Origin of the sequence: Mesorhizobium sp. WSM4906, from assembly GCF_029674625.1 — a bacterium.
In the GTDB taxonomy this organism is placed as follows: Bacteria; Pseudomonadota; Alphaproteobacteria; order Rhizobiales; family Rhizobiaceae; genus Mesorhizobium.
The window spans coordinates 169,417-283,591 of sequence record NZ_CP121355.1; the positions used below are offsets into that span (position 1 = coordinate 169,417).

General features: G+C 64.5%; 104 protein-coding genes (2 of these 104 running past the window's edge). 56 read left to right on the top strand and 48 right to left on the bottom strand.

The features are described 5' to 3' along the window. Positions 1-438, bottom strand: partial view of a class I SAM-dependent methyltransferase gene (locus tag QAZ22_RS00795; protein WP_278205049.1) — the 5' portion only. The gene continues 195 nt to the left of window position 1, outside the view; the window shows 438 of its 633 coding nt (coding positions 1-438); its start codon is at positions 436-438; its stop codon lies off the left edge, out of view. Positions 439-535: 97 nt separating this feature from the next. Between QAZ22_RS00795 and QAZ22_RS00800 the strand changes: the two genes are divergently transcribed. After that, positions 536-1,438, top strand: a complete 903-nt coding sequence (locus QAZ22_RS00800; protein WP_278205050.1) for a phosphotransferase family protein — start codon at positions 536-538, stop codon at positions 1,436-1,438. On the opposite strand, the gene QAZ22_RS00805 is transcribed toward QAZ22_RS00800, so the two are convergent. After that, on the bottom strand, positions 1,435-2,358 hold the full coding sequence (locus tag QAZ22_RS00805) for a DMT family transporter (RefSeq protein WP_278205051.1): 924 nt from the start codon (positions 2,356-2,358) through the stop codon (positions 1,435-1,437). The genes QAZ22_RS00800 and QAZ22_RS00805 overlap by 4 nt on opposite strands. 392 nt (positions 2,359-2,750) lie before the next feature. After that, positions 2,751-4,031 carry an amidohydrolase family protein gene (locus QAZ22_RS00810; protein WP_278205052.1) on the bottom strand — a complete coding sequence of 427 codons (1,281 nt, stop codon included), beginning with the start codon at positions 4,029-4,031 and terminating at the stop codon, positions 2,751-2,753. A 164-nt stretch (positions 4,032-4,195) separates the two neighbouring features. On the opposite strand from QAZ22_RS00810, the gene QAZ22_RS00815 reads away from it, so the two are divergent. Further along, a complete protein-coding gene (locus QAZ22_RS00815; RefSeq protein ID WP_278205053.1) occupies positions 4,196-5,950 on the top strand; it encodes an ABC transporter ATP-binding protein in 1,755 nt (584 codons plus the stop codon). A gap of 47 nt (positions 5,951-5,997) precedes the next feature. Here QAZ22_RS00815 and ilvD read toward each other — a convergent pair whose 3' ends face one another. Next, complete coding sequence (gene ilvD, locus QAZ22_RS00820; RefSeq protein ID WP_278205054.1) at positions 5,998-7,842, bottom strand: dihydroxy-acid dehydratase; 1,845 nt, start codon at positions 7,840-7,842, stop codon at positions 5,998-6,000. A gap of 224 nt (positions 7,843-8,066) precedes the next feature. On the opposite strand from ilvD, the gene QAZ22_RS00825 reads away from it, so the two are divergent. Continuing rightward, entirely contained in the window at positions 8,067-8,537 is a 471-nt protein-coding gene (locus QAZ22_RS00825) for a VOC family protein (RefSeq protein ID WP_278205055.1), read from the top strand. 169 nt (positions 8,538-8,706) lie between these two features. On the opposite strand, the gene QAZ22_RS00830 is transcribed toward QAZ22_RS00825, so the two are convergent. The 4 genes from QAZ22_RS00830 to QAZ22_RS00845 all read right to left on the bottom strand — a co-directional run bounded on the left by QAZ22_RS00830 (position 8,707) and on the right by QAZ22_RS00845 (position 11,551). After that, the gene (locus tag QAZ22_RS00830; RefSeq protein WP_278205056.1) at positions 8,707-10,299 is read right to left on the bottom strand and encodes a peptide chain release factor 3; all 1,593 of its coding nucleotides are present in this window, start codon (positions 10,297-10,299) and stop codon (positions 8,707-8,709) included. 124 nt (positions 10,300-10,423) lie between these two features. Further along, positions 10,424-10,666: a DUF1127 domain-containing protein gene (locus tag QAZ22_RS00835; protein ID WP_278205057.1), complete on the bottom strand. Its 243-nt coding sequence runs from the start codon at positions 10,664-10,666 to the stop codon at positions 10,424-10,426. A 74-nt stretch (positions 10,667-10,740) separates the two neighbouring features. Then, positions 10,741-11,256, bottom strand: a complete 516-nt coding sequence (locus QAZ22_RS00840) for a hypothetical protein (RefSeq protein WP_278205058.1) — start codon at positions 11,254-11,256, stop codon at positions 10,741-10,743. Positions 11,257-11,272: 16 nt separating this feature from the next. Next, complete coding sequence (locus QAZ22_RS00845; protein WP_278205059.1) at positions 11,273-11,551, bottom strand: DUF4242 domain-containing protein; 279 nt, start codon at positions 11,549-11,551, stop codon at positions 11,273-11,275. 448 nt (positions 11,552-11,999) lie between these two features. Here QAZ22_RS00845 and QAZ22_RS00850 point away from each other — a divergent pair, with 448 nt between their 5' ends. Together QAZ22_RS00850 and QAZ22_RS00855 are read left to right on the top strand one after the other, a co-directional pair. Then, positions 12,000-13,565: a hypothetical protein gene (locus QAZ22_RS00850; RefSeq protein ID WP_278205061.1), complete on the top strand. Its 1,566-nt coding sequence runs from the start codon at positions 12,000-12,002 to the stop codon at positions 13,563-13,565. Positions 13,566-13,632: 67 nt separating this feature from the next. Next, complete coding sequence (locus tag QAZ22_RS00855; protein ID WP_278205062.1) at positions 13,633-14,706, top strand: FAD-binding oxidoreductase; 1,074 nt, start codon at positions 13,633-13,635, stop codon at positions 14,704-14,706. Here the strand turns inward: QAZ22_RS00855 and QAZ22_RS00860 are convergent. The 4 genes from QAZ22_RS00860 to QAZ22_RS00875 all read right to left on the bottom strand — a co-directional run bounded on the left by QAZ22_RS00860 (position 14,700) and on the right by QAZ22_RS00875 (position 18,210). Beyond that, complete coding sequence (locus tag QAZ22_RS00860; protein ID WP_278205064.1) at positions 14,700-16,073, bottom strand: amidase; 1,374 nt, start codon at positions 16,071-16,073, stop codon at positions 14,700-14,702. The two genes, QAZ22_RS00855 and QAZ22_RS00860, sit on opposite strands and share 7 nt — an antisense overlap. Positions 16,074-16,195: 122 nt before the next feature. After that, positions 16,196-16,996, bottom strand: coding sequence for a class II glutamine amidotransferase (locus tag QAZ22_RS00865; RefSeq protein ID WP_278205065.1), 801 nt, complete (start codon positions 16,994-16,996; stop codon positions 16,196-16,198). Between the two features lie 139 nt (positions 16,997-17,135). Next, positions 17,136-17,936 (bottom strand): class II glutamine amidotransferase, encoded by an 801-nt coding sequence (locus QAZ22_RS00870; RefSeq protein WP_278205067.1) that lies wholly within the window; start codon positions 17,934-17,936, stop codon positions 17,136-17,138. 16 nt (positions 17,937-17,952) lie between these two features. Next, on the bottom strand, positions 17,953-18,210 hold the full coding sequence (locus tag QAZ22_RS00875; RefSeq protein ID WP_278205068.1) for a DUF6356 family protein: 258 nt from the start codon (positions 18,208-18,210) through the stop codon (positions 17,953-17,955). 115 nt (positions 18,211-18,325) lie between these two features. Between QAZ22_RS00875 and QAZ22_RS00880 the strand changes: the two genes are divergently transcribed. The 5 genes from QAZ22_RS00880 to QAZ22_RS00900 all read left to right on the top strand — a co-directional run bounded on the left by QAZ22_RS00880 (position 18,326) and on the right by QAZ22_RS00900 (position 22,053). Then, on the top strand, positions 18,326-18,796 hold the full coding sequence (locus QAZ22_RS00880) for an Lrp/AsnC family transcriptional regulator (RefSeq protein ID WP_278205069.1): 471 nt from the start codon (positions 18,326-18,328) through the stop codon (positions 18,794-18,796). Between the two features lie 88 nt (positions 18,797-18,884). Beyond that, positions 18,885-19,370, top strand: a complete 486-nt coding sequence (gene dut / locus QAZ22_RS00885) for a dUTP diphosphatase (protein WP_278205070.1) — start codon at positions 18,885-18,887, stop codon at positions 19,368-19,370. Beyond that, entirely contained in the window at positions 19,370-20,035 is a 666-nt protein-coding gene (locus QAZ22_RS00890; protein ID WP_278205072.1) for an HAD family phosphatase, read from the top strand. The genes dut and QAZ22_RS00890 overlap by 1 nt, the downstream gene beginning before the upstream one ends. 276 nt (positions 20,036-20,311) lie before the next feature. Further along, positions 20,312-21,166 (top strand): hypothetical protein, encoded by an 855-nt coding sequence (locus tag QAZ22_RS00895; protein WP_278205073.1) that lies wholly within the window; start codon positions 20,312-20,314, stop codon positions 21,164-21,166. Between the two features lie 80 nt (positions 21,167-21,246). Continuing rightward, positions 21,247-22,053: an oxaloacetate decarboxylase gene (locus QAZ22_RS00900; protein ID WP_278205074.1), complete on the top strand. Its 807-nt coding sequence runs from the start codon at positions 21,247-21,249 to the stop codon at positions 22,051-22,053. 113 nt (positions 22,054-22,166) lie between these two features. Here QAZ22_RS00900 and QAZ22_RS00905 read toward each other — a convergent pair whose 3' ends face one another. Continuing rightward, a complete protein-coding gene (locus tag QAZ22_RS00905) occupies positions 22,167-22,853 on the bottom strand; it encodes a sulfate transporter family protein (protein ID WP_278205075.1) in 687 nt (228 codons plus the stop codon). 65 nt (positions 22,854-22,918) lie between these two features. Next, on the bottom strand, positions 22,919-23,803 hold the full coding sequence (locus QAZ22_RS00910) for an EamA family transporter (RefSeq protein ID WP_278205076.1): 885 nt from the start codon (positions 23,801-23,803) through the stop codon (positions 22,919-22,921). A 312-nt stretch (positions 23,804-24,115) separates the two neighbouring features. Here QAZ22_RS00910 and QAZ22_RS00915 point away from each other — a divergent pair, with 312 nt between their 5' ends. From QAZ22_RS00915 to QAZ22_RS00925, 3 genes are all read left to right on the top strand, one after another. Then, complete coding sequence (locus QAZ22_RS00915; RefSeq protein WP_278205077.1) at positions 24,116-25,108, top strand: adenosine kinase; 993 nt, start codon at positions 24,116-24,118, stop codon at positions 25,106-25,108. A gap of 232 nt (positions 25,109-25,340) precedes the next feature. After that, positions 25,341-26,045, top strand: a complete 705-nt coding sequence (locus tag QAZ22_RS00920; protein ID WP_278205078.1) for an antitoxin Xre/MbcA/ParS toxin-binding domain-containing protein — start codon at positions 25,341-25,343, stop codon at positions 26,043-26,045. Positions 26,046-26,427: 382 nt separating this feature from the next. Beyond that, the gene (locus QAZ22_RS00925) at positions 26,428-27,558 is read left to right on the top strand and encodes a porin (RefSeq protein WP_278205079.1); all 1,131 of its coding nucleotides are present in this window, start codon (positions 26,428-26,430) and stop codon (positions 27,556-27,558) included. A 71-nt stretch (positions 27,559-27,629) separates the two neighbouring features. On the opposite strand, the gene QAZ22_RS00930 is transcribed toward QAZ22_RS00925, so the two are convergent. Beyond that, entirely contained in the window at positions 27,630-29,909 is a 2,280-nt protein-coding gene (locus QAZ22_RS00930) for an NADP-dependent malic enzyme (protein WP_278205080.1), read from the bottom strand. A gap of 243 nt (positions 29,910-30,152) precedes the next feature. Here QAZ22_RS00930 and mutS point away from each other — a divergent pair, with 243 nt between their 5' ends. The 3 genes from mutS to QAZ22_RS00945 all read left to right on the top strand — a co-directional run bounded on the left by mutS (position 30,153) and on the right by QAZ22_RS00945 (position 34,053). After that, positions 30,153-32,879: a DNA mismatch repair protein MutS gene (gene mutS, locus QAZ22_RS00935; RefSeq protein WP_278207758.1), complete on the top strand. Its 2,727-nt coding sequence runs from the start codon at positions 30,153-30,155 to the stop codon at positions 32,877-32,879. Positions 32,880-32,953: 74 nt separating this feature from the next. Beyond that, complete coding sequence (locus QAZ22_RS00940) at positions 32,954-33,418, top strand: nuclear transport factor 2 family protein (protein ID WP_278205081.1); 465 nt, start codon at positions 32,954-32,956, stop codon at positions 33,416-33,418. A 65-nt stretch (positions 33,419-33,483) separates the two neighbouring features. Then, positions 33,484-34,053 (top strand): TetR/AcrR family transcriptional regulator, encoded by a 570-nt coding sequence (locus tag QAZ22_RS00945; protein ID WP_278205083.1) that lies wholly within the window; start codon positions 33,484-33,486, stop codon positions 34,051-34,053. 9 nt (positions 34,054-34,062) lie between these two features. Here the strand turns inward: QAZ22_RS00945 and QAZ22_RS00950 are convergent, their stop codons facing one another. The 4 genes from QAZ22_RS00950 to QAZ22_RS00965 form a co-directional block, all read right to left on the bottom strand. Further along, positions 34,063-34,722: an MBL fold metallo-hydrolase gene (locus QAZ22_RS00950; RefSeq protein WP_278205084.1), complete on the bottom strand. Its 660-nt coding sequence runs from the start codon at positions 34,720-34,722 to the stop codon at positions 34,063-34,065. A gap of 193 nt (positions 34,723-34,915) precedes the next feature. After that, positions 34,916-35,761, bottom strand: a complete 846-nt coding sequence (locus QAZ22_RS00955; protein ID WP_278205086.1) for an aldo/keto reductase — start codon at positions 35,759-35,761, stop codon at positions 34,916-34,918. Between the two features lie 141 nt (positions 35,762-35,902). Continuing rightward, the gene (locus QAZ22_RS00960; protein WP_278205087.1) at positions 35,903-36,292 is read right to left on the bottom strand and encodes a DUF305 domain-containing protein; all 390 of its coding nucleotides are present in this window, start codon (positions 36,290-36,292) and stop codon (positions 35,903-35,905) included. A gap of 44 nt (positions 36,293-36,336) precedes the next feature. Beyond that, positions 36,337-38,847 carry a heavy metal translocating P-type ATPase gene (locus tag QAZ22_RS00965; RefSeq protein WP_278205089.1) on the bottom strand — a complete coding sequence of 837 codons (2,511 nt, stop codon included), beginning with the start codon at positions 38,845-38,847 and terminating at the stop codon, positions 36,337-36,339. A gap of 190 nt (positions 38,848-39,037) precedes the next feature. Between QAZ22_RS00965 and QAZ22_RS00970 the strand changes: the two genes are divergently transcribed. After that, complete coding sequence (locus QAZ22_RS00970; protein ID WP_278205090.1) at positions 39,038-41,839, top strand: [protein-PII] uridylyltransferase; 2,802 nt, start codon at positions 39,038-39,040, stop codon at positions 41,837-41,839. Between the two features lie 39 nt (positions 41,840-41,878). After that, entirely contained in the window at positions 41,879-43,486 is a 1,608-nt protein-coding gene (gene murJ, locus QAZ22_RS00975) for a murein biosynthesis integral membrane protein MurJ (protein WP_278205091.1), read from the top strand. Here the strand turns inward: murJ and QAZ22_RS00980 are convergent. From QAZ22_RS00980 to QAZ22_RS00990, 3 genes are all read right to left on the bottom strand, one after another. Then, complete coding sequence (locus QAZ22_RS00980) at positions 43,461-43,865, bottom strand: type II toxin-antitoxin system VapC family toxin (RefSeq protein ID WP_278075279.1); 405 nt, start codon at positions 43,863-43,865, stop codon at positions 43,461-43,463. The genes murJ and QAZ22_RS00980 overlap by 26 nt on opposite strands. After that, entirely contained in the window at positions 43,865-44,110 is a 246-nt protein-coding gene (locus QAZ22_RS00985) for a type II toxin-antitoxin system VapB family antitoxin (RefSeq protein ID WP_278205092.1), read from the bottom strand. Before QAZ22_RS00985 ends, QAZ22_RS00980 begins: the two co-directional genes overlap by 1 nt. 89 nt (positions 44,111-44,199) lie before the next feature. Next, on the bottom strand, positions 44,200-44,826 hold the full coding sequence (locus QAZ22_RS00990; RefSeq protein ID WP_278205094.1) for a LysE family transporter: 627 nt from the start codon (positions 44,824-44,826) through the stop codon (positions 44,200-44,202). 173 nt (positions 44,827-44,999) lie between these two features. On the opposite strand from QAZ22_RS00990, the gene trpS reads away from it, so the two are divergent. From trpS to QAZ22_RS01010, 4 genes are all read left to right on the top strand, one after another. Beyond that, complete coding sequence (trpS, locus tag QAZ22_RS00995; RefSeq protein ID WP_278205096.1) at positions 45,000-46,067, top strand: tryptophan--tRNA ligase; 1,068 nt, start codon at positions 45,000-45,002, stop codon at positions 46,065-46,067. Between the two features lie 103 nt (positions 46,068-46,170). Further along, entirely contained in the window at positions 46,171-46,662 is a 492-nt protein-coding gene (locus tag QAZ22_RS01000) for a universal stress protein (RefSeq protein ID WP_126096486.1), read from the top strand. 306 nt (positions 46,663-46,968) lie between these two features. After that, positions 46,969-49,137, top strand: a complete 2,169-nt coding sequence (locus QAZ22_RS01005) for a glycogen debranching N-terminal domain-containing protein (protein ID WP_278205097.1) — start codon at positions 46,969-46,971, stop codon at positions 49,135-49,137. Between the two features lie 146 nt (positions 49,138-49,283). Further along, positions 49,284-49,853 carry a NifU family protein gene (locus tag QAZ22_RS01010; RefSeq protein ID WP_278205098.1) on the top strand — a complete coding sequence of 190 codons (570 nt, stop codon included), beginning with the start codon at positions 49,284-49,286 and terminating at the stop codon, positions 49,851-49,853. Positions 49,854-49,991: 138 nt separating this feature from the next. Here QAZ22_RS01010 and QAZ22_RS01015 read toward each other — a convergent pair whose 3' ends face one another. After that, positions 49,992-50,609 carry a L,D-transpeptidase gene (locus tag QAZ22_RS01015; protein WP_278205099.1) on the bottom strand — a complete coding sequence of 206 codons (618 nt, stop codon included), beginning with the start codon at positions 50,607-50,609 and terminating at the stop codon, positions 49,992-49,994. 226 nt (positions 50,610-50,835) lie between these two features. Here QAZ22_RS01015 and cueR point away from each other — a divergent pair, with 226 nt between their 5' ends. Then, positions 50,836-51,240 carry a Cu(I)-responsive transcriptional regulator gene (gene cueR, locus QAZ22_RS01020; protein WP_278205100.1) on the top strand — a complete coding sequence of 135 codons (405 nt, stop codon included), beginning with the start codon at positions 50,836-50,838 and terminating at the stop codon, positions 51,238-51,240. 18 nt (positions 51,241-51,258) lie between these two features. On the opposite strand, the gene QAZ22_RS01025 is transcribed toward cueR, so the two are convergent. Beyond that, the gene (locus tag QAZ22_RS01025) at positions 51,259-52,224 is read right to left on the bottom strand and encodes a helix-turn-helix domain-containing protein (RefSeq protein ID WP_278205101.1); all 966 of its coding nucleotides are present in this window, start codon (positions 52,222-52,224) and stop codon (positions 51,259-51,261) included. A 256-nt stretch (positions 52,225-52,480) separates the two neighbouring features. Here QAZ22_RS01025 and QAZ22_RS01030 point away from each other — a divergent pair, with 256 nt between their 5' ends. Both QAZ22_RS01030 and QAZ22_RS01035 read left to right on the top strand, forming a co-directional pair. Next, positions 52,481-53,236: an outer membrane beta-barrel protein gene (locus tag QAZ22_RS01030; protein ID WP_278205103.1), complete on the top strand. Its 756-nt coding sequence runs from the start codon at positions 52,481-52,483 to the stop codon at positions 53,234-53,236. A 65-nt stretch (positions 53,237-53,301) separates the two neighbouring features. After that, entirely contained in the window at positions 53,302-53,802 is a 501-nt protein-coding gene (locus QAZ22_RS01035) for an MmcB family DNA repair protein (RefSeq protein WP_278205104.1), read from the top strand. A gap of 96 nt (positions 53,803-53,898) precedes the next feature. Here the strand turns inward: QAZ22_RS01035 and nhaA are convergent, their stop codons facing one another. The 5 genes from nhaA to QAZ22_RS01060 form a co-directional block, all read right to left on the bottom strand. Continuing rightward, entirely contained in the window at positions 53,899-55,083 is a 1,185-nt protein-coding gene (nhaA, locus tag QAZ22_RS01040; protein ID WP_278205106.1) for a Na+/H+ antiporter NhaA, read from the bottom strand. A 321-nt stretch (positions 55,084-55,404) separates the two neighbouring features. Then, positions 55,405-55,968, bottom strand: a complete 564-nt coding sequence (locus tag QAZ22_RS01045; protein WP_278075268.1) for an ActR/PrrA/RegA family redox response regulator transcription factor — start codon at positions 55,966-55,968, stop codon at positions 55,405-55,407. 105 nt (positions 55,969-56,073) lie between these two features. Next, positions 56,074-57,399 (bottom strand): ActS/PrrB/RegB family redox-sensitive histidine kinase, encoded by a 1,326-nt coding sequence (locus QAZ22_RS01050; RefSeq protein WP_278205109.1) that lies wholly within the window; start codon positions 57,397-57,399, stop codon positions 56,074-56,076. A gap of 381 nt (positions 57,400-57,780) precedes the next feature. Continuing rightward, positions 57,781-60,243, bottom strand: a complete 2,463-nt coding sequence (hrpB, locus tag QAZ22_RS01055) for an ATP-dependent helicase HrpB (RefSeq protein ID WP_278205111.1) — start codon at positions 60,241-60,243, stop codon at positions 57,781-57,783. 56 nt (positions 60,244-60,299) lie between these two features. Then, positions 60,300-61,190 (bottom strand): DMT family transporter, encoded by an 891-nt coding sequence (locus QAZ22_RS01060; protein ID WP_278205112.1) that lies wholly within the window; start codon positions 61,188-61,190, stop codon positions 60,300-60,302. A 25-nt stretch (positions 61,191-61,215) separates the two neighbouring features. On the opposite strand from QAZ22_RS01060, the gene QAZ22_RS01065 reads away from it, so the two are divergent. The 15 genes from QAZ22_RS01065 (at position 61,216) to QAZ22_RS01135 (ending at position 75,263) form a co-directional block, all read left to right on the top strand. Beyond that, the gene (locus QAZ22_RS01065) at positions 61,216-61,905 is read left to right on the top strand and encodes a PIG-L deacetylase family protein (RefSeq protein ID WP_278205113.1); all 690 of its coding nucleotides are present in this window, start codon (positions 61,216-61,218) and stop codon (positions 61,903-61,905) included. Between the two features lie 242 nt (positions 61,906-62,147). After that, positions 62,148-63,479: an ABC transporter substrate-binding protein gene (locus tag QAZ22_RS01070; RefSeq protein ID WP_278205114.1), complete on the top strand. Its 1,332-nt coding sequence runs from the start codon at positions 62,148-62,150 to the stop codon at positions 63,477-63,479. A gap of 107 nt (positions 63,480-63,586) precedes the next feature. Continuing rightward, positions 63,587-64,534, top strand: coding sequence for a sugar ABC transporter permease (locus QAZ22_RS01075; RefSeq protein WP_278205115.1), 948 nt, complete (start codon positions 63,587-63,589; stop codon positions 64,532-64,534). Next, positions 64,531-65,481, top strand: coding sequence for a carbohydrate ABC transporter permease (locus QAZ22_RS01080; RefSeq protein ID WP_278205116.1), 951 nt, complete (start codon positions 64,531-64,533; stop codon positions 65,479-65,481). Before QAZ22_RS01075 ends, QAZ22_RS01080 begins: the two co-directional genes overlap by 4 nt. Positions 65,482-65,698: 217 nt before the next feature. Continuing rightward, a complete protein-coding gene (locus QAZ22_RS01085; RefSeq protein WP_278075261.1) occupies positions 65,699-65,902 on the top strand; it encodes a hypothetical protein in 204 nt (67 codons plus the stop codon). Between the two features lie 2 nt (positions 65,903-65,904). Continuing rightward, complete coding sequence (locus QAZ22_RS01090) at positions 65,905-67,011, top strand: ABC transporter ATP-binding protein (RefSeq protein ID WP_278205117.1); 1,107 nt, start codon at positions 65,905-65,907, stop codon at positions 67,009-67,011. Next, positions 67,004-68,017, top strand: coding sequence for an ABC transporter ATP-binding protein (locus QAZ22_RS01095; protein WP_278205118.1), 1,014 nt, complete (start codon positions 67,004-67,006; stop codon positions 68,015-68,017). The genes QAZ22_RS01090 and QAZ22_RS01095 overlap by 8 nt, the downstream gene beginning before the upstream one ends. Positions 68,018-68,076: 59 nt before the next feature. Beyond that, positions 68,077-69,717 carry a dihydroxyacetone kinase subunit DhaK gene (locus QAZ22_RS01100; RefSeq protein ID WP_278205119.1) on the top strand — a complete coding sequence of 547 codons (1,641 nt, stop codon included), beginning with the start codon at positions 68,077-68,079 and terminating at the stop codon, positions 69,715-69,717. Between the two features lie 10 nt (positions 69,718-69,727). Then, positions 69,728-70,327, top strand: a complete 600-nt coding sequence (gene dhaL / locus QAZ22_RS01105) for a dihydroxyacetone kinase subunit DhaL (protein WP_278205120.1) — start codon at positions 69,728-69,730, stop codon at positions 70,325-70,327. Further along, a complete protein-coding gene (dhaM, locus tag QAZ22_RS01110) occupies positions 70,327-70,716 on the top strand; it encodes a dihydroxyacetone kinase phosphoryl donor subunit DhaM (RefSeq protein WP_042645089.1) in 390 nt (129 codons plus the stop codon). The genes dhaL and dhaM overlap by 1 nt, the downstream gene beginning before the upstream one ends. A gap of 19 nt (positions 70,717-70,735) precedes the next feature. Then, a complete protein-coding gene (locus QAZ22_RS01115; protein WP_278205123.1) occupies positions 70,736-71,038 on the top strand; it encodes an HPr family phosphocarrier protein in 303 nt (100 codons plus the stop codon). A 41-nt stretch (positions 71,039-71,079) separates the two neighbouring features. Continuing rightward, positions 71,080-72,654, top strand: a complete 1,575-nt coding sequence (gene ptsP / locus QAZ22_RS01120) for a phosphoenolpyruvate--protein phosphotransferase (protein ID WP_278205124.1) — start codon at positions 71,080-71,082, stop codon at positions 72,652-72,654. Positions 72,655-72,661: 7 nt separating this feature from the next. Then, positions 72,662-73,093, top strand: a complete 432-nt coding sequence (locus QAZ22_RS01125) for a hypothetical protein (RefSeq protein WP_278205125.1) — start codon at positions 72,662-72,664, stop codon at positions 73,091-73,093. A gap of 80 nt (positions 73,094-73,173) precedes the next feature. Continuing rightward, on the top strand, positions 73,174-74,160 hold the full coding sequence (gene dhaK, locus QAZ22_RS01130; RefSeq protein ID WP_278205127.1) for a dihydroxyacetone kinase subunit DhaK: 987 nt from the start codon (positions 73,174-73,176) through the stop codon (positions 74,158-74,160). A gap of 77 nt (positions 74,161-74,237) precedes the next feature. Continuing rightward, complete coding sequence (locus tag QAZ22_RS01135) at positions 74,238-75,263, top strand: nucleotidyltransferase family protein (protein WP_278205128.1); 1,026 nt, start codon at positions 74,238-74,240, stop codon at positions 75,261-75,263. A 16-nt stretch (positions 75,264-75,279) separates the two neighbouring features. Here QAZ22_RS01135 and QAZ22_RS01140 read toward each other — a convergent pair whose 3' ends face one another. The 3 genes from QAZ22_RS01140 to QAZ22_RS01150 are packed head-to-tail and all read right to left on the bottom strand — an operon-like array spanning position 75,280 to position 76,981. Next, complete coding sequence (locus tag QAZ22_RS01140) at positions 75,280-76,266, bottom strand: serine kinase (protein WP_278205129.1); 987 nt, start codon at positions 76,264-76,266, stop codon at positions 75,280-75,282. Continuing rightward, positions 76,263-76,694: a lasso peptide biosynthesis B2 protein gene (locus QAZ22_RS01145; RefSeq protein ID WP_278205130.1), complete on the bottom strand. Its 432-nt coding sequence runs from the start codon at positions 76,692-76,694 to the stop codon at positions 76,263-76,265. The genes QAZ22_RS01140 and QAZ22_RS01145 overlap by 4 nt, the downstream gene beginning before the upstream one ends. Further along, positions 76,694-76,981 (bottom strand): PqqD family peptide modification chaperone, encoded by a 288-nt coding sequence (locus QAZ22_RS01150; RefSeq protein ID WP_278205131.1) that lies wholly within the window; start codon positions 76,979-76,981, stop codon positions 76,694-76,696. Before QAZ22_RS01150 ends, QAZ22_RS01145 begins: the two co-directional genes overlap by 1 nt. Positions 76,982-77,579: 598 nt before the next feature. Here QAZ22_RS01150 and QAZ22_RS01155 point away from each other — a divergent pair. The 3 genes from QAZ22_RS01155 to QAZ22_RS01165 all read left to right on the top strand — a co-directional run bounded on the left by QAZ22_RS01155 (position 77,580) and on the right by QAZ22_RS01165 (position 81,678). Next, positions 77,580-79,487 carry a propionyl-CoA synthetase gene (locus tag QAZ22_RS01155; RefSeq protein ID WP_278205132.1) on the top strand — a complete coding sequence of 636 codons (1,908 nt, stop codon included), beginning with the start codon at positions 77,580-77,582 and terminating at the stop codon, positions 79,485-79,487. Between the two features lie 133 nt (positions 79,488-79,620). Next, entirely contained in the window at positions 79,621-80,700 is a 1,080-nt protein-coding gene (locus tag QAZ22_RS01160; protein WP_278205133.1) for an acyltransferase, read from the top strand. Positions 80,701-80,964: 264 nt separating this feature from the next. After that, positions 80,965-81,678 (top strand): metallophosphoesterase family protein, encoded by a 714-nt coding sequence (locus QAZ22_RS01165; protein ID WP_278205134.1) that lies wholly within the window; start codon positions 80,965-80,967, stop codon positions 81,676-81,678. 82 nt (positions 81,679-81,760) lie between these two features. Here QAZ22_RS01165 and QAZ22_RS01170 read toward each other — a convergent pair whose 3' ends face one another. Further along, positions 81,761-82,753 (bottom strand): NmrA/HSCARG family protein, encoded by a 993-nt coding sequence (locus tag QAZ22_RS01170; RefSeq protein ID WP_278205135.1) that lies wholly within the window; start codon positions 82,751-82,753, stop codon positions 81,761-81,763. 142 nt (positions 82,754-82,895) lie between these two features. On the opposite strand from QAZ22_RS01170, the gene QAZ22_RS01175 reads away from it, so the two are divergent. Continuing rightward, positions 82,896-83,828, top strand: coding sequence for a LysR family transcriptional regulator (locus QAZ22_RS01175; protein WP_278205136.1), 933 nt, complete (start codon positions 82,896-82,898; stop codon positions 83,826-83,828). 102 nt (positions 83,829-83,930) lie between these two features. Here the strand turns inward: QAZ22_RS01175 and QAZ22_RS01180 are convergent, their stop codons facing one another. The 6 genes from QAZ22_RS01180 to QAZ22_RS01205 form a co-directional block, all read right to left on the bottom strand. Next, complete coding sequence (locus QAZ22_RS01180) at positions 83,931-86,315, bottom strand: polysaccharide biosynthesis tyrosine autokinase (RefSeq protein ID WP_278205137.1); 2,385 nt, start codon at positions 86,313-86,315, stop codon at positions 83,931-83,933. 167 nt (positions 86,316-86,482) lie between these two features. Next, a complete protein-coding gene (gene galU / locus QAZ22_RS01185; RefSeq protein WP_127857925.1) occupies positions 86,483-87,379 on the bottom strand; it encodes a UTP--glucose-1-phosphate uridylyltransferase GalU in 897 nt (298 codons plus the stop codon). A 74-nt stretch (positions 87,380-87,453) separates the two neighbouring features. After that, a complete protein-coding gene (locus QAZ22_RS01190; RefSeq protein ID WP_278205140.1) occupies positions 87,454-88,404 on the bottom strand; it encodes a glycosyltransferase family 2 protein in 951 nt (316 codons plus the stop codon). Further along, positions 88,394-89,332 (bottom strand): glycosyltransferase, encoded by a 939-nt coding sequence (locus QAZ22_RS01195; RefSeq protein WP_278205142.1) that lies wholly within the window; start codon positions 89,330-89,332, stop codon positions 88,394-88,396. Before QAZ22_RS01195 ends, QAZ22_RS01190 begins: the two co-directional genes overlap by 11 nt. Then, entirely contained in the window at positions 89,329-90,315 is a 987-nt protein-coding gene (locus QAZ22_RS01200) for a glycosyltransferase family 2 protein (RefSeq protein WP_278207759.1), read from the bottom strand. Before QAZ22_RS01200 ends, QAZ22_RS01195 begins: the two co-directional genes overlap by 4 nt. A gap of 28 nt (positions 90,316-90,343) precedes the next feature. Further along, positions 90,344-91,531 (bottom strand): glycosyl transferase family 1, encoded by a 1,188-nt coding sequence (locus QAZ22_RS01205; RefSeq protein WP_278205144.1) that lies wholly within the window; start codon positions 91,529-91,531, stop codon positions 90,344-90,346. Between the two features lie 372 nt (positions 91,532-91,903). Here QAZ22_RS01205 and QAZ22_RS01210 point away from each other — a divergent pair, with 372 nt between their 5' ends. The 4 genes from QAZ22_RS01210 (at position 91,904) to QAZ22_RS01225 (ending at position 96,973) form a co-directional block, all read left to right on the top strand. Next, positions 91,904-93,211, top strand: a complete 1,308-nt coding sequence (locus QAZ22_RS01210; protein ID WP_278205146.1) for a glycosyltransferase family 4 protein — start codon at positions 91,904-91,906, stop codon at positions 93,209-93,211. A gap of 261 nt (positions 93,212-93,472) precedes the next feature. Then, a complete protein-coding gene (locus tag QAZ22_RS01215; protein ID WP_278205148.1) occupies positions 93,473-94,969 on the top strand; it encodes a lipopolysaccharide biosynthesis protein in 1,497 nt (498 codons plus the stop codon). Between the two features lie 79 nt (positions 94,970-95,048). Next, positions 95,049-96,071 carry a phosphoribosyltransferase gene (locus QAZ22_RS01220; protein ID WP_278205149.1) on the top strand — a complete coding sequence of 341 codons (1,023 nt, stop codon included), beginning with the start codon at positions 95,049-95,051 and terminating at the stop codon, positions 96,069-96,071. 110 nt (positions 96,072-96,181) lie between these two features. Further along, complete coding sequence (locus tag QAZ22_RS01225) at positions 96,182-96,973, top strand: family 16 glycosylhydrolase (RefSeq protein ID WP_278205150.1); 792 nt, start codon at positions 96,182-96,184, stop codon at positions 96,971-96,973. Between the two features lie 64 nt (positions 96,974-97,037). Here the strand turns inward: QAZ22_RS01225 and QAZ22_RS01230 are convergent, their stop codons facing one another. The 8 genes from QAZ22_RS01230 to QAZ22_RS01265 form a co-directional block, all read right to left on the bottom strand. Then, on the bottom strand, positions 97,038-98,117 hold the full coding sequence (locus QAZ22_RS01230; protein WP_278205151.1) for a glycosyltransferase: 1,080 nt from the start codon (positions 98,115-98,117) through the stop codon (positions 97,038-97,040). A gap of 58 nt (positions 98,118-98,175) precedes the next feature. Further along, on the bottom strand, positions 98,176-98,619 hold the full coding sequence (locus QAZ22_RS01235) for a hypothetical protein (RefSeq protein WP_278205152.1): 444 nt from the start codon (positions 98,617-98,619) through the stop codon (positions 98,176-98,178). An 11-nt stretch (positions 98,620-98,630) separates the two neighbouring features. After that, positions 98,631-100,076, bottom strand: a complete 1,446-nt coding sequence (locus tag QAZ22_RS01240) for a GMC family oxidoreductase (protein WP_278205153.1) — start codon at positions 100,074-100,076, stop codon at positions 98,631-98,633. 111 nt (positions 100,077-100,187) lie between these two features. Continuing rightward, a complete protein-coding gene (locus QAZ22_RS01245; RefSeq protein WP_278205154.1) occupies positions 100,188-101,519 on the bottom strand; it encodes a UDP-glucose/GDP-mannose dehydrogenase family protein in 1,332 nt (443 codons plus the stop codon). Positions 101,520-101,650: 131 nt separating this feature from the next. After that, positions 101,651-102,523, bottom strand: a complete 873-nt coding sequence (locus tag QAZ22_RS01250; protein ID WP_278205155.1) for a glycoside hydrolase family 16 protein — start codon at positions 102,521-102,523, stop codon at positions 101,651-101,653. A gap of 130 nt (positions 102,524-102,653) precedes the next feature. Beyond that, positions 102,654-103,043, bottom strand: a complete 390-nt coding sequence (locus QAZ22_RS01255) for a hypothetical protein (protein ID WP_278205156.1) — start codon at positions 103,041-103,043, stop codon at positions 102,654-102,656. A 125-nt stretch (positions 103,044-103,168) separates the two neighbouring features. Next, positions 103,169-104,185, bottom strand: a complete 1,017-nt coding sequence (locus QAZ22_RS01260; RefSeq protein WP_278205157.1) for a glycosyltransferase family 2 protein — start codon at positions 104,183-104,185, stop codon at positions 103,169-103,171. Between the two features lie 61 nt (positions 104,186-104,246). After that, complete coding sequence (locus tag QAZ22_RS01265) at positions 104,247-105,404, bottom strand: nucleotidyltransferase family protein (protein ID WP_278205158.1); 1,158 nt, start codon at positions 105,402-105,404, stop codon at positions 104,247-104,249. A 499-nt stretch (positions 105,405-105,903) separates the two neighbouring features. On the opposite strand from QAZ22_RS01265, the gene QAZ22_RS01270 reads away from it, so the two are divergent. From QAZ22_RS01270 to QAZ22_RS01295, 6 genes are all read left to right on the top strand, one after another. After that, positions 105,904-106,056: a lasso peptide gene (locus QAZ22_RS01270; RefSeq protein WP_278075231.1), complete on the top strand. Its 153-nt coding sequence runs from the start codon at positions 105,904-105,906 to the stop codon at positions 106,054-106,056. A gap of 163 nt (positions 106,057-106,219) precedes the next feature. Further along, positions 106,220-106,519, top strand: coding sequence for a PqqD family protein (locus QAZ22_RS01275; RefSeq protein ID WP_278075230.1), 300 nt, complete (start codon positions 106,220-106,222; stop codon positions 106,517-106,519). A 25-nt stretch (positions 106,520-106,544) separates the two neighbouring features. After that, a complete protein-coding gene (locus QAZ22_RS01280) occupies positions 106,545-106,919 on the top strand; it encodes a lasso peptide biosynthesis B2 protein (RefSeq protein WP_278205159.1) in 375 nt (124 codons plus the stop codon). 3 nt (positions 106,920-106,922) lie between these two features. Beyond that, the gene (locus QAZ22_RS01285) at positions 106,923-108,845 is read left to right on the top strand and encodes a lasso peptide isopeptide bond-forming cyclase (protein ID WP_278205160.1); all 1,923 of its coding nucleotides are present in this window, start codon (positions 106,923-106,925) and stop codon (positions 108,843-108,845) included. Continuing rightward, the gene (locus QAZ22_RS01290) at positions 108,842-109,831 is read left to right on the top strand and encodes a serine kinase (RefSeq protein WP_278205161.1); all 990 of its coding nucleotides are present in this window, start codon (positions 108,842-108,844) and stop codon (positions 109,829-109,831) included. The genes QAZ22_RS01285 and QAZ22_RS01290 overlap by 4 nt, the downstream gene beginning before the upstream one ends. A gap of 8 nt (positions 109,832-109,839) precedes the next feature. After that, a complete protein-coding gene (locus tag QAZ22_RS01295; protein ID WP_278205162.1) occupies positions 109,840-111,747 on the top strand; it encodes an ABC transporter ATP-binding protein in 1,908 nt (635 codons plus the stop codon). On the opposite strand, the gene QAZ22_RS01300 is transcribed toward QAZ22_RS01295, so the two are convergent. Next, positions 111,718-111,984: an exopolysaccharide production repressor exox gene (locus QAZ22_RS01300; RefSeq protein WP_278205163.1), complete on the bottom strand. Its 267-nt coding sequence runs from the start codon at positions 111,982-111,984 to the stop codon at positions 111,718-111,720. The genes QAZ22_RS01295 and QAZ22_RS01300 overlap by 30 nt on opposite strands. 607 nt (positions 111,985-112,591) lie before the next feature. Between QAZ22_RS01300 and QAZ22_RS01305 the strand changes: the two genes are divergently transcribed. Both QAZ22_RS01305 and QAZ22_RS01310 read left to right on the top strand, forming a co-directional pair. Beyond that, complete coding sequence (locus QAZ22_RS01305) at positions 112,592-113,269, top strand: sugar transferase (RefSeq protein ID WP_278205164.1); 678 nt, start codon at positions 112,592-112,594, stop codon at positions 113,267-113,269. Positions 113,270-113,423: 154 nt separating this feature from the next. Then, positions 113,424-114,175, top strand: the 5' portion of a protein-coding gene (locus tag QAZ22_RS01310) for a polysaccharide biosynthesis/export family protein (protein ID WP_278207760.1). 439 nt of this gene lie beyond the right edge of the window; the window shows 752 of its 1,191 coding nt (coding positions 1-752); it begins with the start codon at positions 113,424-113,426; its stop codon lies off the right edge, out of view.

The window sequence follows — 114,175 nt, forward strand, 5'->3', positions numbered from 1 at the left end:
GATCAGTTCGTCCAGGCCTTCGATCCCGACATGGCCCGAGGTGAAGACGCCGGCCGAGACGATGCCGGCATAGGTGCCGTCGGCGAAAGGCAAGGCGCCACCCAACGCCAGGCGATGCAGGGCCGCGTAGACGCCCTTCGCCGCAGCCTTGTCCAGCATGCCTTGCGAGATGTCGAGCGCTTCGACCTGTGGGTAGCCGGTGATGGCCAGCCATTCGCCGATCAGGCCGGTGCCGGCGCCGGCGTCGAGCAAGGGTTCGGCGCCGCGCGGCAGATGGCGGGCAAGCAGCGCCAGGCAGATCGTCGGATGGCGATAGCCGGCGGCCGACATCTCCGCGTCATAGGTCTCGGACCAGCTGTCATAGATCGCCGCCACTTCCTCCGGCCGCGTCGCCGCGTAGGCGGCGCCCAGCGCCTTGTTGTGCTTGCCGTCCGCCATAGCCGCTCCCGCCGCCGATTCGCGTCTCCCATGGTAGCCAAGCGGCAAAAACTGTGGAACCGTTCCGCCGCAAAACATGGAGTGATGGTAAAGGGGGATGACGATGGACGAGGCGCGCGTGGCGCTGGCCGCCATTCCGATGCTGGCCGGCTATGACGGTCCGCTGGAGCGGCTAGGCGGCCTTACCAACCGTGTTTACAGGGCCGGCGAGGTCTGCCTGCGCATTCCCGGCAAGGGCACTCAGGAATACATCAACCGCGCCAACGAGGCGGTGGCGGCGCGCGAGGCGGCGAAGGCCGGCGTCAGCCCTCAGGTGCTCTATGCCGATCCTGCTTCGGGTGTGATGGCGACGCGCTTCGTCGCCGGCGCCGAGACGATGTCGCCCGAGAAGTTCAAGACAAGGCCGGGCAGCCCGGCGCGGGCCGGCGAAGCCTTCCGGAAACTTCATGCATCCGGCGCGGTCTTTCCCTTCCGCTTCGAGCTGTTCGCGATGATCGACGACTATCTGAAAGTGCTGTCGACCAAGGACGTCGCGCTGCCTGCCGGCTATCACGACGTGGTGCGCGAGGCCGAGGTGGTGCGCGCCGCACTTGCCGCCCATCCGATCCAGCTTGCCGCCTGCCACTGCGATCCGCTGTGCGAAAACTTCCTCGATACGGGCGAGCGGATGTGGATCGTGGACTGGGAATATTCCGGCATGAACGATCCGCTGTGGGACCTCGGCGACCTCTCCGTCGAAGGCAGGTTCGACGCCGCCCAGGACGAGGAGCTGATGCGCGCCTATTTCGGCGGCGAAGCGAGGCCTGCCGAGCGCGGACGTATCGTCATCCACAAGGCCATGTGCGACCTGCTCTGGACGCTGTGGGGGCTGATCCAGCTCGCCAACGCCAACCCGGTCGACGATTTCCGCGCCTATGCCGACGGCCGCTTTGCCCGCTGCAAGGCGCTGATGGAAACGGAGGAGTTTTCACGGCACCTGGCAGCGATACGAAAAGGCTAATTGACGCCCTTCGGCACATTCTCGGGCGGCACCGCGGTTTCCACCACCTTCTGACGGTGGAAGATGAAGATGCCGGCGAGCACGACGATCGCCGAGCCGGCCAGGATACGCGGGCTCGGCATATCGCCGAAGAAAACCAGGCCGAAGACGATCGCCCACAGAAGCAGGCTGTAATGCAGCGGCGCCAGCGTCGAGGCCGGCGCCAGCTTCAGCGCCCTGGTGATCATCAGATGGGCGGCGCAGGACACGACGCCGAGCAGAAGCATGGCACCGAAATCGAGCGCGGTCGGCGCGCGCCAGGTGCCGATGGTGAACGCCCCGCCGACAATCAGCGTGCCGATGGTCTGCCAGGTGACCAAAGTGGTGTCACTCGTTCCACGCAAACGCCGGCCGAGGATGATGGCGAAGCCGAAGGCGATGCTGCCGATCAGGGCATAGGTCGACGACAGCGAGAACGCCGACGACGAAGGCTTCAGGATGATCAGCACGCCGCAGAAGCCGACCAGGATCGCCAGCCAGCGCCGCCAGCCAACCTTCTCGCCAAGCAGGAGATGCGACAGCGCGGCGACATAGATCGGTCCGGCCATGTAGAAGCTCATCACGTCGGCGAGCGGCAGATAGACGACGGCGGCGTAGAACAGTCCGGTGTCGAGGGTGGTCGCCACGACGCGCAGCAGTTGCAGCAGCGGCCTTTCCATCTGGAACAGCTTGCCTGCGCCCTGGTTGGCGATCATCGGGCCGAGCACGAAGAAGGCGCCGATGGAGCGGATCAGCACGACCTGGCCGACGGAGAAGGAGGCGACCAGCCATTTGCCCATCGCGTCGTTGAGCGCGAACATGAAGTCGCCGGCCAGCATCGAAAGGATGCCGGCGAGCAGAACGTTGCGGATCGCGAAATTGCGGGCGATGGACTGGGCCATGCCGGCTCCCTACTCGCAAGCTGTCGCTTTGACGAGGGAAATCCGTAAGACCAGCGGCGGAAACGAGGTTGGCCGAAGCGCCGGAACTTCGTCATCCACGGGCGGAGCGGGAGCGAAGCGGACGCGCAGACCCGAGGATCCATACCGTGACCTCGCGCGACGAGTGAAGGCGGTGCAGAACAGAGGACGTTCTGAGCCGCCGCAACTCTCATAAGTAATGGCATGGATCCTATGGTCTGCGCCGCGTCGCTTCGCTCCTTGCTTCGCCATAGGATGACGAAGTGACGAGCATTCCGGCCAATCGCGAACCGTTCATGATGCTTTGGCCCAAACGAGGCAAATCGCTGGCTTTGGAGATTGGCGGAAGCGCGCTGTCCGTCCGCGCACGCGACCTACGCTGTCTTATGCCGCCGGTTCACCTGTGCCGGCCGGCCGGCGATCGACAGCCTGGTCTCCTGCTTCGTCCGTTCGGCGACCACCTTGCCCCTGGCGATCACGCACAGGCGCTCAGGGCGCAGGCGCACGGCCTCGATCGGGTTGCCGGCGTCGAGCACGACCAGGCTGGCCCGCTTGCCGACGGCGAGGCCGAGATGGTCGAGGCCCATGATGGCGGCGTTGACGTTGGTGACCATGTCGAAGCAGCGCGCCATGTCGGACGGGCTCGACATCTGGGCGACGTGAAGCCCCATGAAGGCGACGTCGAGCATGTCGGCGGTGCCCAGCGAGTACCACGGATCGAGCACGCAATCCTGGCCCCAGCCGACGCGGATGCCAAGCGCCAGCATTTCCTTCACCCGGGTCAGGCCGCGGCGCTTAGGGAAGGTGTCGTGGCGCCCCTGCAACATGATGTTGATCAGCGGATTGGGGATTGCCGAGACGCCGGCTTCGGCGATCAGCGGCAGGAGCTTCGAGACGTAGTAATTGTCCATGGAATGCATGGAGGTGAGATGCGAGCCGGCCACCCTGCCCTGCAGGCCGAGGCGCTGCGTTTCATAGGCAAGCTGTTCGATTTGGCGCGACAGCGGATCGTCGGTCTCGTCGCAATGCATGTCGACCATCAGGCCGCGTTTGGCGGCGATCTCGCAAAGCTCCGTCACCGAGCGCGTGCCCTCGGCCATGGTGCGCTCGAAATGCGGGATGCCGCCGACGATGTCGACGCCCATGTCCAGCGCTCGGATGGTGTTTTCGAGCGCCGTCGGCGAGCGGTAGAGACCATCCTGCGGAAAGGCGACCAGCTGCAGGTCGATATAGGGCGCGACCGTCTTCTTGACGTCGAGCAGCGCCTCGACGGCGAGCAGCCGGTCGTCGCACACGTCGACATGGCTGCGGATGGCGAGCAGGCCCATCGAGACGGCCCAGTCGCAATAGGCGAGCGCGCGGTCGCGCACGGCTTCATGCGTCAAAAGCGGCTTCAATTCGCCCCAGAGCGCGATGCCTTCGAGCAGCGTGCCCGAGGCATTGATGCGCGGCATGCCGTATGACAGCGTGGCGTCCATGTGGAAATGCGGATCGACGAAGGGCGGCGAGACGAGATTGCCGCGCGCGTCGACTTCGCTGCGGGCCGAGCCCGGCAGTTCCGCCTCGATCGCCCGAATAGTCTCGCCAGCGATGCCGATATCGGCAATCCTGCCGTCCGGCAGCGTGCCGCCGCGCACGATGAGGTCGAAATCCATCTTTCGTCATCCCTTTGTAGAATCAGTAGCTACCGTGGCTAAAAGGACGGCCTGCCGCAGCCTTTTCTTCCCCCGTCGGCGGAAGGTTTCCTCCGGCGGCAACTCGCTCTATAAGCCGCCTCTCGCCTTCGTGGCGAATCCGAAATTCACATGGGATAAGCCGTTTGTTTCGCTTCTTCCGCTCGACGGAGAACCAGCGCCTCGTCGCGAGGCTGGTGAGGGAATCCTTCCGGGAGCACAAATTCGGCTATGGCGCGGCCATAGTGTCGATGCTGGTGGTGGCCGCCATGACGGGCGCCAGCGCCTGGATCCTGCGCGAGATCACCAACGAATTCGTGATCTACAAGCGGATCGACCGCGTCAACCTGATCGCGGGCGGGGTCGCGGTCATCTTCCTGCTCAAGGGCGTGGCCAATTTCGTCCAGGCCTATTTCATGAGCAGGGTCGGCAACGCCATCATCGCCGACCGGCAGCGCAAGATCTATGACCGGATCCTGGCGCAGGGCATCGAGTTCTACCATTCGACCTCGTCGTCCGACCTGATCACCCGCATGACCAATAATGCCCAGGCGGCGCGCAGCGTGCTCGACCTCGTCGTCACATCTTATGTGCGCGACCTGGTGACGCTCATTGTCCTGGTGCTGGTCATGGTCTGGCAGCAGCCGGTCCTGTCGCTGATCTGCTTCATTGTCGGGCCGGTGGCGATCTACGGCATCAATCGCATCCTGAAGCGCGTCCGCAAGATCGCCCAGATGGAGTTCCGCTCGCTCGGCCAGATCGTTCATGTGATGCAGGAGACGGCGATCGGCGTGCGCGTCGTCAAATCCTTCAATCTCGAAGGCGCCATGCGCAAGCGCATGTACAAGGCCGTGTCGGACGTGCAGAACCGCGCCAACAACATCGCGACGCTCGAAGCGGCCACCAGCCCGGTGATGGAAACGCTTGCCGGCCTGGCGATCGCAGGCGCGGTTCTGGTCAGCGGCTTCCTGGTGCTGGAGGGCGGCCAGATGCCGGGCAACATCATGGCCTTCATCGCAGCGCTGCTGCTCGCCTATGAGCCGGCAAAACGTCTGGCGCGCGTGCGCATTTCGCTGGAGACCGGCATCGTCGGCGTGCGCATGATGTTCCAGCTCGCCGACCGGCCGCTGACGCTCGCCGAAAAGCCCGACGCCAAGCCGCTGCAGCCAGGCCCGGGCGAAATCCGCTTCGACAATGTCAGCTTCGCCTATCCCGAAAGCCCGCCGGTGTTCGACGGCTTCAACCTGACGCTGGCAGCCGGCAAGATGACGGCGCTGGTCGGGCCTTCGGGCAGCGGCAAGTCGACCATCCTCAACCTGATCATGCGCATGTACGACCCGCAGAGCGGCAAGGTGATGTTCGACGGGCAGGACATCTCCTACGCCACACTTGCCTCTCTCAGGGAGAAGATCGCCTATGTCAGCCAGGACACGTTCCTGTTCGCCGGCACGATCATGCACAACATCCGCCTCGGCCGTGAGAGCGCGACCGACGACGAGGTCATCGCCGCCGCCAGGGCCGCGAATGCGCACGACTTCATTAGCGCCATGGCCAAGGGCTACGAGACGGAAGTGGGCGAGAACGGCTCGCTGCTTTCGGGCGGCCAGCGCCAGCGCATCTCGATCGCGCGCGCGATGCTGCGCAACGCCGAGATCCTGCTTCTGGACGAGGCTACCAGCGCGCTCGACGCCGAGTCGGAAGCGCTGTTCCGCGACGCGCTGCAGCAGCTCACCGCCGGACGCACGACGATCGTCATCGCGCACCGCCTGTCGACGGTGCACCAGGCCGACACGATCGTGGTGCTGGAGAACGGCAAAGTGCGGGAGAGCGGTGAGCACAACACGCTGCTCAAGCAGGGCGGGCTTTACCAGAAGCTCTATGAATATCAGCTGATGCCGTAGGGGCGCCTCTCCCTTCTCCCCTTGTGGGAGAAGGGGAAGGCTGGGCCTTATTCCGGCACTTTCCTCACAGCGCCCTTGTCGGCGCTGGTGGCGAAGGCGGCGTAGGCGCGCAGCGCCGCCGTCACCTTGCGCTTGCGCTTTTCCGCCGGCTTCCAGGCATCGGCACCCTTCGCCGCCATCGCGGCGCGGCGCGCTTCAAGCTCGGCCTCGCTGACGGCGAGATGGATCTTGCGGTTCGGGATGTCTATCTCGATCGTGTCGCCTTCCTGGACCAGGCCGATCAGCCCGCCCTCGGCGGCTTCGGGCGAGACGTGGCCGATCGACAGACCCGACGTGCCGCCGGAGAAGCGGCCGTCGGTGATCAGCGCGCAGGCCTTGCCGAGGCCCTTCGATTTCAGGTAGCTGGTCGGGTAGAGCATCTCCTGCATGCCCGGACCGCCGCGCGGCCCCTCATAGCGGATGACGACGATGTCGCCCGCCTTGATCTCGTTGCCGAGGATCGCCTTGACGCTCGCGTCCTGGCTTTCGAAGACCCGCGCGGGGCCTGTGAATTTCAAGATCGACTCGTCGACGCCGGCCGTCTTCACGATGCAGCCATCGAGCGCCAGATTGCCCTTCAGCACCGCCAGGCCGCCATCCTTCGAGAACGGCGTCTTGGCCGAGCGGATAACGCCCGTCTCGCGGTTCGTGTCGAGCTCGTCCCAGCGCCGATCCTGGCTGAAGGCGACCTGCGTCGGGACGCCGCCGGGCGCGGCGCGGAAGAAGGCGCGCACATTCTCGGCCGAAGTGCGGGCGATGTCCCAATGATCGAGCGCCTCGCCGAGCGTGGCGGTGTGTACCGTCGGCAGATCGCGGTTGATCAGGCCGGCCTGGTCGAGCTCGCCGAGGATCGCCATGATGCCGCCGGCGCGGTGGACGTCCTCCATATGCACATCGGCCTTGGCCGGCGCCACCTTGCACAGCACCGGCACCTTTCGCGACAGCCTGTCGATGTCCTCCATGGTGAAGTCGACCTCGCCCTCGTGCGCGGCGGCGAGGATATGCAGCACCGTGTTGGTCGAGCCGCCCATGGCGATATCGAGCGCCATGGCGTTCTCGAAGGCGCCCTTGGAGGCGATGCTGCGCGGCAGCGCTGTTTCGTCGTCCTGCTCGTAATATCGCTGCGCGAGATCGACGATCAGATGGCCGGCCTCGACGAACAGGCGCTTGCGGTCGGCATGGGTGGCGAGGGTCGAGCCGTTGCCAGGCAGCGAGAGGCCCAGCGCTTCGGTCAGGCAGTTCATCGAGTTGGCCGTGAACATGCCCGAGCACGAGCCGCAGGTCGGACAGGCCGAGCGTTCGATGACCTTGACGTCCTCGTCGGAAACACGGTCGTCGGCGGCCGCCACCATGGCGTCGACCAGATCGAGCGCCTGCGCCTTGCCGGCCAGCACCACCTTGCCGGCCTCCATCGGGCCGCCGGACACGAAGACTGTCGGGATATTGAGGCGCAACGAGGCCATCAGCATGCCGGGCGTGATCTTGTCGCAATTGGAGATGCAGACCATGGCGTCGGCGCAATGCGCGTTGACCATGTACTCGACGGAGTCGGCGATCAGCTCGCGCGACGGCAGCGAATAGAGCATGCCGTCGTGGCCCATGGCGATGCCGTCGTCGACGGCGATGGTGTTGAACTCCTTGGCGACGCCGCCGGCCTTCTCGATCTCGCGGGCGACAAGCTGGCCGAGATCCTTCAGATGCACGTGACCCGGCACGAACTGGGTGAAGGAATTGACCACCGCGATGATCGGCTTGCCGAAATCCGAATCCTTCATGCCGGTGGCGCGCCACAGGCCGCGGGCGCCGGCCATGTTGCGGCCATGGGTGGTGGTGCGGGAACGATAGGCAGGCATCGGATTGTCCTTGCTGGCTGGCCGCGCCCAGCATGGCGCGACGGCACTGTATCTTAGTCGGCGCCGGTTATAGCGACCAAGGTCCGGCCTTGCCACAGTTTTGCGCTGCGCCACGATTCTTCAGGAAATTTGAAAATCGCTGTCGGATCGCACTTTCCCGATCCGTCCTTGCGGCAGACGGCACCAAATCGCCGCCCAACCTGAACAAGCCCGAGGAGCAAGACATGCAGAAGATCACCACCTTCCTGTGGTTCGACGGCCAGGCCGAGGAGGCCATGAACCATTACCTCTCCATCTTCGAGAATTCGAAGGTGCTGAGCGTCACGCGCTGGCCCAAGGGCCATCCCCAGGAGGGCCAGGTGCTGGTCGCCTCGTTCGAGCTCGACGGCGTGACCTTCCAGGCACTGAACGGCGGGCCGCAATACAAGTTCACCGAAGCGATCTCGCTGTCGATCGACTGCAAGACGCAGGACGAGGTCGATCATTTCTGGACGAGGCTCACCGAAGGCGGCGGCCAGCCCGGCCCCTGCGGCTGGCTGAAGGACAAGTTCGGCGTGTCCTGGCAGGTCGTGCCGGAGCAGCTGCCGCGCCTGCTTCAGGACCCCGACCAGGCGAAGGCCGGCCGCGTGATGTCGGCGATGATGCAGATGGGCAAGATCGAGATCGACAAGCTGGAGGCGGCGGCGAAGGGGTGAGCGCGACTTTCCCCTTCTCCCCTTGTGGGAGAAGGTGGATCGGCGCGCAGCGCCGAGACGGATGAGGGGTGTTCCAGCGGAGTGAGACGTTGGCTTTCCCTGGAACACCCCTCATCCGACCTCGCTTCGCGAGGCCACCTTCCCCCACAAGGGGGAAGGGAAAACAGCGCTACGCCGCCTTGTCGCGGACCTGATAATCCTTGACCGCGGTGAAGCGGATCGCTTTCCAGCGCTCAGCCTCGTAGTTCAGCGAGAAGGCGTGCTGGGCGAGGAACACCGGATCGTTGTCGAGGTCGCGGGCGATGTCGCCGCGATGCGCTTCGATGAAGCGCTGCACGTCCGCCTTGTCGTCGGCCGAGATCCAGCGGCAGACGGAAAAGCGCGACATCTCGAAATCGACGGGCAGCGTGTATTCGATGTTGAGCCGCTCCTTGAGCACGTCGAGCTGCAGCGCGCCGACGACGCCGACGATCGCGGGCGAGCCGTCCTCCGGCGAGAAAAGCTGCACGACGCCTTCCTCGGCCATCTGGTGCAGTGCTTCCTTCAGCTTCTTGGCCTTCATGGCGTCGCCGAGGCGCACCCTGCGCAGGATTTCCGGCGCGAAGTTCGGCACGCCGCGGAACAGGATCTCCTCGCCCTCGGTGAGGGTGTCGCCGATGCGCAGCGTGCCGTGATTGGGGATGCCGACGACGTCGCCGGCGAAGGCCTCGTCGGCGGTGACGCGGGTGCGGGCGAAGAAGAATTGCGGCGCCGACAGGCTCATCGGCTTGCCGGTGCGTACGAGCCTAGCCTTCATGCCGCGCTCGAGCTTGCCCGAGCAGACACGGACAAAGGCGATGCGGTCGCGGTGGTTGGGGTCCATGTTGGCCTGGATCTTGAAGACGAAGGAGGTCATCTTCTCCTCGGTCGCCTCGACCGTTCGTTCATCGGCTTCCTGCGCGCGCGGCGGCGGCCCGAAGGCGCCGAGCGCCTCGATGAGATCGCGCACGCCGAAATTGCGCAGCGCCGAGCCGAAATAGACCGGCGTCAGATGGCCTTCGCGGAATGCATCGACGTCGAGCGGTCGGCAAGCTTCCCGCGCGAGCTCCAGCTCCTCGATGAAGTCGTTGCGCTCGTTTTCGGGCAGCAGTCCGGCGACACGGTTGGAATCCGGACCGTGGACCGGCGTGCGCTCCTTCTCGTCATCGCTCCGGCGCACGGCGTTCTGCGCCAGGTGGTAGGTGCCGCAAAAGGTCTTGCCGCGGCCGATCGGCCAGGTGACGGGTGCGGTGTCCAGCGCCAGCTTCTGCTCGATCTCGTCGAGTATCTCGAACGGGTCGCGGCTCTCGCGATCCATCTTGTTGACGAAGGTGATGATCGGGATGTCGCGCAGCCGGCAGACCTCGAACAGCTTCAGCGTGCGCGGCTCGATGCCCTTGGCGGCGTCGATGACCATGACCGCCGAGTCCACCGCCGACAGCGTGCGGTAGGTGTCGTCGGCGAAATCCTCATGGCCGGGTGTGTCGAGCAGATTAAAGACGTTGTCGCCATACTCGAAGGTCATCACCGAGGTGACGACCGAGATGCCGCGCTCGCGCTCGATCTTCATCCAGTCGGACCGGGTCTGGATGCGGTCCTTCTTGGCCTTGACCTCGCCGGCAAGCTGGATGGCGCCGCCGAACAGCAGCAGCTTTTCGGTGAGCGTGGTCTTGCCGGCGTCGGGGTGGGCGATGATCGCGAAAGTGCGGCGGCGCGATACCGCCTGTTCGATGTCTTCTGCCAATCTGATGGAATCCTGTCTGTGGCGCGGGCTTCTAGCAGCGCTTTCCCGCCCTGTCGACGGTTTTGGGCAGATCGGCTCGACCCGAGCAGCGATCAGAAGGCCACAGCGGGAACCCCGCATCATTTCATATCCGCCCGCTACCGCCTTCCTTGCGGCCCAATCTGGTAACCGACCGTATCTCCGCCCGCTCGATGCCGATGTCGCGTAGCAGGTAGTCCGGCAATTCGTCGAGCCGCGCGCGATCCCTGCGGATGCGCAGGACAGGCGCGAGAACACGTCGGCCGGAATGACAGATTTCGACGATCGCGGCGAAGACGCGCCCAAATGCCGAGCGGTTAGCCGTGAGCTCCTGCCCAAGGATGGTCATGTCGTATCTCCTTCAGTTGAACGACGGAAGCTGGGAGGACCGGCGATGGCCCTCCCGAGGCCCGAGTCAGCAGATCAGGACCGCTCGTGTCCGCAGCTCACATACGGGTTCCAGTCGGCGAACATGCCGGCCGGATTGTGCCGCCAGTGCCAGACATGGAGCTCGTAGTACGGGTCCACCGGGTGGACACCCACCGTCGTCTTGCGCTGGAGGGTGCGGCCGAGGAATTCGGGAACGCCTTTTCCCTTCCAGTCCTTTTCGAAGACGATGTACTCCATCCCGACGAGCTGCATCGAGCCATCAGCCTGAGGCTCGTAGGTCAGCACGTCCGGCTCGCCGAGCATCAGCTTGCCGTCGCCGGCGCGACCGGGATGGATGAAGTGGACGCCCATCGTGCCGTGCTCGTCATGCGTCGTGCACTCGAAGAGCTGCTGATAGCCGTCCGCCTTGGCGACCTCGATGTTGAAGTACTTGGACGCCATCTCCCGTGACCGGTTGACCGCCGGGTCTGGTGCGTCATGGGCGACTGCGGAACCGCAGAAGAGCGCGGAGGCGCCCACAGCGAAGATAATTTCTGCAAAGCGCTTCACGATCCATTCCTCCCTGTCAGGCGGCATATGCCGTCGTTGGATCGAACATGCGCTTGATCTGCGTGATCTTGGTCGCCGGGAAGCCGCTCATCTTGGCGTGGCGCTGGATAATGGCCTCGTCCTTGGCGAGGTAGACGCAGAACGTCTTGTCGTCCGCCACGAAGGATTCGACCCACTGGATGTCCGGGCCAAGCTCGGCAAGAACGGCGTTCGAAGCCTTGGACGCGTCGCGAAGCTGCTCGCGCTCGAAGGTGCCTACCTTGGGAATTTCCCGTTCGATGATGTATTTCTGCATGTCGCAATCTCCTTGATCTGAGGTTCAAATGCCTCCCGACGCTCGACCAGGTCAGCGCCGGTGACATCGCCGGGGCGGCTGAGGTAAACTTTCACTTGGCTCGCCAGGCAGGTGGAGAATTACGGGAGAGGCGGCCAACAGTCCTTATGCCGCTCTTATCTTGTTCTGATCCTTTGCCTATTGCCGTTTACAGGGATTACAGCCGATGGGAATTTATTGCTTCGGCGACTTCGAGCTTAACGAGGACTCCCGCGCCCTTCGTCTCGCCGGGCGCGAGATCGAGGTACAGCCCCTGGTCTTCGATTTCCTTGCCGTTCTGCTACGGCACCAGGACCGGGCCATGAGCAAGGACGAGTTGCTTGAAACGCTGTGGCCGGGCGTGACGGTGACCGAGGCTTCGTTGCAGCGCGTGGCAAGCCTTGCGCGCGGCATCCTTCGGCAGGGCGGCATGGAGGCGGCGCTGCGCAACCTGCCCCGCTTCGGCTACCGCATTTGCCTCGATCAGCCGCCTGTTTCGGAAAATGGGCCGGCCGATACCGGCAGCAAGCCATCGCGTCCCGGCTCACCAATCCTGGCGGCACGCACGGCCGTCGCAGCCAGAAAATGGCAGGACGCCGCTGCTTCCTTCGCCAAGGCGGATGCTGCCGACGAGTTGCTGACGGCCGATCTCGAAGAGTGGGCATTGGCGCTGGAATGCATGGGGCGGCCGGCCGAAGCCATACCACTCCTGGCGCGGGCGGTGACGGAATACGGCGTCGCTGGCGAGCGGCTGCGTGCCGCGTCCCCGGCAATCAGCCTCGCCAAAATCCATCTGGAAAGAGGTGAACTCGCGGTCGCCAAGGGCTGGCACAAGCGCGCCGCACAGCTGATTAATACCTCGGCCGATAGCAGGGAGCACGGACTGTGGTGCTGGATGGGCGCGCGGATCATGGGTGCGGAAGCCGAGCCCGAGCAGGCGCTTGCACTCGCCGATCAGGCGTTCGAGGTCGGCAGACAGCTCGAGGACCCGGTCGTGGAGTCGCTCGGGCTGATCTATCGCGGCTTCTTCAAGCTCTGCCTCGGTGAAACCAAATCCGGCCAGGAAGATCAGGATCTTGCCGCCGCGCTCGGTCTTTCCAGCGACGTGGATCCGATCGTCGGTGGCATCCTCTACTGCAACATTCTGTGGGCCTGCCGGAATTTCGGCGACTGGTCGAGGGCCAACCAATGGACGCTTGGCTACGAAGGCTGGTGCAAGGGACACGGGCTGGAAGACCTGTCGGGCTCATGCCGGCTGCATCGCGCCGAGGTGCTCGGCGTCCACGGCACGTTGAAGGAGGCCGAGGCACTGGTACGCGCTGCGCTCGACCAGCTTGCGCTCGATGCGCCTTGGGCGACAGGTGACGCGCTGCGCGTCCTGGGTGACATTCATCTCGCGGCCGGCGATTTTGCCGAGGCGGAGATCGCCTATCGCGCGTCCCATGCCGCGGGCTGGGACCCGCAGCCCGGCCTTGCGCTGCTGCAGCTCGAGCAGGGGCACGCGGAGGCCGCCTTCAGCGCGCTGGAGCGGTCTCTGGTCGGGAACGGCTGGCCGACTCTGCAGCGACGCGGCCTCGTGCTCGCCACTCTGGCAAAAGTGGCAGCGCGGATCGGCCGACCGGAGCGCGCAAAGGAGGTCATAGCCGAGCTGGAGACCCAGCCGCAGCGCTGGCCGATGGCCTCCGTCCGGGCGCTGACCGCCGAGGCCAAGGCAGAGCTTTTCATACAGGAAGAACGCCTCGCCGAGGCCGTTCGGGAACTGCAGACCGCATGCTCGCGCTGGAGCGAAATCGGCTCGCCGATCAATGTCGCCGACGCCAGGCTTTCGCTCGCGGCGCTGCTCATTCAGCTTGGCGATCGCACCGGCGCCGAGCTGGAGCTCGGCACCGCGTTGGCGGTTGCGAGGAAGGTCGACTCCTCACGGCTCATGCGGCGCTGCGAAGAGCTCAAGGACCTGCTTTCCGGGGCGCAGAAGGTGGCCGCGGGCAGCGCGTAGGCGCTTCGCGCTTGAGGTCCGGCCAGCGTGGTGGCATGACGGGGAAAATCTCCCCCGAAGGTCCAGCATGAACAGCGCAAAACAAGTCATCGTCATCGGCGCCGGCATCATCGGCGCATCGGTTGCGTGGCATCTGACAAAGGCAGGAGCGCGAGTAACGGTCGTTTCGACAAGTGGCGCGGGCGGTGTGGCAACGCCGAATTCCTTCGCCTGGATCAATGCAAGCTGGGGCAACCCCGAGACCTATTTCCGCCTGCGCACCCGCGCCATGGCCGAGTGGACGCGGCTGGCGGGAGATGTGCCGGCTATTCCGCTCGCCTGGTGCGGCGGCCTGTGCTGGGACCTGCCGGTGGACAGGCTCGAAGCCTTTGCGGCCGAGCATTCGTCCTGGGGCTACGGCATCGAGCGGGTCGGCCGCGACCAGGCGGCGCGCATCGAGCCCAATCTGGCTGAGCTTCCCGATTTCGCCCTCTACGTTGCCGAGGAAGGCGTGGCCGAGCCGATGGCGGCCACAAAGGCACTACTGGCGGATACCGAGCGGCGCGGCGCCCGGATCGTCACGGGGACCGTCCAAACGCTGGCGCTGTCCGGCAGCAAAGTCACCGGCGTCGTCGTTTCGGGTGAAACCATCACCGCCGACGAAGTGGTGGTCGCCGCAGGCGCCGGCGCGCCGGCCATTGCAGCAACGGCCGGCATAAAGCTGCCGATCGAGACGCCGCCGGGCCTGATCGTCCATTCGCGCCCCTACAAGAAATTGCTCAACGGGCTGGTGCTGGCCGAGACGCTGCATATGCGCCAGACGGCCGAGGGACGCATCGTCGCCGGCTCGGATTTCGGCGGCGGCGATCCGGGTGAGGATCCGGAAGCCACCGCGCGCGAGCTTTTCGAAGCGACGAAAGCCATGCTGCGCAGCGCTGACGGGCTGGAGCTCGATTTCCACACTGTCGGCTACCGCCCCACCCCGGCCGACGGCTTTCCGATCGTCAGCCGCGCCGACGGCGTCGGCGGCATCTACATCGCCGTCACCCATTCCGGCATCACGCTGGCGCCGGCGGTCGGCCTGTTTGCAGCCCGCGAAATCCTCGACGGCGAGCGCGATGCGCTGCTCGCGCCCTATGCACTGTCGCGTTTCGCTCAGTAGCCCGGCGGCCGGCGAAACCCACCAGCCAACGGCGCGATCGCTGCGGCGACGCCGAGCAGCCGCGCTTCCGACCAGCGCTTGCCGAGGAGCTGCAGACCGATGGGCAAGCCATCGCCGTCCTGTCCGCAGGGGAATGCGAGCGCCGGGTGGCCTGAATAGTTGAAGACCGCGCCATAGGCCGGCAGCATCCAGTAGCTCTCGTCCTTGCCGTCGACCTCGAGCGGGCTGCCTGGCTTGCAGTGCGCAAAGGCCGTGGTCATCGCGGCCGGGCAGAGCAAGGCGTCGCAGCTTTCGAAAAAGCGTTCCCAGGCAAGGATCGACCGGCCGCGACGGGCAAGCGCCACGAACCAACTCGATACCGGGGTCGGCTCAGCCGGCGGTTCCGGCTGAGCGGCCTCCAGCATCATGCCGATCAGCTTGCCGCCCTCGGCGAGATCGTCGTGCAGTTCGAGCTTCGGCAGACTTGCTTCCTCGACGCGTGCACCGGCGGACGCCAGCGCGGCAGCCAGTCTTTCGACCGTGGCGCCGATCTCCGCCGCCACCGGAAGGCCGGGGAAGGTGCTGGCGAAGGCTATGCGCAGCGATTTCAGCTCGAGCCTCGGCACCGGATCAACCGGCACCGGCGCCAGATCGGTGTCGGCTCCGTCAGGTCCAGCAATGATCCGATAGATCAGCGCCAGGTCCTCAAGATTGCGAGCAATCGGCCCAGCACAGGACATCAAGCGGACGCTGCGCGAAACGCCGCCCGGATCGGGAAAGGCACCCTCCAGCGAAACGCGGTGCTCTGTCGGCTTCAGGCCATAGACGCCGCAAAAGGCGGCCGGTAGGCGGATGGAATCCTGCATGTCGGTGCCGATCTCGAAGGGCGTCATGCCCGCAGCGACGGCTGCAGCAGCACCGCCGCTGGAGCCGCCCGCCGTGCGCGACGGATCCCAAGGGTTGCTGGTGCGGCCGAAGAGCGGATTGTCCGATTGCCAGTCGCTCAGCATGGTGGCGACATTGGTTTTGGCCGTGAGCACGCCGCCGGCGGCTTTCAACCGGGCGACGACGGGACTGTCGCTCCCCGGCACATAATCGGCAAAGGGCGGGAAGCCGGCGGTGGTCCTCATGCCCGCCGTCTCGTGCGTGTCCTTCAAGGTGAACGGCACGCCATGCAGCGGGCCGTGCGTGTCGCCGTGCGCCAGTGCCGCATCGGCCTGCCTGGCGCGCTCACGGGCCTCGTCGCGGTCGAGGATGACGACGGCGTTGACTGCCTCGTTGTGCCGATCGACTTGAGCGAGGTGCGCATCGAGCGCCTCGACTGCCGAGATTTTGCGCTCGGCGATCATCGCCGCGAGTTCGGTGACGGGCGAGAAAGCGAGGTCCATGACCAGTGCTCCGGCTGCTGCGCGCCGCCATCAAACATGGCGGACTTCGATGTGGCTTCAAGCCGAGTTCAGCATCCAGAGGATCGAGACGCTTGATCGAAATTGCGCTCGCGCCAGTCGTTTCAGCCCGCCAGCGCGAACCGGGAAGCCGCAGGCGCAAAAGGCCTGATGCTGGTGCTGTCCCTGGTCATGGTGACAAAGGTCGATTGCGGGATCTCGTGCCAGGTACGGCCATCGCGGTCGAAAGGTTCGGACACGATGCAGCGGCCCGTACGCTTGGCGAAGGCAGCGGTGTAGAGCGTCGGGGCATGATCGTCGGTGGCGTAGCGGACGGCGTGAAGCGCCCTTCCGTTACTGAAGGCAGCGGTCAGTTTCAGCGACGGCTCGATGCCGGCGCGGCGCGAAGCCTCCAGCACATGAGCGGCAGCACGCGACACCGCGCCATAAGGATCGTTCGAGAGCCCCTCGCCCAGCATCAGCCGGAAGAACAATTCGGAATCGGTGGTCCCTTCGAGCTGGTCGAACAACGCATCGGAAAGCGAATGCTCCAAGGCACGGCGAATCTTCTCGAAGCCGCCGATCTGGCCGTTGTGCATGAACGACCAGGGGCCGGAGACGAAGGGATGGCAGTTCATGCGGCTGGTGGCGCCGCCGGTCGAGGCGCGCACGTGAGCCAGGAACAGCCCGGATTTTATCTGGCTGCCAAGGCTCTTCAGATTGGGATCCGACCAGGCCGGCAGGATGTCGCGGTAAAGGCCGGGCTCCGGCCGGTCGCCATACCAGGCCACGCCAAAGCCATCGGCATTGGTCGGCGATTTCGCTTCCCTCGCACCATGGCTCTGAACGATCAAAGAATGCGGCGGTGCGGCGATGACGTCTTCCAGGAAGATCGCGTCGCCAAGATAGGCGGCCCATCTGCACATTGTCCTGTCATCCTTCTGTTCACGCGCTTTTCGAGCGCGCGGATGAACCCATTCGCCGCTCGTCGGGCGCCACAGATGACAGGAGGACGGTTTGGCGTCCTTACACTGCGCTTATGTTTCGCTGATCATTTGCCTGAAGTCAGCCGGCCAGGGCCAATTGGGACGTGGCTGGCGCAAACGGCCGGATGCTGGTGCCGTCCGTTGTCATGGTGACGAAGCTTGACGGCGGGATCGCCTGCCACTCGCCGCCTTCGCGGTCGAACGGTTCCGAGACGATGCAGCGGCCGGCTCCTCTGGCGAAGGCGCCGGTATAGAGCGTCGGCGCGTGGCCGTCGGTGGCGTAGCGCACGGCGTGGAGCGCCTGCCCGTCGGAAAAAGCGGCGGTCAGTTTCAGGGACGGCTCGATGCCGGCGCGGCGCGAGGCGTCCAACACGCGGCTGGTGGCGCGCGACACCGCGCCTTGCGGGTCGTTGGACAGACCCTCGTCGATCATCAGGAGAAAAAAGAGTTCGGAATCGGTCGTCCCTTCGCGCTGGTCGAAGACTTCGTCGGAGAGCGAATTCTCCAGCGCGCGGCGGATCTTTTCAAAGCCGCCGATCTGGCCGTTATGCATGAATGACCAGCGCCCGGAGACGAAGGGATGGCAATTCATGCGGCTGGTGGCGCCGCCGGTCGATGCACGGACATGGGCGAGGAAGAGGCCGGACTTGATCTGCCGGCATAGGCTCTTCAGGTTGGGATCGGACCAGGCAGGCAGGATGTCGCGATAAATGCCGGGCTCAAGCCGGTCGCCATACCAGGCAAGGCCGAAGCCGTCGCCATTGGTCGGCGACTTCGCCTCCTGGGCGCAGTGGCTTTGGACAATCAGCGAGTGGCAGGGCGCGGTGATGATGTCTTCCAGGAAGACCGCTTCACCGAGATAGGCCGCCCACCGGCACATCGCATTCCACCATCTATCAGGCGCGGTCCATGAGAGTCCTCGCCGGCTCCTTCACCGCATGCGCGCCTCTGTTGTGCGTGCGCTCATAGAGCTCGCGAACGATTCGGCTCGCGGTAATTTCGAACAGAAATGGCAAGAAAGCGTGAACGAACGCGGCGCCTGCGGCCATCGACAGGCGGGAACAGAACCAGGCGGCAAAGGCCATGTGGCCGAAATAGGTCTCGCCCACCTTGGCCGGGTGTGACGTGAAGAGCGCTGTGAGCCGTGTCATCATGGTGATCCCTCCTGCCGGGATAAGCCCCGATGCCGAGCAGCCTGCCATGGGTCGCAGGTTCACAGGTCTCAAATTGTCCTTGTGTTAAAGCCATTTTTGGGACATTTATCCCAAGATGCCCTTTGAGCCCGATGCAATTGATCGAAGATTGCTGGCGGAGCTGCAGCGCGACGGCACGCTTTCCGTCGACCAGCTGTCGGAGCGCGTGGCGCTGTCGCGCAACGCCTGCTGGCGTCGCGTCAAGCGGCTGGAGGAGGACGGCATCATCACCGGGCGCGTGGCGCTCGTCGATGCCGACAAGCTTGGGCTCGGCCTTTCGGTGTTCATCCTGATCCGTACCTCCAACCACGACCCGGACTGGCTGCAGAAGTTCCGCGCGGCAGCGACCGGCTTTGCCGAGATCACCGGCGTCTACCGGATGTCCGGCGACCTCGACTATGTGCTGAGGGCCAGAGTTGCCGACGTCAAAGCCTATGACCGGCTCTACCAGCGGCTGATCGCCAAGGTGCCGCTGTCGGATGTGTCGGCTTCCTTCGTCATGGAGGAGATCAAGGAGACGACGGTGGTTCCGGTGGAGCTGCGCTGAAACCGGCGGAACCGCGTGCAAAGAAAGCCGTTGATAGGCTTGCCGCCGAGTTGACCGAATCGCCATTCGCGACGATAGGAATGGGCTCATGCGCACCGCTGTCTATCCTTCCTCCGTCATCGGCCCCACCGTCGGTTTCGTCAGGCTTCCGCACGGCGAAGGCCTGCCGTTGCCTGCCTATGAAAGCACGGGCGCGGCCGGCATGGACCTGCGCGCCGCGGTGCCTGAAGACCGGCCGCTGCTCATCCTGCCGGGAAAACGCGCGCTGGTGCCGACCGGGCTGATCCTGGAAATCCCTGAAGGCATGGAAGGCCAGGTGCGGCCTCGTTCCGGTCTCGCCTTCAAGCATGGCCTGACCGTCCTAAACACGCCCGGCACCATCGACAGCGACTATCGCGGCGAGGTGAAGGTGCTGCTGATCAACCTTGGCGACGAGGATTTCGCCGTGACGCGCGGCATGCGCATCGCCCAGATCGTGTTCGCCGCGGTGACGCAGGTCGCCAGCGAGGAGCGCGCGCTCGCCGGCGGCACGACGCGTGGAGCCGGCGGGTTCGGGTCGACCGGCACGGCCTGATGTTCAGGCCCCTTCCAGAGCTGGTCATCTTCGACTGCGACGGGGTTCTGGTCGACACCGAGAACCTTGCCAACAAACGTCTGGCGGAATGGCTTTCCGAGGCCGGCTTTCAAACCACATTCGAATATTGCCGCAAGCACTTTTCCGGCCGCAGCATGGTCTCGGTGCAGAAGGAGATCGAAGCGGCGACCGAGGTCAGGCTCGGCGTCGACTTCGTCGAGCGCTGGAATGCCGGCCTGCCGGACCTGTTCGCGCACGGCGTCGAGGCGATCCCTCACGTCCGCGACTTCATCGACAAGGTAAGCGCCGCCGGCATCGCTTATTGCGTGGCTTCATCGGCGCGGGTCTCGAAGATGCATATCACGCTCGGCCAGACCGGACTTTTGCCGCTGTTCGAGCACGCCATGTTCTCCTCCACCATGGTCGGACGCGGCAAGCCGTTCCCCGACCTGTTCCTTCATGCCGCCAAGACGATGGGCTTCGCGCCGGGCGACTGCATCGTCATCGAGGACAGCGTCGCCGGCACGCAGGCCGGCATTGCCGCCGGCATGCGCGTGTTCTCCTATCATGCGGATCCATTCTCCGACCCGGACGGCCTGGCCGCGGCCGGCGGCATCCTCTTCGACGACATGCGCGAACTGGCGGAACTGGTGCCAATTCCCTGATCGCGTTCCAGCTGCGCGCCGCGAAACTCCGTGCCAGAGCAGCTCATCGTTTCACGGAAACGCCGAGCTTGCTCCAGCTATTTCTTTTTACGCAATTCCGGACGGAAAACCGCTTCACACTTTTCCTGGAATTGCTTCTTTTTTACGCAATTCCGGACGGAAAACCGTTACACACTTTTCCTGGAATTGCTTCTTTTTACGCAATTCCGGACGGAAAACCGCTTCACACTTTTCCTGGAATTGCTCTAGCGTGAGCGCCTTCGAGGGGCGCTTTCCATGACTTCCGTATTATCCCGTCTCGTGCTTGCGTGCATGCTGCTGCCGTGCCTGTGGATGGCGGCGGACGCGCAAGCCGTCAGCTTTCCGGAGCTGAACAGCGCCATTCCCGGCCATCAGGACGTCACCTATCTCGACCTTGCCAGGATGATCGTCCCCGATCTCGCCGCCGGCGATGACGGTTTCTTCAAGGGAAGCGCGCCGATCGAGATGCGCCATATCCTCGGCGGCGACGAGGGCGGCTCGCCGCCCGAGACCATCAACCTGCCGAACGCCGCCGTTCTTTCCATCAAGGCCGGCGGCAGGGAGCGGCTGACCATGCTTTTCGACCTCGGGCAGGCGCAAGACAGCGCCGAAGGATTTGCGGTGCTGGCGCTCTACGATCTTTCAGGCAAGCCGAGGCTGCTCGACGCAGTCAATGTCGGAACCGACCAGAGCAGCTATTTTCGCGATCCCGGCAAGCTCGCGCTCGGCCCCGGCGACGACGCGCTCATCACCATGAGCACGCATTTCAATTCGAACCAGGGTTATGTCAGCACGATCCTGATCCGGATCCGTGACGACCGTTTCGAGCCGATCGATCAGATCGACACGTTCGACGAGAATGTCTGTGCCTACAGGCGCACGCAGGACCTGTCCTTCCAGACGCCCGGTGATGAAAAGCCCTACGCGGCGATCAAGGCGACGGTGACCGATGCCACCGTGCCGAGCGGCGAAAACTGCGAGGAGCCACCGCCCGAAGCCGCCTCGCGCGCCATCTCGGTCACCTATCGTTGGGACAAGGCCAAGTCGCGTTATGCGAAGGATTCAGACGCCTTCGAGAAATTGGCAGCAGAGAACGCCGAACGCTTCTGAACCGACCGCATTCGTTTGCCCGGGCCGGCGGGCCGCGATAAATTCCCCCTACAACCCCCTCTCATGATTGAGGAGCCGCCATGGACAAGGGCAAGATTTTTCGCGATCTGCATGCCTCCACTTTCGTCATGCCCAACCCCTGGGATGTCGGCACGACGAAGCTTCTGACCTCTTTCGGCTTCAAGGCGCTGGCCACGACCAGCGCCGGTTTCGCCTTCTCGCGCGGCCTGCCTGACGGCGCCGTGACGTTCGAGGCCATGATCCACCATTGCCGCGAGGTGACGGCGGCGACCGAGCTGCCGGTTTCGGCCGACCTCGAACGCGGCAAGGGCGACAGCCCCGAGCAGGCGGCCGAAACCATCTTCGCGGCCGAGGCAGCCGGCCTTGCCGGCTGCTCCATCGAGGACCATACCGGCGACCCCGACAACCCGATCTATGAGTTCTCGCATGCCGTCGAACGCGTCGCCGCGGCCGTCGAGGCCGCCCGGGCGCTCAAGCACGATTTCGTCTTCACCGCGCGGGCCGAGAACTTCCTGTGGGGCAAGACCGATCTCGACGACACGATCAAGCGGCTGCAGGCCTTCGAGAAGGCGGGCGCGGACGTGCTCTATGCGCCGGGCCTGGGCGACGTCGACACGGTGCGGACAGTGTGTTCGGCGGTGACCAAGCCGGTCAACATCATGGCGCGGCCCGGCTTCACCGTCGCCGACCTTGCCATGGCCGGCGTCAAACGTATCTCGCTTGGACCGTGGCTGACGAACTTCGCCTATGGCATGCTGGAAACGGCGGCGCGCGAAATCCAGCAGGAGGGCACTTTCGATTTTACCCGCGCGGCCATGCCGTTCGGCAAGCTGCAGACACTGTTTCGCGAGGGTGGTGCCGAATAGGTCAGACCGGCTAGAGCAGTTCATCGTTTCACGGAAACGCTGAACTGCTCTAACTTTTTGTTTTTTACGCAATTCCGGACGGAAAACCGTTACACACTTTTCCTGGAATTGCGCTAGCGCGCGGACACAGCCTTGTGCAGATGCACCATCATGGCGGCGGCAAAGAGCGGCGTCAAAAGGTTGAGCAGCGGCACGGCAAGGAAGACGGCGACCACCAGTCCAGCCAGGAACACCGTGCCGGCATATTTGCGGCGCAGCACCTTGGCCTCGGCCTCGGGGCGGAAGCGCATGGCGGCGAATTCGAAGAACTCGCGCCCGAGCAGATAGCCGTTGACGATAAAGAAGGCGGCGATGTTGATGCCCGGCACCAGGAGCAGCAGCAGGGCGACGACGTTGCCGATGATGACGACGCCGAAGAATTTGACTGCCAGCACCAGCGCGTGCAGCGCCGGGACGGGGCGGCCGGGCGGATCGCTCGGGTAATCGGTGCGCTCGACCACCTCGGCGACATCGTCGAGGAACAGGCCGGCAATGATTGCCGTCACCGGCGCGATGAGCAGCGCCATCCCGGCCGCCAGGACGATGCCGGCGATGATGGCGCCGAGCCAGCCGGCCCAGGCCGGCAGCCCGGGCACAAATGTCTGCAGCCACGGCCAGGCCAGCCACTCGAGCAGGCTCTCGATGCCGAACCACAGCGCCACCAGGGCCAGCAAGGTCAATCCGAGCGTCTTCAGGAAGACGGAGCGGAATTCGGGCGAGAAGAGCCGGCTGGCGGCGGCGCGGGCAGCGTCTAGGATCACGGCAGGTCCAGGCCCTTATCGAGGAACGACGTTGCCGAGATAGGCGGGGTTGTCGCCCAGCGCAACTACCGCGCAAGCCTGATCTGACGAGCCGGAATGGTCATGGCGGCGACGCCGACGACAACAAAGGCCATGCCAAGCCAGGCCGTTGGCCCGAGGCTTTCGCCGAGAAAGACGGCGCCGATGCCGACGCCGATCGGCACGCGCAGATAGGCCTGCGAGGTGGTGCCGACCGAGCCCAGCGTGTGGATGAGCCGGAAGAAGATCGAGAAGGCGAGCGCGGTCGAGAAGATCGAAAGCCCGAAGAGCGCCAGGATCGACGCCGTCGATGGCGTCAATGCCCAGGGCCGGTCGAAGACGAGGCTCAAGGGAATCAGGATCGCGGCGCCGCAGATCATCGAGCCGGCGGCCGGCAGCATCGGGTCGAGCCCCCTGAAATTGCGCCCGAAAATGGCGGCGCCCGCATAGCTGACGGTAGCCGCGATGACGGCGAGCTGCGCCCAGAGTTGATGGCCGAGACCGCCAAGCGCCTCGGTGCCGACGATGAGGCAAATACCGGCGATGCCGGCACCGACGCCGACCAGCTTGCGCAGGGTCACCGGCTCGTGACGCGTGATCAGCGCGGTCAACAGAAAGGTGAAGATCGGCGACGTGGCGTTGAGGATGGTGGCAAGGCCGGCGTCGATCGAGCGTTCGGCAGCGGCGATCAGCGTGAAAGGAATGACGCTGTTGAGGCAGGCCTGGAACATGAAGCGGCGCCAGTTCACCGCGTCCCGCGGCATGGCGAGGCCGCGCCAGCGGATGAGGCCAAGCAGAATGGCGCCCGCGATCAACGTGCGGCCGGCGATGAAGGTCACCGGCGGGATCGTCTCGACGCCGATCTTGATGAATGTGTAGGAGGCACCCCACAATACCGCCAGCACGGCCAGCAGCGCCAGTTCGGTGGTCATCCCGGTCTTTCGGACATTTTGTGGTTCGCGCCTTCAGCCTGTTGCCGGAAACCATCCGCTTCTAGCTTACGGCGCGGCGGAACCGTTTCGATGACGGTGAAACCATAGCTGCGAGCCACGCAACTGTTATGAGCCAGTTCGACGCGAACGCTGCCGCAGCCGGCGAACAATCGCGGCCAAGATCGGCACGATGCAAAGCGACGCCGATTTTCGGGGTAGGCAAAGTGTCTGCAAGCCGCTAGACCCGCGCCCGGCCGGCATGCCAGAAAGCCGGTGGGGCAGAAAGCCGGTGGGTCGTTGGCGGAGACATTGATGCCGAAATATGACGTGCTTTGCATCGGCAATGCCATTGTCGACATCATCGCGCAGTGCGACGAGGCCTTTCTCGAAACCAACGGCATCATCAAGGGCGCGATGAACCTCATCGACACCAGGCGCGCCGAGCTGCTCTATGCCCGCATGGGACCGGCGATCGAGGCTTCGGGCGGCAGCGCCGGCAACACGGCGGCGGGGGTGGCGAGCTTCGGCGGCCGCGCCGCCTTTTTCGGCAAGGTGTCGAACGATGCGCTCGGCGACATCTACACCCACGATATCCACGCCCAAGGCGTGGCCTTCGACACCAAGCCGCTCAAGGGCGAGCCGCCGACGGCGCGCTCGATGATCTTCGTCACGCCTGACGGCGAGCGCTCGATGAACACCTATCTCGGCGCCTGCGTCGAGCTCGGACCGGAAGACGTCGAGGCCGACAAGGCTGCGGGCGCCAAGGTCACCTATTTCGAGGGTTATCTGTGGGATCCGCCGCGCGCCAAGGAGGCGATCCGGCAGACCGCGAGGCTGGCGCATGCGGCCGGGCGCGAAGTGTCGATGACGCTGTCGGATTCCTTCTGCGTCGACCGCTACCGCGACGAGTTCCTCGAACTGATGCGGTCGGGCACGGTCGATATCGTTTTCGCCAACAGCCACGAGATCAAGTCGCTCTACCAGACCTCTTCGTTCGAGGACGCGCTGGCGGCGATACGCAAGGACTGCAAGATCGCCGCCGTCACCCGCTCGGAAAAGGGTTCGGTGATCGTGCGCGGCGACGAGACCGTGACCATCGAGGCGACGAAGATCAAGGAACTGGTCGACACGACCGGCGCTGGCGACCTCTATGCCGCCGGCTTCCTCTACGGCTACACGACCGGGCGCAGTCTCCAGGATTGCGGCGATCTCGGCTCGCTGGCGGCCGGGCTGGTGATCCAGCAGATCGGCCCGCGGCCACGCCAGAATCTGCGCCGCGAGGCGGAACAGGCCGGGCTGCTGTAGCGACAGCGACGCTCCCGCGTCTGTCGCGCTGCTGTCACAGAGCGCTTCTACTGGCAATCTGGGCGTTGCCGCGACTGACATTTCGGGACGCCCGCAGCGTTGGGGTGTCAAAATGCAAGACAGCAACCTTTACGGTCGCTGCATCTGTTGCCGTTGCGATTGCCGCTTTCCGTTGTAGCCGTTCAAAAACCAGCCGCGGCTAGGGGGAGAGCGCGGCGCGCAAGACAGATGCATGACCAGATTTCAGAATCCGCCTGAAGGAATTTCGCAAGAAGCCTTGGCAGGCCTCGTGGCCGAGGCCGTGCAGCAGGCATTGATGCAGCGTGGGGTCCTGCTGGATGCCGAAGCCCTGGTTTCCGCCAGCGCGATGGCTGGCGCGGTTGCCGCCGCCCTTCCCTTCCTGCCGCACGCGCAACGGCTTGCGATCGCCTCCTCGAAAGGCGGCTGGACCGAGCTGATGTCCGAGTTTTTCCGCGCGACGGCGGAAAAGATCGCGCGCGCCGACCAGGCAGGCGCCGAAAGTGTGGACGAAAGCCCGACGGCAGGGCCCGGCAAACCTGCTTCCCGACCTTTGGCCGAGCGAGCCTCCGAGATACAGTCGATGCTCATCGAAGATTGGGCCGGCGAGGTTGCCGGGTCGACCTATCTGGAAGAGAGATTGCGCATACCCCGTTCGACGCTGCATCGCTGGCAAAGGCGCGGCGAGGTCGTCGCGCTCCGCAAGGGCGGCCGCAAACATGTCTTCCCGCTCGCCCAATTCGTCGACGGCAGGCCGGCTCCGGGCATAGGCGAGGTATTGGCGGCGATCACCAATCCGAGGCTGGCCTGGTTCTGGCTCACTCGCCCGTCCGCCGAGCTGGGCGGCCGCATCCCCATCGAAATGCTGCGCGAGGACATGATCGAGGATGTGGTTCGCATCGCGCGCGGCTTGTCCTGATCCGCGATTTCCAACGTGGCCCCTATGTTTTTGACGCGCCGCTTTCAGAAACATTAGCGGGTTATCTTTCTGTCATAAAAATGTAACAAACGGCACATCTGGCACGTTTACCAGCTTAGATTTTCGTGCCTTACGTATATCTTGTGCAAGATGTGCCATTCTTACAAATATGTGACGTGATATTTGCGCAACAAGACTTTTCCAAGAGCCGAAACAGCCGTTTTCCAGCCACAATCTCTGTTGTATGCGACCGCCAATTAGGTCATGTCGAGGACGAAGAAGCGGCGCCGGTGCGCGGCTTTTTCAACGATGGGGACGGGGGTGGCAAAAGCTGGATGGCTTGTCAGGCCTGTCTTGAACCTTTGACTGGAGATTCAAGAAAATGAACATCAAGAGCCTTCTACTCGGCTCCGCTGCGGCACTGATCGCAGTTTCGGGCGCCCGCGCCGCCGACGCGGTCACCGTCGCCGAGCCGGAACCGGCCGAATACGTCAAGATCTGCGACGTCTATGGCGCGGGTTACTTCTACATCCCCGGCACCGAGACCTGCCTGCGCATCGGCGGCTACGTCCGCTATGACGCTGGCGTTGGCGATGTCGGCTCCTTCGACGGCCGCACGGCTACCGACCATGAGGACGGTGACGCCCAGGACTCTTGGAAGAAGAACGCCCGCTTCACGCTGAAGACCTGGACCGGCCAGGAGACCGAGCTCGGCACGTTGAAGACCTATACCGAGACAAAATTCGACTTCTCGAATGGCGGCCCCACGTCTACTCCTAAGCTGAGCTTCGCCTGGATCCAGCTCGGCGGCCTGCGCGTCGGTAAGGACGAAACGCCTTACGATCAGTTCATCGGCTACGCCGGCAACGTCATCCAGGACACGATCATCCCGTACGGCATCAAAGATACCAATGTCGTCAGCTACTACTTCGACGCCGGCAGCGGCTTCTCGGGCGTGATCTCGCTCGAAGAGGGCTCGGACGGTTCAGGCATATCCGGCACGATCGACAGCTATGTTCCGCATGTCGTCGGCGGCTTGAAGTACAAAGGCGACTGGGGCGCGGTCACCGGCGTCGTGGCCTATGACAGCAACTACGAGGAAGTGGCCGGCAAGGTTCGCTTGGACGTCAATGTCACCAAGGAGCTGTCGCTGTTCATCATGGGCGGCTACGGCACGGACGACAACCTCACCGACGACGCCGGCAACGTCATCGACGCTCATGGCCGCGGCTTCTACAAGCCGTGGGGCGGCAACTGGGCCGTCTGGGGCGGCGGCACCTACAAGTTCAACGACAAGACCTCGTTCAACCTGCAGGCCTCGGCTGACGACGACAAGAACTACGCGCTCGCAGCCAACATCGCTTACACCATCGTTCCGGGCTTCACGATCACGACCGAAGTCGACTGGGATCACTACGGTCACTTCGGCGACGGCACCTCGGCCGTCAACTGGACCAAGGCCGACAAGAAGAACAGCGTCGGCGGCATCGTCCGCTTCCAGCGCTCGTTCTGATCGAACCTGCTATCTCGACAAGGAAGGCCCGCGGCATCGCCGTGGGCCTTTTTGTTGTCTGGGCTGAAGGTTCAATTCCCCGCCGTATAGGCCGCGATCGCCGCCATGTTGACGATGTCACTATCCTTGGCGTTGAGCGAGACGATCTGCACCGGCTTGTTCAGGCCGACCAGCAGCGGGCCGATGACGGTCGAGCCGCCGAGCTCCTGCAGCATCTTGGTCGAGATCGAGGCCGAGTGGAATGCCGGCATCACCAGCACATTGGCCGGACCGGTGAGCCTGATGAATGGATACTGCGCCATGGCGCGAGGGTTCAGCGCCACGTCGGCGGCCATCTCGCCGTCATATTCGAAATCGACGCGGCGCTTGTCGAGGATGCGCACCGCCTCCTGTATCCGCTCCGAGCGCTCGCCCTGCGGGTGGCCGAAGGTGGAATAGGCGAGCATGGCGAGCCTGGGCTCATAGCCCATGCGGCGGGCAAAGCCCGCGGCCTCCTCGGCGATGTCGGCGATCTGCTCGGCATTCGGCATGTCGTGCACGGCGGTGTCGGCGATCATCACGGTGCGGCCGCGCGCGAGCACGATCGAGGCGCCGATGACGCGATGGCCGGGTTTGGCGTCGATGACGCGGCGCACGTCGTCGAGCGCGGTGGAATAGTTGCGCGTCACGCCGGTGACGATGCCGTCGGCGTCGCCCAGCGCCACCATGCAGGCGGCGAAATGGTTGCGGTCGTTGTTGATCAGGCGCTGACAGTCGCGGAACAGGAAGCCTTTCCGCTGCATGCGCTCGTAGAGATAGTCGGTGTAGATGCCGTTGCGGCGCGACAGCCTGGCATTGATGATCTCGAGGCCCTGCTTGTTGAGGTCGATGCCGGCGTTGCGCGCGTTCTCCTTGATGACGTCGTCGCGGCCGAGCAGGATCGCGGTGCCGAGCTTCTGGTTCGCATAGGAGACGGCGGCGCGCATCACCTGCTCTTCCTCGCCCTCGGCGAAGACGATGCGCTTGGGCTGGCGGCGGACGCGGTCGTAGATGCGCTGGAGCGTCGAGGCGATCGGATCGCGGCGGGCGGACAGCTCCTGCGCATAGCGGTCGAGGTCGAGGATCGGCTTGCGGGCAACGCCCGAGTCCATCGCGGCCTTGGCCACCGCCAGCGGGATCGCCGAGATCAAGCGCGGATCGAACGGCACGGGAATGATGTAGTTGGGACCGAATTTCGGCCGGTTGCCTTGATAGGCCGCCGCCACGTCGTCCGGCACATCCTGGCGCGCAAGCTCGGCCAGCGCGCGCGCGGCGGCGATCTTCATCTCGTCGTTGATGGTGGTGGCCCGGACATCGAGCGCGCCGCGGAAGATATAGGGGAAGCCCAAGACATTGTTGACCTGGTTCGGGTAATCCGATCGGCCGGTCGCCATGATGGCATCGGTGCGGATCTCGCCCACTTCCTCGGGCGTGATCTCCGGATCGGGATTGGCCATGGCGAAGATGATCGGGTTCTTGGCCATGGATTGCACCATGGCGGGTGTCAGCGTGCCCTTGGCGGAGAGGCCGAGGAAAACGTCGGCGCCGTCCAGCGCCTCGGCCAGGCTGCGCGCCTCGGTCTTGACCGCATGCGCCGACTTCCACTGGTTCATGCCTTCGGTGCGGCCCTGGAAGACCACGCCCTTGGTGTCGCACAGGATGATGTTTTCCGGCGAAAAGCCCATCGCCTTCATCAATTCGATGCAGGCGATGCCGGCGGCGCCGGCGCCGTTGCAGACCATCTTCGTGGTCTTCATGTCGCGGCCGGTGATCTCCAGCGCGTTGATCAGCCCGGCGGAAGAGATGATGGCGGTGCCGTGCTGGTCGTCATGGAAGACCGGGATGTCCATCAGCTCGCGCAGGCGCTGCTCTATGATGAAGCATTCCGGCGCCTTGATGTCCTCGAGATTGATGCCGCCGAAGGAGGGCCCGAGGAAGCGCACGCAGTTGATGAACTCCTCGGCATCCTCGGTCGCCACTTCGAGGTCGATGGAATCGACATCGGCGAAGCGCTTGAACAGCACCGCCTTGCCTTCCATCACCGGCTTCGAGGCCAGCGCGCCGAGATTGCCGAGGCCGAGAATGGCAGTGCCGTTGGAGATGACGGCGACCATGTTGCCGCGCGCGGTATAATCGAAGGCGCGGCTCGGATCCTCGGCGATGGCGCGCACGGGAACGGCGACGCCCGGCGAATAGGCGAGGCTGAGATCGCGCTGGGTGGCCATCGGCTTGGTGGCGACGATCTCCAGCTTGCCTGGCCGCCCCATGGCGTGGAATTCGAGCGCCTCCTGCGCGCTGACGGAGGGCCCGCTGTTTTCGGTTTTCCTGGCCATGATGCTCTTGATTTCCTCGCCTGTGCGGCACCGCTTGGGACGGGTGCTTTCTTATGGATTCCCGAATTAAGGCTACACGCGGCCACTGTAAACCGACAAGCCCGGCGAAGCTGCTTCAAGGCGCACGGGCCCAGGGATTGCCGAGGCTCAATTGGCAGCAGGCTCGCGGTTTCCCCTGCTTTTCGAGCGCCCGGCATTAAACCGCGTTGTCACATCTGCTAGCGTTCCGGCATGAACATGCACATGCCGACCGACCCCGACGCGCAGGAAACGACGACGCCGGCGCCCGCCATGGGCACCGTCACGCCGATGATGGAGCAGTATATCGAGATCAAGGCGGCGAACCCGGATTCGCTGCTCTTCTACCGCATGGGCGATTTCTACGAGCTGTTCTTCGACGACGCCGAGAAGGCTAGCCAGGCGCTCGGCATCGTTTTGACCCGGCGCGGCAAGCACCAGGGCCACGACATTCCAATGTGCGGCGTGCCGGTGCATGCGGCGGACGACTATCTGCAGAAGCTGATCGCGCAAGGCTTTCGCGTTGCGGTGTGCGAACAGATCGAGGATCCGGCCGAAGCCAAGAAACGCGGCTCGAAATCGGTGGTGCGCCGCGACGTGGTGCGGCTGGTCACGCCCGGCACCATCACCGAGGACAAGCTGCTCGCGCCCTCGGAATCGAGCTTTCTGATGGCGCTGGGGCGGGTGAGAGGCGGCAATGCGGCCAGCCAGGGCAGTTTCGCGCTGGCCTGGATCGACATCTCGACCGGCGCTTTCCGCGTCGCCGAGACGACGGCGGAGCGGCTGCTTGCCGACATCTTCCGCGTCGATCCGCGCGAGCTGATCGTCGCCGAGCCGGTGTTCCACGACCCGGAGCTGCGGCCGGTCTTCGACGTGCTCGGACGGGTCGCCAACCCGCAGCCGCCGTCGCTGTTCGATTCAGCGTCGGCCACGGGCCGCATCGCCCGCTTCTTCGATGTGGCGACGCCGGACAGTTTCGGCACCTTCTCGCGCGCCGAGCTGTCGGCGATCTCGGGCGCCATCGCCTATGTCGAGAAGACGCAGAAGGCCGAGCGGCCGCCGCTGTCGCGCCCCGAGCGCGAGGAGAGCGGCTCGACGCTGTTCATCGATCCGGCGACACGCGCCAATCTGGAACTCCTGCGCACGCTGTCCGGCAGCCGCGACGGCTCGCTGTTCAAGGCGATCGACCGCACGGTGACCGGCGGCGGCGCAAGGCTGCTTGCCGACCGGCTGATGGCGCCGCTGACCGATCCGGCGGCGATCACGGCAAGACTGGATTCGGTCTCGTTCTTCCGGGCCGAGACGCAGCTTTGCCAAGGCTTGCGTGCGAACCTGAAAAGCGTCGCCGACATGCCGCGAGCGCTATCCCGGCTGGCGCTCAACCGCGGTGGCCCCCGCGACCTCGGCGGGCTGCGCGCCGGCTTCGAGGCGGCGGCGGCGATTGCCGGGCTGTTCGCGGCGACGGACCTGCCCGCAGAGCTCGCCGCGGCGCTCGCGGCGATCAAGGCCTTGCCCGAGGCGCTGGCCCGCCATCTCAGCGAAGCACTCGACGACGAGCTGCCGCTCATCAAGCGCGACGGCGGCTTCGTGCGCTCCGGTTATCATGCCGAACTGGACGAGATGCGGGCGCTGCGCGACGAGTCGCGAAAAGTGATCGCCGGGCTGGAGCGCTCGCTGATCGAGGAGACCGGCATCCGCTCGTTGAAGATCCGGCACAACAACGTGCTCGGCTACTATATCGAGGTGACGGCCAACCATCACTCGATCATGACCGGCAGCGATGCGGCCAAGGCGCGCTTCATCCATCGCCAGACCATGGCCAACGCCATGCGCTTCACGACGACGGAACTGGCCGAGCTGGAATCGAAGATCGCCAATGCCGCCGACCGGGCGCTCGGCATCGAGCTTGCCGCGTTCGACCGACTGACGGCGGAGGTGGTCGGCGAGGCGGACAGCATCCGCGCCGGCGCCGAGGCGCTCGCCGTGCTCGACGTGTCGTCGGCGCTGGCACTGCTTTCCGAGAGCGAAGGCTGGTGCCGACCGGCGGTCGATGCCAGCCTCGCCTTCGAGATTTCCGGCGGGCGGCATCCGGTCGTGGAACAGGCGCTCAGGCGTTCCGGCGAGGGGCCATTCGTCGCCAATGACTGCGACCTCTCGCCGGAAGGCGGCGCGAAGGCGGGCGCCATCTGGCTGCTCACCGGTCCGAACATGGGCGGCAAGTCGACGTTCCTCAGGCAAAACGCGCTGATCGCCATCCTTGCCCAGACCGGCTCCTTCGTGCCGGCCGAGAGCGCCCATATCGGCGTCGTCGACCGGCTGTTCTCGCGCGTCGGCGCTTCGGACGATCTGGCGCGCGGCCGCTCGACCTTCATGGTCGAGATGGTCGAGACGGCGGCGATCCTCAACCAGGCGGGCGAGCGGGCGCTCGTCATCCTCGACGAGATCGGCCGCGGCACCGCTACCTTCGACGGCCTGTCGATCGCCTGGGCGGCGGTCGAATATCTGCACGAGAAGAACCGCTGCCGGGCGATCTTCGCCACCCATTTCCACGAGATGACGGCGCTGGCCGGCAAGTTGTCGCGGCTCTCCAACGTCACCATGCGGGTCAAGGAATGGGAAGGCGACGTCGTCTTCCTGCACGAGGTCGGCAAGGGCGCAGCCGACCGCTCCTATGGCGTGCAGGTGGCACGACTCGCCGGCCTGCCGGAAGCGGTGGTGGCACGCGCCAGGCAAGTGCTGCACCAGTTGGAGGAAGGCGAGGTCTCGGGCAAGGCCAACCGGCTGGTCGACGACCTGCCGCTGTTTTCCGTGGCGGTGAAACGCGAAGCGCCTAAGCCGGCTAAGAACGACGCGCTGGGCGAAGCGCTCGGAGCGATCAATCCGGACGAAATGACGCCGCGCGAGGCGCTGGAGGCACTGTATCGGCTAAAGGGACTGGCGACAAAGCAATAACACCTGCCCCTTCGTTGACTAATTGTACCGTTCGGTACAATATCGGACCGACCGAACGAGGCCAGAAGATCAAGATGAGCCGTCCGCCATTGCCGCCCTTCACGGCCGAAACGGCCGCGCAAAAGGCGCGGCTCGCGGAAGATGCCTGGAACAGCCGCGACCCGGAGCGGGTTTCGCTCGCCTACACCGAGGACAGCGTCTGGCGGAACCGGGCGGAATTCATCTCAGGCCGCGGCGAGATCGTCGGCTTCCTCAAGCGCAAATGGGCGCGCGAGCTGGACTATCGCCTGATCAAGGAAGTGTGGACCTGGAACGAAAACCGCATCGCCGTGCGCTTCGCCTATGAATGGCGCGACGACAGCGGCCAGTGGTTCCGCTCCTACGGCAACGAGAACTGGGAATTCGACGAGGCCGGGCTGATGCGTCGCCGCGTGGCAAGCATCAACGACCTGCCGATCACGGAGCGTGAGCGGAAATATCATTGGCCGCTCGGCCGTCGGCCGGACGACCATCCCGGTCTTTCGGAACTCGGGCTTTAGAGCATGATCCCAAAAAGTGTGTAGCGGTTTTTGGAAAAGATCATGCTCAAACAAGAACGCTAAGCATGCGACGCATCGCTCCAGATCGCGACCAGTTGCTGGGGATCGTGGCCGAGGTTTTCCGTGAGCATGGCTATGAGGGCGCCAGCCTGGCCTTGATCGGCGAGGCGACGAGGCTGGGCAAGGGAAGCCTCTATCACTTCTTTCCCGGCGGCAAGGAGGAGATGGCGAGGGCCGTCATTGCCCATATCAATGGCTGGTTCGAGGACAATGTCTTTGCGCCGTTGCGCGACAGCGCCGATCCGCGGGCCGGGATCGGGCACATGCTCGAAGCGACGGACAGCTATTTCCGCTCGGGACGGCGCGTTTGCCTTATCGGCGCCTTCGCGCTGGATGAATCGCGCGACCTCTTCACCGGCCAAATAAGGGATTATTTCGGCCGCTGGGTCGCGCGTCTCGCCGAAGCGCTCGCGCGATCCGGACTCCGACCGGGCGAGGCCAGCGAGCTTGCCGAGGAAGCCGTCGCCGCCATCCAGGGCGCACTTACGCTTGCCCGGGCCGCCAATGACCTCGATGTATTCTCAAGGGCCTTGCGGCGGCTGCGGGTGCGGCTCGGGCTGCCGGCCGAGGTCTAGCCAAGCACCCTACAAGGGTTCGAAACGGAAACCTGTTTCGGTTCGGGAAACCTTGCCGACGCCCGGTGAATCGAGATGTGCTCCTGCGACGCACCAGGCGCTGTCCGCCGCAAGATCCAGGATGCGCAGCCGGGTTGTCCGCGCCCGGTCCTGGTTGGCGTCGAACTCCCATGCTACCTCCGGCCGATCGAACTGAAGCGACGGCACATGCACGAGGTCGCCCCAGACCAACAATGTTTCGCCGCCGCTCGTGACGCGAAAGCAGGTATGGCCGATTTCATGGCCGGGAGCGGCGATCGCCTCGATGTTCGCGCTCAGGCGCTGGCCAGGGTCCAAAGGCTCTGCCCGATCATGGAAGCGGCTCAACCTCGCTACCGACCGGAACATGTCGAGTTCAGGCCGAGGGACAAGCAAGCGGGCGAGCTGCGGGAAGCCGTCCCGGCCATCCGGACGGATGAGCCCGTGGATATGGTCGAGATGCGTGTGTGTAAAGGCAACCGTGCGTATCCGGTCGACGGCGATCTTCGCCTCGCTCAGCGCCCGCGGCAGAAAGCCCATCGTCGGACGCCAAGCATTCGAGGATCCCGTATCGATGAGCGTGATTTCTTCGCCGTCGTCAATGGCAAAGGCATTGACCGACAATCTCAAGGCGCCGTCGAAGAGCGGCACCTGCGAGGGAAGATCGTCGCCGAAGGGCTTGTCTCCCGGCTGGCGCAGTCGCCGGACCGGCATGTCGACATGGCCGTCGCGCAGCGACGTGACCGTCATGTCGCCGATTTTATAGGCTGTGTGACGAGGTCCGGCTGAAATTCGTTCCAACGCGTGCTCTCGGTTCAGTCGCAAAATCCGAAGTGCGGTTTCGTTAGATCATCTCCAGGCCGCGCTTGCGCGTCGGCGGCGGGAAGGCGCGGTCGAGCTCGGCAAGGTCTTCCGCCGTCAGAGCGATATCGAGCGCGGCGGCGTTCTGGCGGACATGCTCCTGGCGGCTGGCCTTCGGGATGGCGATGACGCCCTTCTGGGCCATCACCCAGGCGAGCGCGACCTGCGCGGCCGTGGCGTTGTGGCGGCCGGCCACCGCGTCGAGCCTGGCGTTGCGCGCCAGGGCGCCCTGCTCGACCGGCGAATAGGCTATCAGCGGGATGCCGCGCTTGAGACTCCAGGGCGCCAAGTCGAATTCCGGGCCGCGGCGCGAGAGGTTGTAGAGGATCTGGTTGGTCTGGACGTTGGCGCCCGAGGGCAGGCCGACCAGTTCCTCCATCTCGTCGGTGTCGAAATTGCTGACGCCCCAATGGCGGATCTTGCCGGCCGCCTTCAAGGCCTCGAAGGCCTCGATCGTTTCCGACAGCGGCACGCTGCCCGGCCAATGCAGCAGATAGAGATCGATGCGGTCGGTCGCCAGTCGCCTCAGACTGTTCTCGCAGGCCCGCTTCACGCCGGCGCGCGAGGCATTGGTCGGCAGCACCTTGGACACCAGAAAAGTCTCGTCGCGACGCCCGGCGATGGCCTCCGCCACCACCTCCTCGGCACCGCCGCCGGCATACATCTCCGCCGTATCGACGAGCGTGACGCCGAGGTCCAGCCCGAGCTTCAGCGCCGCGACCTCATCGGCGCGGCGGCGCCGATCCTCACCCATCTTCCATGTGCCTTGACCGAGCACCGGAACGGCTTCGCCGGACGGTAGGGTGGTGGTTCTGATTTCAGAAGACATGGACTTGGAAGAGATTGGCTTGGAAGACATGGGCTTGGAAGACATGGGGGGCTTGCTCCGCGTGAAGCCGGATCGCAGCACAACCATGCCTGCAAATCCAGACCGAAGTCCTCGCTTCGTCCGGATACCGGAGCGGAACGATCACTTCACGGGATGCTTGGCAAGCCAGTCCTGCATCTCTTTGATCTCGGCTTCCTGCGCCTTGACGACACCCTCGGCGAGCTTGCGGATCTCCGGGTCCTTGCCGTTGGCGATCACCACCTTGGCCATGTCGATCGCACCCTGATGGTGCGGGATCATGCCGCGCACGAAGTCGACATCGGCATTGCCGGTGTACTCGATCATCATGTCGCCGTGCATCTTGTCCATCGCCGCCTTGTAGCCAGCGGTGGCGGGGCTATCCGCGCCCATCGCCATGCCCGACATGTCGTGCTTCATCTCCTCGGTCCGCGCCGGAACGCTTTCGAGGAACACCGCGAGCAGCATTCCCGCCGCCATCAGCAGCAGCACGATCTTCTTGGCCAGGGTCATTCAGGTCTCCTTTGCGATTGGATTTTCGTATCTGGGAGCTTCGCTCAGAGTTTCAATGTTCTCAGCCGCAAGGCGTTGGAAATGACGGAGACGGACGACAGGCTCATCGCCGCCGCCGCGATCATCGGCGAGAGCAGCGTGCCGGTGAGCGGATAGAGCACGCCGGCGGCGACCGGCACGCCGAGCACGTTGTAAAGGAAGGCGAAGAACAGGTTCTGGCGGATGTTGCGGATCGTCGCCTGGGCCAGCGTGCGAGCCCTGACGATGCCGTTGAGGTCGCCCTTGACCAGCGTGATGCCGGCGCTTTCGACCGCGACGTCGGCGCCGGTGCCCATGGCGATGCCGACATCGGCGCCGGCCAACGCCGGGGCGTCATTGACGCCGTCGCCGGCCATGGCGACGCCGGCGCCGTGAGCGCGCAGCTCGTCGACCAGCGCGCCCTTTTCGTCCGGCAGCAGGCCGGCACGCACCTCGTCGATGCCGAGCCGGCCGGCGATCGCTTTTGCCGTGCGCTCGTTGTCGCCGGTCGCCATGATGATCCTCAGGCCCTTGTCGTGCAGCGCCTTGATCGCTTCGGCCGTGGTGGCCTTGACCGGATCGGCGACGGCGACGAGGCCGGCGAGCTTGCCGTCGGCGGCAACGAACATCGCCGTCTTGCCTTCGGCCTGCAGCGTTTCCGCCTTGGCGGATACCGGAGCGGTGTCGATGGCAAGGTCGGCCATCATCGCCGCATTGCCGAGCGCGACCTTTTTGCCGGATACCGTGCCGGCAACGCCCTTGCCGGTGATTGCCTCGAAGTTTTCGGCATCGGCAAGCTTGACGCCGCGTTCGGCGGCACCCTCGACGATCGCCTCGGCGAGCGGGTGTTCAGAGCCTTTTTCGAGGGTGGCGGCAAGCGACAGCAGATCATCCTCATCGATGCCCGCGGCCGCGACCACGTCCGTCAGACGCGGCCTGCCCTCGGTCAAGGTGCCGGTCTTGTCGACGATCAGCGTGTCGACCGAAGCGAAACGCTCCAGCGCCGCAGCTTCCTTGATCAGCACCCCGGCATGCGCGCCACGCCCGGTCGCTGTCATGATGGACATCGGCGTGGCAAGCCCCAGCGCGCAGGGGCAGGCGATGATCAGCACCGACACCGCCGAGACGATGGCGAAGATCAGGCTGGGCTCGGGCCCATAGACCGCCCAGGCGATGAAGGCAACGACGGCCACCAGCACCACGGCCGGGACGAAATAGAAGGACACGCGGTCGGCCAGCCCCTGGATCGGCGCGCGCGAACGCTGCGCCTTGGCGACCATCTCGACGATGCGCGACAGCGTGGTCTCGGCGCCGACCTTCTCGGCGCGCATGACCAGCGAGCCGTTCTTGTTGAGCGTGCCGCCGGTCAGAGGATCGCCTTCGGTCTTTTCCACCGGAAGCGGCTCGCCGGTGATCATCGATTCGTCGATCGACGAGCGTCCTTCCAGCACGATGCCGTCGACCGGGACGGCGTCACCAGGGCGGATGCGGAGCTTGTCGCCGGTGTTGACGCTGTCCAGCGGCACATCCTTTTCGGACCCGTCGGCGCCGATCAGGCGCGCCGTCTTCGGAGCGAGGTCAAGCAGGGCGCGGATGGCCGATCCCGTGCGCTCGCGGGCGCGCAATTCCAGCACCTGGCCGAGGAACACCAGCGCGACGATGACGGCGGCGGCTTCGAAATAGACCGGCACGGTGCCATCATGGCCGCGGAACTGATGCGGGAAGATGTCGGGGAACAGCACGGCGACCACGCTGTAGAGATAGGCGGCGCCGACGCCGAGCGAGATCAGCGTCCACATATTGGGGCTGCGGTTCAGGATCGAGTCCCAGCCGCGATGGAAGAACGGAAACGCCGCCCAAAGCACCACCGGGCTTGCCAGCGCCAGTTCCGCCCATGTCTTCGCCCGGCCATCGATGAAGCTTTCGAAACTGGCACCCAGCATCGGCGCCATGGCGAAGACAAGCAAAGGCACGGACAACACCGCGCTTATCCAAAAGCGCCGCGTGAAATCCACCAGCTCCGGGTTCGGACCCTCATCGCCGGTCGGCACGCCCATCGGCTCCAGCGCCATGCCGCAGATCGGGCAGGAGCCGGGCTTGTCGCGGATGATCTCGGGATGCATCGGGCAGGTGTATTGCGTGCCCTTCGGCATCGGCTGCGGTTCCGGCCGGCCGGCGAGGTATTTTGCCGGCTCGGCTTCGAACTTGCCCTTGCAGCTGCTCGAGCAGAAATAGAAGCCCTGCCCCTCGTGGCGGACGAAATGCCTCGCGCTCGCGCGGTCGACACTCATGCCGCAGACGGGATCGGTTGCCGTCAGATATGTTTCCGGATCGGCCTGGAACTTCGTGCGGCAGCGCTCGCTGCAGAAATGAAATGTCCGTCCGCCATGCTCGGCCGTCGGCTTTGCGGCGGCCGGATCGACCGTCATGCCGCAGACCGGATCGCGAATCACCGCTTCGGCGGCAGGCGCGGTATCCTTTGCGGAACAGCAGGATGCACCGTGCGCATGATGGTGGTGATGGTCGGAATGGGTCATGAGCAAATACCTCGGAAGTCTCGAAATTGAGGCGGAGGTAGTCCTTCCAGTTACTGGAAGGTCAAGGGTCGGTTTCGATTTTTCGAAATTCCGGTCGCCCGGCCTTGCGCTGCATCAAATGTAAGCCTTTGGAAACACGGCCGCCGCCCCCATACACAGCGTTGAGAAAACGCGCTATAGACGCCGCCGAATGGCAAAGATTTCCCTGAAACTCGACGAAATCATCGACGGCGACGCCTTGCGGCGCGACCTGACCGCGCTGACGGCGGCGAGCGCCGGCGACGGCTCAAGCAAGACCACGCGCACAGCCGTCCTGCAGCTGCTCAAGGGCAGGCTTGGCGAGGGACGAAAGATCGCCGAGGCGATGCTGAAAGAGGATGGCGGCGGCAATGCCTGCGCCGAGCGGCTGTCGCATCTGATGGATGAGCTGATCCGGGCGCTCTACGACTTCGCCGCCACGCATGTCTACCGGGTCAAGAACCGCTCCGCGGCCGAGCGCATGGCGGTCGTGGCAGTCGGTGGCTACGGGCGCGGCACGCTGGCGCCGGGCTCCGACATCGACCTGTTGTTCCTGCTTCCCTACAAGCAGACGCCGTGGGGCGAGCAGATCGTCGAATACATGCTCTACATGCTGTGGGACATGGGGCTGAAGGTGGGCCACGCCACCCGCAACATCGAGGAATGCCTGAGGCTGTCGCGCACCGACATCACCATCCGCACCTCGATCCTGGAAGCGCGCTTCCTGTGGGGCGAGCACAAACTGTACGAGGAATTGCTCACCCGCTTCGACCATGAGGTGGTGCGCACTACCGGGCCGGAATATGTGCAGGCCAAGCTCGCCGAACGCGACGAGCGCCACGCCAAGGCGGGCGAGAGCCGCTATCTGGTCGAACCCAACGTCAAGGACGGCAAGGGCGGCCTGCGCGACCTGCAGACATTGTTCTGGATCGGCAAATATTTCTACCGCGTGCGCACCGGCGAGGAGCTGGTCGAGAAAGGCGTCTTCACCGAGGCCGAATATCGCGAATTCCAGAAGGCCGAGGATTTTCTCTGGGCGGTGCGCTGCCACATGCACTTCCTCACCGGCAAGGCGGAAGAGCGGCTGCATTTCGATATCCAGCGCGAGATCGCCGAGCGGCTCGGCTACACGACCCATCCCGGCCTGTCGGCGGTGGAGCGCTTCATGAAGCACTACTTCCTGGTGGCCAAGGATGTCGGCGACCTTACCCGTATCTTCTGCGCCGCGCTCGAGGAAGAGCAGGCCAAGCACGTCCCCGGCTTCAACCGCATCTTTCTCACCTTCTCGCGGCGCAAGCGCAAGCTCGCCGGCACGTCCGACTTCATTGTCGACAACCACCGCATCAACATCGCCGACGACATGGTGTTCGAGCGCGATCCGGTCAACCTGCTCCGCCTGTTCTGGTTCGCCGACAAGCATGGGCTGGAGTTCCATCCCGACGCGCTGAAGCTGCTCACCCGCTCGCTCGGCCTGGTCAACAAGTCGCTCAGGCGCGACGAGGAGGCCAACCGGCTGTTCCTCGATATCCTGACCTCGGACCGCAATGCAGAGCTCAACGTCAGGCGCATGAACGAGGCGGGACTGCTCGGCAAGCTGATCCCCGACTTCGGCAAGATCGTCGCCATGATGCAGTTCTCGATGTACCACCATTATACGGTGGACGAGCATCTCATCCGCTGCATCGGCGTGCTGGCAGAAATCGAGCGCGGCGACGGCGCCAAGGTGCATCCGCTGGCCCACTCGCTGATGCCGGGACTGAAGAAGAGCCGCGAGGCGCTCTATGTCGCGGTGCTGCTGCACGACATCGCCAAAGGCCGGCCGGAGGATCATTCGGAAGCCGGCGCCAGGATCGCGCGGCGCATCTGCCCGCATATGGGACTGTCGGCCGCCGACACCGAGACCGTCGCCTGGCTGGTCGAGAACCATCTCGTGATGTCGATGACGGCGCAGACGCGCGACCTCAACGACCGCAAGACGATCGAGGACTTTGCTTCGATCGTGCAGTCTGTCGAGCGGCTGAAGCTGCTCCTGGTCCTCACCGTCTGCGACATCAGAGGCGTCGGACCGGGCGTGTGGAACGGCTGGAAGGGGCAGTTGCTGCGCACGCTCTATTTCGAGACCGAGCTGCTTTTGACCGGCGGCTTTTCCGAGGTATCGCGGGCCGAGCGCACCGCGGCGGCGCGCGAGCGGCTGGCCGAGGCGCTGGCCGCCTGGCCGGCGAAAGAGCGCAAGCGCTATGTCGCGCTGCATTACGAAAATTATCTGCTCACCGTCGACCTGCCCGACCAGTTGCGGCACGCCGAATTCGTCCGCGAGGCGGATGCGGCCGGCAAGAAGCTCGCCACCATGGTGAAGACGCATGAGTTCGAGGCGGTGACCGAGGTGACGGTTCTGGCGCCCGACCATCCGCGCCTGCTTTCGGTGATTGCCGGCGCGTGTGCCGCTGCCGGCGGCAACATCGTCGACGCGCAGATCTTCACCACCTCCGATGGGCGCGCGCTGGATACCATCTTGATCAGCCGGGAATTCGACCGCGACGAGGATGAGCGCCGGCGTGCCGAGCGCGTCGGCAAGCTGATCGAGGACGTGCTGTCAGGCAAGAGCTGGCTGCCGGAGATGATCGAGAAGCGCACCAAGCCGAAGCGCGGCGCCAAGGCCTTCCGCATTCCGCCGCGCGCCGAGATCCGCAACACGCTGTCGAACCGCTTTTCCGTGATCGAGGTCGAGGGACTGGACCGGCCTGGCCTGCTGTCAGAAATCACCGGGACGCTCTCCGACCTGTCGCTCGACATTGCCTCCGCGCACATCACCACCTTCGGCGAGAAGGTCATCGACACCTTCTATGTCACCGACCTCACCGGCCAGAAGATCGACAGCCCGACGCGCACGGCCACCATCCACAAGCGGCTGATCGATACGCTCGAAGGCAACGCGCCCGAACGCAACGGCAAGACCAAGGCGGCGGCCGAGTGACATGCATTTGACGCAATTCCGCAGGCAGTCATCCTCCGCATGAGCCTTGTCAAGAAATTCGCCACCGTCGCTTCCGGCACGCTGATGAGCCGGGCGCTTGGTTTCGGCCGCGAGATGCTGATGGCGGCGGCGCTGGGCACCGGGCCGGTCGCCGACGCCTTCAACGCCGCCTTCCAGTTCCCCAACACCTTCCGCCGGCTGTTCGCCGAGGGCGCCTTCAACGCCGCCTTCGTGCCGCTCTTCGCCAAGGAGATCGAGACGCACGGCACCGACGGCGCCAAGCGCTTTTCGGAGGAAGTGTTCGGCGTGCTGTTCTCGGCGCTGCTCGCGCTCACCATCGCCATGGAACTGGCGATGCCGCTGATCGTGCGCTACCTGGTGGCGCCGGGCTTCGCCGACATTCCGGGCAAGTTCGAGACGACCGTCCGGCTTGCGACGATCATGTTCCCGTATCTCATCTGCATGTCGCTGGGCGCCATGATGGCGGGCATGCTGAATTCGCTGCGCCGCTATTTCGCGGCGGCAATCGCGCCCGCTTTCCTCAACATCATCCTGATCGGCGTGCTCGGCTATGCCTGGTATCATGGGGCGGACGCGCATGACGTCGGCTTCGGGCTTTCCTGGGGCGTGCTGGCGGCGGGTATCGTGCAGCTCGCAATCGTCTGGGTGGCGGTGCGCCATGCCGGCATCTCGATCGGCTTCCGCCGGCCGAAGATGACGCCGAACGTCAAGCGGCTCCTGATCCTGGCGCTGCCGGCGGCGATCACCGGCGGCATCACCCAGATCAACCAGCTCATCGGCACTGCGATCGCCTCGGGGCAGAACAGCGCCGTGTCGTCGCTCGCCTATGCCGACCGTATCTACCAGCTGCCGCTCGGTGTCGTCGGCGTCGCGGTGGCGATCGTGCTTCTGCCGGAACTGTCGCGAGCGCTGAAATCGGGCAATCTGATCGAGGCCGCCAACCTGCAGAACCGCTCGGTCGAGTTCACGCTGTTCATGACGCTGCCTGCCGCGGCGGCGCTCTGGGTGATGTCGGAACCGATCGTTCGGCTGGTCTATGAGCGCGGCGCCTTCGCCGCCAACCACTCGACACCGATCGTCGCCTCGATCCTGGCGATCTTCGGCCTCGGCCTGCCGGCCTTCGTTCTGATCAAGGCCTTCACGCCCGGCTATTTCGCGCGCGAGGACACGCGCACGCCGATGATCTTCGCCGCCATCTCGGTCGGCGTGAACGTCGCCACCGCGCTGACACTTTTCCCGTTCATGGGCGCGCCGGGAATCGCGGTCGCTTCGGCGATAGCCGGCTGGGTCAACGCGCTGATGCTGCTCGGCATGCTAATCCGGCGCGGCCATTGGGGCCGCGACATACCGCTGTTGAAGCGCATTCCGCGGCTGGTGCTTTCGGCGGTGGTGATGGCTGCGGCGCTCTACTTCGCCGAGCACTATTTCGCGGCAAAGCTCGGACCGGGCTCACCGCTGGTGGTCAAGGCGACGACGCTGTTCGCGCTCGTCGGCGGCGGGGCGGCACTCTACTTCATCACCGCCTTCGGCACCGGCGGGGCCGATTTCGGCATGATCCGCCGCAACGTCAGGCGCGGCGAGGCGAAGGCGGTGCCGCCGGTCACGGAACAGTCTCCAGATCCGTGAGCCTGAATTCGTCGGCCGTAGAGAGCATCGGAACGGCGTAGTAGCGCGCGCAAGCGTAGTGGAAGCAGTCGGCCATATTCAGACGGATGGCGTTGTTGCGATACCGCGACGCGGCCTCGACGGACAGCGATGCTGCCTCGGGCGCGGGCGGAAGCTCGCGCAAGGCAATGGCCCGTTCTTCAAGGAAGCGGCTCACGATCTCCGCGCTCCTCGCAACAGGTATGGCCAGCTTTTCCGGCCGCGCGAGCGCCATCGCGGCCTCCCACACGGCGATCGCCGAAGTGAACGGGGTCGACGTATCAACAACCGCCCGCGCACAGCGCTCGGCCTCGGCTTCGTTGCTCAGCATCGCGACGATGGCGGCGGCGTCGACGAACATCAGTTCTCGCCGGAAAGCTCGTCATAGACCGAGCGCGGCAGCGGGTTGCGCGCCCGCTCGCTGAGCTTGATCCCGAATTCGGCGCGCAGCCTTGCCGCCGTTTCCAGCGGCGTCTCGCGATTGCGGCGCCGCTCCAGGGCTTCGCGCATGGCGATCACGATAGCCTCGGTAATGCCGACACCTTCGACCCTGGCGAAAGCGCGCGTCAGACTATCCGCTTCTTTGTTACTGATGTTGATGGTCATCGCGAGCGCCCACATCGATTGTGTAGCTTACTTAATGTAGCAGGCAACAAAAAGAAATCAACATGCGGCGGGCCGGTTCAGCCTGGACCTTACCCGCGCTCCAGCGCCAGCTTTGCGCCGAACAGGATGAGCAGGCCGCCGGCAAAGCGATCGATGGCGCGGCGCAGCCGCCGATAGCCGTTCGAAACGACTTCGGCCGCGAACAGCCAGACTACGCAGGCATACCAGCCGACCGAGATCGCCACCATCAGCGCGACCGACGCGACGCCGAGCGTCAGCGAGGGCTGTGCCGGCAAGGCGACGGCGAAGATGCTGGCCACCGAAAGCGCCGAACGCGGATTGGCAAGGCTGGTGGCAAGACCGATCCAGAAGGCGCGCCCGGTCGAGAATTTCTTGCCGTCGACAGCCAGCGCGACATCCGCCGTGCTGCGCTTTTCGGCAAGCACGATCAGCCTCATGCCCGAATAGATGAGGTAGCCGGCGCCGGCGAGCTTCAACGCTGCAAAGGCCCAAGGTGCTGCCAGGAAAAGCGCCTTGATGCCGGCAAGCCCGCAGACGCCCCAGATGGCGGTGGCGATGCCGATGCCGCAGACGGCGGCAAAGCCCGCGCCGCGCGAGCGCGCCACCGCGATCCGCGCCGTCATCAAGAAGTTCGGCCCGGGCGAAACCGCCGCGACCAGCCAGACGGACGCCACGGCAAGCAGATGCGAAAGCATGATGAGAACCCCAAACGACACGACAATGCTAGGCCACTTCAATTCCGGCTGGCTGGAGCCAACCGAAGTCATGGATCGGGCCTCTTGATCCCGCATGAACCTTCGTCCATAAGCGCGCCGTCGCAAGACTTTCGCCGCGCGCGAAACGGCCCTCCACAAGCCATGAGGACATCATGACCGCCTTCAAGCCACTCGTCTTTTCGGGCGTCCAGCCGACCGGCAACCTGCATCTCGGCAATTACCTCGGCGCCATCAAGAAATTCGTCGCCCTCCAGGAACAGTCCGACTGCATCTATTGCGTCGTCGACCTGCATTCGCTGACGGCGCAGCTCGTCCATCAAGACCTCGGCGATCAGACGCGTTCGATCACGGCGGCGTTCCTCGCCTCCGGCATCGATCCCAAGAAGCACATCGTCTTCAACCAGTCGCGGGTCATCCAGCATGCCGAGCTTGCCTGGATCTTCAACTGCGTGGCGCGCATCGGCTGGATGTACCGCATGACGCAGTTCAAGGACAAAGCCGGCAAGGACCGCGAGAACGCCTCGCTCGGCCTGCTCGCCTATCCGAGCCTGATGGCGGCCGACATCCTGCTCTACCGGGCCACGCATGTGCCGGTGGGCGAGGACCAGAAGCAGCATCTGGAACTGACCCGCGACATCGCGCAAAAATTCAACAACGACTTCTCCGAGCGCATCGCGACTCTCGGCGTCGGTGTCGAAATGCAGGTCGGCGAGGAGACGGTGAACGGCTATTTCCCGATCACCGAGCCGGTGATTGGCGGCCCGGCAGCGCGCATCATGAGCCTCCGCGACGGCTCGAAGAAGATGTCGAAATCCGATCCGTCGGACCTGTCGCGCATCAACCTGACGGACGATGCCGACACCATTTCGAAGAAGATCCGCAAGGCCAAGACCGATCCGGAGCCCTTGCCGAGCGAGCTCGAAGGGCTGGAAAGCCGGCCGGAAGCGGAAAACCTGGTCGGCATCTATGCCGGCCTCGCCGAAATCTCCAAGGCCGACGTGCTGAAGGAATATGGCGGCCAGCAGTTTTCCGTGTTCAAGCCGGCGCTGGCCGACCTTGCGGTGGAAAAGCTGGCGCCGATCGCCTCCGAGATGCGCCGCATCGAGGGCGACCGCGCCTATGTCGACGCCGTGCTCAAGGATGGCGGCGAGCGCGCCCGCGCGATCGCCGAAGGCACGATGAAGACGGTGCGCGACATCATTGGCCTGCTGCAGGACTGATCGCGCTCCTGCCCCGTGACTTCCATCGCCATGCCGGCCGGCGGCTTGCCGCCGGTCCGTGGCGGTGGCAGATTGCGGCCGAATTGATACCGAGCAGATAGACATGGTCTCCAAACGCCTCAGCCGTGAAGCCGGGCATCGCCGCAAGTTCCTGGCGATCATCGATGACACACCGGAATGCGAGCGCGCCGTCGCCTACGCCTCGAAGCGGGCGCAAAGCACCAGCGGCGTGCTGGTGCTGCTCTATGTGATCGAGCCGGACGATTTCCAGCATTGGCTGGGGGTCGAAAAGATCATGCGCGAGGAGGCGAACGCGACCGCTCGCGCGGCGCTCGACAGCTACGCCAACAAGGTGCGCCAGAAGGTCGGTATCGAACCCGAGCTGGTGGTGCGCGAGGGCAAGCCGACCGAAGAGATCCACAAGCTGATCGAGGAAGACCAGGACATCGCCATCCTGGTGCTGGCGGCCGGCGCCGGCAAGGAAGGTCCGGGCCCGCTGGTGAGCGCCGTGGCCGGCCGGGGCGCCGCCTTCCCCATTCCGGTCACGGTGGTGCCGCAGAACCTCTCCGACGAGGAAATCGAGAGCCTGGCCTGATTTGCGAAGGCCTTCCTGTCCGATTTGAGGCCCGCGGGGTCGCAAATACACATCGAGTTATCAACCAGTCCGTAGCCGACACCGACCCTTGGCCTGTGCCGGCAGCGCGCCATTTGGAATCGTCAGAGCAGCGACAATTCCAATGGAGCGCTGATGGACGAATCAAGCCGGAAGACGAGCCGGAGCGGTACATCGAAACCGCAGGAGACTGCCGCCAAATCGGTGGCTCGGTCCAGCTTGCAGCCTGCGCGGACCCAGCAAGAAGCCCGTCAGGTGCCTCATGCGCGGCAAGGGCGCAGGCGTCGTGTGCTCGCCAAGCGCCATCCGGCGATGGTCGACAGCATCGCCGGCGCGGTAACCGTCAAGAGCCTCGATCTCTACTATGTCGTCGCTTCCGACGCGCAGATCCCCCTGAAAGGCGAACACGGCTTCGGACTCTATTTCCACGACTGCCGCTTCCTCGGCGGCTATCGGATGGCGTTGGCCGGCCTGGAGCCGATCGTGCTGGCCTCGACCGCGCAAAAGGGCTACGCCGCGCTTTTTGAGCTGACCAATCCAGACCTCGAGGTGGAGCAGGGACAATCGATCCCCAAGGATGAGCTCGGCATCCGCTGGGAGCGCGTTCTCGATGCGCGGCAAACATGCGTGCGGGAGGTCCTGACCGTCCAGAATTTCGGTCGTCAAACGCATGGCTTTCCGCTGGCCTTGCACTTCCGCGCCGGGTTCGAGGACATCTTCAACGTGCGCGGGCTGGTGCGGCTGGACCTCGGCAAGCCCCAGCGGGCCTCCTGGCGGGAGGGCAGGTTGCATTTTGTCCATCACGGCGCCGACCGGCTGCGCAGGGCGGCGACGATCGCCTTCTCGCCTCAACCCGATGCCACGCATGAAACAACGGCCGAGTTCCGGATCGATGTGCCGGCAGGCGAAACGCGGACCATCGCCGTCACCATAGAGCTGAACGAATGCTCGGAAGAGGCCGAAGCCAATCACTTGAACCAGCAGCCGACGGTCGCGCTCGACAATCTTGCGGGAAACCTTCAGGCCGGTTCCGAGGAATGGCTGGAGCGGCACACGAAGTTCTACAGCGACAGCCTGCTGCTCAACGGCATCGTGGAGCGCTCGCTGCGCGACCTGGCGATGCTCAGATCCGATCTCGGCAAAAGGGAGTATTTTGCCGCCGGCGTGCCGTGGTTCGTCGCCCTTTTCGGGCGCGACAGCCTGATCGTCGCGCTCGAGATGCTCGCCTTTCAGCCGGAGATCGCCGCCCAGACGCTGCGTCTTCTCGCCAGCTATCAGGGACGTCGAACGGATCGATGGCGGGAGGAGCAGCCCGGCAAGATCCTGCATGAGCTGCGCGTCGGCGAGCTCGCCGGGGCGGGCAATGTCCCGCATGCCAGGTTCTACGGCACGGTGGACGCGACCCCGCTCTTCCTGCTGCTCCTCGGCCGCTATGCAGACTGGACGGGCGATCTAGGGCTGTTTCGCGAGCTGCAGGAGCCCGTGGAAAGAGCCCTGGGCTGGATCGCCAGGGCCGGAGACGACCATGGCGAAGGCTATCTCAAGTACCGGAGCGCCTCGGAGAGCGGCCTGATCAATCAGGGATGGAAGGACTCGGCCGATGCGATCGTCAGAACCGACGGCGCTATCGCCAAGCCGCCGATCGCGCTTGTCGAGGTGCAGGGCTACGTCTTTGCCGCCAGACACGCGATCGCCGACCTTTACGAGCGTATCGGGAGACGCGATCGCGCCAAGGAGCTTCGCGGCGAGGCCGAAAGGCTTCGGACACGGTTCAACCGCGACTTCTGGTGCGAGGACCAGGGTATCTTTGCCCTGGCGCTCGAAGCGCGGAGGCGTCGGCTCGGGGTCGTTTCCTCAAATCCGGGGCATGCGCTGTGGACCGGCATTGCGGATCGGGGGAAGGGCCGCCGAACCGTGCGTCGGCTGATGCAGGACGACATGTTCGGCGGCTGGGGCGTGCGCACGCTTTCGACCGCGGAGCGGCGCTACAATCCCGTAGGCTACCATCTCGGAACCGTCTGGCCGCACGACAACGCGCTGCTGGCAGCCGGCTGCCGACGATATGGCGAGGACGAAGCCGCGCTGCGGATCTTTACCGCCATCACCGAGGCGGCGATGCACTTCCGCCACCACCGGCTGCCCGAGGCGATGGCGGGCTTTCCGCGCAAGGATTTTCAGGTGCCGGTGCACTATCCGGTGGCCTGCCATCCGCAAGCCTGGGCGGCGGCAGCGGTGCCGTTCCTGGTGACCACCTGCCTCGGCCTGGAACCCGATGCCTTTGCAAGCAAGCTTCGGATCGTGCGGCCGCGGTTGCCCGATTTCGTCAATCGCATCGCGCTTCGCGGGTTGCGCGTCGGGGAGGCAAGCGCCGACCTCGAATTCTGGCGGACGGCCGACGGAGCCGAGGTGAACATCCAGAGGACGAGTGGACAACTCAGCGTGGAAGTCGGAGGATAAGACCTGCTTGGCCGAAGCGCTCCGTCCGGGCAAAAACATTCCGCCAGCCAGCCATACGGGCGACGCGTTTCGCTTGAATGTCCAGCCGATAGAGCCTATTTAGAACTGTTCCAAACTATCGGCCCGGGAAGGGCCTGGAGATACCCATGTTCATCCAGACCGAATCGACGCCGAACCCGGCGACGCTGAAGTTCCTGCCTGGCAAGGAAGTGCTGCGCGAAGGCACCGCCGATTTCCGCAACGCCGATGCCGCCGCGGAGGCCTCGCCGCTGGCCGGCCGGCTGTTCGAGATTCCCGGCGTCACCGGCGTCTTCTTCGGCTACGACTTCATCACCGTGACCAAGGACGGCCCGGACTGGCAGCACCTGAAGCCGGCGATCCTCGGCGCCATCATGGAGCATTTCATGTCCGGCGCCCCGGTCATGGCCTCGGCCGCTCCGGCCAACGAAGCCGGCCAGACCGGAGAGTTCTACGACAAGGCCGATGAGGAGCTGGTGCTGACCATCAAGGAACTGCTCGACACCAGGGTGCGCCCGGCGGTGGCGCAGGACGGCGGCGACATCACCTTCCGCGGCTTCGAGAACGGCACCGTGTTCCTGCACATGAAGGGCGCCTGCGCCGGCTGCCCGTCCTCGACGGCGACGCTGAAGCACGGCATCCAGAACCTTTTGCGGCACTTCGTCCCCGAGGTGCAGCACGTCGAACAGGTCGCCTGATCATTTTCGCAGCGTCTGCTGCGTATAAATCGCCAAAAACAAAAAACCGGGCCCCAACAGCCCGGTTTTCTGTCTGTGGACGTCTTGTTGTTGCCTAGACGGTCCGCGCACGAAAGCTTTTGTCCGCGGTCATCGCGATCACATCACGATGACTTTGGCGCCGACCGATGTGCGGTCGTAGAGATCGATAATGTCCTGGTTCATCAGGCGGATGCAGCCCGACGACATCGCCTTGCCGATGGAGAACCATTCCGGGCTGCCATGCAGGCGGTAACCCATGTCGCCGCCCTTGTTGAAAAGATACATGGCGCGCGCGCCGAGCGGGTTCATCAGGCCGGGGTCCATGCCGCCGGCAAATTTGGCGAGCTCGGGCTGGCGCTTGATCATCGGCGCCGGCGGCGTCCAGGTCGGCCATTCGCGCTTCAGCGCGATATGAGCGGTGCCGTGCCATTCGAAGCCTTCACGGCCGACGCCAATGCCGTAGCGTATCGCCATGCCTTCACCCTCGACGAAGTAGAGGAACTTGTTCTGGGTGTCGACGATGATGGTGCCCGGCTTTTCCGAAGTGTCGTAGCGCACTTCCTGGCGGTGGTAGCGGGCCGGAACCTTCTCGATCGGGATGCGCGGCAGATGGTAGCCGGCATCGGTCATCGCGCCATAGTTGTTGGTGAACAATTGCCCGCCGATGGTGCTGCAGCCGCTGATCGCGGTCGACAGCGCAAGGGCGGCGACGATTGCAAACGACTTCAAGCGCATGAATAGGTCCGACGCCCTGCCTTTATATCAGCGGCGCGAGTCGGCCGCCTTGTCGCCATCATTCATGCTGGCATTTCTTTTGCTTGCCAAGCGCGCACTGCCTATATGCAAGGGCTGACGCGCCGGTAAGTGCCGAACTGCGGCATTTCGGCAACAGGGTTCACAGGATTATGAAGCAAAATCAATGGGGCGGCCGGAAGGGCTGCCTGAGACCAAGGAGAGCGCCATGAATGTCGGTGATGCCGCCGAACGTTCCGGCCTGCCGGCCAAGACCATCCGCTACTATGAGGAGATCGGCCTGATCCGGCCGGCGCGGGCCGAGAACGGCTACCGCGATTACTCGCGCGACGACGTCCACCGGCTTGCCTTTCTGCGCCGCGCGCGCAATCTCGGCTTTTCAATCGACGATTGCAGGCAGCTGATGGCGCTCTATCAGGACCGCGGCCGCGCCAGCCACGACGTCCGGGAAATCGCCAGCGCCCATGTCAGGGCGATCGAGGTAAAGGTGCGCGAGCTGCAGTCGATGCGCGCGACGCTGCAGAGGCTGATCCACGCCTGCCACGGCGACGACCGGCCGGAGTGTCCGATACTGGATGACATGGCGGGGGTGGTCGATAAGGTGTCCGCCTGACAGGATCGGCGGCCCACCCTATCCGCCGCGATATTGCGTGGGCGATGCTCCGAAACGAGCCCGGAATCGCCGATTGAAATAGGACACGTCGTTGAAGCCGGCTGCGAGCGCGATGTCGCTTACCTTCATCGCGTCGTTGCGGATGTCGGACAGCATGGCGCACGCCTTTTGCAGCCTCAGTTCCAGGACGCGCTCGGCGAAGGTGCGGCCGCTTTCCAGAAGAAGCGTGTTCAGGTAGCGGCGCGACAGGCCGACCGCGCGTGCCACCATGTCCGTCGACAGGGCCGGATCGGCGAACCGAGCCTCAATGACCACTATGGCCTCGCGCAGGCGCGCGGCGCGCAATCCGCGCGAGGCCGCGATTTCCGCAACCTCGCCATTGCCTCCAAGCGCCAGCACGATCAAATCGGCGAGCGCCGTTCCGGCTTGCCGCGAGAGCGCCTGCTCCTCGTCCACCTCGTCGGCGTGGATCAGGAAGTCGATCGTGCGTTCCAGATGCCGCACGGCGGGATTTGCCGGGTCGAGCCGCGTCGCCGGGCGATCGTCGGCATGCGGCACCTGCCGGAGCAGCCATGTTCTGGGAACGGAGGCCAAAACCCAGGAGGTGACACCGTCGGTAAAGCTGCTGCAGGGTTGCGCTATGTTGTAGGCGATCGCGTTGCCCCGCTGCAGCGAAAGATCGCAATCGGCGACGGACCACAGCTGCGGCTTGGGGCTGCGATAAAACCCCACGAAGATTTCGTCGCGGTCATTGGCGACGTGCTTGCGCGTGCGCACGTAATATTCGGTCGTCGTCTCGAACAGACCGACGCGCAGATCGCCAAGAAAGCGCATCTTCGTGGCCGTGGCGAACGGCTTGTCCTCGGCATGCCTGATCTCGGCCGCGCCCAACTGCTCCATCCACATGTCGCGCCATAGGCGAAAGCGATCCCTGTCGCTCAGATGGGCTGGCAGGCTGTCCGACGAAAAAACGATCTTCTGCATTGGCAAAAATCAGTTGACCGATCCCACACTATCACGGCCATCGCACACGGGAACCGGCCAAAAAGCCCCACCGTCCAACCTCAGAGCCACCCGGTCCAATCCGCATTCATCTGTGCGGCCGCTTGTTGCAGCGGCGCCACATCCCGAGCCGATTTCCCGCGGAGCCCGTTAGTCCAAAACCGGGGCCTGTGCATCCAAGACGACGACCGCGAAATCAGCAATGGCTGCATGCGACCGATAAACTCGAGGATTTTGCATGAGACTTTTGTTTGTGGGCGGCATCGCGATCGCGAGCCTGGTGCCGCTGACCGCATTGGCGGCAGACCTGGGCGCGGCTGCGCCGGCGTCCGCTCCCGGCTGGAGCGGATTCTACCTGTCGGCCGGCGGCGGGGCTGGATGGTGGAGCGCCGACCAACACACGGATTTTGGCGGCATTCCCTCCGAGCCGTCCGCGCACACCACCGGCAGCGGAGGGTTCGGTACCTTGGGTGGTGGCTTCGACTGGCAGTTCGCTCCCTCTTGGGTGGCCGGCGCCTTCGCCGACGTCCAGTTCGGCGACATCAGGGGCACGATCCGAGCGCCCTTCGAGGAGTATTCGGGCACCACGAATAACCGGCTAAACTACGCCGCCGGCCTCCGTCTCGGCGTGCTCGCGGCGCCGAACGCACTGATCTATGTCAACGGTGGCTATACCCATGCCGACTTCAGCGGGTCAGGCCTGGATCCGACGCCGCTGGTCCCGCTCTCCGTTGCCGAACATCGTCACGACGGCTGGTTCGTCGGCGGCGGTATCGAAAACTCACTCGACTTCATCGGCGTCGCTTCCCCGGGCTGGTTCATGAAGACCGAATACCGTTTTGCCGATTACGGCCGCGAAACCGCGCGGATGTATGTCGCCGCCACCGGCGCCCCGGACAACGCCATCTCCTTCAAGCCCACGGTCCAGACCCTCTCGGTCTCGCTCGTCTATCGCTTCAATGCGGACCGGGCTGGAGGCGTTGACTTGCACTAGCCCCATCGGCGTTTCCCGGAACAGGCGGGTTCAAACCGTGAACAAAATCTGGCATGGTGTCTCCCATGCCTATCGTTTCCCCGATTCCCATCAACCCGCTGATCGACGGCCGTCAGTCCGAGCGAGCCATGCTGGTGCGGCGCGGCGTGCAGCGGCTGCTCTCCGAAATGGGCGCGCATGTGCTGCCTGAGCTGTCCCTGGCCACCGGCCGGCGCGCCGATCTCGTCGCGCTGACCCGCCAGGGCGACATCTGGATCATCGAGATCAAATCGTCAATCGAGGACTTTCGCGTCGACCGCAAATGGCCGGACTACCGGCTACACTCCGACCGCTTCTTCTTCGCCACGCATCCCGGCGTGCCGCAGGAGATTTTTCCCGAGGAATGCGGCTTCATCCTCTCCGACGGCTATGGCGCCGAGATCCTGCGCGAGGCGCCGGAGCACCGCATGGCGGCTGCGACGCGCAAAGCGCTGATGCTGAGGATCGCGCGGGCCGGCGCTGCGCGGCTCTTGGCCGCGGAGCTCGCCGGCGTGGCGGTGCCGGCGCTTGACGGCGAGAGCGAGTAGCAGCCCCTCACCCGCCCTCCGCTACGCTCGGGCGACCTCTCCCCGAGGGGAGAGGAGACGGTCGGCGACGGCGCCCGGATGAGGGGGCGAAGCAGCCTATCCCACGTCCTCTTCGGCCGCCGCCGGAGCGGTGAGCAGCACCGCCGTGCCAAGCAGCGCGGCCACCAGCGAGCCGGCAAGGATGCCGACCTTCACCGCGTCCTGGAGTGCTGCGTCGTTGGCGAAGGCGAGCAGGCCGATGAACAGGCTCATGGTGAAGCCGATGCCGCACAGAAGCGAAATGCCGAACATGTGCAGCCAGCCGGCATTGACCGGAAGGTCGGCGAGGCCGAGCCGGATGGCGATTGCCGAGGAGCCGAACACGCCGACCAGCTTGCCGAGCACCAAGCCCGCCGCGACACCCAATGTCAGCGGTTCGATCAAGGCGGAGACGCTCAGGCCGCCGAGCGAGACGCCGGCATTGGCGAAGCCGAAGATCGGGATGACGATGAACGGCACGAGCTTGTGCAGGCCGTGCTCCAGCCGGTGCAGCGGCGAATGCTCGACATCGTGGCCTATGCCGGGCGAGCGCTCGAGCGGAATGGTGAGCGCCAGCGCCACGCCGGCAAGCGTTGCATGCACGCCCGATTTCAGCACCAGCACCCACAGCACCGCGCCTATCACGAGATAGGGCAAGAGGTTCATCACCCGCATGCGGTTGAGCGCGATCAGCACGGCGATGGCCGCGAAGGCCGCCGCCAGATAGGCGAGCGACAGGCCGCTGGTATAGAACAGCGCGATGATGATGACCGCGCCGAGATCGTCGATGATGGCCAAGGCGGTGAGGAACACTTTCAGCGAGGCCGGCACGCGGCTGCCGAGCAGCGACAAGACGCCGAGCGCGAAGGCGATGTCGGTGGCGGTGGGGATCGCCCAGCCGGACAGGGCCGCCTGGTTGTCGCGGTTGACGGCGACATAGACGAGCGCCGGGACCAGCATGCCGCCGGCGGCGGCGATGCCCGGCAGCACGCGGTGCGGCCAGGTCGAGAGCTGGCCGTCCAGCATCTCGCGCTTGATCTCCAGGCCGACCAGCAGGAAGAACACCGCCATCAGCCCGTCATTGATCCAGTGCGAGACGCTGAGCGGCCCGAGATAGGCGTGGAGGACTGCGAAATAAGTCTCGGCCAAAGGCGAATTGGCGACGATGAGCGCCAGCGCGGCGGCGGCCATCAGAATGATGCCGCCGGCCGCCTCGCCGTCGAGGAATTCGCGCAGGATCGATTTCGGCCGCTCGTCGCGCATGGGATCTCCCTAACTCAGCCTGTTGGCCGGAAACCTGTAGTCCAATGATGCGCAGCGTCAGTGGCGATGCAAGGCTTACGATTTACACGGCAGCGCAGGCTTCGAAAATTAGCTGAAATGCCCACCCCTTCGTCATCCACGGGCGAAGCAAGGAGCGAAGCGACGCGGCGCAGACCCGAGGATCCATTCCGTTACATCGGAGCGGTGCCAACGGTGCAGAATTCTGCACCGCTGCATTCTTCGGCCGGCGTCACGGAATGGATCCTAGGGTCTTCGCGACGGAGCTTCGCTCCTGCTTCGCCCTAGGATGACGACGTTGGTTCACCGAGGCGCGCGTTTGGCTAGTATGCGCTGCAAGGTGCGGCGGTGCATGTTGAGCCGGCGCGCGGTCTCGGAGACGTTGCGGTCGCACATTTCGTAGACGCGCTGGATATGCTCCCAGCGCACGCGGTCGGCCGACATCGGGTTTTCGGGCGGCGCGGCACGCTCGCCGGCGGTGCGCGTGAGCGCGGCGAAAACGTCGTCGGCATCGGCGGGCTTGGACAGATAGTCGATGGCGCCGAGCTTCACCGCCGTCACCGCTGTGGCGATATTGCCATAGCCGGTCAGGATGATGGTGCGGGCATCGTCGCGCTTCTCGCGGATGGCGGCGACCACGTCGAGGCCGTTGCCGTCGCCCAGCCGCATGTCGACCACCGCATAGGCTGGCGGATGGGCGCGAGCCTTGGCGACGGCCTCTTCCACGCTCTCCGCCGTCTCGACCAGGAAGCCCCTGGTTTCCATGGCGCGGGCAAGCCGGGTGAGGAACGGCTTGTCGTCGTCGACGATCAGCAGCGAGGTGTCCTCGCCCTCAACCATTGCGCCAGTGGTTTCGTCCGCGCTCATTTCATCAGCATCCTACTGCCTTACTTTTACGCAGATACAATTCCGCAACAGCAATGTCCAATTTTTACAGCCGGCAACAGACCTGCCATGCAGCAGGCGCAAGGCTCAGGCATTGTCGAAGATGGAGGCGGACACCTGCTCCTGATTGAGGAAGACGCTTCTGGGCCAGGTGATCTGCACCACCGCACCTTCGCCGAGCCCGCTCGAATTGCGGAAATCGATCGTGGCGCCCGAGCGCTCCAGCAGGGTCTTGGCGATGAAAAGCCCGAGGCCGAGGCCGCCGCCGGCCTCCGTGCCCTGGCGCGTCGACATATATGGCTCGCCGATGCGGTCGATGATTTCCGGCGGGAAGCCCGGTCCGTCGTCGATGATGGAGAAGGAGACCTCCTCGTTGTCCCAGTTCCAGCTGACGGTAACCGTCTTCTTGGCAAAGTCGACGGCGTTCTCTACGAGGTTGCCGAGCCCGTAGATCACGCCGGGACTGCGCTGCCCGACCGGCTCCGGGCCGATACGCTCGCCGGGACGCAGCTGGATCGTGATGCCGAAATCGCGATGCGGGGCCGTCACCTCCTCGACCAGGGAAGTCAGCGGCAGGCGCGAAAGATGTGCTTCGCCCTCCGAAGACAGACTGGTCAGCCGCTTCAGGATCTCGCGGCAACGCTCGCTCTGCGAACGCAGCAGCTTCACGTCCTCGGCGAATTTCGCGTCCTGGCCGAGCGCCTTTTCCATTTCCTTGGCGACGACGGTGATGGTGGCCAAAGGCGTGCCGAGCTCATGCGCGGCTGCCGCCGCGAGGCCGTCGAGCGCGGAGAGATGCTGCTCGCGCTGCAGGACCAGCTCGGTGGCGGCGAGCGCGTTGGCGAGGAGCCGCGCCTCCGCCGCGACGCGGAAGGCATAGATCGCGGTGAAGGCAATCGAGGCGAACACCGCCATCCACATGCCGGCGACATAGATGAAGGGCATCGGCAGCGGCGCACCCCCGTACCAGGGCAGCGGCAGGTGGAAGAACACAAGCAGCGTGGCCGCCGCGATGACCAGCGCGCCGAGCACCGCGGTGAGGCGCAGCGGCAGCGAAGCGGCGGATATGACGACGGGCACCGAGAGCAGGACCGAGAACGGGTTGGTGAGCCCCCCGGTCATGTAGAGCAGGCCGGCGAGCTGCAGGCTGTCGATGGTGAGAATGGCAAAGGCGGAGAGCGGGGTCAGCCGATGTGCCGCCGGATAGCGGAAGGTCAGCCAGAGGTTCATCCAGGCCGAGCAGGCGATGAGCGCGAAGCACATCGAGACCGGCAGAGGGAATTCCAGCCCGTAGGCAACCACGAGAACGGTGAGGCTCTGGCCGACGATGGCCAGCCAGCGCAGACGGATCAGCGTGTTGAGCCGCAGCCGCTGGCTCTGTTGGGAATCGGGTGCGCGCAGAATATTGATCATCGACTTACGATTATAGCCGCAGGAGGGTAAGCGCTAGTAGCGCTGTAAAGGCGCCTTGACTGGCTGGCAGCCGGTGTTTCGGTTCACCATCATGAGCGCTTGGTGATTGGCCGGGGCCTCTCGCGATTCGTCATCCACGGGCGGAGCGACGCGAAGCGGAGCGCAGACCCGAGGATCCATTCCGTGACTTTGACCGCAGAATGCAGCGGAACAGAATTCTGCACCGCGGCAACGCTCCGAGGTCGCGGCATGGATCCTCGGGTCTACGCGCGTCGCTTCGCTCCTTGCTCCGCCCGTGGATGACGAAGTGATAGGCGTTTGCGCCAATCGCCAACGCGCGTTGCCCACTAACGCGAATGGCCCGCCGAAAGCGGCACGAACCTACGTCCCGCGCGGCTTGGCGCGGCTGGTGGCGGCGGCAAGCAGCGGGTTTTCCGGCCAGACATGCTTGGGATAGCGACCGCGCATGTCGGCGCGCACGTCCGCCCAGGAGCCGCGCCAGAAGCCGGGCAGATCGCGTGTCGTCTGGATCGGGCGGTGCGCCGGCGACAACAGCTCGAGCGTCAGCGGCACCGTGCCGCCGGCGATCGCCGGATGCTTGTCGAGGCCGAACAACTCCTGCACGCGGATCTCCAGAACCGGCCATTCGCCGTCATATCGGATCGGCACATGGCTGCCCGAAGGCGCGCCGAAATGGGTCGGCGCCAACGCATCGACCTTGCGCTGCAGCTCGTGCGGGACCAGCGACATCAAGCCGGCCGCGAGCGTGGCCGGCTCGATCGCCGCGAAAGAGGCCTCGCCGGCAAGGAACGGCAGCAGCCAGTCGTCGAGCCGATCGATAAGCACCTGGTCCGAGACGTCCGGCCAGGGCGCGCCGAGGCCGCGATGGAGCCAGCCGAGCCGCTGGCGCAGCGTCTCCGCCTCCTTGCCCCAGTCGAGCAGCGCCAGGCCATGCTCGCGCAAGGCATCGAGGATGGCGCGGTCGGCATCGGCGCCCGACGGCGCCGGCAGCATGCGCTCGGAAAGCGTGATGGCGCCGAGGCGTGCAGTCTCGCGCACACGCACGGCGCGTCGCTCGCGGTCGAAGTTGGCTTCCCGTTTCGTCTCGATGCGGTTGGCGAGCGCCCCGCGGATATCGGCCTCGTCGACGGGCGCGGCGGCGGTGATGCGGGCGTTCTGCGCCTTGCCCTGAAGGTCGGCGACGACCAGCCAGGTCTCGCCAGCGAGCGGATCGGCGGCGTCGACCATCGCGCCGGAACCGTTGGCGAGCACGAAGCGGCCGCGTTCGCCGCGCGCCCTCGCGACGCGGTCCGGCCAGGCATGGATCAGCAACGCACCGGCCGCGGCCGGCGTGTCGGCCTTTCGGCCGCCAGCCTGCCTGGCCAGGCGCTCGGCAAGCTGCCGGGCGGCATTGGCGCGCGACGATTTTTCGGTGCGAAAGCGCATCAATCGGCGTTCGAGGTCGGCGCTGTCGCCGCCAAGCCCGCGCTCGGTGAGCAGCACGGCAAGCGTCGCCGCTTCCAGCGCCTGGCCCGTCTTTGCCGCTTCCGCCACCATATGCGCGAGCCGCACCGGCAGCGCCAGCTTGCGCATCGCCGCGCCCGCCTCCGTCAAGCGACCGGCAGTGTCGATGGCGTGCAGCGCCTCGAGCAGCACCCGCGCCTCGTTGAGCGCGGGCACCGGCGGCGGATCGAGGAATGAGAGGCTCGTCGGATCCGCTACGCCGAAAGCGGCGCAGTCGAGCAGCAGGCCGGAAAGGTCGGCCTCGAGGATTTCCGGCGGCGTGAAGACCGGGAGTGCTGCCGTCTGCTCGGCGCGCCACAGCCGGATGGCGACGCCTGGCTGCGTTCGCCCGGCGCGGCCGGCGCGCTGGTCGGCGGAAGCTCTGCTGACGCGCACGGTCTCCAGTCTCGTCAGGCCGCTCGCCGGCTCATAGCGCGGCAGGCGCGACAGGCCGGAATCGATGACGACGCGCACGCCGTCGATGGTGATGGAGGTCTCGGCGATCGACGTCGCCAGCACCACCTTGCGGCGGCCGGGCGGGGCCGGCTTGATTGCCGCGTCCTGCATCCTGTTGTCCAATTGGCCGTAGAGCGGGACGATATCGGTGTCAGCCGCGACGTTGCCTTCGAGCCGCTCGGCCGTGCGCTCGATCTCGCGCTTTCCCGGCAGAAAAGCGAGCACGCTGCCCTGCTCCGTGCCAAGAGCGAAACGGACCGCCTTGGCCATGGCGTCCTCGACGGCCATGCCGGCCGGCCGCTCGTCATAGCGGATGTCGACCGGGAAGGCTCGGCCCTCGCTCTCGATCACCGGCGCTCCGGAAAGAAGCCTCGCGACGCGCGCGCCGTCGAGCGTCGCCGACATGACCAGCAGGCGCAGATCCGGCCGCAACGCCCCCTGCACGTCGAGCGCCAGCGCCAGCCCAAAATCGCCGTCGAGAGAGCGCTCGTGGAATTCGTCGAAGATCACCGCCGAAACGCCGGGCAGTTCCGGATCGTCGAGGATCATGCGGGACAGCACGCCTTCGGTGACGACGAGGATTTTTGTCCGCGCCGAGGTGCGGTTCTCCATGCGCATCGCATAGCCGACCGTGCCGCCGGGCTCCTCGCCGAGCAGCTCGGCCATGCGGCGCGCGGCGGCGCGGGCGGCGAGCCGGCGCGGCTCGAGCAGCACGATCCGGCCCGCGCCGAGCCAGGGCGCGTCGAGCAGCGCCAGCGGCACCAGCGTCGTCTTGCCGGCGCCGGGCGGCGCCACAAGCACGGCGCTGTTGCGCCCGGCAAGTGTTTGCCCGAGCGCCGGCAGCACGGCTGTGACCGGAAGTTCCGGCAAGGGTTTCATCCTCATCGCGCCCGCATATCAGCCGTCGCAGTCGCCGCGCAACGTGTGAGACAGGCGACCGGTCAAAGCCTTGTTCGCGAAAACGGGTTCCAGCGCACGGTGCCGAGCCGCACTTCCTCCCGCACCATCGTCAGCAGGCCGGAGCCGCCGACCACCGCCAGACCAACCAATGACAGCCAGTCTGGGTATTCCTTGAAGAACAGCGCGCCGAGGACGACCGCCCAGACGATCTGCGAATAATGCGTCGGCGCGATCCGGTTGGCGGGAGCGTATTTGACGGCGAGCAGCTGCAGCAATTGTCCGCCTGCGGTGAAGACGCCGGCCAGGATCAGCCAGACCAGTTGGCCCAGATTGGGAAGCGAGAACGACGTCGCGGCCGTGCCGACCCCGTTGAACAGCAGGCCATAGCCGACCAGCGCGCCGAGGATCGTGGTACGCCTTTCCTGCTGGGCAAGCGAACGCATCAGGATGACGCTGGTGGCGGCGAGGAAGGCATTCGCGAAGGCGGCGAGATGGCCGAGATGGAGTTCGCGAAAGCCCGGCCGCACCACCAGCATGACGCCGGCGAAACCGGCGGCGACGGCAAGCCACCGCCAGGGGCCGACGCGCTCTTTCAGGATGACGGTCGAGAGGATGGTGACCAGCAATGGCGCCAGGAAGATCAGCGCATAGACTTCGGCCAGCGGGATGGTGGTGAAGGCATAGACGCTGAGCACACCCGAGGCGATGCCGGCCCAGGCGCGAGCCTGCACGGCCCATGGGCGTTTGGTGCGCCAGAAGTCGCGCCATCGCTCATCGGCCGGACGGGTGAAGAACAGGAAACAGCCGGCAAACAAGGTTACGAAGAAGCCTATCTCGAAGACCGTCAACTGCCCGCCCAGGCTCTTGATGACGGCATCGCTGTACGAATAGCTTGCATAGGCGATCAGGGCGAGCAGGATTCCGTTCGGCACGTTTCGATTTCCGGGAGAGAAGCAAGTGAAGGTACTGGCACTGGGGGCCCATCCCGACGATATCGAGATATTCATGTTCGGTACGCTGGCCGCCTATGCGGCGCTAGGCGCAGAGTTCACTTTTGCGATAGCCACGGACGGCGCCAAGGGCGGCAAGGGCGATCCGGTGACGCTCGTTCGCGCGCGCCGCGAAGAGGCGACCATGGCGGCCGGCCTGCTCGGCGTCACGCCGCGGTTCCTCAACTTCCCCGATGGCGCACTGGTTGCCGATGCCGCGCTCATTGCGGCGCTGAAGGCGCTGATCGCCGAGGTGAAGCCCGACCTTGCCATCACCCATGCACCCAACGACTATCATGGCGACCATCGCGCGCTGTCCGACGGCGTGCGCATCGCGGCGTCCTTCGCGGTGCCGGTATTGCATGCCGACACGCTCGGCGGCACCGGCTTCTCGCCGACGCATTACGTCGACATCTCCGCCCATTGGGACATCAAGGCGCAAGCGATCCGCGCGCATCGCTCGCAGGATCCCGAGCGTTTCGTCGCCGGCGCACGCACGCAGAACGAATTCCGCGCCGGCCAGTGCAACGGCGCGCCGGGCGCGCTGGCCGAGGCCTTCCGCTTCGAGCCGGTCTTCCCCTTTGCCGACATCCGCGAACTGTTGCCGCCGGCGCCGCCGATCCGGCCGGTGACGGTCAGCACGAAGAGCGCCAACTAGCCGGCTGACGAACGACCGGCCGGAGCGACCGGCGGTTATTTCCCAACGATTTCAAGCATCGCTTTCGCCATGCTGCGACGCAGCAACGAATTCACTTGCGTTGTTTAGTAAAAAGAGCATCACTAAACAAATTACTAAACATCGGCGACGCATCGCGCGTCATGTTTGGGCCCTCGGAGGAGCGAGGGTCGAGGGCTTTTGAAACCGTCATCCGGACGCGTTTCGCAAATGGGAGGTAAGGCATGAAATCGACCTGGAAACTGGCGTTGGGACTGGCCTCGGCGATCACCGCGTCGACCGCCATCTCGAACGTCGCGCATGCGGAAGACCTGACGCTTTGCTGGGCGGCCTGGGATCCGGCCAACGCGCTCGTGGAACTGTCCAAGGACTTCACCAAGGAAACCGGCATCGGCATGAAATTCGAATTCGTGCCGTGGACCAACTATGCCGACCGCTTCCTCAACGAGCTCAACTCGCACGGCAAGCTCTGCGACCTGATCATCGGCGACAGCCAGTGGATCGGCGGCGCGGCCGAGAACGGCCACTACGTCAAGCTGAACGACTTCTTCGACAAGGAGAAGATCAGCATGGACGATTTCGTGCCGGCGACGGTGGTCGGCTATTCGGAATGGCCGAAGAACACGCCGAACTACTGGGCGCTGCCGGCCATGGGCGACGTCGTCGGCTGGACCTATCGCAAGGACTGGTTCTCGCGGCCCGAGCTGCAGAAGGAGTTCAAGGAGAAATATGGCTGGGACCTCGCCCCGCCGACCACCTTCGACCAGCTGAAGCAGATCGCCGAATTCTTCCAGAAGCGGCAGATCGACGGCAAGACGGTCTACGGCGCCTCGATCTATACCGAGCGCGGCTCGGAAGGCATCACCATGGGCGCCATGGACGTGCTCTACAGCTTCGGTTTCCAGTACGAGAACCCAAAGAAGCCCTACGAGATGGAAGGTTTCGTCAACTCCGAGAAATCGGTGAAGGGACTGGAATTCTACAAGGCGCTCTATGACTGCTGCACGCCTCCTGGTTCCTCCAATGCCTACATGGGCGAAGGCGTCGACGCCTTCAAATCCGGACAGGTGGCGATGCATATGAACTTCGCCTTCACCTGGCCGGGCCTGCAGAAGGACGAGAATGTCGGCGGCGACAAGATCGGTTACTTCGTCAACCCGAAAGGTCCCGACGGCGACCAGTTCGCCCAGCTCGGCGGTCAAGGCATCTCGGTGGTTTCCTATTCCGACAAGCAGGAATCGGCGCTGAAATACATCAAGTGGTTCGCCAACAAGGACGTGCAGGCGAAATGGTGGTCGCTCGGCGGCTATTCCTGCCTGAACGCCGTCGTCAAGGACCCGAAGTTCCCGTCCAGCCAGCCCTATGCGCAGGCCTTCCTCGACTCGATGGCCATCGTGAAGGACTTCTGGGCCGAACCGAGCTACGCGCCGCTCTTACAGGCCTCGCAGAAGCGCTTCCACGACTATGTCGTCGCCGGCCAGGGCTCGGCCAAGGACGCGCTCGACGGCCTGGTCAAGGACTGGACGCAGATCTTCCAGGACGACGGCAAGATGTAAGGCTCCTCCCGAGCTTGATCGAGGCGTCCCGTGCCGCCCTTGGCACGGGACGCAGTTCAGATAAATTCCATCGCCGAGACTGACCCGTGACCGAAGCAGGACTAACCATGCTCAATCGGACTGCGGACAACGTTGCCCGGGCGACACCGGAGCCGTTGGCCAGGAGGATCCGGGGCATCAGCGACAAGGGCCTCGCCTGGCTGTTCATCTCGCCGACGATCCTGTTGCTTTTGGCCATCAACATCTTCCCGCTGTTCTGGGCGATCTATCTGTCTTTCACCAACTACCGCGCCAACCGGCCGAACGAGGTGGTGAAGAATCTGGGGCTTGCCAATTACCGGCGCATCTTGGGCGATCAGGACATCTGGATCGCCATGCAGACGACGGCGCATTTCGTGTTCTGGACGATCCTCCTGCAGACGGTGATCGGCTTCACGCTGGCCTGGCTGATCGACCGCAAGTTTCGCGGCCATGCCTTCTGGACGACGATCATCCTGGTGCCGATGATGCTGTCGCCGGCGGTGGTCGGCAATTTCTGGCGCTTCCTCTACGAGCCGCAGATCGGGCTGTTCGCCTATGCCGTCTCCTTCGTCACAGGCATTCCGCCGACGAATGTGCAGATGCTGTCCAATGTCGAGCTCGCGCCGTGGGCGATCATTATCGTCGACACCTGGATGTGGACGCCTTACGTGATGCTGATCTGCCTCGCCGGCCTGCGCTCCATCCCCGAATACATCTATGAGGCGGCCGAAGTCGACCGCGCCTCCAACTGGCGGCAGTTCTGGTCGATCACGCTGCCGATGGCGCTGCCCTTCATCATGCTGGCGGTGCTGTTCCGCGGCATCGAGAACTTCAAGATGTTCGACATGGTCAATCTCTTGACCGGCGGCGGGCCGGGCTCGACCACCGAGGTCGCCTCGATCACGCTGAAGCGGCAGGCCTTCGAGAGCTGGCGCACCGGCTATTCCTCGGCCTTCGCCATCGTCCTGTTCGTCGCGGTGTTCGGGCTGGCCAACATCTACGTCAAGGCGCTCAACAAGGTGAAGCAGAGATGAGCCTGACCACCGCCCATTCCGTCGTCGCGCCTTCGGCGAATTCGAAGCGGATCGCCGGCGCGATCGTCGTCGGCTACGCGCTGGTCTCGATCGTGCCGCTGCTTTGGATCTTCGCCACCAGCTTCAAGACGCCGCCGGATTCGATCGCCTATCCGCCGAAAATCGTCTTCCAGCCCAGCATCGAGGGCTATTGCAACCTGTTTACCACCCGCACAAGGCAGACGCCGGAATATATCAACTCGCTCGGACCGGCGACCGGCTTCTGCGACGAGACGGTACGCAAGCGCAACATGGTGATCGCCGGGCCGTCGAACTTCCTGCCGCGCTTCATCAATTCGCTGATCATCGCCTTCGGCTCGACCTTCTGCGCGGTGTTCCTCGGCACGCTCTCGGCCTATGGCTTCTCGCGCTTCAAGGTGCCTCTCGCCGACGACCTTCTGTTCTTCATCCTGTCGACGCGCATGATGCCGCCGATCGCGGTGGCGATCCCGATCTATCTGATGTACCGCGAGCTCGGCCTCTCCGACACCGCGCTCGGCATGATCCTGCTCTACACCGCCGTCAACGTCTCGCTCGCGGTCTGGCTGCTCAAGGGCTTCATCGACGAGATCCCGCGCGAGTATGAAGAAGCGGCGATGATCGACGGCTATACGAGGCTGCAGGCCTTCTGGCGCACCGTGCTGCCGCAGGCCACGACCGGTATCGCCGCCACCGCCATCTTCTGCCTTATCTTCGCCTGGAACGAATATGCGTTCGCCGCACTTCTGACCTCCGGCACGGCGCAGACCGCGCCGCCCTTCATCCCGACCATCATCGGCGAAGGCGGCCAGGACTGGCCGGCGGTGGCCGCGGGCACGACGATCTTCCTGGTGCCGATCCTCGTCTTCACCATCCTGCTCCGCAAGCAATTGCTGCGCGGCATCACCTTCGGCGCGGTGCGCAAATGATTGATGTGGGAATAACTCGACCCCCACTCCGTCGAGCTTCGCTCGACACCTCTCCGCCGATCGACGGGGGAGAGGAAGGGCTCGAACTTCATTCAGCCAGGCTCCTTTCCTCTCCCTTCGGAGGGGGGAGAGGTGGCACTGCGAAGCAGCGACGAAGTGGGGGAACCACCTGGCAACCATCTTTCCCCCTAAACGGGGAGAAGGACGGGAGGAACGCATGAGCCGCACTGTTGTCTCAAAGCGTTCATCTTGGCCTCGCTGGGCTAGGCGCGGCCTGATGGAGAACATCGCCACGGCGATCATCGCCATCGGTTTCCTGATGCTGTTCCAGTCCTTCGCGCTGGCGCTCTACAGCTATTCCTTCGTCACCATGCTCGCCGGCACGGCAATGTTCATCATCGTCTCGAAATTCCCGGAATAGCCATGGCCGAGATCCGCGTTCAGAACCTAAGGAAGGCCTTCGGCGAGTTCGTCGCCGTGCAGGATTCCAATTTCGTCGTCGAGGACGGCGAGTTCTTCGTCATGCTTGGACCATCGGGTTGCGGCAAGACGACGACGCTGAGGATGATCGCCGGGCTGGAACTACCATCCGGCGGCAAGATCCTGCTCGGCGGTGAAGACGTCACCATGCGCCGGGCGCGCGAGCGCGACATCGCCTTCGTTTTCCAGCTCTTCGCGCTCTATCCGCACATGAATGTGCGCAAGAACATCGGCTTTCCGCTTTTGGCGCAGGGCATGGCCTCGGCCGAAATCCGGCAGCGGGTGGAGGAAACGGCGAAGCTGCTCCGCATCGATCACCTGCTCGACAAGTCCGTCTCCGGCCTGGCCGGCGGCGACCGCCAGCGCGTCGCGCTCGGGCGCGCAATCGTGCGGCGACCGAAATGTTTCCTCATGGACGAGCCGCTCGGGACCCTCGACACCGAATTCCGCGATCTGATGGTGCATGAGCTGCGCGAGCTGCACAACCGCATCCACGCCACCACCGTCTATGTCACGCATGACCAGATGGAAGCGATGTCGATGGCCGATAAGATCGCAGTGATGAACCACGGCGTCATCGAGCAGTTCGGCAGCCCGCGCGAGATCTACGACCGGCCGGCGACGATGTTCGTCGCCGACTTCATCGGCTCGCCGCCGATGAACTTTTTGCGCTTCGGCGGCGGGCTTGCCAAAGGCGCGAAGGAGATCGTCGTGCAAGGCGCCAAGGTGGCCGTGCCGGAAGTGCGCGAGGATATCGCGCCCGCCGACATGGCGCTTGGCATCCGGCCCGAGCACATCCGCTTCGACGACGCCTCGAAGCTGCGCGGCGCGATCTACGGCACCGAATATCTCGGCACCACGCAGATCGTAGCGGTGGAGACGGCGGACGGCATCATCAAGGCGCGGGTGCCGGCCGGCATTCATCTGAATCCGGGCGAACGGGTTGGGCTGACGCTGAGCAGCGCCAGGCTTTCGCTGTTCGATAAAGGCACTGGACGCGCGGTCAGGACCGCCATGCATGATCAGGCAGCGGAGGCGCGCCATGGCTGACGTTCATGTTCATGGGGTGACCAAGAGCTTTGGCGAGACCGTCGCCGTCAGCGATCTCGACCTGCAGATCAAGGACGGCGAATTCGTCGTATTGCTTGGCCCGACCGGCGCCGGCAAGACGACGACGCTCAGGCTGATCGCCGGGCTGGAGCGGCCGGACAGCGGCACGATCCGCATCGGCGGGCACGACGCGACGACACTGTCGCCGGCCGAGCGCGACACCGCCTTCGTCTTCCAGCAATATTCGCTCTACCCGCATCTGTCGGTCTACGACAACCTCGCCTTCCCGCTGCGCTCGCCGGCACGGCGTTTTCCCGAGGAAGCGATCCGCCGCCGTGTCGAGGAAGTGGCGCGGATGGTGCGCATCGACCATAAGCTCGAAAATCGCTCGACCAGATTGTCGGGCGGCGAGATGCAGCGCGTCGCCATCGGCCGCGCGCTGGTGCGGAAGCCCGCGATCTACCTGATGGACGAGCCGCTGTCGTCGCTCGACGCCAAGTTGCGCGCCGATCTCAGGCTCGAGCTGAAACGCATCCAGTCGGAGCTCGGCGCCACCATGCTCTATGTCACGCATGACCAGATCGAGGCGATGACCATGGCCGACCGTATCGGCATCCTCTCGGAAGGTGTTCTCGTGCAGATCGGCACGCCGCGCGCGATCTATTCGGAGCCGGCAAACCTTCATGTCGCGGCCCGGCTCGGCCAGCCGGCGATCAACCTGTTGCCGGCCGGGCTGCTGCCCGACGGCGGCGCGCCGACCGGCACGACGACGATCGGCGCGCGCACCGAGCATCTGGCGATCGAGAAGGCGGCCAACGGCCATGCCGATGGCGTCGTCGACTGGGTCGAGCATCTCGGCGACCAGAACCATCTGCATGTGACGGTCGGGGCGAAGAAGCTGGTGACGCTGACCGACCCCGACACGCCGCTCGAAAAGGGAGACAGAGTGACGATCCGCTACCGCTCGCCGCTTTATTTCGGCTCGAACGGGCAAAGGCTGATGTAGCCGGCCCGCGCACGCATTGCACTGATTGACGATACGCAGATACGGATTGGACGAAATCCATGAAGCACTTTTTCAACCGCAAAGAGACGATCGTCACCGAGGCGCTGGACGGTTTTCTTGCGACCGCGGGCTCTGGCACGCTGGCGCGCCTCGACGGCTATCCCGAAATCAAGGTCGTGCTGCGCGCCGACTGGGACAAAACGAAGGTCAGCATCGTTTCCGGCGGTGGCGCCGGGCATGAACCCTCGCATGCCGGCTTCGTCGGCGCCGGCATGCTGACGGCGGCCGTCTCCGGGGAGATCTTTGCTTCGCCGAGCGTCGAGGCGGTGCTGGCGGCGATCCGCGCGACGACCGGGCCGGCCGGCTGCCTTTTGATCGTCAAGAACTACACCGGCGACCGGCTCAATTTCGGTCTCGCCGCCGAAAAGGCGCGCGCGGAGGGTTTTGCGGTCGAAATGGCGATCGTCGCCGACGACATCGCGCTGCCCGACATCGCCCAGCCCCGCGGCGTCGCCGGCACGCTGTTCGTTCATAAGATCGCTGGGCATCTGTCGGAAAGCGGCCATGACCTGGCTACGATCACAGCCGCAGCGCGCGCGGCGGCGAAAGACATCGTTTCGCTGGGCATCTCGCTCTCCTCCTGCTCGATCCCTGGCCAGGCGCATGAGGACCGCTTCGGCGCGGATGATGGCGAGCTCGGCCTCGGCATCCATGGCGAGCCGGGTGTCGAGCGCATCGCCTTGCAGAGCGCCGGCAGGCTGGTCGCCATCATGGCCGAGCGCCTCGCCGCACGGCTCGACGTCGGCAGCCATTATGCGCTGCTGATCAACAATCTGGGGTCGGTGCCGCCGCTGGAAATGTCCCTCATCGCCAATGCCGTGCTGTCCTCGCCGCTGGCAAAGGCGGTGACGCTGACCGTCGGCCCTGGGCACCTGATGACCGCGCTCAACATGAACGGGTTTTCGCTGTCGCTGATCAAGCTCGACGCGGAACGCGAAGCCGCGCTGCTGGCGCCGGTCGGCCCAAACGCGTGGCTGCCGGCGAAACCTGTTCGCCGGCCGGTCGTTGTAGCAGCGGCCAAGCCCGCCATTCGTGGCGCCGCCAAAGCGGCCAGCCGCGACGCCGGCGCGGAGCGGCTGATCACCGCGGTCTGCGAAAAGCTGATCTCGCTCGAAGAGGCATTGAACGGCCTCGACGCCAAGGCCGGTGACGGCGACACCGGATCGACGGTGGCGACCGGCGCGCGCGGCGTGCTCGACCGCCTCAACACGCTGCCGCTTGCCGACCGGGCGGCAACGCTTGCCGCAATCGGCGACACGCTGGGCACCTCGATGGGCGGTTCCAGCGGCGTGCTTCTGTCGATCTTCTTCACCGCCGCGGCGCAGGCGTTCGATGGCGGCGTGTCGCTCAGCAAGGCGCTGCTCGCCGGCCTCGACCGGATGACCTTCTACGGCGGCGCCAAGGTCGGCGACCGCACCATGGTCGACGCGCTGGAGCCGGCGCTGAAAGCGCTCGACGCGAGCGGGTTGGAAGCTGCGGCCCAGGCCGCCCGGCACGGCGCGGAGACGACTACGGCCATGCAGAAGGCGAAGGCCGGCCGCTCCGCCTATATCGGCCGGCAGCTTGACACAGCGGATCCGGGCGCCTTTGCGGTGGCCGAGGTGTTCGCGGCCGTGGCGGCCATGTTCGCCCCGGCATGAAGGACAGAGAATGCCCGCATCCGAATTCTCTCGATTGATCGCGGCGGCGGCGGATACGATCGCGGCGCATGCCGACGAGTTGACCGCGCTCGACCAGGCGATCGGCGACGGCGACCATGGGCTGAACATGAAGCGCGGCTTCGAAGCCGTGCGCGCCGAGGCCGAAGCAATCACGGCGAAACCGCTGCCGGACGCGCTGAAGGCGGTCGGCACCAAGCTGGTGATGACGGTCGGCGGCGCCTCCGGGCCCCTGTTCGGCACGCTGTTCATGGCGCTCGGCAAGGAGTTGCCGCCGACGCCAGACCGCGCCGCGCTGACGGCGGCGCTCGGCAAGGCGATCGAGGCGGTTTCGGCGCGCGGCAAATCGCAGCCCGGGCAAAAAACCATGCTCGACGTGCTGCAACCGGTGTATGAGGCGCTGCGGCAGGGCAAGACGGCCAGCGAAATCGCCGAAGCCGCCGACCGGGCGGCCGAGGCCACCGTGCCGATGAAGGCCCTGCGCGGGCGCGCCTCCTTCCTGGGAGAGCGCTCGATCGGGCATATGGATGCCGGCGCGCGATCGACCGCGCTGCTGGTGCGCGCAGTCGCTGAAGCGATCGAGGATAATTGATGAGCAATGTCGGCATCGTCATCGTATCGCATTCGCCGCTGGTCGCCGAGGGCACGGCCGACATGGTGCGCCAGATGGTGGGCGACGAAGTGCCGCTTGCATGGTGCGGCGGAAACGGCCATGGCGGGCTCGGCACCAGCGTCGAGGCGATCATGGGCGCGATCGACAAGGCCTGGTCGGAAGCCGGCGTCGCCATCCTGGTCGATCTCGGCGGGGCCGAGACCAACAGCGAGATGGCGGTCGAGATGATCGGCGAGCCACGCTCGCACAAGATAGTCGTCTGCAACGCGCCGATCGTCGAGGGCGCGGTGATGGCGGCGACGGAATCCTCCGGCGGCGCCTCGCTCAAGGAAGTGGTGGCGACGGCGCATGAATTGTCGCCGTCGTGAGTGAACGGGAACCGACTGAATGTCCGCATTCGCCGAAGCCACGGTTCTGATCACCCACGAGGTGGGGCTGCACGCGCGTCCTTCGGTGAAGTTCACCAAGCTCGCAAAGTCGTTCGCCGCCGAGGTGGAAGTAGCGGTGGCCGCCAACGGCCCATGGTTCGACGCCAAGAGCATCGTCAAGGTGATGGCGGCCAAGGCGCCGAAGGGAACCGTGCTGCACATACGGGCCAGAGGTGACGGCGCCCAGGAAGCGGTCGGCGCGCTGGTCGAGCTGGTGCAGCGCGATTTCGACGAGGATGCGGATCATGCCCGCTCCGCTTGACGCAAGCCAACCCAGTTCCCCGGCCGCAAGGAACGAGGGTCATGCGGCTTGAGGGCATTCCAGCCTCTGCCGGCTATGCCGAAGGGCCGCTGTTCGACCTCGACCGGCCGCCCGCCGGCTACAAATCCAAGGCGAGTGCCGCGGAAGAGAAGGCAGCGCTGAAGGAGGCGATCGGCAAGGCGGTGAGCCGGCTGACCTCGCTAGTCGAAACCGCCGATGGCGATGCCGCCGGCATTCTCGAATTCCACATCGCAATGCTGGAGGACGACGCGCTGAGCGGTCCGGCTTTCGCGGCGATCGGCTCCGGAGAACCGGCCGATCTTGCCTGGCGGCAGGCGCTGGACGCCGAGATCGCCGGCTACGAGGCGTCCGACCAGGACTATTTCCGCGCACGTGCCGCCGATTTGCGCGACATCCGCGACCAGGTGCTGCGGGCGCTGAGCGAGGATTGGGAAGCCGCCGCACCGCGAGGGGCGATTCTTTTTGGCGCCGATATCGCGCCGACGCGCTTCCTGGAAACGGATTGGAGTCGCGGTGGCGGCATTGCGCTGAAGGCCGGCAGCTCGGCCAGCCATGTCGCCATGCTGGCGCGTTCGCGCGGCGTGCCGATGGTGGTAGGGCTTGGCGCCTTGGCGGATAAACCTGCAGGGGTCGCGCTGCTCGACGCCGAGCATGGCGACATCGTGCTTTCGCCGTCGCCGGCGGAGATCGAAGCCTTTCGGCAGTCGGCGTCCTCCTTCGCCGCGCGCCAGGGCAAGGCGCAGAGTTTTCTCGCGCAGCCGGCGGCGACCAAAGCCGGCACGCCCGTGCGGGTGCAGGTGAACATCGCCTATCCTTCCGATGTCGACGGCATCGGTATCGAGACATGCGACGGTGTCGGCCTGATGCGGACGGAATTCCTGTTCGGCAAGTCGCTGCCGGACGAGGAGACGCAATACCATGCCTACCGCAAGGTGTTGGAATGGGCGGGCGAAAAACCGGTGACCATCCGCACGGTCGACGCCGGCGGCGACAAGCCGATCCCAGGCTTCACCGTCGAGGAGACCAACCCGTTTCTGGGTTTGCGCGGCATCAGGCTGTCGCTGGCGCGGCGCGACATCTTCCGGGTGCAAATCCGGGCATTGCTGCGCGCCGCCATACACGGCAATCTGAAGGTCATGTTCCCGATGATCGCCACCGCCGAAGAATATGCCCAAGCCGCGGCGCTGTTCGCTGAAGAGCAGGCGGCGCTTGCCGCGCGCAATGTTGCGCATAAGATGCCGCCGCTCGGCATCATGGTCGAGGTGCCGTCGGTCGCGATAGCGCCGGAGGCGTTCGCCGATGTCGCCTTCTTCTCGATCGGCTCCAATGATCTCACGCAATATGTGATGGCGGCGGCGCGCGACAATGCCGCCGTCGCGCATCTGAATTCGGTCCGCCATCCGGCGGTGCTGCGGCTGATCGAGTCGGTGGCCAATTTCGGACGGGAGAAAGGCATTCCGGTCAGCCTCTGCGGCGACGCCGGCGGCGATCCCGCCGCCATCCCGACGCTGCTCAAGGCCGGCCTGCGCGATCTTTCGGTGGCCCCGGCGCAACTCGCGATGGCCAAGGCGGCGATCGCGGAGGTTTCGGTGTAAGCGCGGCATGGCCAAGGCAGCCAAGATACAGGAAGCCGGCTCGGAAGACGCGATCCGCGCCTACAAGACGATCCTGTCGCAGGTCATCGACCAGCGGCCTTCCGGCATGCGCCAGCGGCTTGCCGATGCGCTCGGCAAGCACCGCAGCTTCGTTACGCAGATCTCGAGCCCGGCTTATTCGATCCCCATTCCGTCGAAGCATTTGCCGGCTATCTTCACCGTCTGCCATTTCAGCCCGGCCGAGCGCGACCAGTTTCTGGTCGCCTATCACCAGGCGCATCCCGGCAAGATGCCGGCAGCCTCGGGCCCGCGCAAGACACGCCACGTCTCGCTCATCGTGCCGGATTTCGGCGACGACAGGCAGAATGCCGCGCTCGACAGGGCGATCAACGAATTCATCCAGAAGATCACCAGCATCGCCGGCAAGGGCAGCGGCTGACAAAGCAATCTCAGGAAGAGTGCGTGGCGGTTTTCCTGGAATTGCGCATATCGGATCCAAGGCTATTCGGGAGGACGGCCATGAAGAAGTTTCTCAATTCGGTGGACACGGTGCTCACCGAAAGCCTGGACGGCTTCGTCGCCGCGCATTCGGACATTCTCGTGCTCGGCGACGAGCACAAATTCGTCCGCCGCAGAGAACTGAAACCGGGCAAGGTGGCGCTGATCTCCGGCGGCGGCTCCGGCCATGAGCCGCTGCATGGCGGGCTGGTCGGCCACGGCATGCTGGACGCCGCCTGCCCCGGCCAGGTCTTCACCTCGCCGACGCCGGACCAGATGCTAGCGGCCGTGCAGGCGGTCGACACCGGCGCCGGCTGCCTGTTCATCGTCAAGAACTACGAAGGCGACGTTATGAACTTCGACATGGCCGCCGAAATGTCGGAAGGCGTGCTGCAGGTAGTGACCAATGACGACGTCGCGGTCGAGAATTCGTCCTACACTACCGGACGGCGCGGCGTCGCCGGCACGCTGGTGGTGGAGAAGATCGTCGGCGCCGCGGCCGAGCAAGGCATGGCGCTGCCAGCGCTCAAGGCACTGGGCGATCGCGTCAATGGCGCGACGCGCTCGATGGGCGTGGCGCTCACCAGTTGCACGGTGCCTGCGGCGGGCAAGCCGACCTTCGAGATCGGCGACAACGAAATGGAATTCGGCGTCGGCATCCATGGCGAGCCCGGCAGGCGGCGCGATGCGCTGAAGAGCGCCGACGCCATCGCCGAGGAGGTTTGCGCGGCGATCGTCGGCGACCTGGGCGACCGCGCCAAGCGACCGGCGCTGCTGTTCGTCAACGGCTTCGGCGCCACACCGTCGATGGAGCTTTACCTGATGTACAACAGCGCGCGCAAAATCTTCGAGAAGAGCGGCGTGACGGTGGTCCGCTCGCTGGTCGGCTCCTATGTCACCTCGCTCGACATGGCTGGATGCTCGATCACGGCGACGATGCTCGACCAGGAAATGACGGCGCTGTGGGACGCGCCGGTGCGCACGGCGGCGCTGCGCTGGGGGATGTAGCCTCACTGGCTTGCCCCACGCTTTTCTGCGACCATGTTCGGGTAATTTGCACGCCATTCGCGAACATTGCCCGGTTGATGCTGCCACCGCTTTCGCCTGCCGAGGAAAAACTGCTGCTCGACTTTGCCGACCCCGAAGCGCTGGCCGACGGGGACCGGATCGTCTCGGCAACCGGCCTCATGGCGCTGCTCGCCAATGCCGAATTCCACGGCATCCTGCCGATCATGCTGCGCAAGCTTCGGGAAATCGGCGACGCCAAGCTACCGGCAGATACGGCCTTGCGGCAGAAGCTCTCCGAATTGCGCGACCAGGCGACGCTTGCGACCGGGCAGTCGATGCTGCTGCAATATCACGGCGACCGGATCATGAAGGCCTTGGCGGCGAAAGGCATTCCGGCCCGCATCGTCAAAGGTCCGGTCTTCGCGCGCAAGCTCTACCGCCATGCCGCCGACCGGCCGTTCACTGACATAGACATCCTCGTCGACCCCGCCAGCATCGCAGAAGCCAATAGTGTGATCGCCGGCTGCGGCTTCGAGCTTGCCAGCGGCGAGGCCGAGTCGCACGAGCTGCAGGAGTTCAAGTGGCTGGAGAAGGAGAACTCCAGCCTGCTGATCGAGCTGCACGGCAACCTGGTGCATAACACCGGCATGCGGCGGCGGCTGTCTCTCGGCTTTCGTGAGCTGCAGGTCATCGATGGAAGCGAGGCCGACACGCCGGCGGCGCTGCTCACCATCGCCATCGTTCACGCCGCCGGTGGCCACAAATTCCATCGGCTGCAGCTTTGCATCGACGTGCTGCAGGGCGTGCGCGCGCTGCAATCGCTGGACGCGGAAGCGCGGCTGCTCGACGCCGCGCGCATGACCGGCATCGAGCTCGAGCTGGCGACGGTGCTGAACGTGACCGGGCGCCTGTTCGACGAGCCACGCGCGATCGCGCTTGCCAACCGCATCAAGCCCGATCTCGCGATACGGCTCGCCAAATGGCTGATCACTGGCAACATGCTGCTCAGGGTCAATTCGCGGGACAAGATGCGCTCGCGCCTCAGCCGCGATGCCTTCCGCTGGATCCAGCGGCTGGCCCGAGCGAGACGCTACGCTGCGTGAGCGCCCGTGGAAAACTCTACTCCTCCAGCGTCGCGCGGATCAGCGCAGCTGCATCCGCCGGCCTCGCGCCGACTTCCAGGGTGAAGGTCGGGACTGCCTTGACCAGTGCCGAGATCGACGCCATGCGCCGTTTCTGCATCGGCAAGAGGCCGGTCAAGCCGGTCCTGACATTGTCGGTGGCAAGCGCAACCATCGCGTCGGTCCTGGCCAAGGGCATAAGCCGGGTCTGGCCATCGGCCGAGCGCGCCAGATGCAGGAGCGCCGCGACAGGCCTGGCGCGAACATCCTCGATGCGGATGATTTCGCCCAGCCGCTCCAGCGAGACGGCCTGCTCGCCCTCGGCGTCCCATGTCTCGCCCAGGCAGGCCGAGAGAAACGGCAGCATCGCCGCGGTGTTGCGGTGTATTTTCACCTTGCGCGGCATGCCCCAGGCCGTGGTGCCGCCTGGCGCCGCGCTGAGGATCATCACATCGTCCGAGCAAAGGCCGAAGCCCCGCGATGCCAGCGCCATTGATGTCGTCGACTTGCCGATGCCGCTCGGCGCATGGATCAGCACCAGCGCCTCGCGGCCGGGCAGGGTCAGGCCGGCGGTGTGGAGCATGTGCTGGCCGCCGGCGTCGAGAGCGGCATCCAGCACCATCATCAGCAGCGTCCATTTGACCTTGCTGTCGGGATGGACGCGGATATCGGCCCAGCCCTCATCGGCATGGATCGAGGCTGTCTGGAGGCCGGGAAAGACCAGATAAACGACGTCGCCGGCGTCGATGATCCGGCAATGGCCGTCCGGCGGCGCTTCGCCGTCGAAGGCGAGCTTTCCTTCCGGGTTTTCGGGCAGTGCCGACGTTTCGACGATGTTGATGCGAAAGCCGGGTTCGACCGTTTCGTTGACGCGCAAGCTGCCGAGCATCAGGTCGAAGCTCGGCCAGAGATCGGCGCGCTCCGCCGATATGCCGATGACCTGGCCGTTGAGGTCATAACAGACTGTGGTCGCGGCACCGGTCAAGCGGCACGCACCTTCACGCCGCCGGGATGGCGATAGATCTCGACCATGTCGGGAAGGCTGTCGCTGACCACCGGCTTGCCGTCGAGGCATACCCAGCAATGCGCCGACAGGCGCGGCGCATGCATAGACTTAGAATCGACGCCGAAGCGCAGCTCGGGATCGAAACCGGCCATGCGCAGGAAACGGAAGCCGAGCAGCCCTTCTCGCAGGCATCTGCGGTCGCGCATCAGCCAGGGATGCCGGACCGCGCGGTTGACGCGGGTGACGATATAGGCGGAAGGCAGGCCGCGATAGGGCGTGGGCGCGTCGAGCGGCGCCCATTTCAACACCGCCTCGAAGTCGCGCCGGCCGACCAGCACCGGTATCAGCCGGGCGCTGAGCCACAGATGGACCTGGAACAGCGCACGCAGGATTGGTCCGTCAGCCATCACGCGCCCGTAGCGGCCAGGATGCCTTCCGCCACCAGCTCGGCGGCGAGTGCCGCCATGTCCTGGTCGAGCATCACCTTGTCGACTTCGAATTCGTCCGACAAGAGATCGACGATCTGGTCGAGGCTGCGCACGCCGTCGACCTTGTCGAGAAAGGCCTCGGTGGTGCCGTTGCAGGTGTAGAGCTGGCCGCTGCGTGCCAGAAGCACGACCGCGCCGTCGCCGACATGCTGCACGGAAGCGTCGTCCGCCATCCGCAGGACCGTTTCAGAGGCGATTTCGACCATGCGCCTATCCAGACAATTGCCGGAGAAGGATTTACCGCCGCCTCCCGGCGCTGTCCATCGCCTGACGACGACTGCTGCGCAGGGCGCGCCGGCCATCTTCAGGCAATGACCGATACATCGAGCCGCCCTCGCAGTGCCCGCTGCCCCGTCGGTCGATACCCGCCAGGGTTGCCAACTTTCCCTTAAGTAAGCTAAGAGTCCGCTGGGGCTCTCGGGGAGTGGACAGTATGCGTTACAACTGGGATCGAGCTCCGACGGCATTCGAGCGCCATCGGAAGGCATTGGCGGCCGCGATATTGATCGCCGGCGGCGTGGGACTGATGCTTGCGGCCTTGCCGCTTTAAGCCGAATTCACTCCCTGACAGGCATACGCGCTCCGACCAGAGCGCCGCCGGATCCGTTTGCCGGCAACGTCGACCAAGATGCAGGAAGACATGGCCGGCAAAAGCGGCCTAAGGCGCATCGCGATCTTTCAGATCGCTTAGCGCGCTTTAGGTTTTGATTTTACGCATGTCTTTTGTCCCGAAACCCGTTCCCACTTTCGCGAGACATGCTTTAGGCTACTGCCGGACGACGAATGTCCTGGGAGGAAAAGTCGATGGCGTCACGCTACCACGAGGTCTATGAGGGCTGGAAACGCGACCCCGTAGGGTTCTGGGCCGAGGCGGCCAAGGCGATCGACTGGTATTCGCCGGCAAAGAGCGTCTTCGATCCGACGGCCGGCGTCTATGGCCACTGGTTCGTCGGCGCCACCTGCAACACCTGCTTCAATGCCATCGACCGCCATGTGGCGGGCGGGCGTGCCGACCAGCTGGCGCTGATCCACGACAGCGCGATTACGGGCACGATCCGGAAATTCACCTATGCGGAACTGAAGCGCGAAGTGGTCGCGCTTGCGTCGGTGCTCAAGAACCGCGGCATCGGCAAGGGTGATCGCATCATCATCTACATGCCGATGGTCGCGGAGGCGGCCATTGCCATGCTCGCCTGTTCCCGCATCGGCGCCGTGCATTCAGTGGTGTTCGGCGGCTTCGCCTCGCATGAGCTCGCCACCCGCATCGACGACGCCAAGCCGAAGCTGATCATCTCCGCATCCTGCGGCCTGGAGCCCGGACGGGTCGTCGCCTACAAGCCGCTGCTCGACAAGGCGATCGAGATGTCGAAGCACAAGCCCGACGCCTGCCTGATCCTGCAACGCGAACAATTGCGCTGCGAGATGAAGGAAAATTATGACTTCGACTATGCCGACGCGGTTGCCCGCGAGCGGGCGGCCGGCGCCAATGTCGACTGTGTGCCCGTGCTCGCAACCGACCCGCTTTACATCATCTACACCTCCGGCACGACCGGCCAGCCGAAAGGCATCGTGCGCGACAATGGCGGCCACATGGTCGCCCTGAAATGGACCATGGACAACGAATTCGGCGTCAAACCGGGCGAAGTGTTCTGGGCGGCCTCCGACGTCGGCTGGGTGGTCGGCCATTCCTACATCGTCTACGGGCCGCTTCTGCACGGCTGCACCAGCGTGCTGTTCGAGGGCAAGCCGATCGGCACGCCGGACGCCGGCACCTATTGGCGGGTAATCTCGGAGCACGGCGTGGTGGCGCTCTTCACCGCGCCGACGGCCTTCCGCGCCATCAAGGGTCAGGATCCCCAAGGGGAGTTCGTGCCGAAATACGACCTGTCGAAGTTCCGCACCCTGTTCCTCGCCGGCGAGCGCGCCGACCCCGAGACCATCAAATGGGCGGAGCAGAAGCTCGACCGTCCGGTGATCGACCATTGGTGGCAGACCGAGACCGGCTCGCCGATGACCATCAACCCGGCCGGTTTGGGGCTTTTGCCGGTGAAATACGGCTCGCCCGGCGTGCCTATGCCCGGCTACGACATCCGCGTGCTCGACGATGCCGGCCATGAGGTGCCGCGCGGCACGCTCGGCAATGTCGTGGTCAAGCTGCCGCTGCCGGCCGGATGCCTGCCGACGCTCTGGAATGCCGATGCCCGCTTCCGTCAGGCCTATCTCGAGGAGTTCCCGGGCTTCTACAAGACGGCCGATGCGGGCATGGTCGACGAGGACGGCTATCTCTATGTCATGGCGCGCACCGACGACATCATCAATGTCGCCGGCCACCGTCTCTCGACGGGAGCCATGGAGGAGGTGCTGGCCGCGCATCCCGATGTCGCCGAATGCGCCGTCATCGGCATCGCCGACGCGATGAAGGGCCAGGTGCCGCTCGGCTTCGTCGTGCTCAATGCCGGGGTGTCGCGCGACACCGGCGCGATCGAGAGCGAGGTGGTGGGACTGGTGCGCGAGCGGATCGGTCCGGTCGCCGCCTTCAAGACGGTGGTGACGATCAAGCGGCTGCCGAAGACGCGCTCCGGCAAGATCCTGCGCGGCACGATGCAGAAGATCGCCGACAAGGAGGAATGGACGATGCCGGCGACCATCGACGATCCCGCCATCCTCGACGAGATCACCGTGGCGCTCAAGGGACGCGGCATCGGTATCTAGCGCCGTCGCGGTGTTGGGGAGCGGATCGCAGCATCAGGCGCTTCCACGAATTCGTCCCGCACTGCAATCGCCTGTTGTGCAATGCAGCAACAGACCCTAAAGTTCATTTGGGGGGCCATTCCCAAGGCAAGGCATGGCTCAGCACAAGACGACTTTCGGCGGCGTCGACATATTGCGTTTCCTGGCCGCCGTCATGGTGATGTTCTATCACTACGGCTTCTGGGTATGGGCGTTTCCCGGCGGCGTGTCGGCACGCTCGACCGGTGGCATCCCGCCCCATCCCGAGATGGCCTTTGTCGGCTCCGGCTGGGTCGGCATTCAGGTGTTCTTCGTCATCAGCGGCTTCGTGATCGCCTTCAGCGCCGAGAACTCGACGCCGCTCAAGTTCTTCGAAGCGCGCGTCAGACGGTTGGCGCCGGCGGTCTGGGTCTGTGCGCCGATCTCGGCCATCGTGCTGCTCATGGTCGGCCTTTCCTGGCCGACGGACGCCGTGGTGCGGCTTGCCCGCACGGCGCTTTTCGTGCCTTTCGAGCCATGGGTGGACAGCGTCTACTGGACGCTCGGGATCGAGATCGCCTTCTACGCCATCGTCTGGATACTGCTGCGGCTTGGCCGCTTCGACCTCATGGAAGCCGTCGCCGTCGTCATTGGCGTCGTCAGCACGCTGTTCTGGTGCCTCTATTTCGCCTTCGGCTGGACCGACCTGGCGGAGACGCGCTGGCTGCAGCTCACCCTGGTGCACCACGGCGCGTTCTTCGCCGTCGGCGTGCTCATCTGGCTGATGCGCTTCAAGGCGGTGACGGTGCCGCGGCTCTGCTTCTCAGCCTTGTTCCTGGCTGGCGGCGTGCTGCAGATCATCAGCTCGGTCGACGTGCACAGCATCAAGGTGGAAGCCACGATGCCTTACGCGCCGCCGGTCATCGTCTTCCTCGCAGCGGTTGCGCTGATGGCATGGTCGCTGAGGCTCGATTTGTCCTGGCGCGGCTGGCGCCGCATCGGGCTGATGACCTATCCGCTCTATCTCATCCACGATGTCGTCGGCGCGGCGATGCTAGGCGTCCTGGTCCGAGTCGGCGTGCCCTACCTAGTCTCGATCCCGATCGTCGGCGCTGCCATGATCGCCGCAAGCTGGCTGGTGGCGGCCGAGGCCGAGCCGCGCATCCGCCTGCTGCTCGACCACACGCTCTTCCGCTATCGGCTGAAAGCCGCCTAATGCATGTCGCCCAAAAGTGCGCAGCGGTTTTGGGAAACGACATGCATCAAAACAAGAACTTAAAGCGCGTCGCCTGAGTCCGTCTCAACGCGACGCGCTTTAAGCAAAGCACGGTTGCGGTGTGGAATTGTTTGCATCCGACATGATATCGAGGCTTGGTCCACGCTCTGTGGCATGACCCTTAATTTGAGTACCGAGCCGCAATCCGTGAGCCTGTTCCAGCGATCTAGACGACCCCGACCCTTACCGCGCGAGCGGCTGGTGATGGATATGCGCGACACGGTGGTCTACGCGATCGGCGACGTGCATGGCTGCCACGACGAGCTGCGCGCGCTGGAGCAGAAGATTCTGCTCGACGCGCTGCAATTCCGCGGCCGCAAGATCATCATCATGCTCGGCGACTACATCGACCGCGGACCGCAGTCGCGACGCGTGATCGAGCACCTCATGGCGCCGCCGCCAAAAGGCTTCCTGCGCGTGTGCCTCGCTGGAAACCACGAGGTGGCGATGCTCAACTATCTCGACGGCTACCTGTCGCGGGACCCATGGCTCGCGGTCGGGGGGCGGGAGACCCTCTATTCCTACGGTATCGACCCGGCCCATCTCGCCAATCTCTACGCCTCAGGCGAAGAGGTCGACGAACGCATCCGCGAGACGATTCCCGCCAGTCATGTCGCCTTCCTGCGCACGCTGCCGGTGATGGTCTGCTCGGAGCAGTTCGTGTTCGTGCATGCCGGCATCCGGCCCGGGATCGCGCTCGAGGAGCAGGACGAGGCCGACCTGCTCAACATTCGATCCGACTTCCTCGCGGCGGCGCATCACCTCGACCGCTGGGTCGTGCACGGACATACGATCGTGGACGTTCCAACGCTCGAGGGTCGCCGGCTCGGCATCGACACCGGCGCTTTCCAGAGCGGCCGGCTGACCGCCCTCAGGATCGTCGGCAAATATGGACGGCTGCTGTCGTCCAGGGATTGAGAGTTGTTCCGACCGCTCTGAGCATTAACTCCGGAAGGAGAAACGCTCGACGCCGCCTTCATGACGCAAGCACAGTTCGCTCTCAGGTCGGCGCAAGCTCGGCATCTGCGGCGTCGCCAAAGGACAGCAGGTCGCCTTGCCACTTGCTGCGCCTGAGGAACTGTTCCCAAGTCACGGCATCCGGATCGATTCTCCGACTCCAGGTCAGATCGCGCTCAGGGGCGTAGTAGCCATATTCGACGGCGTATTCGACCATGCCCACCAACTCGCGCACGAGATGCTCATTACCGGCGAAGCTCGGAAAATGGCGCAACAAGTCTTCACGCGAAAAGGCAGAGGCATAGCGGGCGCGTTTTCCGGTGACCCGCACAAACGTGTCCACCATTTGCTGCGCCGAGATAAACTCGCCGATCACAGGCAGGACTTCGCCAGCGTATCGCGCCGGGTGGTCAAAGATCTCGCGCACCGCCGGGCCGGCCGCAGTGAGCGGATCACAGAACGGCATGGGGATGTCCGGCGGCAGGTATATGGCGAACGTTATGCCGTCCTCTCCACCCTGCGGCACGTAGTATTCCAAAAAATTGGTGTAGTAAAACGCCAGATACACAAACGAGCTGCGGACGGGCAAGCCGCGAATGTAATCCTCTACCTTTGCCTTGTCAGTGAAATGCGGCGCCCACTTGGTGCCGCCGGTGATGGCTTCGACATTTTCGAGTCCGCTGAACACCACCTGCTCGACGCCGGCGGCCACCGCCGCGTCGGCCAACGCCTTGCCGAGGTCGAGTTCGGGTTCCGCCGGCGGCACCTTGACGATGGGCGGCGTCATCAAGAACGCCCCAGCCGAGCCTTTCATCGCTTCGGCGAGCTCGGCCCGCCTGCCGAGTTCAAGAGGCGCCACCACGACTTCGGCACCCTTCTTCGCCAGGGCCTGCGCGGGCTGGCTGTCGAGGCGTCGCGTCAAGGCACGTACTCTATAGCGCCCGCTGTCGAGCAAGGAATTGGCGACGCTACGGCCCTGCTTGCTCGAGGCGCCAACAACGGTGATCAGAGGTTTGGAAGTATCGGCTTGGCTCATGCTGGTTATCCTGGTTGAGAGGCGGAACCGCTTCGTCCCCGTCCTTCTTCCTCGGGCGTGCCGCGTGTCGGCCTTGTCGCGGAGTCTCGGCTGGCGCGAGCTATATTGGAAATCATGAAAATGTTCGGCTACTATCCATGCCGTGGATACCAAGCGCCTTGACCTCAATTTGTTGGTTACCTTGGAGACGCTGCTGGTCGAGCGGAACGTCACGAAGGCGGCTGCCCGGCTGCACCTGAGCCAGCCAGCGGTGAGCGCCCAGCTAAACCGCCTCCGGCGTGAGTTCGATGACCCGCTGCTGATTCCTGCCCAGCGAGGCATGACGCCGACGGTCAAAGCGATGGAGTTGCTCGATCCGTTGCGCCAAGCCCTTGATCAAGTTCGCGCAACGGTCGCCTCGCATAGGAACTTCGATCCGGCGAAGGCCAACCTGACCTTCGCAATCGCTTGCACGGACTATCTGCAAGCGGCCGTGGTCAAGCCGCTCGTTGTGGAACTCAGGACGCGGGCGCCCGGTGTTCGCGTCGCGATCCGCAATCTGGACGTGCCGCAGCTGGAGGCGCAGATGGCGCGCGGCGATGTGGATCTGGCGCTGATGACGCCGCAGGCGGCCCCGCCAAGCCTTCGCACCCGCCATTTGTTCGATGAGCGCTATGTGCTCATCGGCCGCCGGAAGCATCCGCGGCTGCGGAAAGGAATCACGGTCGCTGAATTTGCCATGCTGGAGCAAGTGATCGTATCTCTGGAGGGGGGCAGCTTCGTGACACCGTTGGACAGCGCCCTGGCCGCTCTCGGACACAAGCGCAACGTGGTGCTTTCCGCGGCTTCGTTCCTGTTTGTCCCCGAGATCGTGTCGCACTCGGACTTCGTGGCACTGGTCCCGGAACGGCTGGTGCGCGATTCCGCGGACCAGCTTGAAGTGATGGACTGTCCGTTCCCCGTTGAAGGCTTTGCAGTGGGAATGGTGTGGCATGAGCGCAATCACGGACACAGCGGCCAGCGCTGGATCCGTGAAACTGTCGTCTCCCTTGTCGCGCGACAATCATCGTCCCAAGCGCGCGATAGTCACAGCTAGGTCGGTTCAGCGTTTCACGGAATCGCCGAACCGCTCTAACCATTTGTTTTTACGCATTCCGGACGGAAAACCGTTACACACTTTTCCTGGAATTGCTCTAAATCAGGCGGCCTGCTTGGAGCGAGACTCCGACTTCTCCAGATAGTAGCTCGAATAGCGGTCGAAGAACTTTTCCGAAGCGCCGAGCGAGCCGTATTTCGCAAGCTTCTTCAGCTCGACCTTGTTGAGCACCGCGCCGACGATCTTGTCGGCGATATAAGGCTCCTGCTCCAGCATCGAGCGTATCATGGCGCGTGGCGTGCGGCCCCATTCGGTGACGAGCACGAAACCGTCGACCAGCGGCGCGAAGGCCTTGGCGTCGACCACCGGCCCAAGCGGCGGCAGGTCGACGATGATGTATTCGAATGTCTCCTTGGCGTTCTCGATGAAGCGCCGCATCCCGGCCGAGCCCAGAAGCTCGCTGGTGTGCGAGAACTGGCCGCGCAGCACCGCGGGTATGATCGCCAGCTTGGTCTGGCGGTCGACCTTGCCGACCGACTGCCAGGTCTGCCCGTTGACCACCGCTTCCATCAGCCCGTGCTCGGTCTCCATGCCGAGGCTGCGGCTGAGGCCGGGATTGCGCAGGTCGCCGTCGATCAGCAACGTCTTGGCGCCGTTGGCGGCGAGCAGGCCTGCAAGGTTTGCCGCGACCGTCGACTTGCCTTCGCCGGGCAGGACCGAGATGACGCCGATCACCCGGCTGTCCTTGTCTTCCATCACCACATCGAACGCGATCTTGGCGTTGCGGAGCGTCTCGGCGAACATCGAGGCCGGTGCGTCGAGGCTCACCCGCATGCGCGCCCTTTTCTCCGCCGCCGACAGGCTGGTGACCTTGCCGTCGGCCGGCAAGTCGTCCGGCTTCGCCTCCTTGGCCCTGCCGCCGCCGATCGTCGGCAGATAGCCGAGGAACTTAAGACCGACGCGGTCGCGAACGTCCTCGCCGGTGCGGAAGAAGCGCTCGTTGAATTCGTTCAGGCCTCCGAAGCCGGCGCCGAGCATGAGGCCAAGCACCAGCGAAAGCGCCAGCACCCTGATGGTGCGCGGGCTGGACGCTGCCAGCGGCATGTTCGCGTCCGAGATGATGCGCACCTTGCCGACCGGGAAGGATTGCTGCTGCGAGGCTTCCTGGTAGCGGCTGAGGAAGGTCTGGTAGAGTGTGGAGAGCGCCTGCGCCTGCTGGTCGAGTTCCCTCAGCCTCACCTGCGACTCGTTGTCGGCCGAGCTCTGGCCGGCAGCGGTGGTGATCTTCTGCCTAAGCTCGGCCTCGCGCGCCTGCGCGACTTGGAAGTCGTTGCGGTAGCTTTCGGTGATCTGCTTCAACTGCCCGAAGATCTGCGCCGACACATCGGCCTTTTCCCTGGCGAGCGCCACCGCCTGCGGGTGGTCCTTGCCGAAGTTCGCCTCGACATCCTGCAGCCGCTTGGAGACGGCGAGATAGCGGGTCTTGAGGCCGATGATGACCGAGCTGCTCGGCTGATCGGATGCAATCGCGGAATCGTTGAAGGCATTCTCGGAACCGCTTTCGACGATCGCCTTGTACTGCTGGTAGCGGGCGCTGGCCCGCGCCGTATCGGCCTGTGCGATGATGAGCTGGGCGTTGAGATCGGACAGCTGCTTGCCGCTGATCAACTGGCCGTCGCTGTTTGCGGACAGCCCGTGCTCGGCCCTGAATTTCTCCACCTCCATGGCGGCCTGCTGCGAGCTTTGGCGAAGCTCGGTCAGCCTGCCCTGCAGCCAGACCGCCGCGCGCTCGGTGGCGTCGAAGCTGGCGTTGAGCTGATCGGCGAGATAGGCCTCGGCATAAGCCTTGGTGATGGCCGTGGCGAGAGCCGGATTGGTCGACTGATAGCCCAGGGTAATGACGTTGCTGCGGCCGACGCGATCGGCCATCAACTCGGTCTGCAGCTTGAGGACCGCATAGTCGTGACGCGCGGCGGTGATCATTGCCTGGCGTGTCGCTTCGTCGACGTTCTGGATTCCTGGAATGTCATCCGTGCCGGAGCCGCCGCGAAAATAGGCAACCGCGCCGCGCAGGAAACCGATGCCCCGCGCAAGGGCCGATTGCGGCGGATACATGAACTCGTCGTTCTGGTCGAGCTTCAGCTTGTCGACAACCACCGATGCCAGCCGCGCCGAGTTGAGAATTTCTATCTGGCTGAGGATGGTCGCGTCCGTCTGCTGCGTGACGTTGGCCGCAGAAATGTCGTCCACGACCTTGTTCAGGCCCTCGTCGATCAAAACGCTCGAGACCGACGTGTATTGCTTGGGCGTGGTCTGCAGGTAGATCACACCCAGGAACAGGCCGATGACGGCGCAGACCGCCACCACCTTGGCCTGCCGGGCCGCCATGCCAAGCAGACGCTCGACGTCGATGAAGTCTTCACCCTTTTCCGCTTCGGTACTGGGCAATGGCATCCTCTTGTCGAGAGGAAAGTTGGCATAATTCATCTTCGGTCCAATTCCAGGTTGCAGGCGCTACTGGCCTTCGAAGAGTGGCGTCGTTACCAGAAAAGACCACGCAACATCCGTGCCACGGGGCGCCTGGCCAGGAAAGCCAGGCGCTTGCGCGGCTGTCGCGCCATCGCGATTGCGCATATGCACCCAAAATTTGGGCATTATGCGGCTACTTCCCGGCGCTCGTGCGACCGGACGAATTGCTGCAGCATTTCGAAGACCGGTCCTTTCATGTCGTCGCGCGCCAGGGCAAAGGCGATGGTGGCCTCGATGAAACCTTCCTTGGAGCCGCAGTCGAACATGCGGCCGTTGAAGGGCTGGGCATAGAAGGGCTGGCTCTCCGCCAGGCGGACCATGGCGTCGGTGAGCTGGATCTCGTTGCCGGCGCCGCGCTGCTGGGTGCCGAGCAAGGCGAAGATCTCCGGCTGCAGGATATAGCGGCCGTTGATGTAGAAGTTCGACGGCGCGTTGGCGGGAGCCGGCTTCTCGACCATGGCGGTCACCTCGAAGCCGGAGGCTACCTCGGCGCCGCGGCCGACGATGCCGTATTTGCCGGTTTCCGAAGGATCGCAGCGCTCCACCGCGATGACGTTGCCGCCGGTCCGCTGATAGAGGTCGACGGTTTCGGCGAGGCAACCCGGCGCGCCGAAGGACACCATGTCGGGAAGCAGCAGGGCGAAGGGCTCGTTGCCGATCACGTCGCGCGCGCACCATACGGCATGGCCAAGGCCATGCGGCGACTGCTGGCGGATGAAGGAGGTGGCGCCGGCCACCGGCAGCAGGCTTTCCAGCGACTGGAGCTGCGCCTTCTTGCCGGTCTGCTCGAGGGTTCCGATCAGTTCAGGATGCAGGTCGAAATAGTCTTCGATGACCGCCTTGTTGCGGCCGGTGACGAAGACGATGTGCTCGATACCGGCCTCGAACGCCTCGTCCACGGCATATTGCACGACAGGCTTGTCGACGACGGGCAGCATTTCCTTCGGCATCGACTTGGTCGCCGGCAGGAACCGCGTTCCGAGCCCCGCCACCGGTATCACTGCCTTCCTGACTTTCTGCATCGCTTATTCCTTCTGAGGAGATCGATTTCAACCTATCGCTGGCTATGAAAATGCATTCCATCCGCCCGCATGCTTCACCTCCCCGTCCCCACGGCAAACTGTGCCGCAACCTTTCTGAGCCGGACCGCGATCGGCATCGACATATGCCTGACCGCGGCCGGATCGCTGAGCGCCGTGCGTATCGCCTTGAGCGGCGCACGCGCCTTGATGTGCTGAACCAGTGACAGGAACGAGGCCGCCTTGCGCAGGCTGCGGCCGCGCCTCGCGAAGGCCGTTCTGGCGGGCTCGTCCATGAAATGTGCGGCGGCGAAGGCGGCATCTGCCTCGGCCATCGCCTCGACATGATGCAATTCGAGCACCCGCGAGATCGAACCGGTGCGGATGTGATAGACATAGCCCGTGGTCGGCTCGACCACGCAGCGGCCGCCCTTGGCCAGCGCGCTCGCCAAAAGAATGTAGTCTTCGCCGATGCGCAGCTTCTCGTCGTAGCGAAGCTGGTTTTCGTCCAGGAATCGACGCTGGAAGATCGGCTTCAGATAACCGAGGTTGAAGCGCGATTCGAAGACCACGTTGCCGGCGATGTAACCGGCCAGCGAGATTTCACCGAGCTCTTCGAGATACCCGGTCGGGAACATGATGTCGTCGGGCGTGCCGTCCTCGCGCACGACCTGGACATTGTCGACCACGATCTCGGCGCCTGCCTTTTCCGCCCGCGCGATCATCGCCGCCAGCCGGCCGGGCAGAACGGCATCGTCGGAATCGAGCACGGCCACCCAGCGTCCGCGGGCGAGATCGAGCCCGGCATTCCTGGCGCCGCCGGGACCCCGGTTGGCGGGAAGCGCGACCACCTTGACGATGTCTTCGGGATAGGCGCGCGCGACATCGAGCGTGCGGTCGCTCGACCGGTCGTCGACGACGATGATTTCGATCGCGACGTCGCGCTGCGCGATCGCGCTGGCGATTGCCCGATCGAGGGTCGCCTCGGCGTTGTAGGCGGCGATGACGAAGCTGACGTCAGGCTGCACGCTTGTCCCCTTCCTGCGGGTTCAGGCCGTACTGGCGGATTTCGCGGACGCCGACCAAACCGCTGACGACGCCGACATGCATAATGCCGCGCAGCATGCTGCGGTTCCGTCGCACCGGGCTGACCGCGGTCAAAAGCGCCACGCCGAAGCAGTAGGCCGCCTTGGCCGAAGCGAGACCGACCTGACCGACGCGGCGCACGCCGCCGGTGTCGCGTCCGATGAGGTGGCCATGCGTTTGTCCGAAGCGGAAGCGGCGGCGGCGCAGCCAGTCGAAAGCCGCCCTCGAGCGCGGCACCACCTCGTCGACAAAGGCCCGCGGGGCAAAGGCGATGCGTCCACCGGACTTGACCATATGATCGAAGAATTCGGTGTCCTCGCCCCCGGTCTGGCCGCGCGCCAGGCTGAAGCGCCGGTTGCGCAGGCTCTCCTCAGTCACCCTGAGCAGGACGTTGCAGGTATAGCCGGTGCGGATCTCGCCGCGCACCCAGACGGGCAACGTCGAGTGGAAGTCGCCCTTGCGCATCCAGTCCGGCGCATCCAAGCGATATGTCGCGCGAACCGGACCGAGCACGGCCGTCGCGCCGGTCGCCTCCGCGGTCGCGACAAGCTCGACGAGCCAGTCCGGCGAAGCCGTCTCGTCGTCGTCGATGAAGGCGACGAGATCCGATACGCTGGCATCGAGGCAGGCATTGCGGGCGATCGAGATGTTGCGGGCCGGCGCGTGGCGATAGCGGATCGGCAGCTTCAGCTCCTGCGCCAAGGCCTTCACCTGCGGCCGCGCCGTCGGCTCGTCGTCATTGTCGGCCACGACTATGCCGATCTCGAAGCCGGCAGGCTTCTCCAGCGCGGCGATGGAGCGCAGCGTGTCGGCAAGCTCCGGCCGGCGGAAGGTGCAGATGCAGATGTCGATCGAGCGGCCGGCCATCATGCCGCCTCGCGCTGCGATCGGGGCGTGAGAAGCTGCAGCCAGAAGCCGACGGACCAGCCGAAATGCATGACCATCGCCGAAACGCCGGCCAGCGCCATGCCCGGGTTGCGCTGGCGAATGGTCGTCACCGCGCCGTAGCCGAGGCACACGATCGCCCAAAGCAGGAAAGGCACGGCCGCAAGCCAGGAGACGAAGGAGAAAAGCGCCAAAAGAACGACCGGCGCGACCAGCAGCGGGATCATCTGCCGCAGCTTCGGCACCATGCGATGCTTCAGCACGTTCTTCGCGCGGCCGCGGCCATAGCCGAGATATTGGAAATAGAGGCTCTTCAGCGTGGCGCGCGGGTAATAGATCATATGCGTCTCGCCGCTCATCCAGATGCGGTAGCCGGCCTGGCGCAGCCGATAGTCGAGCTCGGCGTCCTCGTTGTGGCTGAAACTCTCGTCATAGCCGCCGACCGCCCTGAAGGCGCTGATGCGCATCAGCGCATGGTGGCCGTGGTCGACCCATTCGCCGGCCGACATGTGGCGGTGCTTCGAACCGCCGGTGCCGAGCTTGGAATTCTGCGCCGCGGCGACGGCCTTCTGCACCGCGCCGGTACCGCTGGTCAGCATCGAGACGACGACCGAATCGGCGCCGGTAGCAAGCGCCTCCTCGATCAGCCTGTCGCAATAGTCGGCGGGATAGCCGCCATGCGCATCGATGCGGATGACGTAGCCGGCGTCGTCGCCGAACGTCGCCACAGCCAGGTTGACGGCCGCGCTCTGGATGCGCTTCGGATTGGCGAGCAGCACGACCCGCGGATCCTCGGCGGTGATCTTTTCGACGATGGCCTGCGTGCCGTCGGTGCTGCCGCCATCGGCGACGACGATGCGCGCGCCGAGTCTTGCCGCAGCCTGACGCAACTGCCCGAGCAGCACGCCGATATGGGCGGCCTCGTTGAGGCACGGAATGACGATGAGGCTCGATGCCGTTGTCCGCATCATCGGCTTTTTTCCATTCTCAGCCATCCTATGCCAGCACCTCGGTCGCGAAGCTCCCGCGAACGGCGGTCAGGCCACGCAGCTTGTCGACGAAAGCCAGGCAATCGCTGCGGTCGTAGCTCCAGGTCCGCGGATTGCGGGCGAGCACCCGCGACTTCAGCTTGCCGAAGCGCTCCCAGCTCATCCGGCCGAGCGCGGTGTCGAGCCCTTCGGGCGTGGCTTCCGCCAGAAGCACGCCGATGTCCTGCCCTTTGAGGAACCGGCCGGTTTCGGTGCCCGCCATCGAAATCGGCACGGCGCCGAAACGGCAGCCTTCGTAGAGCCGGTTGGGAAGCAGCCATTCGGAATTCTGGCCCTGCTCGAAGAAATCGATCGCCCAGGAGAAGTGCACCTCCCGGTAGATCGCCGCCATGTCCTCCGGATTGCGATAGGGACCGCGAAAGGAAAGCCAGGGCTCGGCTTCGACGAAGGCGTGAAAATCCGGGAATTCGGACAACGCCGGACGGCCTCTCAGCACCACTTCGAAGCGTCCGTTCTGCCGGCGGGTGAACTCGGCCAGGATATCCAGGGAGCGGCGACAGCGAAGCGCGCCGAACCAGCCGATGCGCCAGGGCGGCGCCGCCGAGCCGTCCTTCCCAAGCACATCGTCCACTGGCGGATCGTCGGCCGGCGCCGGCATGGTGTCGAAATATTTGTTCTCGATCAGCTCGACCGGTGCGGCGATTTGCCCGAACGGCTGGAAATAGTTGGCGATGAAGGCGGGAGAGCTGGTCACCAAAAGCTTCACATCGCGGGCGAGATGGCGTTCGACCCCGCGCAGCGTCTTGCCGACAAGGTCGTTGCGCAACACCAGCCGATGGATGTCCAGGCATTCGTAGACGATCGGCACAGCGGCGCCGAAAACCCGGTTGGCGCGGCGGGCAAGCGCCAGCATTTCGAGGTTGCGCGCGATGATCAGGTCGGGTCGCGCCACGGCGCCAAGCTTGGCGCCAATCGACACGGCAGCCTTGGCCACCGCGCCGATGCGCTGCGCGAATCGGCCATCGCGCGTCGGGCCGAGGTCGACCGGCTCGATACCTTCGATCTCGACGATCGGACTGGGGGTTCGGCGGAAACCCGCCAGGGTTATCCTGGCACCACCTGCCCTGAGCATTTTGACCCTCCGGCGCACCGCCGGATCGGATACGTCATGCACAAGGTACAAGACATGCAGCATGAAACTCGACCGCAGTTGGGCCCGCCACCCAAGAGGATGCTAGTACAGCTTTTGCTGCATCGCAACATTTTTGGTGCAGCGTAGCAAAAAGGCGCAGCTCTTTTCGCGTCGCACAAATTTCCGGCAGATCAGCCCGCACCGTCGCAAAGCGGCACGACGCACGCGCGTCAGCGAGCGGCTCAAGGCGCAACTGGCGACCAGATTCTCGAACCCGAAACGATGCATGTTCAGGATATGCTAAATTATATGTTGCACTGCAATACAAAATGGTTTTTAAATTGTAACCGTAAGTAGGGCTTCAGAACTTGGCTTGGGGATTGCCGCCTGCATTTGATTTGCAGTGCGGAAGCGTAGAGTTGGGCTGACTCTGCGTTGCTGAAGCACTTTGCGAAGACTCCCCCAGCCGCCGGTTTGCACGGGTGGGGTTGTGGGATGAGTGAGTCTCTTCGCATTGCCGTTTACGACGACAAATATCCGACAAGCTTCGTTACACCGCGTTCTTCGAGACATACGATCTTGCGCAAGCGGTTCCTGCCGCTGAACTTCGTGTCGTCGAAACTGGAAGGCGTCACGCTGATCGAGCCCGATCGGTCCGTCGCCCTCGTACATGCGTTCAACCGGATACCGCTCAATTCCTCCAGATTTATCATCTCCTTCGAATCGCACCTGCCGCGCCAGTTCGCCCTGCGCAAGAAGGGTGCAATGGCGAAATATATGCGGTCGCGGATCGCCAGCCCCAGTTGCCGCCGGATCATCGCCCTGTCGCATTTTGCCCGCAGATGTTTTCTGGACCAACACGCCGACAACCCACATGTCGGCGTGCTGACGGACAAGCTTATGGTGCGCCATCCCAACGTCATCGTTCCCGCCGTCGAGGATGCGATGGCGGACAACGACGCGGAAGAACTCGTGCTGACGTTCGTCGGCGCCCATTTCGGCCGCAAGGGCGGATGCGTGGCGGTCAAGATCGCCGAAAAGGCGATCGAGCGAAACCTTCCCATCCGGGTGAACGTCATCTCGAGCCTACAGGTCGGCGGTCCCATTTGGACCGACCCGACAAGTCCGGGATTCTTCGACCGCTATATCAGGCTGCTCGCTCTGAAAAATGTCCACCACCATGGCGTGCTGCCCAATCATGCAGTGCGGCAATTGCTGCGCAATTCGCATTTCGGCATTCTTGCCACCTTCGGCGACACGTTCGGCTATTCGGCGCTGGAATCGATGTCAGAACACACGCCGGTCCTTGGAACGAGAGTTTGTGCCCTGCCGGAATTCCTCGAGGACGGCGTCAATGGGATTTCATTGCCGGTGAAGCTGAACGATGTCGGCGATTGGTGGAATCCGGGATATGATTCTCGCGGCGACGCGGCTTACGCACGGTATTTCGGCGACGAGGTAGAACGCCTTGCAACCGAAGCCGTCGAGCGGCTGATGCCATATATCGGGCAGCCGAAGCTGATGGCGCCGCTCCGCCGCCAGGCCCGCGGAACGGCCGAGGTCATGTTCGGTTCGAAGCCGGCGGGCGAATTTCTCGATGGGCTTTATGGCCGCGTGGCGCTGGAGCGAACCACGGATCCGGCACGGCTTGATCCAGCGCTCGACATTTCCTCGCCTCAATCCCTGCCGACTGATTTCGGCCTCCAGGACACGGACCCAAACCGGACCGCTTCGGCAGCTTGAATTTCAACAGGCGTCCAAAAGCAGATCGCGCGTAAAGCCGCACCACGGCGCAATCGTCCTTGCCGAAGGCTCACGGTGTCAGATGTCTGCCGCCGGTCGGGCGAATTGGCTAAAATTTGCTGCATTGCAACAATTTTGATGCGGCGTCGCAAAAATTGCCATATCTTTGCTGCACTGCTTGACGCTGGGGTGGGGCATTTCGGTGCTCGGCGACGGTCAGGTTCACGGACCCGAACTGCACAAAAGTCAGGAATCCTCGATTTGGAAGGCAATGCATTCGATCCGCCACAGGGCTCTCTTCGCAAATCGGTCGGACGCGGCGCCGTCGTAACTGCCGTGGCGCAAGGCGTGCGCGTGGCGACGCAGATAGTTTCCGTCATCGTGCTGTCCCGCCTGCTGTCGCCGCAGGATTTCGGCGTCATCGCCATGTCAGCGCCAGTACTGGCCTTCATCGCGCTGTTCCAGGACTTTGGCCTCACCCAGGCGACGATCCAGAAGACCGGTATCCGGCATGAGGAGGTCAACTACCTCTTCTGGATCAACACCGCGGTGAGCGCGATCCTGGCCTGCGTGCTTGCGGCAGCGGCGCCGCTCGTCGCGGCCTTCTACGGTGAGCCTCGCGTCAGCGGCCTCGTCGCGGCGTTCGGCCTGCAGATCATGGCCTACGGGCTGGGCGCCCAGCACCTGGCGCTGCTGACGCGCCGCATGCAGTTCACGCGGCTGGCCGTCATCGATGTCATCAGCGCGGTCATTGGCCTTGTCGTGTCGATCGCCTGGACCTTCATCGACCGCTCCTACTGGGCGCTTTTCGCCGGCACGCTGACCGGCGCCATGCTGCCGACGCTTTGCTACTGGGGCTCCTCGCGCTGGCGTCCCGGGTTGCCGCGCAAGGTCGAGGGGATCGGCCAGTTGATCCATTTCGGCGCCGGCGTCACCGGGTTCAACTTCGCCAATTTCTTCGCCCGCAACCTCGACAATGTGCTGATCGGCAAATACTGGGGCGAGGCGCAGCTTGGCCTCTACGATCGCGCCTACAAGCTTTTGCTCTTCCCGCTCAGCCAGATCACCAATCCGCTGTCGAAGGTGATGGTGCCGGCGCTCTCGCGGCTGAAGGACGAGCCGGACCGCTACCGAAGCGCCTATCTGCGTGTGATGCCGCTGATCCTGCTTGTGGCGCTGCCCGGGGTCGCCTTTGCCACCGCGATGTCCGACACGCTCATTCCCTTCGTGCTCGGCGAGCAGTGGCGACAAAGTGCTTCGATCTTCCTGGCGTTGGGCTTCGCCGGGCTGCTGCAGCCGCTCAACAATCCCGCGGGTTGGCTGTTCGTCAGCCAGGGCCGCTCCGGCGATTTCATGCGCTGGGGCGTCGTCACGGCCGTGACCTCGGTGATGGCCTTCGCCGTAGGCCTGCCCTACGGCGCGCTCGGCGTCGCCATCGCCTATGCGATCAGCGAATATCTGAGAACGCCCTTCCTGTGGCTCTACATTGGCAAGACCGGACCGCTGCGCGCCAGCCATGTGCTTCACGCGGCAGCGCCTTTCGTGATCGGCGGGCATGTGGCGCTGGCCCTGGTCTGGCTCGTCAAGCCGATGTTGCCGATCCAACCCATTGTCGCGCTGGTATGCGGGACGGCGCTTTCCTATGCCGTCACTATCCTCATCGCGCTCGCTTTCGGTGCCGGCCGCGAAGCGCTCCGCGAGGCCTTGAAGTTGGTCCCCGCCCGAGGTTTTTCCCCGGCGCCCAGCGAGGCGAAATGACCTTGTTCGGCGACAGCGCCGACCACGATTCTGTCGTCGGCTGAAAGCCGGCAAACTGCTGATTGAGGGTAAGGCTACGATGAATTACCGATCGATTTCGGACATGAACGACGCGATCCTGCGCAACCTGCACCGGCTGCCGCGCGACATCGACTTGGTGGTCGGCGTGCCGAGAAGCGGCATACTCGCCGCGACGCTGGTCAGCCTGACGGCGAACATCCCGATGACCGATCTCGACAGCTTCCTCTCCGGCAAGGTCTACACGTCGGGTGTCACCAAACGCCGTGCAGCGCTCGACCGGCAGCATTCCGAGATGCGCAAGATCCTGGTGATCGACGACAGCGTCAGCGGCGGCAACGCCATGCGCGACGCGCGCGGCAAGATCGCGGCCGCCGGCATCCAGGGCGATTTCGTCTTCGCCGCCGTGTTCGGCCTGCTGCCGCAGCACAAGGAAACCGACATCGTCTTCGAGGTCGTGCCGCATCCCCGGATGTTCCAGTGGAACTTCATGCACCACATTTTCCTCGAGCAGTGCTGCGTCGACATAGACGGCGTGCTCTGCCTCGATCCGACCGAGGAAGAAAACGACGATGGACCCGCTTACGAGAAATTCCTCACCGAGGCGCGGCCGCTGCTCGGGCCGACGCGCAAGATCGGCTGGCTGGTCACGAGCCGCCTGGAAAAATACCGCAAGCTGACCGAGGCGTGGCTTGCCAGGCATGAGATCAAATACGATCACCTGATCATGCTCGACCTGCCGAGCAAAGCCGAGCGACAGCGCCTCGGCGCGCATGGCAGCTTCAAGGCCGAGTTCTACCGCAAGTCGGAGGCCATCCTGTTCATCGAAAGCGAGCACGAACAGGCGCTCAAGATCGCCAAACTGTCGGGCAAGCCGGTGCTGTGCGTCGAAACCAACATAGTAAGCTTTCCCGACGCCCTCTCGCTGCCGGCGCTGGAGCAGGCCGCCCGCAACCTCCCAGCACGTCTCAGGCAGGTCAATTCGCATGGGGGGCGCAAGGCAGCCGCCAAGAAAATGGCACAGTTGCTGCTTGGCAAACGCGGTTATGAGACGCTCAAGAGCCGGATCAAGCGACCAGCATGAACCACAGAAGCACACCCTGCATCCATTTGAAGATCAAAAGCTCAGTCCAATCGAAATGAACGACCCTCGATGAGCTACCGAATATCGGAGCTGTTGCCGGAGATCAGCCTATGGACCTCACACGCAGAGAATTGCTGACATCCCTTCTCGCTCCTGCGGCAATGCCGCTGGTTGCCGGACGCGCCATGGCGCAAACCGCCGATCAAGGCGCAAAGCCTACCCTCGCCCCGCTTCCGGATTGGTCGAAAGTCAAGCTCCAGCTCTGGAAATACGACAATCCGTTCGTTCCCTCGCAATGGAGCGAGCCCAAGCTCGGCGGCTATGACTGGAAGGCCGCAAACGTCAAGATCGTTGACGGGGCGCTTCAGCTGACCGTCAGCGAAAAGGCCTCCGCGCAAGTTATCGCGGGCGGCAAATCGGAGTCGGCGTCGGCGCGTTGGGAAGTGGATGTGACGCTGCCGACAATGAGGCCCGGGCTTGTCGCGGCTCCGCTGTGGACATTCAACGACAAGGCTCACGAAGAAATCGATTTCGAAATCGTCGGCACGAAAGGACTGCAACTCACCGTCTGGGCGAACGTCAACAATCAGCACAAGAGCGTGTGGGTCAAATGGGTCCAGCTTGGCGATCTCTCGGGCAAGCGGTACCGGCTCGGCATAGAATATGAAGCCGGCAAACGGGTGTCCTTCCTCATCGATGGAGACGAGGCCGCCGTCGTGACGCCTGCCGATACGGCTGGCGGTGCGTTTCCGGACAAGCCGATGCGGCCTTATTTCGATCTGTGGGTCGCTGCCGGCGACGTGATGGACCCGCGCTGGGCCGGCAAATGGGAACCGATGGCGCCCGCCGACAAGCTGGTCATGACCATGCACGGCTACAGGCGCACCGACCTCGGTGCGTGAAGGCCGGCGGCCGCAAGCCGGGGGTTTGATCGGCGTACTGCCGTTGACGGATGCGACAGCTTGGCTATGCCGCGCGGCGGGAACGTTGCTGCGCCGCCTTGTCGAGTAGTGAGAAGAAGATAGCGAACTGACGTTCCGGGTCGAGTTCCGCTCGCTCGGAGAAGGTGCGAGCCGCGGTCGAAAGCCGTTCATACTCCTGTTTGTCGTTCCACAGCCGCCTCACAGCCTCGACCCAGTCCGTGAGCGGCGCATCATAATCCAGTACCACGCCGCCGGAACCGATCGCCTCCGGCAGGCCGCCGCGCCGCGAGCCGACGACCGGGATGCCGCTGCAATGGGCTTCCGAAGCGACGCGGCCCCAGGCCTCTTCCCATTTGCTCGGCGCAAGCAGGATCCTGGTTCGGCCGTAAACCGTCTTCATGTCGTTCGTGCGGCTCTCCAGCTTGATGTTGGAATAGGGCGCGATAGCCTGTTCGACACGGGCGCGATGGTCTTCGTCTAGCTTCCAACTCTCAACGAACAGGAACGGGATTTCCGGAGAGGCAGCCGCAATCTTCACCGCAAGATCGAAGCCTTTCTCTTCATAGGGGTTGATGAAGGTGACGAACTCGCCGGTCGTCGGCGTGCTGTAGAGGGCGGGACTGATCGTCGGCGGCAGGACCGCCGAATCGATGCCGAACTCCCGCTTGTAGGTGCGCGCCGTGAATTCGGAATTGGCAATGTAGTGCGCGGAATTCAGCTCACGAAGGTCGCCGCCCAATTCGTGGAACTCCACATTCCTCAGATAGACGACCAGCGGCACACCCTCGGCCTGCAGCGCCTTGCCGAGCGGAACCGACTTGTGGCACTGCACCACCGCGACGTCCGGCTTCATCTTCTCAACGGCAAACCGGGCGGCTTCCCAGGGAAACCAGGCACGCACCACCGGGTAGCCGGGAAAGTTGTCGATGACGGCTGGCTGCCGCAGCAGTTTCATCTTGGCGCGCGCCCTGAAGCCGAAGAAGCCGTCTCCGAACAAGGCCGCGAGCACCGATGCCTCATGTCCGTGCTCGATCAACTGCTCTGCCAGGTGATGCGTGCTCGACTGGACGCCGCCGCTGAATTCGGGCGTGTATCCGTTGCCGCCTGCGAAAATCACTTTCATGGGCTCGGCTCCTTGTCACGTTTGTTTGGCCCGACGGCGTGTTGCCCGCCCCGCGACTTCAGGCACTTTGCTGCTCGAGATTGGCGAAGGGATTGGTGCATGGATGCCAACCGGTGAAGCGGATCGGGTCGGCGGGCGAGCTGCGCCAGGCATAGTCGGTCAGCATGTGGAACTCGGCGATGACCCAGCGTTCGAAATTCCTGACATCCTGCTGCTTCTGCCCGGGCAGGAATTCGCGCGCCTTGTCGAGCCTCACCGTCTCCAAAAGCGTCACCGCATCCGCCAGCTTGTCGCTCGGGAACACCCACGGATTGCGGTTGCGGAATTCGAGCACGAACTGCTGCAGATGCTCGATGCGCATGTTGAGCGACCCGAAGTATCTTTCGAGCGTGACGCGGACCAGATCCTCATCCGAGAAGGACGATACCGCGGCAGCGGCGATGCCCGTTGAGGCGATGCCGCCGGCAACAACGGCCAGCGCGGTGCGTCGCGTGATCTTCATCGGCCCCTCCTTCATGCCAGCCGGGTCGCCGCCCGCAGCGAAAGGGCGGCGGCGGTCAGGCTTGGGTTGGCGCAGGAGCAGCTCGGATAGGTGCTGGTGCCGACAACGACCAGGTTCCGGAGCTGGTGGTGGATCATGCCGCGGTCGACCACCGAGTCGGCCGGGCCGGTGCCCATCCGCAAGGTGCCCTGCACATGCGATTCGGTCGGCCGTATGCCACGGTCGAAGATCTGTTCGACCGGCAGCGGCTTGAGCAGCGCCGGCAGCCGCTCGAGCGCCTTGGCCATGCCTTTGGTTGCGTAGTCCGACGCGCCCTTGAAGCTGACGAAGGCATTCTCGTCCTTGTCGAGTATCACCCGGTTTTCCGGATCGAGCAGGTTCTCGGTGACGATGACCAGCGGCAGCACTTGCCGCAGCCGACCCTTCTCGGCACGCATGCCATGCTGCCAGCGGTTCTCGAAATAAACCAGCGCCGCCGCGTGCTCGGCGCGATGCGGGCCGTCATAGAGACCGAAATTCAGGCCGGTGGTGATGGTGCTGCCGTCGAAATTGTCGACGCCGTCGAGATAGACCTCGTAGTTCCAGCCGTAGGATTCGTGCAGGCCGAGCCCGACGAACTCGCCGCCGAGCCCGGAGCGCAGCATGATCGCCGGGCTCTGGATGGCATTGGCGCCGAGGATGACCAGGTCGCCGCTGACCGAATATTCCTTGCCGTTGCGCAGGAAAACGACCGAACGGACCGAACCGCCCGAATGGTCGAGCCGGCGCACCTCGGCGCCCAGGCACACCGACACGTCCGCGTGCTGGAAGACGTGCATCAAACCGTTGTTGACGGTGAACTTGGCGTCGACCGGACACAGCCAGCACCTGAGGTTGGCACAGCATGAGGTGCGCTGCGCCGTCGCCACGCGGGCGCGGGCGGTCGGCATGACGAAATGCTGCTCAGGCTGAGCCGCCTTCATCATCCGGTCCGGCGTCGACATGCGGTGCGGCGGCTGCGGGAACGGTCGCGAGCGCGGCAGCATCCGCGCCATGTCGGGATCGCCGGAGATCGACATGACCTCCTCGGCGTCGCAATAGAACGGCTCGAGGTCGTCATAGCTGATCGGCCAGTCGTTGCCGACGCCGTAGGTGCTCTTCAGCCTGAAGTCGTTGGGGTGGAAGCGCGGCGTCTGCGCGAACCAGCAGTTGGTGCCGCCGCCGAGGCCGATCGTGTAGTTCCATGGCTTGTCGGCATTGTCGGTCTTGTAGGTGCTCTCGTCGTCTATGTCGGTGTTGGCGTTCTGGTTGAGCTGCCATTCGTGCGTGTTGTGGCGGCCCCATTCGAGCACCAGGGCGCGGACTTTGCGCCGCTTCAAGAACTCATGCAGGAAGAAGGCTGAACCGAAACCGGAACCGATGACGACGAGATCGAAATGCTCGTTGGCGATTTGTTCGGGCTGAACATCCATCACCATCAGATCGAACCCTTTGCCGAAACGCGCACGATCATGGTCGGCCTCCCCGTCATTGTCGGCCCCATTGTCGTTCGCCGGAGCCGTTCGGCGGGAGGCTCACCGCAGCCGCCGTCATGCCGCCATCCTGCCGATCGAATGGTATTCGATGCCGTAGCGCGCGATGACCTTCGGATCGTAGAGGTTGCGGCCATCGAAGATGACCGGCGTGGTCAGCGCGTCCTTGAGCGCGTCGAAGGAGGGAGCCCTGAAGCTCTTCCACTCGGTGCAGATCAGAAGCGCGTCGGCGCCGCGCAGCGCCGCTTCCTTAGTGCCGCAAAGCAGGAGATCCTCGCGCAGGCCGTAGATGGCCTGGCATTCCTGCATCGCCTCCGGATCATAGGCTTGCACCTTGGCGCCGGCCGCCCACAGCGCCTCCATCAGCGTGCGCGACGGGGCCTCGCGCATATCGTCGGTATTCGGCTTGAAGGCTAGCCCCCAGACGGCGAAGGTCTTGCCCCTGAGGTTGCCCTGGAAATAGCGGTCGACCTTCTCGAACAGCACCGATTTCTGCGCGTTGTTGCGCTCCTCGACGGCGCGCAGCAGCTTGGCGTCGAACTTCACGCCCTCGGCGGTCTTGATCAGCGCGCGCACATCCTTGGGGAAGCAGGAGCCGCCATAGCCGAGGCCGGGATAGATGAAGTGGTAGCCGATGCGCGGATCGCTGCCGATGCCCTTGCGCACCTCTTCGATGTCAGCGCCCAACTGTTCGGCCAGATTGGCCATCTCGTTCATGAAGCTGATCTTGGTCGCCAGCATGCAGTTGGCCGCATATTTGGTGAACTCGGCGCTGCGCACGTCCATTACGATCATCTTTTCGTGGTTGCGGTTGAACGGCGCGTAAAGCTCGCGCATCACCGCCTCGGTGTCTTCGCTCGACGTGCCGACGATGATGCGATCGGGCTTCATGCAATCGGCGACGGCAGAACCCTCCTTGAGGAATTCAGGGTTCGAGGCGACATCGAAGCTCAGATCCTCGCGCCCGCGTGTCTTCAGGGTCTCGGCGATCCTTGCCTTGATCTTCTCGCAGGTGCCGACCGGCACGGTCGATTTGCCGACGACGATCTTGGGCGCGTCCATCTCGCGGCCGATGGCCTCGGCGACGGCGAGCACATATTTCAGATCGGCCGAGCCGTCCTCGCCGGGCGGCGTGCCGACCGCGATCATCTGGATCTGGCCGTGTTTGACCGCCGCGGCCGCATCGGTGGTGAAGCGGATGCGGCCGGCGGCGTGGTTTTCCCTGACGAGGCTTTCCAGCCCGGGTTCGAAAATCGGGATGAAGCCCTGATTGAGCCGCTCCACCTTCGCTGCATCGATGTCGACGCACACCACCTCGTGCCCGACCTCCGCGAGCACCGCGGCCTGGACGAGACCGACATAGCCAATTCCAAACACCGTCAAGTTCATTCGGTTCTGTTCCTGTTTAAGGCCGGGCCGCAGAACGACCCGGCCAGTTCAGATGTGCCCAGGCCCTTTTGGGCCTGGATGTTGCGCATGATCTTATCCCAAAACCGGTCCGCCGTTTTTGGGGATCATGCCTAGTTGCTGTTACTTATGCTGCACGCCAGCGATTCCGGGAACTGGCACGGCTGGCCCAAGGCGGTGAAGGCGACGCGCTTGACCTCCATGGTCACCTTGCGGCCGGGATCGGCGAAGGCACCCATCCAGTTGGTCAGCTTGTCGCTGCCCCACAGGCTGAAGAAGATCTTCTGCGGATTGGTCGGCAGTTCGTCCGGATTGGTCACTTCGTTGACCAGCTTGCCGTTGACGTACCAGCGCAGCCGGTCCTTCTCCCAGACGAAGCCATAGTCGTTGAAGCCCTTGTCGGCACCGCCCCCGACATCGACCAGCTTGCCGTTCTTCGGCTTGCCCTGGATATAGCTGTTCACCTGGACTTTCGAGGGATCCTTGGTGAGCACCTCGAAGTCGATCTCGTCCCAGGGCTTTTTGTCCTGCGGCCCGATATAGGTGAAGAACGCGGCGTTGAGGCCCGAGCCGCTATCGGTCTTCATCCGCGCCTCGTAGACGCCATAGCCATAGCGCTGCTTGGTCTGGATCTCGGCGCAGGCGAACTCGCGATCCTTCAGCTTGCGTTTTTCGAAGCTCAGCGAAAGCACGCCGTCGGAAAGCCGAACCAGGTCCTTCGACCAGGTGCAGTTCTGGTGATTGCCGTTGTTCCAGCCGTCGGAGACGAACCAGCGCGAACGGTCGAAGTTCGAGAAATTGTCGACGAAGGAGGGCGCGCTCTGCATGTCCTCGGCATGCGCCGGATGCGGGACGGCCGAGACTGCGGCTGCAACGGCGAGCAGCGCTCCTGCCAGGCTTGGCCAAGGACTGCGTGACCCATTCGAGCGCGGACGCGGCGTGCCGCAAGCCGCCGCGATGGACGTGTTGTTCGAATCTGCGTTCATGACAAACTCACCTTGTGTTGTCCGCCCCAACCCAAAGTCATTTCCGGCCCGCCTCAGCGAGCCGCTTCCGATCTTCCGCCCTTTGAACTCCTTTATGGTCTCGTATCGATGATAGTGTCCGTGGATGCCTTCAGCCTCGTCCCGCGGCCTTCGCCAATCCGGTCGGCGCTTTGGCCTGCTGCGTGCCGTCGACAATCGCGTCGAGCGAATGACGCAGTTCCTTCATCAAGCCTTTCTGGCGCGTGAGCTCGGCGATGCGCCGCTCGTAGTTCAGGATCGCGCCGGTCATCGCGCTGACGTCCGACGACTTATCCGTCGACGCGGAGCCGTTCTCCATCGCCTCGACCAGGAAGGCCGCGTTGGTCGCCGTCGACCGATAGCGATTCTCCAGCCCGGTTTTCTCGGCCTCGATCTCGGCGCCGATCTGGTCGAACAACTTCGCCAGACGGTCGAAACGCTGGAGATCGGTCTGCCGGTCGCGGGCCGGGTCCCTGGATCTGAAGCCAAAAATCGAAGCCATTCGATTGGCCTTTCGCAATTGCTGCACCGCAACATAGACTGCCATTCTCGGGGCAAGTAGGCAACCTCGTAGTTTCGGAAAGCGGATTTTTTTGGAAACGGCCCGAGGCCGTTGCCGTCGTCCGATCATTCCTTCGCGGCACTTGTCGCCGACATCAGGAAGCGCATCGGCGGCACTTGCTGCTTTGCAGCAATGCCGGTGCGGCGGAACAACGCGTCCAGCTTGTCGGCGGCCACGCCGCGCACGATCGGGATCAGATTGGACTGGCTGGCGAAAGCGTAAGCGGCGGCCGATGCCAGGCCGCGCTCCGCCTTCACGTCGAGGAAATTGCGCAGCCGGTATTTGTCACGCACATGGCGCTCGTGGCGCCGCAAGGCGGCTTTCGAGGCTTCCGGCAAGTTGCCGAGCGCCAGCAGCGCCAGATCGGCATCGGCAAGCCGCTTCAGATCCTGCGTCCTGTGGCGGCCGCTCAGCGAATCGGCGCGAACGATGGCGCCATAGCCGCAAGATTTGATGATCTTGAAACGCGCTCCGCGCGCGACGGCGCGCGCATAGAGCTCGTAATCCTCGCCGAGCCGCAGGTTCTCGTCATAGCTCAACCCGTGCCCGTCGAGGAACGCCCTGCTGATCACCGGTTTGAGGAAGCCCAGCTCGCCGCGCAGCACGCGGCGGCGAGAAATGTTGCCTTCGACGAAGCGCTCGAAGTCGAGGAATTGCGGTTCGGGCGCAAAGGAAGGAGCCGCGACCTTGGTGGGATCTGCTGCCGCATCGTCCCTGATCAGCATGATATTGTCGGCCGCGAAATCCCAGTCGGCGCTGGCGAACAGCCGGCGAAAGCGGCCCTCGAGGAAGAAATCGTCGGCGTCGAGGATGCTGATGAAAGGCGAGGCGGAGGCCTTTATCGCGGCGTTGCGAGCGAAGGAGGGACCGCGGTTGACGTCGAGACGCATGATCGAGAGCCGGCCGCTGCCGTCATCGGCGGCGCGCGCCACATTCTGGGTGTCGTCGGTAGAGGCATCGTCGACCACGACGACTTCCGCCACCTCCGGCTCGCGCAGAGCCGAAGCGATGGCGACCGGTATGGTGCGCGCCGCGTTGCGGGCGGCGATGATGACGCAGACCCTGGGGGTCGTCACGGGCATGTTTCACCTTTCAATTGCGTGAGTGACAGCCCGCCCATGGCCCTGAATATGAAATCGGTCTTCATCCGTTGCTCCGCACCGGCGCGGCTACGGCCGGCCGCTCGAAGATGCGCCGGCTGAGATCGGCGGAGGCCGCCCAGCCGGCTTCGGCCAGATAGCGCACCGGCTCGCGGCCGCAGAGCTCCCATAGCACCGTCCGCCGCTGCGGCCAGCGCAACGACGACAGCCAGGGCGCGATCACCATGTGGAACAGGTCGGCATTGTCGATGCGCGCCAGGATCCGTGTGGCGCGATCCGAAAGCAGCGTGGCGGTGCCGCCAAGCAGGACATCGGCAGCGCGCAAACCAAGCAGCAGCGTATCGGCCAGACCTTGCTCGGCGGCATGGTCGAGCACCATCTGCTGCTCGGTTTCGCTCAACCGACTGGAAGCTGCCCTGACGTCGCAGACATAGCCGGCGCAAGGCTCGCGGTTGAAGAAGGCCTTGGCGACGCTGATGCAGGACAAGAGCAGCATGTCGGGCGCCGAAATCAAAGGCATGGCGGTTCCGGCAATCTCGATCTCGCGCTTGCGGCGCAGGAAGCCGTCTATGTCGCGCGGACTGGGCGAGCCAGGCTGCTGCAGCCGGTGGTGGAGATCGACCGTGGCGGCCCGAACCCCGTCGTCGCGGACCATGTGCTGCTCGCCGAGGAAGCGCACCCACCAGACCGAGCGCGACTTGCCCGCGACCTCGTAGCCGGCCGAGCGGAGGGCCTCGCGGGCGGCGAAGAAACCGGACGGCGAAACCAGTATGTCGACGTCGCCGGACGGCTTCATGAAATGATCACCATAGAGTAATTGCTGCTGCAGCGGCCCCTTCAGGAAGACGAAGTCGACCTGCCTGTCACGCAGCACCCGATGGATGGCGATCGAATCGCCGATGCAGGCGGCGTTCATCGACATGGTGCGCCGGCGATAGCCATCGAGCCATGCGAGCAATTCGGCAGGCGTCGCGGCGATCGCCCCGTGCGAGAGGGCCTTGAGCAAAAAGACCGCGACCTTGTTCAACCTCGCAATGTCGGCAACGTCGGCCACGGAGATTGCCGGAGCCGGCATGCCGCCATGGTCGGCGGCTCCCGCAGCCGGGTTGAAGAACAGCCGCAGACAGGCCTGCACATAGGCGACTTCGTCGGCGCAGCCGGACGCACGCAGCCTGTCGTAGGAAGCATCCTGCACGGCCATGCCCGATGTCGTTCTCCACAAAACCGCCCGCGGCGTTTATACCGCACCTGCGAAGAAAAGCATCGGCAAAAATCAGAACGGTTATCCAGCGAGTTCCGAGGCGATCTCGCTTCTGCAACCTTCGCGTTCAGATTCGCCGTGTCGCCGATCACTTTTGAAGACAGGCCCGATGGGCCGCGACGTGACCCGGCAACCGGTATTTTCCGCGCTATCTTCTTCGCAGCTGCGAGAGCGCCATTTGAGTTCGGAAACTTATTCGAACCAAATCAAATGTTTACTTAAACGGCAAAAAAGCAGCGTTGAGCGCCCGGACGATATCCGCCCAAAATGCAAAGGCCGGGGACGTCATCATCGACGACTGCCACCGCAACCGAGAATTGATTAATGCCTAGTAAATCAGGCTTGACTCATAAATGTTGCCGTGCAGCAATTGCAACGCAGCATAGAAATGTGCTGGCGGCATTCTGAAGCCGCTTCCAGTCCTCAGTTGGAGAGTAAAATGGAACAGAATGTTGAGAAGCAACAGTACGAGACCCCCAGCCTGACGGTTCACGGTTCGATCGAAACGATCACGCAGGGCGGCGCTGGTACGACAGCGTTGGACGCGGCATTTCCCGCGCACACGCCGTTCGACCAGCTCACCTTCTCCTGAGGTTGCACGCGTTCGGAGTTGTCGGATTTTGGGGCTCCGAGCGTTTCTTTTAAACAGGTGAGCCGGGGGGCTCATGCCTCCCGGCTTCCTGGCCGGGCGATCGCAGGCAACCGATCCCGGTCCAGGTCGGAAGACGCGTGGCGTTCAAGAACGAGGTTTTAGGATGCACTGGAACCCATCGGACCATGACCGGGTGGTCGCGACCGGCGACGCGGTGGCTTGCGAATTCGGCAACGGACTGGCGCTGCTCCATCTCAAATCCAACATCTACTACAGCCTGAACGGGGTCGGCGCCTACATCTGGGAGCTGATCCAGGAGCCACGACCGATCCTCGACATAAGAAGCGCCGTGATCGCGCGCTACGATGTCGATGCCGAACGCTGCAAGGCCGATGTCGAAGGCTTGCTCAAGGGGCTGATCGAAGCCGGGCTTGCGAGGCTCCACCATGAGGAACTGGCCTAGGGCCCTCTCCCTTAGCGGCCCGGAGATGCTGTTTCTGGCGCGCTGTCTGGCGGTGGTCGGCCTCGTGCGGCTGGGGCTGACGCTTTCCTCCTATAACCGCATGCGCGCTCTGGTGACCCGGCTGGAGGCGAGGAATGTCGCCGGTATCGCCGATCTGCGGCGTGTCGCATGGGGCGTGGCCGCCGCGGCGCGTTTCGTGCCCGGCGCCAGTTGCCTCACCCAGGCTCTCGCCGGACAATATCTGCTTGCCCGCCAGGGCAATGCCTCCAAGATCCGCATCGGCATCGAGCGCGGGACCAGCGCGGAGCTCAAGGCGCATGCCTGGCTGGTCAGCGGCGACCACATCGTGCTTGGCGGCTCGGTCAACGGCTTCACCCATCTCGTCGATCACGGGCAATAAGCCATGAGCGGCATCGCCGGAATTCTGCTGAGGCAAGACGGCGGACCTGCCCAGGCGACCGACATCCAGCAGATGCTGGCGCACATGCCCCACCGGGCCCGCGACGGCAGCTCGTGGTGGACGGCGGGAAGCGTGGCGCTTGGCCATGCCTGGCTCGACACGACCGGCGAGAACGGCCCAGGCCCGCTGATCATGGCCGGCGGCAAGCTCGCCATCACGGCCGATTGCCGGCTGGACAACCGCGACGAGCTTCTGGCGCGGCTCGGCGCAGGCGACCGGCCGGTCACCGACGCGATGCTCCTGATGCAGGCCTATCTCACATGGGGCGATGCCTGTCCGACCTATCTGCAAGGCGATTTCGCCTTCGCGATCTGGGACGCCGAGCGCCGGGCACTGTTTTGCGCCCGCGACCATTTCGGCATCAAACCTTTCCATTATCACTCGACCGCCAGGCGCTTCGCTTTTGCCTCGGAGATCGGCCCTCTCCTCGCTCTAGATGGCGTCGGCACGCGCATCAGCGAGCATCAGATTTCCGGCTTCCTTGCCGGATTGCCCGACGATCCGCAGTCGACCCAGTATGCCGAAATCTTCCGATTGCCGGCCCGCCATATCCTGACGGTGACGGACAGCCAGGTGACGCTTCGTCCCTACTGGCAGGTCGAGCCTTCGCCCAGGCCGCTGCGCCCGGATGTCACTGAGGAATTCAGGCATCTCTTCTCACAGTCGGTGCGGAACCGGACGCGCGGCACGCCCGCCATAGGCGCGATGCTGAGCGGCGGCCTCGATTCGTCCTCGATCGCAGGCGTCGCCGGCCTGCAAGCGGCCGCCGAGCACAGACCGCGGCTGAAGACCTTCTCGCTGGTCTTCGATAAGGGCTCGCCGATGGACGAGAAGCCGTTCATCGACGCGGTGCTCGACCGGCACAGGCTCGACGGCACGATGATTTCCGTTGGCAACTACGCGCCCTTCGCCGAGTTCGAACGCATCCTGGAGGAGCAGGAGGGGACGTTCCTCGCCCCCGGCCTGTCGTTGACCCGCAGCATCTACCGGACGGCGAGTGCCAAGGGGGTGAAGGTGCTGCTCGACGGTCATGGCGGCGACGAGGTCGTTTCACACGGGCACGGACTGCTGCATGAGCTCGCCAATGCCGGCCGATGGCTTGCGCTCTGGCGCGAGCTTCACGGCGCCTCCGGCACCTATGGCGAAGGCATGCTCGCCATGTATTTCCGATTCCTGACCGTCTATGGACCGGCATGGCGAATCGCCAGGTGGCGAAACCGGATGAACCGGCTTCTGTCCAGACTGCGGCTAAAGACCGCCGCACAGGCGCGCGTCCCCGCCTGGGGCGCCCTGGTCAATGCCGAGCTTGCCAGGCGAACCGACCTCGTCGACCGCTTCCAGCGGGCCGGCTACATGCCGCCCAGCGTGAGCGCCAGCGAGGCGCTCACCCATCGCTGGGTACTCTCGACCGGACTGGTGCCGCACGCCTTCGAAGTGCTGGACAAGGCCGCCGCCAATTTCGGCGTCGAGCCGCGCTATCCGTTCTGGGACAAGCCGCTGGTCGAGTTCTGCCTGGCGCTGCCCGGCGAGGAAAAGCTCCACAACGGCTTCGGCCGCCATGTGCTGCGCCAGGCGATGGAAGGCGTGCTGCCGCCGGCGGTGCAGTGGCGGCGGGACAAGATCGATTTCACCGCCAACCTGGTCAGCGGCATGCTCCGCAACCATCGCGACCTTCTGGACACCTTACTGGTGTCCGAGGGCGACCGCATCGCGCCCTATGTCAATCTGAGCGAAGTCAACGCCGCCTATGCGCGGCTGCTGCAAAAACCAGACGAAGCCGCGCCGCTCGATGTGCAATATGTCTGGCGCTCGATCTCGCTGTCGCTCTGGCTGCGGCGGATCCAGCCGATGGGGAGCCTCGCATGAACGGTTCAGCCGCTCCCCTCGCGACCGGGCCGGATCCCGACATCGGGCCCGAAGATCTGAGCGGGCGCGTTCGCCGCTTCTACAGAGCCTATGGCCTGACGATCAGCTCCGAGGTGGCGCTGCCGGAGTTGCAGCCGACGGTGCCGGCGCCGCCCGATATCGCGATCGCAGTCGGCCCGGTCGACTTTCCCAGGCCTGCAATGGAAGGCGAAACCGCCTTTCGCTTCGAGCCGACGCGCCAGTATCTGTCTTGGCAAGCCGTCGGCACCTTCCTGATCAGCGATGCTTCCAGGATCGATGTCGATCCGGCGCCGGGCATCGACGATCCGTTGCTCGCCTTCCCGCTTTTGGGTCCGGTGCTGGCGCTCACCCTGCATCAGCGCCGCCTGCTCGTCCTGCACGCCAGCGCGATCGCCGTTGGCGGCCAAAGCGTGGTCTTCATGGGCGACAAGGGCGCCGGCAAGTCGACCACGGCGGGAGCGATGATCCGCGCCGGTCACCTTCTGCTTACCGACGACGTCGTGGCGCTGGACCTGTCCAACCCTTCCCGGCCGATGATCCTGCCTGGTTTTCCGCAGCTCAAGCTCGCAACCGACGCCGCCGACGCCATCAGGATCGGCCAGGCGGAGGTGCGGCCGCAGGTGCATCCGCAGATCGAGAAGGCGCAGCACCGTCTCCACAACGGATTTTCAGATGAAGCAGCGCCCCTTGCGCGAATCTATATGCTGAAGCGCGGCGAGCGGGCGGCGATCACGCCGCTGCCAGGCGCCGGCGCCCTGCCGGCGATCATCAAGTTCTCCTACGTCACCCGGTTCGGCCGGCAGGCGCTGGTCGGCGATTTCGCTTCCGCGCATCTCGGCCAGTGCGCGCAGCTAGCCGCCAAGGTCGGGGTCGGCCATCTCGAAGTGCCGGCAGGGCTCGAGCGGATCGACGAGGCCGTCGCCCTGATCGAGCGCGATCTGGCCGCCGGCACGCAGGCAAGGTGAGCGGACGCATGGCCTGGTCCTCGAAACTTCGCCTGTCGCTCTTGCGGGATGTCGCCGGCTTCGGCGGCGTGATGGCGCAGATCGGCGGGCGGCGCACGCTGACGGCGCTGGCCTTCCTGATCCTGGGAAGCCTGACCGAGGGCCTCTCGATCCTGCTTGTGATCCCGCTCCTGCACCTGATCGGCAATGCCGACCAGGATTTTGCCGTGCGGGTGCCCGGCGCTCTGCGCTGGCTTCTACCTGGCGGAACGCTGTCGCTTGCGACGGTGCTCTGTCTGCTCGTCGGACTGGTGGCGCTGCAGGCGATGTTCAACCGCTTCAAGTCGCTCTACATGGCGCGGCTGCTCTACGACTTCATCAACCGCGTGCGCATGAACCTGTTCGAGAGCGTCGGCAAGGCGCGCTGGGGCGTCTTCACCCGCATGCGCGGCTCCGATCTCGACCACGCGCTGACCGGCGACATCGACAGGGTGCAGGCGGCGGCCTTCTCGCTGCTGATGCTCGCCCAGACGACGCTGCTGCTTGCCGGCTACCTTGTGGTCTCGCTGTTCATCTCGCCGGTGATGACATCCTTCGCCATTCTCATCGGCGTGATCCTGTTCGTTGCAATGCAGCCCTTCCGTGCGCGTGCCACCGCCTATGGCCGTGTGCTGACGAGCAGCCGCCAGGACCAGTACCGCACGGTCTCGGAATTCCTTGGCGGCATCAAGGTGGCCAAGAGCCTGAATGTGGAAGCGGGCTATTTCGCGCAGCTCCGAGCGACACTCGAGAAGATGAAGGCGGACAACGTCGCCTATGTCCGCAACAGCACCATCGGCACCGCGCTGTTCCAGGTGGCGAGCGTCATCGGGCTCAGCCTGTTCATCTACATCGCGCTGGTGCGCTTCCATCTGTCGCTTGCGGAAATCGTCGTGCTGCTCTTGGTCTTCATGCGGGTCGCGCCGCGCTTCATGGATATGCAGACGCAGGCGCAGCAGGTTCTGATCAACCTGCCGGCATACACCGCCATGCAGGCCTTGCAGGCGCGCTTCGACGCCGAGCGCGAGACGGAGCCCGGCGATGCCGGGCAGGACGCAAGGCTTTCGCTCGACACCGGCCTCAACGTCCGCGGCGTCTCGTTCGCCTATGGCGACGGAAAGCCGGTGGTCGGCGGCATCACCTTCGGCCTTCCCGCCGGCAAGGTGACGGCGCTGATCGGTCCGTCCGGCTCGGGCAAGAGCACGATCGCCGACATACTGCTTGGGCTGCTCGAGCCGACCGAGGGCAGTATCCTGGCCGATGGCGTCGAGATCACCGCCAAAAGCCGCAGGGCTTGGCGCGATCAGGTGGCCTATGTGCCGCAGGACGTTTTCCTGCTGCATGACACCATCGCCGCCAATCTGCGCCTGGCGGCGCCGCGGGCCGAAGACGAGGAACTCTGGGCGGCGCTGCGCAAGGCGCATGCGGCCGACTTCGTCGAGCGGCTCGACCGGCGGCTGGAAACGGTGGTGGGCGATCGCGGCGTCAGGCTCTCAGGCGGCGAACGCCAGCGCATCGCGCTGGCGCGAGCGCTGTTGCGCAAGCCTTCGCTGCTCATCCTCGACGAGGCGACGAGCGCGCTCGACTGGCAGAATCAGTCGCTGATCGCCCAGTCGATCGACGGGCTGCGCGGCCAGATGACCATCCTCACCATCGCGCACCGGCCATCGATGATCGCCTTCGCCGACTGGGTCGTAGCCATCGAGAACGGGCGTATCGTCGAGGTCGGGCAATATCAGCAGCTGAAGGCAAAGTCCGGCAGCCGGCTGGCCAGGATGCTCTCCGGCGAACGGGCCGAACGGGACGCCGAGACGTCGGCCGACAAGACATTGGCGGACAGGGCGCCGCTTCCTACGCCCGCTGAGCGGTCAGCGGAGACTGCCGCGCCTGGCGGTTAGCTTTTCGCCCTCGGCCACCTTGATGCCGAGGTCGGCCTCCCGGGCCTTTTCGGCGGACATCGGCCTGCTCCTGGCGATCATCGCATAGACCAGAAGGAAATAGCCCGCCTGAATGATGACGGCGCAAATGACGGCACGCATGATGATGGTGCCAAGCGATGCTCCGTCGAAGTAGGACCAACCGACCACGATCGCGAGCGCGAATAACATTCCGACGATGAATTTTGGCAAAGACATGCTCGTCGGCCCGTCAACCGGCACAAGCATGCAAAAGCAGTGACTTACCCACCCGCGTAACTCCCCGTTGCGCCAAAGAGCTATTTCTGGCTGCCCAATTCGGCCGGTTGCTTCCGACCTTCCTGACCCATCCAAACTATGACAGAAACAGTTTGCGACTCTATTAAGGCGAGATCTCTGCAACAAGGCCAAATGCAGGTGATTTCCAACGGTTTCGCGGCATCGACTCCGCCATGCTGCGACGCACACTCCGGCATCGCCGCCTATTCACCACAACGAAACCCTCGATAGTAGAACCCAAAACATTAATTAGTATTTTACGCTAAGAACTTACCGGCGCGAGTGATTCTTACGCCCTGCAACCGCTGCTCGTCTGCAGCAAAGAATGCACTGCCCAAAAACAGCCCAAAAGCGGTACTACATTTCGCAAAAATTCTCTCACCTTGTCATAAACATGCCACAAAGGCCAAAATTTGGGCACGGCAGGTTTATTATTTAGTCAATTCATGACGCGAACATTTCACGCGGATGGGAAATTGTGTGTTGCGCTGCAGCATTTTTTTGGTATCGTGCCGTAAACCATCCGTTCAACGTATGGAGCTTCTGCATGAGGGACGTCGCTAAGTCGGCTAATGCGGCTTTTTCGCAGGCTGGCATTGATTTTCCACCCCCCATCGGCGGTCTGCTCAAACGCAGTTTCGATATCGTCGGTTCCCTGGCGGGCCTGGTTCTGCTCAGCCCGCTCTTCCTGATGGTCGCGCTGCTGGTCAAGCTTTCCGACGGCGGGGCGATCTTCTATGGCCACAAGCGAATCGGTCGCGGCGGAAGGATCTTCGCCTGCCTCAAATTCCGCACCATGGTGCAGGACGGCGAGCGGGTGCTGGCCGCGCACCTCGCCGCCAACCCCGACGCCGCCGCCGAATGGGCGGCGACGCGCAAGCTGAAGAACGACCCGCGCGTGACGCGTGTCGGCGCGGTGTTGCGGAAGCTCAGCCTCGACGAGCTGCCGCAAATCATCAACATCCTGCAGGGCGACATGAGCCTGGTCGGGCCACGCCCCGTCGTGCGCGACGAGCTCGAAATCTACGGCAGTGCAGCCGTCTATTATCTGAAGTCGCGTCCCGGCCTCACCGGGCTGTGGCAGGTGAGCGGGCGTAACGACGTGTCCTACGACACGCGCGTCGCCTTCGATCGCCACTATGTCGAGAACTGGTCGATGGTCGAGGACATCCGCATCATCGTGAAGACCGTGCCTGCCGTGTGGATGTCGCGCGGCAGTTATTGACCGACGGGCCTGCCCCGCCGAACTCGGGGCAGGCATCCGGCAGTGATCTCATCGGGCGGATGGGGCCAACGCGGATCGGAAACGTTCATTGAAAACATACACCTTCGGACTCCTTTCCAAGGCGCCCAGCCGGTTCGCGGCCGTGGCGCTCGTAATGTGTCTTGCGACGCCACAGACGGCGACGGCCGAGGACTATCGGCTCGGCCCGCAAGACAAGCTCAACATCCGCGTCGCCGAATGGCAGACGGTCGACGGCACGTTCCGCGACTGGTCGGCCATCAACGGCGACTATTCGGTCGGTCCCGCCGGGACGCTCTCGGTGCCTTTCGTCGGAGAGATGCAGGCGGCCGGCAAGACGACGTCGGAGATCGCGACGGCGATCGGGGTTGCGCTGCAGCGCAAGCTGGCGCTGCCCGACAAGCCTGAAGCCTCGGTCGAAATGGCGCAGTTCCGGCCATTCTACATTTCGGGCGAGGTGCAGAATCCCGGCCAGTTTCCTTTTGTGCCCGACCTTACGGTGCTGAAGGCGGTGAGCATCGCCGGCGGTATCCGTCGAAGCGCCGACTACGGCCCCCAGCTCGGCAAGGACCTCGTCACCGCCAAGGGCAGTTTCGACATCTATGACGACCAGCGGCTGCGGCTGCTTGTCAAGCGCGCCCGTATCGATGCGGACCTGGCCGGCAAGACGAGCTTCGAGGTTCCGAAGGAGGTCGAGGGCGATCCGCGCGTGCAGGCGATCGCTGCCGATGAAATGCAGATTCTCACGGCCGACCAGAAGGCGCTGAAACTGAAGCTGGACGCGCTCGACGACCTGAAAGGGGTTCTGCAGGGCGAAATCGAATCGCTGCAGAAGAAGATCGGCAACCAGCAGCAGCAGGTGGATCTGGCGCAGCAGCAGCTCACCAG

Bases quoted from the DNA above. Each gene is read 5' to 3' on its own strand.
- dhaM (WP_042645089.1), top strand. From the start codon at position 70,327: ATGAGCAATGTCGGCATCGTCATCGTATCGCATTCGCCGCTGGTCGCC.
- QAZ22_RS01010 (WP_278205098.1), top strand. From the start codon at position 49,284: ATGTTCATCCAGACCGAATCGACGCCGAACCCGGCGACGCTGAAGTTC.
- QAZ22_RS00890 (WP_278205072.1), top strand. From the start codon at position 19,370: ATGTTCAGGCCCCTTCCAGAGCTGGTCATCTTCGACTGCGACGGGGTT.
- QAZ22_RS01305 (WP_278205164.1), top strand. From the start codon at position 112,592: ATGAGGGACGTCGCTAAGTCGGCTAATGCGGCTTTTTCGCAGGCTGGC.
- QAZ22_RS01235 (WP_278205152.1), bottom strand. From the start codon at position 98,619: ATGAAGATCACGCGACGCACCGCGCTGGCCGTTGTTGCCGGCGGCATC.
- cueR (WP_278205100.1), top strand. From the start codon at position 50,836: ATGAATGTCGGTGATGCCGCCGAACGTTCCGGCCTGCCGGCCAAGACC.
- QAZ22_RS00930 (WP_278205080.1), bottom strand. From the start codon at position 29,909: ATGGCCAGGAAAACCGAAAACAGCGGGCCCTCCGTCAGCGCGCAGGAG.
- QAZ22_RS01085 (WP_278075261.1), top strand. From the start codon at position 65,699: ATGAGCCGCACTGTTGTCTCAAAGCGTTCATCTTGGCCTCGCTGGGCT.
- QAZ22_RS00860 (WP_278205064.1), bottom strand. From the start codon at position 16,073: ATGGACCTCGCTTTCTCGCCCGTCACCGAACTCGCGGCGATGATCGCC.
- QAZ22_RS00910 (WP_278205076.1), bottom strand. From the start codon at position 23,803: ATGACCACCGAACTGGCGCTGCTGGCCGTGCTGGCGGTATTGTGGGGT.
- QAZ22_RS01205 (WP_278205144.1), bottom strand. From the start codon at position 91,531: ATGCTGCATGTCTTGTACCTTGTGCATGACGTATCCGATCCGGCGGTG.
- QAZ22_RS00970 (WP_278205090.1), top strand. From the start codon at position 39,038: ATGGCAAAGATTTCCCTGAAACTCGACGAAATCATCGACGGCGACGCC.
- QAZ22_RS01170 (WP_278205135.1), bottom strand. From the start codon at position 82,753: ATGAGCCAAGCCGATACTTCCAAACCTCTGATCACCGTTGTTGGCGCC.
- QAZ22_RS01275 (WP_278075230.1), top strand. From the start codon at position 106,220: ATGCACTGGAACCCATCGGACCATGACCGGGTGGTCGCGACCGGCGAC.
- QAZ22_RS01100 (WP_278205119.1), top strand. From the start codon at position 68,077: ATGAAGCACTTTTTCAACCGCAAAGAGACGATCGTCACCGAGGCGCTG.
- QAZ22_RS01240 (WP_278205153.1), bottom strand. From the start codon at position 100,076: ATGGTGATGGATGTTCAGCCCGAACAAATCGCCAACGAGCATTTCGAT.
- ptsP (WP_278205124.1), top strand. From the start codon at position 71,080: ATGCGGCTTGAGGGCATTCCAGCCTCTGCCGGCTATGCCGAAGGGCCG.
- QAZ22_RS00960 (WP_278205087.1), bottom strand. From the start codon at position 36,292: ATGACCCTGGCCAAGAAGATCGTGCTGCTGCTGATGGCGGCGGGAATG.
- murJ (WP_278205091.1), top strand. From the start codon at position 41,879: ATGAGCCTTGTCAAGAAATTCGCCACCGTCGCTTCCGGCACGCTGATG.
- QAZ22_RS01160 (WP_278205133.1), top strand. From the start codon at position 79,621: ATGGCTCAGCACAAGACGACTTTCGGCGGCGTCGACATATTGCGTTTC.
- QAZ22_RS01050 (WP_278205109.1), bottom strand. From the start codon at position 57,399: ATGATCAATATTCTGCGCGCACCCGATTCCCAACAGAGCCAGCGGCTG.
- QAZ22_RS00845 (WP_278205059.1), bottom strand. From the start codon at position 11,551: ATGCAGAAATACATCATCGAACGGGAAATTCCCAAGGTAGGCACCTTC.
- hrpB (WP_278205111.1), bottom strand. From the start codon at position 60,243: ATGAGGATGAAACCCTTGCCGGAACTTCCGGTCACAGCCGTGCTGCCG.
- QAZ22_RS01035 (WP_278205104.1), top strand. From the start codon at position 53,302: ATGCCTATCGTTTCCCCGATTCCCATCAACCCGCTGATCGACGGCCGT.
- QAZ22_RS01045 (WP_278075268.1), bottom strand. From the start codon at position 55,968: ATGAGCGCGGACGAAACCACTGGCGCAATGGTTGAGGGCGAGGACACC.
- QAZ22_RS01145 (WP_278205130.1), bottom strand. From the start codon at position 76,694: ATGGCTGACGGACCAATCCTGCGTGCGCTGTTCCAGGTCCATCTGTGG.
- ilvD (WP_278205054.1), bottom strand. From the start codon at position 7,842: ATGCCTGCCTATCGTTCCCGCACCACCACCCATGGCCGCAACATGGCC.
- QAZ22_RS00920 (WP_278205078.1), top strand. From the start codon at position 25,341: ATGACCAGATTTCAGAATCCGCCTGAAGGAATTTCGCAAGAAGCCTTG.
- QAZ22_RS01070 (WP_278205114.1), top strand. From the start codon at position 62,148: ATGAAATCGACCTGGAAACTGGCGTTGGGACTGGCCTCGGCGATCACC.
- QAZ22_RS00855 (WP_278205062.1), top strand. From the start codon at position 13,633: ATGAACAGCGCAAAACAAGTCATCGTCATCGGCGCCGGCATCATCGGC.
- QAZ22_RS00875 (WP_278205068.1), bottom strand. From the start codon at position 18,210: ATGATGACACGGCTCACAGCGCTCTTCACGTCACACCCGGCCAAGGTG.
- QAZ22_RS01280 (WP_278205159.1), top strand. From the start codon at position 106,545: ATGCTGTTTCTGGCGCGCTGTCTGGCGGTGGTCGGCCTCGTGCGGCTG.
- QAZ22_RS00835 (WP_278205057.1), bottom strand. From the start codon at position 10,666: ATGACCATCCTTGGGCAGGAGCTCACGGCTAACCGCTCGGCATTTGGG.
- QAZ22_RS00810 (WP_278205052.1), bottom strand. From the start codon at position 4,031: ATGGATTTCGACCTCATCGTGCGCGGCGGCACGCTGCCGGACGGCAGG.
- QAZ22_RS01135 (WP_278205128.1), top strand. From the start codon at position 74,238: ATGCTGCCACCGCTTTCGCCTGCCGAGGAAAAACTGCTGCTCGACTTT.
- QAZ22_RS01230 (WP_278205151.1), bottom strand. From the start codon at position 98,117: ATGAAAGTGATTTTCGCAGGCGGCAACGGATACACGCCCGAATTCAGC.
- QAZ22_RS00990 (WP_278205094.1), bottom strand. From the start codon at position 44,826: ATGCTTTCGCATCTGCTTGCCGTGGCGTCCGTCTGGCTGGTCGCGGCG.
- QAZ22_RS01000 (WP_126096486.1), top strand. From the start codon at position 46,171: ATGGTCTCCAAACGCCTCAGCCGTGAAGCCGGGCATCGCCGCAAGTTC.
- QAZ22_RS01270 (WP_278075231.1), top strand. From the start codon at position 105,904: ATGGAACAGAATGTTGAGAAGCAACAGTACGAGACCCCCAGCCTGACG.
- QAZ22_RS01255 (WP_278205156.1), bottom strand. From the start codon at position 103,043: ATGGCTTCGATTTTTGGCTTCAGATCCAGGGACCCGGCCCGCGACCGG.
- mutS (WP_278207758.1), top strand. From the start codon at position 30,153: ATGCCGACCGACCCCGACGCGCAGGAAACGACGACGCCGGCGCCCGCC.
- QAZ22_RS00850 (WP_278205061.1), top strand. From the start codon at position 12,000: ATGGAGGCGGCGCTGCGCAACCTGCCCCGCTTCGGCTACCGCATTTGC.
- QAZ22_RS00900 (WP_278205074.1), top strand. From the start codon at position 21,247: ATGGACAAGGGCAAGATTTTTCGCGATCTGCATGCCTCCACTTTCGTC.
- QAZ22_RS01115 (WP_278205123.1), top strand. From the start codon at position 70,736: ATGTCCGCATTCGCCGAAGCCACGGTTCTGATCACCCACGAGGTGGGG.
- QAZ22_RS01260 (WP_278205157.1), bottom strand. From the start codon at position 104,185: ATGCCCGTGACGACCCCCAGGGTCTGCGTCATCATCGCCGCCCGCAAC.
- QAZ22_RS01125 (WP_278205125.1), top strand. From the start codon at position 72,662: ATGGCCAAGGCAGCCAAGATACAGGAAGCCGGCTCGGAAGACGCGATC.
- QAZ22_RS01025 (WP_278205101.1), bottom strand. From the start codon at position 52,224: ATGCAGAAGATCGTTTTTTCGTCGGACAGCCTGCCAGCCCATCTGAGC.
- QAZ22_RS01300 (WP_278205163.1), bottom strand. From the start codon at position 111,984: ATGTCTTTGCCAAAATTCATCGTCGGAATGTTATTCGCGCTCGCGATC.
- QAZ22_RS01290 (WP_278205161.1), top strand. From the start codon at position 108,842: ATGAACGGTTCAGCCGCTCCCCTCGCGACCGGGCCGGATCCCGACATC.
- QAZ22_RS01155 (WP_278205132.1), top strand. From the start codon at position 77,580: ATGGCGTCACGCTACCACGAGGTCTATGAGGGCTGGAAACGCGACCCC.
- trpS (WP_278205096.1), top strand. From the start codon at position 45,000: ATGACCGCCTTCAAGCCACTCGTCTTTTCGGGCGTCCAGCCGACCGGC.
- QAZ22_RS01225 (WP_278205150.1), top strand. From the start codon at position 96,182: ATGGACCTCACACGCAGAGAATTGCTGACATCCCTTCTCGCTCCTGCG.
- QAZ22_RS00800 (WP_278205050.1), top strand. From the start codon at position 536: ATGACGATGGACGAGGCGCGCGTGGCGCTGGCCGCCATTCCGATGCTG.
- QAZ22_RS01095 (WP_278205118.1), top strand. From the start codon at position 67,004: ATGGCTGACGTTCATGTTCATGGGGTGACCAAGAGCTTTGGCGAGACC.
- QAZ22_RS00965 (WP_278205089.1), bottom strand. From the start codon at position 38,847: ATGACCCATTCCGACCATCACCACCATCATGCGCACGGTGCATCCTGC.
- QAZ22_RS01195 (WP_278205142.1), bottom strand. From the start codon at position 89,332: ATGATGGCCGGCCGCTCGATCGACATCTGCATCTGCACCTTCCGCCGG.
- QAZ22_RS01245 (WP_278205154.1), bottom strand. From the start codon at position 101,519: ATGAACTTGACGGTGTTTGGAATTGGCTATGTCGGTCTCGTCCAGGCC.
- QAZ22_RS01165 (WP_278205134.1), top strand. From the start codon at position 80,965: ATGGATATGCGCGACACGGTGGTCTACGCGATCGGCGACGTGCATGGC.
- QAZ22_RS01015 (WP_278205099.1), bottom strand. From the start codon at position 50,609: ATGCGCTTGAAGTCGTTTGCAATCGTCGCCGCCCTTGCGCTGTCGACC.
- dhaK (WP_278205127.1), top strand. From the start codon at position 73,174: ATGAAGAAGTTTCTCAATTCGGTGGACACGGTGCTCACCGAAAGCCTG.
- QAZ22_RS00945 (WP_278205083.1), top strand. From the start codon at position 33,484: ATGCGACGCATCGCTCCAGATCGCGACCAGTTGCTGGGGATCGTGGCC.
- QAZ22_RS00880 (WP_278205069.1), top strand. From the start codon at position 18,326: ATGCCCTTTGAGCCCGATGCAATTGATCGAAGATTGCTGGCGGAGCTG.
- QAZ22_RS00980 (WP_278075279.1), bottom strand. From the start codon at position 43,865: ATGTTCGTCGACGCCGCCGCCATCGTCGCGATGCTGAGCAACGAAGCC.
- QAZ22_RS00955 (WP_278205086.1), bottom strand. From the start codon at position 35,761: ATGTCTTCTGAAATCAGAACCACCACCCTACCGTCCGGCGAAGCCGTT.
- QAZ22_RS00915 (WP_278205077.1), top strand. From the start codon at position 24,116: ATGCCGAAATATGACGTGCTTTGCATCGGCAATGCCATTGTCGACATC.
- QAZ22_RS00865 (WP_278205065.1), bottom strand. From the start codon at position 16,996: ATGTGCAGATGGGCCGCCTATCTTGGCGACGCGATCTTCCTGGAAGAC.
- galU (WP_127857925.1), bottom strand. From the start codon at position 87,379: ATGCAGAAAGTCAGGAAGGCAGTGATACCGGTGGCGGGGCTCGGAACG.
- QAZ22_RS01285 (WP_278205160.1), top strand. From the start codon at position 106,923: ATGAGCGGCATCGCCGGAATTCTGCTGAGGCAAGACGGCGGACCTGCC.
- QAZ22_RS00825 (WP_278205055.1), top strand. From the start codon at position 8,067: ATGCAGAAGATCACCACCTTCCTGTGGTTCGACGGCCAGGCCGAGGAG.
- QAZ22_RS01250 (WP_278205155.1), bottom strand. From the start codon at position 102,523: ATGAACGCAGATTCGAACAACACGTCCATCGCGGCGGCTTGCGGCACG.
- QAZ22_RS00895 (WP_278205073.1), top strand. From the start codon at position 20,312: ATGACTTCCGTATTATCCCGTCTCGTGCTTGCGTGCATGCTGCTGCCG.
- QAZ22_RS01180 (WP_278205137.1), bottom strand. From the start codon at position 86,315: ATGAATTATGCCAACTTTCCTCTCGACAAGAGGATGCCATTGCCCAGT.
- QAZ22_RS01030 (WP_278205103.1), top strand. From the start codon at position 52,481: ATGAGACTTTTGTTTGTGGGCGGCATCGCGATCGCGAGCCTGGTGCCG.
- QAZ22_RS01220 (WP_278205149.1), top strand. From the start codon at position 95,049: ATGAATTACCGATCGATTTCGGACATGAACGACGCGATCCTGCGCAAC.
- QAZ22_RS01150 (WP_278205131.1), bottom strand. From the start codon at position 76,981: ATGGTCGAAATCGCCTCTGAAACGGTCCTGCGGATGGCGGACGACGCT.
- QAZ22_RS01075 (WP_278205115.1), top strand. From the start codon at position 63,587: ATGCTCAATCGGACTGCGGACAACGTTGCCCGGGCGACACCGGAGCCG.
- QAZ22_RS01200 (WP_278207759.1), bottom strand. From the start codon at position 90,315: ATGCGGACAACGGCATCGAGCCTCATCGTCATTCCGTGCCTCAACGAG.
- dut (WP_278205070.1), top strand. From the start codon at position 18,885: ATGCGCACCGCTGTCTATCCTTCCTCCGTCATCGGCCCCACCGTCGGT.
- QAZ22_RS01295 (WP_278205162.1), top strand. From the start codon at position 109,840: ATGGCCTGGTCCTCGAAACTTCGCCTGTCGCTCTTGCGGGATGTCGCC.
- QAZ22_RS01090 (WP_278205117.1), top strand. From the start codon at position 65,905: ATGGCCGAGATCCGCGTTCAGAACCTAAGGAAGGCCTTCGGCGAGTTC.
- QAZ22_RS01265 (WP_278205158.1), bottom strand. From the start codon at position 105,404: ATGGCCGTGCAGGATGCTTCCTACGACAGGCTGCGTGCGTCCGGCTGC.
- QAZ22_RS00805 (WP_278205051.1), bottom strand. From the start codon at position 2,358: ATGGCCCAGTCCATCGCCCGCAATTTCGCGATCCGCAACGTTCTGCTC.
- QAZ22_RS00940 (WP_278205081.1), top strand. From the start codon at position 32,954: ATGAGCCGTCCGCCATTGCCGCCCTTCACGGCCGAAACGGCCGCGCAA.
- QAZ22_RS00985 (WP_278205092.1), bottom strand. From the start codon at position 44,110: ATGACCATCAACATCAGTAACAAAGAAGCGGATAGTCTGACGCGCGCT.
- QAZ22_RS01080 (WP_278205116.1), top strand. From the start codon at position 64,531: ATGAGCCTGACCACCGCCCATTCCGTCGTCGCGCCTTCGGCGAATTCG.
- QAZ22_RS00870 (WP_278205067.1), bottom strand. From the start codon at position 17,936: ATGTGCCGGTGGGCGGCCTATCTCGGTGAAGCGGTCTTCCTGGAAGAC.
- nhaA (WP_278205106.1), bottom strand. From the start codon at position 55,083: ATGCGCGACGAGCGGCCGAAATCGATCCTGCGCGAATTCCTCGACGGC.
- dhaL (WP_278205120.1), top strand. From the start codon at position 69,728: ATGCCCGCATCCGAATTCTCTCGATTGATCGCGGCGGCGGCGGATACG.
- QAZ22_RS00925 (WP_278205079.1), top strand. From the start codon at position 26,428: ATGAACATCAAGAGCCTTCTACTCGGCTCCGCTGCGGCACTGATCGCA.